The following is a 115,343-nucleotide window of genomic DNA, read 5'->3' as shown; positions in this document are numbered from 1 at the left end:
CCTCCGCCGAGCGACCGTGCCGCTTCGACCCTTCCTGGACATCGCCACGCTGCCGGTGCGGTACCGGGACGACGAATCGTGGATCGACACGGCCGTCAACGACCTGTTCGAGGGGTATGACGACCCCGCGATGGCCCAGGTGGTCGATCACATCCTCGGGCGGATCCGCCTCGCTCGCGCCGCACAGGACCGTGCAGCAGCCCAGCTGATCGCCGGCACCGCTGCCGACCCAGCCGTGGACGCCACCCAGAACCCGATGCTCGTCGAGCACGTGCTGGACCGCGTGGTCCTACCGTTGACCCGCCCTGCTGCGGACGACGCATCCTCGGTGCTCCTTGTCGTGGCGGACGGAATGAGCGCTGCGGCCCTGCATGACGTGATCGCCGACGCGTGCGGTTTCGGCGGCTGGCTGGAGGCAGAGATTGCCGGCGACCCCGGCAGCAGGGCCGCGCTGGCCGCACTTCCGACGCTCACTCGACTCTCACGCTGCTCGCTGCTGTCCGGACGGCTGGTCGCCGGTGAGGCAGCGGACGAGCGACGCAACTTCGATCGGTGGCTCCGGAGCAAGGCCCTAGGACGTCTGTCGGCCGGGCCGACGCTGTTCCACAAGGGAGATCTGGAAGCCCGATCCGCGGGATTCGCTTTGCCGGAACCGGTCCGGGCGGCCATCGACGACACTGCCTACCGCCCTGTCGTGGCCTGCGTGCTCAACACCATCGACGACGCGTTGGATCGATCGGATCCCATCGGCACGCATTGGACGACGTCGACCATCACCCATCTGGACAACCTGCTCACCGCAGCCGCGCGGGTCGGTCGGACCGTGGTGCTGACCAGTGACCACGGCCACGTGGTCGAGCGACGCGAACTCGGCATCGACCGCAGCGGCGAAAAGACCGCCCGCTGGCGATCCGCCGACGGTGACGGTCCGACCGACCGGGAGGTCCTGGTCCAGGGCGGCCGGGTACTGACCGAGGCCGGAACAGCGATCCTGGCCGTCGAGGAGCAGCTCCGCTACGGCACGAAGAAGGCCGGGTACCACGGTGGCGCCGCTCTCGCGGAGATCGTCGTGCCCGTTGCCATCCTGGCCGCAGGTTCCATCCCGCCGGGATTGCCGCTGGTGGAGAGCGCAGGAGGCACGCCGGAATGGTGGGCCGGACCGCTGGCGCCGGCGCAGCCCCTCCGCGAGTCGCAGGCCCCTTCCGTCCGTCCCGTGCGCAGTCGAGAACCTGCGCTGTTCGATACACCGGCGACCGTGGCGCCTGAACGGCCGGCCCGAGCTGCCCCAGCCGACGCGGTCACCGCACTGCTGCGCCATCGCCTCTTCGAAGCCAACCGGGCCAGGTTCGCCCCGACCGTGTCCCCGGAACGGATTGCGGCCCTGCTCCGCGGGCTGATCGCGGCCGGCGGGTCCCAGCCTCGCGCGCAGGCTGCCGTGGCTCTCGAGGTGCCCGAGCGGCGCCTGTCCGGGACGCTCGCCGTGCTCGGTCAGGTGCTCAACATCGACGGGGTGACCGTGCTGAGTCAGGACCCGACGCGGGTGCAGCTGTCCGTCCAACGGCTGTACGAACAGTTCGGACTGCGGTGACGGGACCGGCGGACATCTCTCCGGTCCGGCGCCGGGAGATCATCGACGCGCTGCGGCGAGGGACGGTGCCTGCCGGGGGCCTCGACGCGCTCGCCGTCGGTCTGGAGCGATTCGCACCGACCGTCGACGCGGAACTCGAGGCCGTCGCCGGTGGCGGAGCCGCGTTCAAGGCGGTCCGCGGCGAATACGGCTCAGGAAAGACCTTTTTCGCCCGGTGGCTCGAGCAGCGCGCGCTCAGCAGAGGTTTCGCCGTTGCCGAGGTTCAGATCTCTGAGCTCGAAACACCCTTGCACAAGCTCGAGACGGTCTACCGGCGCATCACCGAGTCGCTCCGGACCGCCGCCTTCCCGCCGTCCGGATTCCGGCCGGTGGTCGACGCGTGGCTCTTCACGGTCGAGGAAGAGGCTGCCGCGCTGGCCGGAATGCCGGAGGCGTCCACCGAGCAGATCGAAAGCCTGCTCACCGAGCGACTCGGCAAGGTTGCCCAGGCGACTCCCGTGTTCCCGTTGGCTCTGCGCGGCTACCTCAAGGGACTGGCCGACGGCGACCAGACGACGGCCGAGGCGGTGATCGCCTGGATGTCCGGTCAGCCGCACGTCGGCGCGGCGGCCAAGCGAGTCGCCGGGGTCCGCGGCGACATCGACCACTTCCTGGCCATGGGCTTCCTGCAGGGCCTGCTCGCCGTACTGCAGGGGTCCCGGCACGCCGGGCTCGTCGTCGTGCTGGACGAGGTCGAAACCCTGCAGCGCATGCGATCCGACGCGCGGGCGAAGGCACTCAACGCCCTGCGGCAGTGGATCGACGAGTTGGACGCCGGGCGCTACCCAGGCCTCTATCTCGTCATCACGGGCACCCCTACCTTCTTCGACGGCCGCCACGGCGCCGCGGGGCTGAGCCCGCTCGCCGCCCGCCTGGCCACCGACTTCGGTGACCCTCGCTTCGATAACCCCCGGGCTCCGCAGATCCGGTTGCCAGGCTTCGATCTGGACCGGCTGGTCGAGGTGGGGGTCCGCGTCCGTGACCTCGTCGCTGCAGGGGTGGCCGAGCCGAGCGCCTTCCATGACCGGGCGTCGGACGCGCTGGTCGCCCGGTTGGCCAAGTCGGTGGCCGGACAGCTCGGCGGTCAGATCGGGGTTGCCCCTCGCCTGTTCCTCCGCAAGCTGGTCGACCTTCTCGATCGGATCGAATTGATCCCCGGTTTCACACCTGACGATGCCGGGCTGCCGCAGGTCGACGACCGCGAGCTGACGGACACGGAGCGGCTGGCCGCGCGCGGCCTCACGGCCGACGACATCCCGCTGTGAACCCGTTCGCCGGTCTGCACCCGTCGCTGCAGCACCACATCGTCAACAGCCTGCGGTGGACCGGTCTCCGGCCGCTGCAGGCGGCCGCCGTCGAGCCGATCACTGCCGGGCGGGACGCGCTGTTGCTGGCCCCGACCGCCGCCGGAAAGACCGAGGCGGCCATTTTTCCGTTGCTGACACGGATGGCGGCCGAGCGGTGGACCGACGTCTCCCTGCTCTACCTGTGCCCGTTGAAAGCCCTGCTGAACAACCTCGAGGGGCGCCTGGCCGATTACGCCGAGTGGGTCGGCCGGTCAGCAGCGCTGTGGCACGGCGATGTTGATGCCGCACGCCGCCGGCAGATTCAGATCGGCCGCCCCGACGTCCTGCTCACCACGCCGGAGTCGCTGGAATCCATGCTGGTGTCCGAGCACGTCGATGCTGCGACATTCCTGTCCGGGGTCCGGGCCGTGGTGGTCGATGAGGTGCACGCCTTCGCGGGCGACGACCGCGGCTGGCATCTCCTGGCCGTTGTGGCACGGCTCGAACACCTGCTGGGCCGGCAGCTCCAGCGGGTCGGCATGTCGGCCACCATCGGCAACCCTCAGGAGCTCCTCGGTTGGCTGCAGGGCCGTCCCTTCGCCGGACCCGATCTAGAGCGAGGCACGGTGATCGCACCGGACGTCGGCGAGAAGACGGCCGTGCCATCGAGCGGCGCGCCACCGGTGGACGTCACGGTCGACCACGTCGGCAGCCTCGAGAATGCCGCGACCGTCATCGCTGCGCTGCACCGCGGCGAGAAGCGGCTGGTGTTCGTCGATTCCCGGCGCTATGCCGAAGAACTCGGTCAGGCGCTGCGCACCCGCGGCGTGACGACCTACCTGTCGCACTCATCCCTGTCGCTGTCGCAACGTCGTGAGTCGGAGCGAGCGTTCGCCGAAGCCCGCGACTGCGTCATCATCGCGACGTCCACGCTGGAACTGGGCGTGGACATCGGCGACCTGGACCGCGTGATCCAGATCGATGCTCCGCGGTCGGTGGCGTCCTTCCTGCAGCGACTCGGTCGAACCGGACGACGCGCCGGCACCTCGCGCAACTGCCTGTTCCTCTGCCTCTCCCCGGAATCGACACTGCTCACCACGTCCGTCGTGCTGCGCTGGAAGCAGGGCTGGGTGGAACCCGTCACGGCACCGCCCCATCCTCATCACATCGTCGCGCAACAGCTCCTCGCGGAGGCCCTCGCCGGGCACGGCTTCCCGCTCGCACGGTGGTCCGAGCCCTGGGGCGGACTCCCGTTAATGGACCGTGTCGGCGAGGACATCCTGGAGCACCTGCTCGATCAGGGATTCCTCGACCAGGACGGCGGTACGGCCTTTGTCGGTCCGAGCGCTGAGCGACGGTTCGGCCGGCGGCACTTCATGGGCCTGCTGTCGGTCTTCACATCGCCGCCCCAGTTCACCGTCGTCGCCGGTCGGTCGGAGATCGGTTCGGTCGGCATCGAGGTCCTCACCGAGGACCGGCCCGACGGCAGACGGCTGCTCCTGGGTGGCCGATCGTGGCAGGTGACCCACGTGGATTGGACCCGCCACCGGTGTTTCGTCGAACCGGCGGCCGGCGGCGGCCGGGCACGCTGGGCGTCGTTGTCGCCGAGCCTGTCCTTCACCCTTGCGACCGGGATGCGCGACGTCGTCCTGGGCGCCGACGTCCCCGGTGTCGTCTTCACCGAGCGCGCCACCACTGCGATTCGCTCCTTGCGAGCCGACCTCGCCGGGGTCGTGCACAGGGACGGACCCGTGTTGCAACGCACTACGAAGGGTGACTGGCGGTGGTGGACGTGGGCGGGCATGCGGACCAATCGGACCTTGCTCGCCTGGTTGCCCGACCTGGTGGACTCCAGCCAACGCTTGGGCGAGATATGGCTGCGGCTGCACCGGGACCTGACCCTCGACGGCATCCGGGAACGGTTGACGGCAGCGCGAGACCAGCAGCACTTCAGCGATCTGCCCGCCGTCGACGACCAGGCGATCCGCGGCCTCAAGTTCAGCGACGCGCTCCCTTACCACTTGGCAGTCCAGACCCTGGCACTTCGACTGGCTGACCCGCTGAGCGCCAGGCAGGTCCTCGACACTGGCCTGGCCGCGGTCGTGCAGAGCTGACCCACCGTACGTGAGCAGGACGGCGAGGGCGTGCTGCGTCGGACCTGACGCGGACGGCGTGGCCTTCGCCACGTGCGGATCCGGGACGATCGGGGTACCGCAGGTGTTGGGACAGGGAGAACCCAGGAGCCGCGCGCCGACAGGTGCGCCGGCCGGGACTCTTCCCGCACATCGACCATCAGGAGGACGCATGACGAGCCCGAACGCAGTTCCCGACATCCGGCTGAACAACGGGGTGACCATCCCGCAGCTCGGTTTCGGCGTGTTCCAGATCAAGCCCGAGGACACCGTCGAGGCCGTGACCAAGGCCCTGGAGATCGGCTACCGGCACATCGACACGGCGGAGATGTACGGCAACGAGAAGGAGGTCGGGCAGGCCGTCGCGCAGTCCGGCATCTCGCGGGACCAGATCTTCATCACCAGCAAGCTGAACAACGGCTTCCACGCCCCCGACGACGCCCGCCGCGCCTTCGACGGGACGCTCGAGGCGCTCGGCGTCGACCGCATCGACCTGTTCCTGATCCACTGGCCGCTGCCGGCGGTGCTGGACTACGTCGACACCTGGAAGACGATGGAGGAGTTCTACCAGGACGGCCGCGCCCGCAGCATCGGCGTCTCGAACTACCAGGTGCACCACCTGAATCGGCTCGCGGACGAGACCACGGTCACCCCGGCGATCAACCAGATCGAGGTGCACCCGTACCTGACGCAGGAGGAGTTGCGCGCGTACGACGCCGAGCACGGCATCGCGACCGAGGCCTGGTCGCCGATCGCGCAGGGCGGTGTGCTGGGCGACCCGGTGATCACCGGGATCGCGCAGGAGGTCGGCCGGACCGCGGCGCAGGTGGTGCTGCGCTGGCACATCCAGCACGGCAGCATCGTCTTCCCGAAGTCGGTGACGCCCAGCCGCATGCAGGAGAACTTCGAGCTGTTCGACTTCGAGCTGTCCGACGCGCAGATGGGCCAGATCTCGGCGCTGAACAAGGACGAGCGCACCGGCCCGAACCCGGACGAGTTCAACTACATCCCGAGCTGACCCGGGCGGCGCGGATCGCGCCGTGGCAGCACCGGTGGAAGACCCGCCGCGGACATCCGCGGCGGGTCTCGCCGTCTCCGGCACGGGGCCGGGGCGCCGGTGCGACGGCAGCTGTCACCCGCTCGGGACCGCCGCCGCGCGCCGCCGCGGCCGTACGATCCACCGGTGCCCGACGACGACGCGAGGGTCCGCATCCAGGAGGCCCTGCGCGGGCGGGAGCCGGTGCTGTGGGCGGGACAGCCGGATCCGGCCCTGCGGTGGCGCCGCGGTGACGCGGCGTGCACCGCGATGGGCGTGGTGTTCTGCGGGTTCATCAGCTTCTGGCTCACCACGGCGCTCCGGGCCGGCGCGCCGTGGTTCTTCGCCGTGTTCGGGTGCGTCTTCGCGGCCGTCGGCCTCTGGCTGCTGGTCGGGCGCTGGTTCCACCGGGCGGCGCGGGCCCGGCGGACGTACTACGGGCTGACCGCCGGCCGGGCGGTCGTGGTGGTCGGCCACTCCGTCACCGAGCACTCCTTCCCGGTCGCCTCCTCGACGGTGCGGCGGAGCCGGGACGGCCGGCACGTCGACATCCTGTTCGGACCGGAGTCCGTCGCCGGGCGGGGGCTGGTGATCGGCGGCAACACGGGCGCGGAGTGGCTGCTGCGCGCCACCTACACCAACGCGTTCTACGACGTCACCGACGTGGACGCCGTGCTGTCCGCCCTGGATCGCATCCGCCGGCCGGCCGGCACGGCCGGCTGATCCCGGACCCGCAGGTCGTCGGCACGTCCGGGGTGGCGGGCGACCCGCGCCGCCGCCGGGCAGGATGACCGCGTGGCGTCCAGGACCGAGGACCGGGTGGCGGCGGCCCGGGCCGAGCTCTACGCCGGCGACCCCGCCGGGTTCACCGGACGCCGCACCGAGCTCGCCCGCGAGGCCAGGGCGGACGGCGACCGGGCGGCGGCGACGGCGATCGGCGGGCTCCGCAAGCCGAGCGCGGCGGCGTCCCTGGTGAACCGCTGGGCTCGGGCGGAACCCGAAGCAGCGCAACAGCTGCGAGATCTCGGGCAGCAGTTCCGGCGGGCCGCCACCAGCCTGGACGCCGACACCCTGCGCGACCTGGCCACCCAGCGGCGGCAGCTGGTGGACGCGCTGGTCCGCCAGGTGGCGCAGGTGCACGGGTCGGCGCCGAGCGAGGCGGTGCGGCAGGAGGTGGTGGGCACCTTCAACGCCGCCATCGCCGACGACGCCGTCGCCGACCTGGTGGAGCAGGGCGTCCTCGAGCGCGCCGCCGAGTGGAGCGGCTCGTTCGCCGACGCCGCGCCCGGCCCGAACCTGACGCTCGTGCACTCCGTGTCCGCGCCGGCGGAGGACGCCCCACCCCGCCGGCCCGGCGGCGCCCGCACCACGATCGGCGGCCGGCGCGCACCGGGCCGGACCGCGGAGCCCGACGCGCCCGACGCCCTCCGCCGGGACGACGGCGCAGCCGCGGCCAGCGCGCGGGCCACCCTGGACGAGGAACGCCGCCGCCGCAAGGAGGAGGCCGCGCAGGCCCGCCGTCGGCGCGAGGAGCAGGCGGCGGCCCGCGTCGCCGTGGTCGAGGCGGACCGGGCCGTGCGCGCCGCGACGACGGCGCACCGGGACCGCAAGGCCGCCGTCACGATGGCCCGCAAACGGCTCGCCGAGGTGCAGCGCGACGTGGACGAGGCCGAGCGGGCGTTCGCGGCGGCCCAGGACGCGCTCGACCGGGCGCAGCGCGAGCTCCGCGAGGCCCGGGACCTGGCCGACCGGCTGCGCTGAGCCGTTCCGACACCTGGACCCTGTCATGATGCGTGGGCGGTCCGCCGGACGACCGGGCCGGGGTTCACACGCCCAGCACACCAGTCCCTTGGCACTGAACCGGGGCGTCAGATCCGTGAAGTCTGGAACTGAACGGTTCTCGTCTTCCGGCGTCCGAATTCAGCTGCCTCATTTGACGAGTCGGAGATGCCGCCGAGCCGCCGGGAGTCCCACCGGCCTCCACCGCCGATCAAGCGTCGGAGACGACGCAGGGCCGCCGGAATGTCTCCGGCGGCCCTGCGTGGTGCGGTGGTGCGGGTCTCAGGCGGCCTGGACCTGCTGACGGGACAGGATGTCGCGGACCTCGGCGGTCTTCTCGTCGGGGTACCGGGACAGGATCAGCTCCAGCTCGAGCCGCTCGGCCGGCGTGGCGAACGACGCCAGCTCCTGCTCGAGGCTCTGCCGGTGCTGCTGCTGCGCCCGTCGGGCGGCCATCCGGTCGCGGATGCTGCGGTGCTGCGTGGTGCTCATGGTGCGTGGTCCTCCACACGTGATGTGCTGATGGAGGCGTCGTTGCCTGACCTCTCGGTGATACCGGAACCGGCTGCGGCGATCCGCTGCTCGGCTCCACTGAGTACGACGCACCGCGGCGCCGAACGTTCCCCGAACCGGCGGATCGCCGGCATGACGTGCACCACAGGCGGCCGTCACCGGCGACGGGCGCGTGCGGATTCGAGCGGCTGCGGCACGAGACTGATTGTCAATGGCAATGTTTCGCGATTCAGGCGACGAGGCGTCAACCGGCCCCGGTCTCCTCGCCGGACAGGCCGCGGATCAGCCTGCGGCGCAGGCCGCTCGCCCGGGCGGCGGGGCGGCCGATCGCTGCGGCGAACCTCTCCTCGTCGCCGAGCAACCGGACCCGCTCCTGAGCCCGACTGACGGCGGTGTAGATCATCTCACGGGTGCTCAACGCCGAGTCCGCGGGCGGCAGCACGACCGACACCACGCGGAATTGGCTGCCCTGGCTCCGGTGCACGGTCATCGCGTGCACCGTCTGCACGTCCGAGAGCCGGCCCGGCGCAAAGGTCACCACGTCACCGGCTCGCGAGAACGCCGCACGCAGCGACCCGTCCGCCGCCGCGACGACGACACCCGTGTCGCCGTTGTACAGGCCGAGCGCGTAGTCGTTCGCCGTCACCAGCAGCGGACGCCCGACGTACCAGGTGCCGGCGTGCCGGACGCCGTGGGCCTCGGCGATCCACCGCTCCACCAGCCGTGACCAGGTGGCGACGCCGAACGGTCCGGAGCGGTGGGCGCAGAGCAGCCGGTGCTCGTCCAGCCGCCGCAGCGCCGCCGGCGCGTCACCCGCCCAGGCCGCCTCCCGGATGGCGGCGGCCGAGGTGACCACGTCCGCACGGAGGTCGGCGTCGTCGGTGGGGTCGACGAGCTCGACGACACCGGACCCGGATCGGAGGACCTCCAGCGCCGCGTCGGCGTCGCCGAGCCGGATGGCGCGCGCCACGTCGGCGATGTCGCCGCCGAAGCGCCAGGTGTGGTCCAGCAGCACGACACCGTGGGCCGCCGCGGACGACCGTGCGGCCGGCGGGGGCGGTGCCGCCGGGTGGGGCGGTCGCGCGCCGGGCAGGGGCAGGGGCAGGGGCAGGGGCACATCGGACAGCGGCGGGGCCGCATCGGACAGCGGCACGTCGGACAGCGGCACGTCGGACGGCGGCGCCGGAGCGGCGTCGTCGGACGCCTCCCCCGCCGGCGCGGACCCGGCGGTCAGGCCGGCGACCAGGTCGGCCAGCACCGCACCGGCCTCCACCGAGGCCAGCTGGTCGGGGTCGCCGACCAGCACCAGCCGGGCGTCCGGGCGCAGCGCCTCGAGCAACCGCGCCATCATGGTCAACGACAGCATCGAGGTCTCGTCGACCACCACGACGTCGTGCGGCAGCCGGTTGTCCCTGTCGTGCCGGAAGCGTGTCGAGGTCCCGGGCCGGAAGCCGAGCAGCCGGTGCAGGGTGGATGCGGTCAGCCCACCGAGCCGGGCCCGGTCCTCCGCCGGCATGGCCGCCGCGGCGTCCTGAACCGCCTCCTGCAGCCGGGCGGCAGCCTTGCCCGTGGGAGCGGCGAGCGCGATCCGCAGGGCCGGCCGACCGGCCGGCACCTGGTCCTGCAGCACGGCGAGCAGCCGCGCCACCGTGGTGGTCTTGCCGGTGCCCGGCCCGCCGCCGAGCACGGTGGTCCACCGGTGCGCGGCCACGGCCGCCGCCTCCCGCTGCCGGCCCGACCGGTCGTCGAACAGCCGGTCGAGGCTCCGCTGCAACCGGTCGCGGTCGAGCTCCGGAGGGTCGGCGTCCTCACGGGCCAGCAGGTCCGCGTGGACCTGCTCCTCCTGCCGCCAGTAGCGGTCGAGGTAGAGCAGCCCGAGGTCCCGGCGCAAGGGGCGACCGGGTCCGACGAGCGGGCTGGCGGTGACGGTCGCATCCCACTGCTCGGCCGGCGGCCACGGGAGGTCCGGCGCCGTCGCCGGCAGCCGGCTCAGGTCCACGCAGACCGAGCCCTCCCGGACACCGCGGACCGCGAGCGCCAGGGCCAACCGCACCGTGTCGTCCGGCTCGCCGGCGAGCTCGCCGAGCCGGGTCGCGACGTGCACGTCGGCGGCCTGCAGCACCCCCGCCGCGTTGAAGGTGCCGAGCAGGCCGGTGGCGTCGTGCGCCAGCCGGGCGTCGTGCTGGTCGTCGAAGACCGTCCGCTCGTCCGGCGGTGCGCCGGCACGGTCCGGGCCCGGCACCGGCGGCAGCGGTCCGCGCGGCTGGGCGGCGGTCACCGCGCGCCGTCCAGCACGTCCGACACCGCGAGCACCAGGGCGGGCGGCGGGCGCCAGCCGAACACTCCCGGGCCCTGCGATGCGCCGCCGCCTGCGACCGGGTCGTCGCCGGCGGCCGGATCGCCGCCGGCCAGCACGTCCGGCCCGGCCATGCCGCGGACGTAGAGGTAGAGCACCCCGCCGAGGTGGCGTTCCGGGTGGTAGCCCGGCTGCCGCCACCGCAGGAACCGGTGCAGCGCGACGCAGTAGAACAGGGCCTGCAGCGGGTAGTCCGAGTGCGTCATCGCCGACCGCAGGGCAACCGGCCGGTAGTGCCAGGCGGTCAACGGCTCGTCCGGCCCGGCGAGCCAGTTGGTCTTGTAGTCGGCCACCAGGTACCGCGGACCGGGCAGCCGCAGCACGGCGTCCAGGCTGCCGGTCAGGTAGCCGCGCAGGGACAGGCCGGCCATCTCGGGGGACGCCAGGCGCTCGGCGTAGCCGACCAGGGGGTCGCCGTCCGGCAGGTGGCGCGGCAGCAGCGGAGCGAGGTCGCCGAGCGCGACGTCCGCGGACGGCCGGTCGCCGCCGGCGAGGGGCAGCTCGAACTCCAGCTCGGCCAGCCGGTCGCGCACGGCGATGTCGGCCAGGGCCCGGCCGTCCGCGAGCGGCCCGAGCGGTGTCCGCAGCACCGGTTCGAGCGCGGCGGCCAGGTCGGTGGCCGAGACGGGGACGGCCCGGCGGGCCAGCTGTTCCCGGCAGCGGGCGAGCAGTTCGGCGGAGAGGTCGGCCGCCCGCGGGTCGACGTGCTCGAACACCGCGTGCACCAGGGTGCCGAAGGTGGCGCCCGTCGGCAGCTGCGCCATCGGCGACGGCACCGCCCGCAGCGCCTCGTCCGCACCGTCACCGGCCGGGCCACGCTCCCCGTCCGTGTCCAGCAGGTCGACGTCCAGGTCCTCGTCGTCGCGCTCGCCGGTCTCCGGCTCGGACGTGACGCCCGGATCCCTCGCGGCGACGACGCCGTCGGTGCGGTCGGCCGGTGCCGCCGGGCCGGTGGCAACGGGCCGTGCCACCACGGCCGCGTCGGCCTGCGCGGCGGCGGACAGGGCGCTGTAGGAGGACCGTCGCCAAGCGGTGTCCAGCGTGCGGGCCCAGCGCCCGACCGACAGGTCGGGGGCGTGCGCGAGGTGCAGCGTCACGGTGTCGGCCGGCTCGTCGGGCCGGTCGGCGACCCGCTCGACGACCGGGCCGCCGCGCGCGGCCAGGTCGCCGAGCACCCGGCCGACCTCGGTCTCGTTCGGGACGGCCAGGACGTCCGGGATCGGGTGCCCGGGCCGGCGGCCGAACAGGAGCCGGTGCAGCCCGGATCCCGGCGTGTTGTTCGACGGCGCCCACCAGGTGACGACCTGCGACTGCGCCCGGGTGAGCGCGACGTAGGTCAGCCGGAGCGCCTCCCCGGCGAGCTCGGACTGTGCGCGGGCCTGCCGTTCGGCCCGCCCGGCCGAGCCCGGGCCGCCGACGTCGAGCACCCGGTGCCCGTCGGCGTCGTGCAGCGTGAGCGGGTCCAGGTCGTCCTTGACGTGCCGGTCGAAGGCGAACGGCAGGTAGACGACCGGGAACTGCAGGCCCTTGCTGGTGTGCACGGTGAGCACCTGGACCGCCGCGGCCTCGCTCTCCAGCCGGCGCAACCGGTCGGCGGCCTGCTGCTCCCGCTGGGCGCGGTCGGTCTGCTCCCGCAACCACTCGACCAGCGCGGCCAGGCCGAGGCCCTCGCGCATGGCGGCGGCCTGCAGCTCCTGGCCGAGTTGCCGCAGGTCGGTGATCTGCCGCTCGCCACCGGCGTGGGCGAGCACCCGCGCCGGCATGCCCTCCTCGGCGTCGGCCAGCTCGAGCAGCGTGGCGACGCCGCGGGCGGTCACCAGGTCCGCCCACCGGCGGAACTTCTCGCCGAGCAGGTCGGTGAGCCGGTCGCCGCCGCGGTCCAGGTCCGCGGCGGTCAGCCCGAGGAACGGGGTGAGCGCGGCGGCGCGAGCCCGGCCCGAGCGGTGCGGCTGCTCGAGCGCCTCCAGCACGACCAGCCAGTCCTCGGCGGCCGGTGTCAGGTAGATGCTGCCGGCGGCCGCGATCACCGACGGGACGCCGGCCCGGTCGAGTGCCGTGCGGACGTGGTCGGCCTGCCCGTGCGTCCCCACCAGCACGGCGACGTCCCCCGCGGTGAGCGGTCGGCCGTCGAACGTCGCGCCGGAGGCGAGCAGGGCGGCGACGTCCTGGGCCAGGTCATCGGCGATGCGGCCGCGGACCTTGTCGATCGGGGTGAACCGCCCACCTCTGCCACCGGCCGGCCGGCCCAGGACGCGGAGCCGGAGCGGCGCGGGGCACGGTGCGCCGTCGAGCCGGGTGCCGCTGCGCCCCGGTACGACGGGGCGCACCACGATGTCGGGGTGACCGAGCGCCGCTCCGTCGAACAGCACCTGCAGCGCCTGCACCAGCGGCGGGTCGGCCCGCCAGTTCTCGCCCAGGGTGGCGCGGTGGTCGGCGACCCGGGCCGCGGCCAGGTAGGTGGTGACGTCACCGCCGCGGAAGGCGTAGATGGCCTGCTTGGGATCGCCGATCAGGACGATGGTCGCGTGGCCGTGGAAGGCCAGCCGCAGCACGTCCCACTGCACCGGGTCGGTGTCCTGGAACTCGTCGACCAGCACCACCCGCCAGCGGGACCGCATCCGGTCGCGGGCCGGCGCGCCGTCGTCCTGCAGGGCCACCGCGACCCGGGTCAGCAGGTCGTCGTAGCCCAGGACGCCCAGCCGCCGCTTGCGCTGCTCCAGCTCCAGCCGCACGGCGGAGGCGAACCGCTGCAGCGTCGCGGCCGGCGACTGCGGCGGCGCGTCGGCCGGCTCCAGGCGTGCCTGCGGATCGGCGACGGCGCACCGGGCGATCCACTGGGCCCGCTCCCGGTCGAACTCCGGGGCCTGCGCGGACGGCATCCCGAACTTGCGCAGGTAGAGGTCGTCCGCCACCTCCTGCACCAGGTCGTCGAGGTTCTCGACCAGGGTGGCCTCGGCCTCGCTGTCGCCCGCCACGCCCAGCCCGGTGAGCACCTGCTGGCAGAACTGGTGGGTGGTCGCGATGGTGGCGGCCTCGAAGTCGGCCAGCGCCCGCACCAGGCGGCGGTGCCGCTCGGCGACCTCGTCCGCGCCGGCCCCGTCGGCGCCGGCCAGCCGGCCCAGCACGTCCCGGTCGCCGCGGGCGCGGGTCCCCGCCGGGTCGGCGAGCGCCCGCTCCGCCGCGACCAGCTGCTCGCGGACCCGTTCCCGCAGCTCCATGCTGGCGTTCCGGCCGAAGGTGACCACCAGGAGCTCGTCCAGGGTGGCGACGCCCTCGGCCACGAACCGGGTGACCAGCGCCCCGACGGTGTGCGTCTTGCCGGTGCCGGCGCTGGCCTCCAGCACCGTGGTGCCGGTCGGCAGCGGTCCGCAGACGTCGAAGGAGGGCAGCGGCGCGGCCGCGTCCGGCCCGGGCGGCACCAGCGCCGGCGGGCCCGGTGGCGCGAGCGTCACAACGCCCCCCGCACCCGGTGCTCGAGCAGCGGCGTCCACAGCCGGCGGGCGAGCTCGCCGAACCGGGACTGCTCGCCGGTCCACCGCTCGTCGTCCGCCGGGCGGGCCGCCATCAGGTCGGTCAGCGTGCGCCGACCCCACACCCGGACGTGCGAGTGGTCGGCGTCCTCGCCGGGGAACTTGCGGGTCGTCCACTTGTCCTGGGCCGCGCGGACGGCGTCCTCGGCGTCGGGGTTCCACAGCCGCCCGTTGGCGTAGGCCTCGCCGGTCTTCAGCGGCAGCGGGAGCGGCGCGCACAGACCGCGGTCGTACAGGTCGACCAGCTCGGCCAGCGTCCGCAGGGCGGCAGGCTGCTCGAGCGGGCCGAACGTCGCCGTCTGCGGTGTGGTGGAGCTCCCCCGAGCGACCACCACGGCCGTCCAGTCGACGCCGGGGTGCGCGGCGGCCAGCGCCAGCAGCCCGATCCAGGCGGTGAGCTGCGGCCGGCTGCCGAGCTTGCTGTAGGTGACGGTGAGCAGCCGCGTGCCGTGCACGCCGCTGACCGTGCCGCGCAGCTGCCGCCCGTCCGGCAGCGGGACGGCCACGTCGACGGCGCGGGCCGGGTCGACGCGCAGCGGCGCCGTCCGCTCGACCAGCGGCTCGACGTTGCGCAGCAGGTCGCCGAGCGTGCGGTCGCCGAGCGGCCCGGGCGGCAGCGTGCCGCGGCGCCACTCGGCCTGCCGGCAGGCGTCGGCGTCCGCCCCGGCCAGCCGGTCCCGCAGCAGCCGGTCGCCGATCTGCCACTGCTCCAGGGAGTCCAGGGCGACGCTCATCCGGTCGTCGGGCTCGTCCTCGTCGTACCGGATGGCCAGGTCGAGCCGCTGCCGCAGGAAGCCCTTGACCGGGTGGGTGAGCAGCGCGACCAGGTCGGCCAGCTCGACGTCCGCGGCCGGACGCGGTGGCAGCTCCGCCGGCAGGAACACCGGCGGCGGGCGGCGCGGGCCGGCCGCCGCCCGGGCCCCGGCCAGGGCGGACGGGTCGTAGCTGAACGGGCCGTCGGTGCCCAGCACCCGGGGGTGCAGGTTGCGCGGGTCGAAGGGCTGCAGCGGATGCCGGACCAGCACCTGGTCGCGCACCCGGCGCGACGGGTCGACCGGGCGGGCGGTCCGGTCGAGCGCGTCCAGCAGCTCGCCGATCGGGACGGCCGGCGGCCGCTCGACCCCGGTCCGCTCGTCGGCCCCGGCATAGGTGACGACGAGGTGCTCGGTGGCGGCCAGCACCGCGTCCAGCAGGAGCTGGCGGTCCTCGCCGCGGGCGTCCCGCTCCCCCACCGCCGGCCGCCGGGCCAGCACGTCGTCGCCGTCGGTACGGACGTTGCGCGGGAAGACGCCGTCGTCCAGCCCGAGCAGGCACACCACCCGATGCGGCACCGACCGCATCGGCACCATGGTGCAGACGGTCAGTGTGCCGCTGCGGAAGTTGGCGCGGGTCGGCCGGCCGGCCAGCCTGCCCTGCAGCAGCGCCCGGACGTCGGGGAGGCCGAGCAGGGCGGTCGCCGCGCGGTCGCCCGCCTGATCCGCGACGTCGGCGAACTCGCGCCGGACCTCGGTGAGCTGCCAGCTGTCGGTACCGGTCACCCGGGTCAGCAGGCCCAGCGCCCGCTCCAGGGCGTCGAGCCACTGCTGCAGCGACCGGGGTCCGGTGAGGGTCTCGAGGGAGCTGCGCAGCCGGTCGAGCAGCTCGGCCAGCCGGCCGGCCAGGTCGACGTCCCCGGAGCCGACGTCGTCCAGCGGCAGCGCCACGCCCAGCGTGTTGTGGTCCTCGTCGGCCATGGCCACGCCCAGCAGGATGCGGTCCAGGCCCGCGCGCCAGGTGTTCTGGCCGAACGCGTCGAGCTTGAACCGGCGGCGGTGCGGGGCGTCCAGGCCCCACCGCACCCCGGCGTCCATCACCCAGCGGCCGAGCCGGTCGAGGTCGTCGTCGTCGAAGCGGAACCGCAGCCGCACCGGGCCCCAGGCGGCCAGGTCGAGCACCTGGGAGGCGGTGACCCGGCCGTCGGCCAGGGTGAGCAGCTTGTCGACGGTCGCCAGCAACGGGTTCGTCTGGTGCAGGGCACGGTCGGCGAGCCGGACGCGGAGCCGGTGCCCCGGGTGGCCCCGCCCGTCCGTCCCGTCGCCCACCACGTCGGCCAGCCCGAACGCGGCCGCCACCAGCGGCGCGTAGGCCTCGATGTCCGGGCACATGACCAGCACGTCCCGCGGTTCCAGCGACGGGTCCCGGTCGAGCATGCCGACCAGCGCGTCGCGCAGCACCTCGACCTGCCGGTGCGGGCCGTGGCAGGCGTGGACCTGCACCGACCGGTCGTCCGGGGCCACGGTGGTCAGGTCCGCCGGAACGTCGTCGTCCCGGAGGCGGGCCTGCAGGAGCTCGAGCAGCGTGCCGGCCGGTCGCCCGGCCTCGGCGTGGTGGTGGTCCTGCAGGCCGGCTCCGCCGGTGCCCTCCTGGGCGAGCACCACCTGCAGCTCCCGGGCGTCCCGGGCGAGCGAGGCCAGCAGCGGGTGGCGGGGCACCGTCACGGTCGGGTCGTCCCGGCGGGGCAGGGCCGCGCGGCCGGTGCCGACCGTTCCCGGTCCGCCGACCGGGAAGCCCGCCGCGGCCACCCGCTGCCACAGTGCCGGGGACGGGTGCGGCAGCCACAGGTGGACGTCGCGGTGCACGGCCAGCGCGTCCAGCAGCCGCAGGTGGGTCCTGGGCAGCCGGGTGGGGCCGAACACCGACAGCCGGGCCGGCAGGTCGGTCGCCGCGGGATCGGTCCGCAGGAGCGTGGCGGCCGCCACCACCCGCTGCACCGGATCGGGACCGGGGAGCACTCCGCGGACCCGGCGCCACAGCTCGGCCTCCCAGCGCAGGTCCGCCGGGAGCGGGTCGCCGAGGCCGTCGGTGTCCCGGCCGGCCAGCCACTCGGCGAGCATGCCGGGCCGGTCCTGCGCGTAGGTGTGGAACAGGCCGGCCAGCCGGCGGGCGACCGCGTAGCGCCGGCCGCGGCGGTGCGCGGCGAGCGGGGACTCGTCGAGGTACCCCAGATGCCGGCTGACCATGGCGCACCACGCCTCGCCCGCGGCCTCGTCCAGCACCTGCAGCACCGGCCAGGTCAGGCTGTCCGGGCTCCACGGGTCGTGGTCGGCGACGGACAGCACCTCCGACACCAGTTCGCGCGGTGACGGGAACCGCACCCCGGCGCACACGCCGTCGGCCCGACCGTCGGCCGCGCCGAGCCGGTGCGAGAGCTGCTGGGTCAGCCATCGCTCGACCCCGCGGGCCGGCACGGCCACCACCTCGGCGGCGAACGGGTCGGCCCCGGGCGCGGTCAAGAGGTCGGCCAGCCCGCCGACCAGCCGGTCGGCGCGTTCGGCGCGGTGCAGGTGCAGCGTCACCGCAGCCCCCCGCCGTCCGTCCCACCCCGTGCCTGCACGGGTCCGAGACTAGGTCGCCGGACCGACAGCGGGGTGCCGCCGTGCACATCGCCGCCGCCTGCCCGCGGCCGGTGGCGCATCCTGGGGCGAACACTTCCGGGAGGGAACGCGTCGGACGGATGCGGGGGCGCGATGGCGGCACGGGCGAGCCGGACGGCGGAGGGCGTGGCCGTGCTCCGCGCGGTGCACCAGCTGGTCGACCCACCGCCGCGGCTGGTCGACGACCCGGTGTCCGTCCGGTTGCTCACCAGCGACGAGCGACGGGTGGTCGACGAGCATCCGGAGCGGTTCGACTCGCCGCGGGCGCGGGCACTGCGGACCCACGTGCTGCTGCGCAGCCGGTGGGCCGAGGAGGAGCTGGAACGTGCGGTCCGCGCCGGCACGGACCAGTACGTCGTCCTCGGCGCCGGCCTGGACACCTTCGCCTACCGCCGGCCGGCCTGGGCCGGCGGGCTACGGGTGTTCGAGGTGGACCAGCCGGCCAGCCAGGCGGCGAAACGCGAGCGGCTGCGGGCCGCCGGCCTCCCGGAGCCCGCCGGCACCGTCTACGGCGCCGTGGACCTCGAGTCCGAACCGCTGTCGCAGGCGCTGGACAGGATCGGCGTCGACGGCGGGCGGCCGCTGTTCACCTCGTGGCTGGGCGTCGCCATGTACCTGTCGCCGGACGCCGTGCGCAGCGTGCTGGAGGTGCTGGCCCGCTACCCGGCGGGGAGCGGGCTGGTGCTGTCGTACGCCCGGCCGCTGCCGCCGGGCGCCGGTCCCGGGTGGATCGCGGACCGGGCGGCCGGGCTCGGCGAACCGTTCCGGAGCTTCCACGAGCCCGACGAGATGGTGGCCGAGCTACGCGCGGCGGGATTCCGGTCGGTGCACCTGTTGTCGCCGCAGGAGGCGGCGGACCGCTGGTTCGGTGACCGTCCGGGCGGGTTGACCGCGCCGTCGCGGATCTCGATGGCCGCCGCCTCCGTCTGACCCCGGAACCACCACCGGCGCCGGGACCGCCGGTTAGGGTGCGGTCGACCCGCGCGGTCGGAGGCGGACGGGCCGAGAAGGGGACGGGGATGCGAGCCGACCAGGTCGAGGTCCGCCGCCGCCACCTCGTCGTGCTGGCCACCGGGCAGTACGACCAGGACGACCTCTGGCCGCCGCTGGACGTGGCGTCGGAGATCGCCGTGTGGCGGCGGTGGCTGTGCGCGCCGGAGCTCGGCGAGCGGCGGTTCGTGCCCCTGGCCCCGCAGCTGGCCGAGGATCCGTCACCGGCCGACGTCTTCGCCGCGCTGTGCGGCACGACGGCCATCCGGCCCGCCGACGCGCTGGTGCTCGTCGTCACCGGACACGGCGAGATCATCGACGGCGCACACCGTCTCGTACTCCGGCAGAGCGACAGGTCGCGGCCGCACTCGACCATGCTGCGCACGGACCAGTTGCTCGGCTGGATCATGGACACCGGCGTGCAGCACGCGCTGGTGGTCGTCGACACCTGCCACGCCGGACAGATCGCCGAGTCGGTGCTGAAGCTGGACGACGAGCTGCCGTCCGGCTGGATCGGCGTCGCGACCGCCGCGCCGACCCGACAGGCCCGGCTGGGCGCGGTGTCCGGCGCCGTCGAGCGGTTCCTGGCGACCATGGCCACCGACGAGCGGCTGGGTTCGGCGCTGGAGCCGTACCTGCGGCCGATAGACGTGCTCAGCGCCGTCACCGACGCCGTCGGGTCACAGGATGTCGTGGTGTTCCCGAGGTTTCCGCGGGGCGGCGTCTCGCCGTGCCTGCCCAACCCCCTCCACCGGGCGGGCCCGGCGGCCGCGACCCGTCCGGTGCCGGGGGCCGCGGACGTGGCGGCCGTCCCGCCGGCCGGGACACCCGACGACGCCCGCGGTCCGCTCACCGGCGCCGGCCGGTTCGTCGGACGCCGGGCGCTGCTGGACGCGCTGACCGTCGCCACCCGCGGCGCCCCGGGCGCGACGGTGCTCGTCGGGACCGCCGGGTGCGGCAAGTCCGCGGCGCTGGCCCGGCTGGCCGAGCTGGCCGCCGCCGGCACAGGCACAGGTACCGGCACCGGCACCGGCACCGGCACCGGCACCGGCACCGGCACAGGGGACGGTCCCCGGGTCGACGCCGCGCTGTCGGTGACCGGGATGACGGCGGCGGACGTCGCAGCGGCGCTGGTGACCCGGCTCGGGATCGGGACGGCCGGTCCCGCCGCGGCGTCCGCGGCCGCCCAGGTCGACCGGGTCCGTTCGGCGCTGGCGACCGGAGAGGTCCGGACGCTCGTCGTCGACGGCCTCGACGAGGCGGCCGATCCGTTCGCGGTGCTGGCCGAGGTGCTGACCCCGCTCACCGCGGACTGGGACCGCGCCCGGCTCCGGCTGGTGGTGGGCGTGCGCTCGAGCGAGGGGGACGATCCGGGCGGCGGAGCGAGCGCCGGGACGCTGGCCGGCGCCACCGTGCGGCGGTTGCACGCGCGGGCGCTGCCCGCGGACGCCGCACCGTACTGGACCTCCGGCGACGTCCGCGATCTCGTCGTGGCGACCATCACCGGGGACGGCGGCGGCGCCGCTCCCGCCCGCTACCGTGCCGATCCCGAGCTGGCCCACCGGCTGTCGGCCGCCGTCGCCGAACTGGTCGGTACCTCGTACCTGCTCGCACGGTTGGCCGCGGAAGCCCTGGCCGCCCGCGACGACGTGCAGGATCCGCACGACACCCGCTGGCGCGGTTCGGTCGTCGCCGGTCTCGCCCAGGTGTTGCGGACGGAGCTGGAAGCCGAGTACGCCGATCCGGCGCAGCGGCGCCGGGCGGCGGCCGTGCTGCAGGCTGCCGCGCTGGCCCTCGGCCGTGGCATCCCGTGGCGCGGCGTGTGGCCGGCCGCGGCCGCGGCACTGGCGCACGAGCGGGACATGGACACCGCGATCGACGACGTGCTGCGACGCCGGACCGGTGCATACCTGGTCCGGGACCTGGACGGCGGGATGACGGTGTACCGGCCGTTCCACGACTCCGTCAGCGCGGTCCTGGCTCTCGATCCCGCCGACCCGACGGCGACACCGGACCGGTTCCTGGGTCTGGGATCCGGCGCGGAGCGGGATCCGGCCAGCCCGGCCGGGCGGTACCTGGCGGGGCGTCATGCGGCGATCGCCGGCGCCCTGCTGGCCCGGCCCGATCTGGCTGCCGACGCCTACCCGGCACGACACCTCGCCGCACACGCCGCGGCCGGTGGGCTCCTGGACGACGTCCTCGGCGCTGCACCGGCTCTGGTCCACGCTGAACCGGACGGGTTGCTGCCCGTGCTCGGCGCGGCTCGCCGCCCGGCGGCCAGGACGGTCGCAGCCGCCTACCGCCGGGTGGCGCACCGGCTGCGCGGGACGCCGTCGGTGGGGGCCAGGGCGGCGGTGCTGTCGGCGGCCCTGCTGCAGTCCGGCGAGCCGGACGTCGCGGGCGGTCTCCGCCCGTTCCTGTCCGGCGGCGGCACCCTGGTCCCGCTGTGGGCCACACCGCGACCGGCGGTGGATCGGTTGGAGCTGCCGGGCCACCGGGGACCGGTCGTCGGCTGCGGGCTGGTCGGTCTCCCGGACGGCACGGGCGGGGTCGCGACGGCGGGCGCCGACGGGACCGTCCGGCTCTGGGCGCTCCGGGACGGCGGTCGGGCCGGGGATCCGGTCGTCGTCACCGCACCGGCGACCGCGATGGCGACCGGACGGCTGCGCGACGGCCGGGCGGTGGGCGTCGTCGCGGACGCCGCCGGCGCGCTCCACGTGCTGGACCTCGCGGCGGGGCGCCTCCTCGGTCCGCCCTGGACACCAGCGGAAGGCGCTGCGGTGCGAGCGGTCTCGGTCGGCCGGCCGGTGCGTGGCGACCTCGCCGTCGCCGCCGGGACGGACGACGGCGGCGTGCACCTGCTGGAGCTGTCGGGCACCGGATTGCGCGCGGTCACCCGGGCCGCCGGCGGCGCACCGGTCACCGCGGTCGCGCTCGGCCGGGCCGCAGACGGGTCGACCGTCCTGGTGACCGGGGCGCGCGACGGCGCGCTGCAACGCTGGGACGCGGTCACCGGACGGCCGGTGGCAGTCCCCGCGGAGCTGGGCGCCGGGCCGGTCACGGCGATGGCCATCGCCCGGGCCGGCGGACGCCGCCTGGTGCTCGCCGCGGCCGGGACAGGCGTCCACGTCGCCGGTCTCGCGGACGCCGCGCCGGTCGCGGTGCTGCCGGCGGGCGAGGAGCTCGGGGCGGTCGGGGCCGCCAGCCTGCCGGACGGTCGCCGGGTGGCGGTGGCCGGGGACGTCACGGGCCGGGTCACGCTGTGGGACCTGGACACCGCCGCGCCGCTCGGGTCGCTGCCGGTGCACACCGGCCCGGTCACGGCGGTGCAGGTCGGCGGCGGAACGGACGGCGACGGCGTGGTCGTCACAGGCGGCGCCGACGGGTTGGCCTGCATCGTGCCGGTCCCGGCCTGGGCCGCGGCCGGGCAGGGGTCCGGCGGCCGGGCGGCGCTGTCCGCGGCGACGGCGGTGGTCACCGCGGACGGATCCGGCGTCGTCGCGGCGGCCGACCGGGACGGCGGCGTGCGGGCGTGGTCCGCGGCCACCGGCGACGCCCGTCCCGCCGCAGCCCTGCCGGGTGTCCCGGTGACGGCGGCGGTGTCCGGACGCTGGGCCACCGGCGCCGGCTTCACCGTGTGGGGACGGGCGGACGGTCGGCTGTCCGTCGTCGACCTGCTCGCCGGCCGGCCACTGGGTCCGGACCTCGCCGGCCACTCCGGGCCGGTGACCGCGCTCGCCGTGGCCGGCACCGCCTCGGGCCCGGCCGTGGTGTCCGGCGGCGCGGACGGCGCCCGGCGCTGGGACCTGTCCAGGACGGCCAGCCCGCAGCCGCTGCCGGGAGCCGCCGCCGTCGTCGCACTGGCCGCGACCGGCGGCCGGTTCCCGGTCGCGGCGGCGGCCACCGCGGACGGCGCGGTGCCGGTGTGGGATCTCGCGAACGGCCGGCTGGTCGCCCGGCACGGCACCCCCGACGGGGGTCCGGCCGCCGCGGTGGCGCTGGTCCCGCTCAGCGACGCCCGCACCGGTCTGGTGGTCGCCGACGTGGCCGGCCTGGCCGTCCTCGACCTGGACACGGGCGCACCGCTGCACCGCTGGCCACTGCCCGGCGCGGGCGTCCGGGCGCTGCTCCCGGCCGGCCCGGGTCCGGGGCGGGTGCTGGCCGGCGGCGCCGACGGCGCGGTGCGGCTGGTGGACCTGTTCGGTGGGACGAGCCGCGCGCTGCTGCAGCTCGACGGGCCGGTCGTGGCGCTCGCGCCGGCCGGAGCGGGACGGGTCGTCGCCGCCACCGCCGCCGGGGTGCTGGTGTTCGCGGTCGGCGCCGTCCCGCTGGACCCTCAGCCGGGCAGGTAACCCAGCGACTGGGCGACGGCGCGGCCGGTGGCGCGCTTGGCCAGGTACCGCTGGCTGGAGTGCGGGTCGTCGCCGTTGGACACCTCGAAGTCGTGCACGCCCGGCCACAGCCGGCCGAGCGCCCCGGCTCCGGCCACCGGGTCCGCCGGGTCGTAGACGTTGACCCAGCGACGCAGCTGGGGCGGCACCGTCCGCCGGGCGGCGGCCGGCAGCCGGCCGTTGAGCAGCCGCATGCTCAGCGGCGAGCCGACCGTGACCAGGGTGTCGACCCGCAGCTCCGGGTGCGTGGCGAGCACCTCGAGGGTGACCACCGAGCCGAGCGAGTGCGCCACCACGACGGTGCAGCCCTGCTGGAGCGTCGCCCGCACCTGGGCGCGGATGGACGCGGCCAGCGGAGCGTCCTGCGTGTAGACCTTGACCTGGTGCAGCGACCGGATGAACGTCAACGCCACGGTGATGTCGAACCGCTGCGTCAGTCTGCGCAGCACCGGCCGCAGGACCGGCGGCACCGGTGCGACACCCTTCCACTCCGGCGCGTCGGGCAGGGCCGGGCGGCCGTCCAGCACCTCGTCCGCGGCCGCGGCCAGGAACGCCACGTCGTCGTCCTCGGCGGGCCACACCTGGCCGTCCTCGGTGGCGCCCTTGGTGACGCCGAACTCGGCGTCCGCGAGGGTCTGCGCCTGGGCGAACAGGTCGCCGTAGTAGGCAAGGGCGAACGACGGTGCGGGCTCGGAGCCGGTCGCGATCTCGAGTCCGTCGCGCAGGGCGGGCTCCCAGAGGCCGCGCAGCCGGTCCGGCGCGAACCGGTCGTGGCGCACCCCCGGCACGCCGATCACGTCCACCACTGCCTGCACCCTTCCCCATCCGGACCGGCACGACCGCCGGCCGGCTGGTGGGACTCCGCGGCCGGGCCGCCGGTTCCGCCCTGGACGGCATGGCGGCCCGCGTCACCGGACCGGGTGTCCGACCGGCACGGCGCACCGCACCGCGCCGGCGCAGTGTAGGCGGCGCAGTGTAGGCGGCGCCGACCGTCCGGTGGCCGGTCAGCCGACCAGAGAGGACAGCCGTCGCTCGAGGTGGTCGCGTTCCGCGTCGCTGGTGGTCAGCTCGAGGGCGGTGCGGTACTCCGCCGCCGCGGCGGTCCGGTCGCCCGCGCGGCGCAGCAGCTCGGCCCTGGCCACGTGCAACGGCTGGTAGCCGGTGAGCCGGACGCCGTCCAACGCGGCCAGCCCGGCGTCGGGCCCGTCGCGTTCGGCCACGGCCACCGCCCGGTTGACGGCCACCACCGGCGTCGGCCGGACGAGGGACAGCTGGTCGTACAGGGCGACGATCTGCGCCCAGTCCGTGTCGGCCGCCCGCCGCGCGTCCGCGTGGACCGCGGCGATGGCCGCCTGGATCTGGTACGGACCCGGCCGGTTGCGACGCAGGCAGCGCCGCACCAGGTCCAGGCCCTCCGCGACGGCCGCGGCGTCCCAGCGGCTGCGGTCCTGGTCCGCCAGCAGCACCAGCGCCCCGCCGGCGTCGGTGCGGGCGGGGCGCCGGGCGTCGGTGAGCAGCAGCAGCGCCAGCAGCCCGGTCGCCTCGGGCTCGTCCGGCATCAACTCGGCAAGCAGCCTGGCCAGCCGGAGCCCCTCGGCGCACAGGTCGACACGGACCAGCGGCCCGCCGGGTGGGCTGTAGCCGGCGGTGAAGACGAGGTAGATCACGGCCAGCACGGCCGGCAGCCGGTCGGGCAGCTGGGCCTGGGTGGGGATGCGGTACGGGATGCCGGCGTCGCGGATCTTGCGCTTGGCCCGCACCAGCCGCTGCGCCATCGTCGGTTCGGGGACGACGAAGGCCTTGGCGATCTGGGCGGGCTCCAGCCCGGCCAGCAGCTTCAGCGACAGGGCGACCTGCGCGTCGACGGCCAGCGCGGGGTGGCAGCAGGTGAAGATCAACCGCAGCTGGTCGTCGGACACCGGGTACACCTCCGCCTCGTCCGGTGCGTGCAGCAGCGCGGCGGCCGCGTGCCGGGCGTCCCGGTCGCGGTCCCGCCGGAAACGGTCGATCGCGCGGCGGCGGGCGGTGGTGACGATCCAGCCGCCCGGGTTGGCCGGTGTCCCGTCCCGGGTCCACGCCGTCACGGCGACCTCGAAGGCGTCCTGCACCGCCTCCTCGGCGAGACCGATGTCACCGAGGAGACGGACCAGGGTGGCCACCGCGGCGCCGTACTCGCGGCGGAAGACGGCCGCGACGGCGCCGTCGAGCCCGGTGGCCAGGGCTCAGTCCTCCGCCTCGTCCTGGAACGGCCGCACCTCGACCGGGTTGCGGCACGCGACCGCGCCGCGCCGGGCCAGCTCCAGGGCCGCGTCCAGGTCGGCCGCCCTGACCACCCAGAACCCGCCGAGGTGCTTCCGGGTCTCGGCGAACGGGCCATCCGTGGTGACGGTCCTGCCGTCCTCGACGCGCACGACCGACGCCGTCTCGGCGGGGTGCAGCCCGCCGGCGAACACCCAGGCACCGGAGGTCTGCAGCTCCGTGTTGAACGCGTCGACGTCGGCGAACGCCTGCTGCATCTCCTCCTGCGACGGCACCGGCGCGCCGTCGACGCCCCACACGGACAGCATGTACTGCTTCATGACGGTCTCCCTGTCGGCAGAGGACCGGCCCGCTGCCGGTCCTGCACCCATCCCACGAACGGGACGGCCCGGAATCGACAGCCTGGCAGAGAGATCTCCGCCCGGCAGCCGGGGAGACGTGACAGGACGGCCCCGGGCGGCTGCCGGGCGGGTCCGCGCGCCGGACCGGCGAGGGGTCCGGGCCGGCGCGCGGGGTCTCAGGCGCTTTTCCAGACCTGCCCGAACCGCAGCTCCAGCGGCGGGTTGACGGTGGAACCGTTGACCTTGGTGCTCATCAGGTAGTTGATCGTCTCGTAGTGCAGGAAGACCAGCGGGGAGTCGTCCCAGACGATCTTGCGGATGTCCTGGTACATCGTCTTGCGCTGCGCCTCGTCACTGGTCGCCCGCGCCGTCGCGATCATCTTGTCCAGGGCCGGGTTCGAGTACTTGGTGTCGTTGTTCGGCGAGCCCGTGGTCAGCTGCGTGGAGTAGAAGTTGTCCGGGTCGATCGTCCCGGACCAGTACGCCGAGGTCATGTCGTAGTCGCCCTTGGCGTACCGGTCGAACCAGACCGTCACCTCGAGCTGCTCGATGTTGACCGTGATGCCGATCTTCGCCAGCTGCTCCTTGAGCACCACGCCGGTCTTCTGCAGTTCCGGGTACTGCGGGAGCGACAGGTAGGTGACGGTCAGGCCGTCCGGGTGGCCGGCCTCGGCCATCTTCTGCTTGGCCGTGGCCAGGTCCGGGCCGTTGGCATAGGGCGGGGTGCCGCCGAACCACGACGAGCCGCTGGGCACCTCCATGACGCCCTGCTCGCCGGCGCCGAAGTAGGCGATGTCCAGGATCTCCTTGCGGTCCACCGCGGCGGCGATGGCCTGGCGGAGCGCCTTGTTGTTGAACGGCGCCCGGCTGCAGTTCAGGGCCAGGAAGTCCGGGATGCCCGCCCTGGCGGAGGTGGCGTACCGGTACTGCGGGTTGCTCTTGAGCGCGTTCAGCTGGTCCAGCGGCACCGCGTCGATCCAGTCCAGCTGGCCGGACTGCAGCGACTCGATGCGGCTCTTGTCGACGGCCAGGAACCGGAAGACGACCTGGTCCAGGTACGGCTCGCCCTTCTTGAAGTACCCGTCGTACTTCTTGAGGGTGATGTGGTCGTTCTGCACCCACTCCACGAACTGGAACGGACCGGTGCCCACCGGCTTGCGCGTCGGGTCCGAGGACTCGATCGCCTTCTTGTTCACGATCTCGCCGTTCTGCGCCAGATTGGTCAGCAGCGGCGCGAACGGCGTGCTCAGGTGGAAGACCACCTTGGTCGGCGAGACCACCTCGATGGTCTTGATCGCCGTGTACGCCGACGCGTACGACGACGCCGTCTTGGGGTTGGCGATGCGCTCGAAGGTGTACTTGACGTCGTCCGCCGTGAACTTCTCACCGTTGTGGAAGGTCGCGTCGGCCACCAGGTTGAAGGTGTACGTCGTGTCGTTGTCCTGCGTCCACGAGGTGGCGAGCTCCGGGATGAACGTGCCGTTCTCGTCCATCGTGATCAGCTTGCTGAAGATGTTGTCGAGCACCTGCAGGGAGGTGTAGATCCCGGCCGCGGCCGGGTCCATGCTCGACGGGTTGCCGGTCAGCGCCGCGGTGAGGGTGCCGCCGGACACCGGGGTCCCGGCGCTGCCGCTGCCGCTGCCACCCGCGCTGGTGCTGGAACCGCCGGCCGCGGCGCCCGCCGTGGAACAGGCCGCCAGCAGCGGCCCCAGCGTCGTCGCGGCGACCGCCGCGCCGCCCAGGACGGCGGAGCGGCGGAAGAGGTCACGCCGGGAGATGTGCCCGGACAGGAAGGTTCGAGCCAGGGCCTGCGCCCGCTGCTCCTCGGTCATGGTCGGCTCCTAGGTCTGGAGGGGGTCAGCCCGCGGTGGTGGCGGCCTGCTGGCGCGCCCGGAAGTAGTCGGACACCTGGCCCATCTGGGCCCACCAGACGCCGTCGAAGCCCTGCATGTGCCGGATCAGCCGCTCCAGCAGCGCGATCCGGTGCGGGCGGCCGATGATCTGCGGGTGCATGGTCAGCACGTAGCAGGCGTCGCTGTCCTCCTCGTACAGGCCGTCGAAGTCGCCCTGCCACAGCTCCTGCGCGTGCGACGGCGCCGCCAGTCCACGCAGGTAGGAAGGGCTGAAGGCGAACATGAACAGCGACGAGTCGCACAGCTCCCAGGCACCGGGGATCTCGACGAGCGAGGTGCGCTCGCCCTTGTCCTCGACCCAGTACGGGCGATCGGCGCCGAGCTGGCTGGCGTCGTACTCGAAGCCGTACTCCTGCAGCAGCGAGAAGGTGTTGTGCGACAGCTCCCACGCCGGGGAGCGGTAGCCGCGCGGACGCACGCCGACCTGCCGGTCGAGCGCGTCGAGGCCGCGCTCGATCATGGTGCGCTCCTCCTCCAGGGTCAGCCCGGGCGGCGGCTCGTGGCAGTAGCCGTGGTGGCCGATCTCGTGCCCGGCCGCGGCGATCGCCTTGGTCTCCTGCGGGTGCCGGTCGGCGGAGTCGCCGGGGATGAAGAACGTGGCCGGGACGCTGTACTTGTCGAGCAGGGCCAGCACCCGGCGCACGCCCTCGTTGGCGCCGTACGCGCCGCGGGACAGCGCCGACGGCGTGTCCGTCTTGAAGGACCCGAGCCATGCCGACTCCGCGTCGAAGTCGAAGCTCAGGCACACGGTCAGGCGGTGGTTCTCGGGTCCGGCGGACGAGGAGTCCGGAGAGCTGGTCACAGCGTGCCTTTCTGGAGAGTGACGGACGTGCGGGGTGGGAAGGGGTGCTCGGCCGCCACGAAGCAGGCGGCCTCGTGGGTGGGGCCGAACGGTGTCTGCCCGGGACGCTCGACCGAGCAGCGGTCGACCGCCCACGGGCACCGGGTGTGGTAGTGGCAGCCCGAGGGAGGTGCGATGGGGCTGGGGATCTCGCCGGCCAACCGGGCCGTGGTCATGCGCCGCTGCGGGTCCGGGTGCGGGATGGCGTCGATGAGCGCCCGCGTGTACGGGTGCTGCGGCTGCTCGAAGATGTCGTCCACGGTGCCGGTCTCGACGACCCGACCCAGGTACATGACGGCCACCCGGTCCGACAGGTACTCGACGACGCCCAGGTCGTGCGCGATGAACAGCAGGGCCAGGCCGAGCCGCTCGCGCAGCTCGGCGAGCAGGTTCAGGATCTGCGCCTGCACCGAGACGTCCAGTGCGGACACCGGTTCGTCGGCGACGAGCAGTTCGGGTTCCAGGGCCAGCGCCGCGGCGATCGCCACCCGCTGCTGCTGACCGCCGGAGAGCTCACGCGGCCGGCGGTCGGCCAGGTGCCGGGGCAGGCCGACCAGGGACATCAGCTCGGCCACCCGGGCGTCCCGGGCGGCCGCGGCGCCCATGCCGTTGGCCACCAGGGGCTCGGCGATGGTCCGGGCGATCGGCCAGCGCGGGTCCAGCGAGGCCCGCGGGTCCTGGAAGACCGGCTGCACCCGGCGGCGGAACTCGACCCGGCCGGCCCGGTCCAGGGCGGCCACGTCCTGTCCGTCGAACAGGATGGACCCGGAGTCGGGTGCGCTCATCCCGGCGATGCAGCGTCCGAGAGTGCTCTTGCCGGAACCGCTCTCCCCGACCAGGGACAGCACCTCGCCGCGCCGGACGTGCAGGTCCACGCCGTCGACGGCGTGCACCACCCGGCGGTGCAGCAACCCGCCGGCGGGGAACGTCTTGACGACGCCGCGCACCTCCAGCAGCGGCGCCTCGGTGGCCGTCATGCCGCACCTCCGACCTGCTCGGCGAGCTCGACGTTGGTGGCCCGGTCCACGGTCTCCAGCCAGCAGGCCACCGACCCGGCGCCCGCGGGCGTGGCCGCCGGCGTCGTGTCGCACACCGGCATCCGGTGCGGGCAGCGCTCCTTGAACCGGCAGCCGCTGGGCGGCTCGGACAGGTCCGGCACCTGACCCTCGACGACCGCCAGCCGCCCCGACCGCTGCGCCCGGCTGGGCAGCGCCTGCAGCAGCGCCCGGGTGTACGGATGGCGAGGTGCGGCGAAGAGCTGGTCCACCGGGGCCACCTCGACCAGCTGGCCGGCGTACATGACGCCCACCCGGTCGCAGATCTGCGCCACCACACCCAGGTCGTGGGTGATGAGCAGCATGGTCATGCCGTGACGCTGCTTGAGCTGGGCCAGCAGGTCCAGGATCTGCGCCTGGATCGTGACGTCCAGCGCGGTGGTCGGCTCGTCGGCCAGCAGCAGGTCCGGGTCGTTGGCCAGGGCGGCGGCGATGACCACCCGCTGGCGCATGCCGCCGCTGAGCCGGTGCGGCGGATCGCTGTACCGGGCGGCCGGATCAGGGATGCCGACCTCCGCGAGCAGTTGCAGCGCCCGATCCCTCGCCTCGCGGCGGCTGACCGACCGGTGCGCCCGGATGGTCTCGGCCACCTGCTCGCCGATGGGGAACGTCGCGTCCAGCGACGTCGCCGGGTCCTGGAAGACCATGGACACGTCGTCGCCGCGCAGCCGCCGGCGGCGGCCGGCGGGCATGGTGACCAGGTCCTCGCCGCGGAACCGGATCTCGCCGGAGACCTGGGCACGGTCGGGCAGCAACCCCATGACCGCCATGGACAGCGTCGTCTTGCCGCACCCGGACTCGCCGACGAGACCGAACGTCTCGCCGGCCCGCAGCTCGAGCGAGACGCCGGCCACCGCCGACACCGTCGAGGACCGGCCCCGGTAGTCCACCCGCACGTCGTCGAACGCCAGGATCGGCGCGGCGGTCGCCGACGCGGTGGTCGAGGACGCGGTGGTCGAGGACGCGGTGGTCGGAGATGCGGTGACCGCTGCGCCCACCGTTCCGCCCTTCTGCCCGTCCTCTTGCCCGTCCTTCTCCAGCGGCGCGCTCATCGGGCCAGCTGCCCGGGATCGAAGCTGCGGCGCAGCCCGTCGCCGATGAGGTTGAACGCCAGCACGCTCAGCGCGATGGCCAGCCCCGGGAAGATCTCGACCCACGGCGCCTGCGTCAGGTAGTTGTTGCCCTCGGCCAGCATGAGGCCCAGCTCCGGCGTGGGGGGTTGGGCGCCCAGCCCCAGGAAGGACAGCGCGGCCTCGATGATGATCGCGAAGGCCATCAGCACGCTGGCCTGCACCAGCGCCGGGCCGATCGCGTTGGGCAGCACGTGGCCGCGGACGATGGCCCAGTGCGAGGCGCCCCGGGCGCGGGCCCCCAGGACGTACGGCTGGTTCCGGACCACCAGCACCGAACTGCGGACCACCCGGGCCATGATCGGCACGTAGATGATCGCGATGGCGAGCAGCGCGACCAGCCCGCCCGGTCCCAGGATGGCGATCAGCGAGATGGCCAGCAGCAGCGCCGGGAACGCCAGCAGGAGGTCCACCGCCCGCATCAGCACCAGGTCCGTCCAGCCGCCGGCGTACCCGGCGATCAGGCCGATCGGGATGCCGACGGCCATGGCCAGCAGCACCGATCCGATGGCGATCGACAGCGATGCCCGGTAGGCGTACAGCACCCGGCTGAAGACGTCGCGACCGAGATCGTCGGAGCCGAACGGGTGGGACCAGTCGGGGGCGCCGAAGATCCGGGAGCCGTCGATGGCCTCGGTGCTGTGCGGCGCGAGCACCGGCGCCAGCAGCGCGACCAGCACCAGCACGCCCAGGATGATCCAGCCGGCCATGCCCTCGCGGCCCCCCCACCGCGGCATCGGGATGCGCCGCCGCCGGGACGTCACCGTCACCGGTTCCAGGGCGATCACCGGGCCACCGCCTCTTCCACGCGCGGGTCCAGCAGCCCGTGGACGATGTCGGTCAGGAGGTTGACCAGGATGAACAGGGTCGCGATGACGAGCACGCCGCCCTGGACGACGACGTAGTTGCGGTTGCTGATGGCGCCGACCACCATCCGGCCGACTCCGGGCAGCGCGAACAGGTTCTCGACGACGATGGCACCGCCGAGCAGCACGCCGAACTGGATGCCGGCCACCGTGACGATCGGGCCGGAGGCGTTGCGCAGCATGTGCAGGTAGATGACGGTCCGCGTCCGCAGTCCCTTGGCGTGCAGGAACGCGACGTACGGCTCGCCGGCCGTGCCCAGCATCGCGGCCCGGGTGGTCCGCAGCAGGTAGGCGGTCTGGCCGAGGGCGAGCGCCAGCACCGGAAGGATCATGTACGTGATGTTGAGGCCGACGTCCTGGGTGATCGGCACCCACCCGTTGGGCGGCAGGAGGTGCAGCACCCCGGTGAACAGCAGCACGAGCATGATGCCGAGCCAGAACTCGGGGATGCTGATGGCGGCGACGACGAACCCGCCGCTGATCCGCCGCGTCCACCGGCCTTTGACGGCGGCCAGGACGCCCAGCGGCACCCCGACCAGCACGGCCAGCAGCATGGCCAGCACGGTGAGCTCGAGGGTGATGGGCAGCGAGACGCCGAGCAGGCTGGTGATCGGCTCGTGGCTGATGAAGTCCTGTCCCAGGTCGCCGTGCAGCACGCCGGTGATCCAGGTCCAGTACTGCTCGGGCAGCGGCTTGTCCAGCCCCAGCTGGGCCCGGACCGTCGCCACGTTGTCCGGGGTCGCGCGGATGCCGAGCATGGTCTGCACCGGGTCGCCGGGCACCAGCCGGATCAGCAGGAACACGAAGATGCTGGTGGCGATCAGGACCGGGATGGTCAGCAGGATCCGCCGGCCGACGTACGCCAGCCGCGCCGTCACCGGGACCCCACCCGGCGCTCAGACCATCGCTGATTCGTAGACAAACTGTCCTCCCCTGATCGTGGCCAGGACGGGGATCGATGCGATGTCATCGGGCTGCTCGGCCCGCGGATCCTTGCCCAGCACGGCGAAGTCGGCGTACTTGCCAGGGGTGATGGTGCCCTTGACGTTCTCGTCGAACGCGGCGTGGGCGGCGTTGCGCGTGTACAGGGCCAGCGCCTCGTCGACGGTCAGCGCCTCGGCCGGGGCGAAGTCGTTCCCGGAGAGTGTCTTCTCGGTGACCGCCGCCTGGATGCCGATCAGCGGTTGGTAGGAGGAGACCGGCGAGTCGGAGCTGCCGGCGACCGGGATACCGGCGTCGAGCAGGGACCGCAACGGGTAGGTGAGCCGGCACCGTTCGGGCCCGAGGTGCTGCAGGAACCCGTCGCCGAACTCGGCGATGAACGGCGGCTGCCCGACCGGGATGACGTGGGTCCGCGCCATCCGTTCGATCAGGTCCGGGCGCAGCACGCCGCAGTGCTCGATCCGGTGCCGGGCGTCGCGGCGCGGCAGCCGCGCCTGCGCGGCGTCGTAGGCGTCCAGGCACATGCCGATCGCGCGGTCGCCGATGGCGTGGATGGCCAGCTGCCAGCCGCGGCTGTGCGCCCGCCACACCAGGTCGTTCAGCTGGTCCGGGTCGAACATGGCCAGCCCGAGGTCGTCCTCGGCGGCGTGCTGGAACGGCTGGCACACCGCCGCGGTGCGACCGATCAGCGAGCCGTCCGAGATGATCTTGATCGATCCGACGCGCAGCATGTCGTCGCCAAAACCCGTGTGGAAGCCGACGCCCTCCAGCGCCTCGAGCATCGGCGTCCGGATCATCATGTACGTCCGCAGCGCCAGCGTGCCGTCGGCCCAGGCCTCCTGCAGCACGGTGAACTCGCCGGGCGCGAAGATGCCGGCCTCGTGCCCGCTGGTCACGCCGGCTGCCAGGTAGGCCTTGCCGGCGGTGTGCAGGTAGCGGCGCAGCTCGCCCTGGTCTGTGGGCAGGAACGGCACCCCCAGCAGCTCCTGCGCCGTCTCCTGCAGCAGCCCGGTGGGCTCGCCGTCGGCGTCGACGTCGATGTGACCGCCGACCGGGTCCGGGGTGTCGCGGGTGATGCCGGCCGCCTGCAGGGCGACCGAGTTCACCACGGACATGTGGCCGCTGGCGTTCCGGATCATCACCGGGTGGCCGTCGCTGACGGCGTCCAGGTCCCAGCGGGTGGGGTGGCGGCGCTCGGCCAGCTTGTTGTCGTCGTACCCGCGGCCGCGGATCCACTCGCCCGGCGCGGTGTCCGCGGCCCGGCGGTGGACCAGTTCCACGATCTCCGACACGGAGCCGACGGCCGGTGCGGCACAGTCGATCTGCGACATCCAGAAGCCCAGGGTCATCAGGTGGTGGTGCGCGTCGATGAAGCCCGGGACGACGGTCGCGCCCGCCAGGTCGACCTCGCGCACGGCGCCGTCGAGCGCGGCCCGTGCGGTGTCCCGGTCCCCCACCGCGACGATCCGGTCGCCGGAGACGGCGACCGCCGACGCCTCGGGCGCCGCGCCGTCCATGGTGAGCACGGTGGCGTTGGCCAGCAGCAGCTGCTCAGGCATGGGTGGGCCACCCGGCGGTGCGAGGGGCGCGGGACACGTGGTGCAGGGGCAAGACCGGTCCTCCCTTGGAACTCCGTCGATCAGGGGAGGACGCTAGGATTCGTTTGTTACAACGCCATGTCTGCGCACGGATCGTCCACCAAGGCACCGGATCGGTGGTGAATCGACCATGTTGACCCGTGACGAACTGCGGCTGGTCGACGCATTGCAACTCGCTCCCCGGGCGCCCTGGGCGGCGGTCGGCGGGGTGCTGGGCACGGCGCCGGTGACGGCGTCCCGCCGCTGGGCGGAGCTGGTCGAGGACGGCACGGCCTGGGTCACCGCCGCGCCGGGCATGGCCCGGCACAACGCCCAGTGCGTCGCCTACGTCGAGATCACCTGCCGGCCGGAGCACGTCCTCGGGGTGGCCACCGCCATCGCCACGCACCCGTTGGCGGTGACGGTCGAGCTGACGACCGGCAGCGCCGACATCCTGGTCACGGTCGCGGCCGTCGACCTGCGGACCATGTCGCACTACCTGTTGCAGCACCTGTCGTGCGTGGAGAACGTGCAGAGCTCGCGGGCCAGGATCGCCACCCGGATCTACTCCGAGGGCTCGGCGTGGCGGCTGCGGGTGCTCGAGGACCCGGCGGTGCGGCGGCTCGAGCAGATCCGCCGGCAGCAGATGTCCGAGGACGTGGCGATCCCGCCGGAGCAGCCGAGCGAGCAGGTCAAGTCCATGCTCACGCACCTGGCGCTGAACGGGCGGGCGTCGTTCGTCGAACTGGCCGAGCGGTCCGGGACGAGCGTCACCACCGCCCGCCGGCACATGTCCCGGCTGCTGCACGCCGGCGTGATCCTCCTGCGCACGGACGTCAACGCCTTCGCCGTCAACTGGCCGGTGCAGGTCTACCTGTGGGCGGACGCGCCCGTCGAGCGGCTGGACGAGACGGCGCGGATCATCAGCCGGTTCCCGCAGGCGCGGCTGACCGCGACGGTGGCGGCCCGGCCCAGCCTCGCGCTCTGCGCCTGGCTGCGCACCGTCGAGGAGGTCCACCGGCTCGAGATGGCCATCGCCGCCAAGGCCACGGACTTCGAGGTGATGGACCGGCTGATCGTGCTGCGCCAGGTCAAGCGGATGGGCCGGCTGCTGGACGAGCAGGGCCGGGCGGTCGGCGTCGTCCCGATCAACATCTGGGACGACCTGCTCCCGCACGCCGAGGCCGGCTGACCGGCCGGCCGACGGGACGAGCGCCGGCATTCGGGGTACCTGACCGGCATGACCTCTGTAGCGGTGCTGGGTACGGGTGTGATGGGCGTCGGGATGGCGCGGTCCCTGCTGCGGGACGGGTTCGACGTCACCGTGTGGAACCGGACGCGCGGCCGGGCGGAGCCCTTGGCCGACGACGGCGCGACGGTCGCCGATTCGGCCGGGGACGCGGTGGCCGCGGCGGACGCCGTGGTGCTGATGCTGTTCGACGCCCCTGCGGTGCTGGACGTCCTGGCGCAGGTCGCCGACCGGCTGCGGCCGGAGGCCGTGGTGCTGCAGGCGTCGACCATCGGGCCGGCCGGCATGGCGGCCGTGGGTCGCGCCGCCGCCGACGCCGGCGTCCGGCTGCTGGACGCGCCCGTGCTCGGCACCCGGAAACCCGCCGCGGACGGCAAGCTGGTGGTCCTGGCGTCCGGCGACCCCGAGCTGCGGGCGGCCGCGCAGCCGGTGTTCGACGCGATCGGGTCGCGGACCGTCTGGGTCGGCGACGAGCTCGGCCTGGCCAGCGCGCTCAAGCTGGCGTGCAACTCGTGGGTCGCCAGCATCAACGCGGCGGGCGCCCAGGCCCTGGCGTTGGCGCGGGCCGCGGGACTGGACCCGCAGCTGGTGCTGGACTCCCTCGGCGGCGGCCCGTCCGACTCGCCGTACCTGCAGCTCAAAGGCGGCCAGATGGTGGCGGGCTCGTTCGAGCCGCCGTCGTTCGCCCTGGACGGCGTACGCAAGGACCTCGAGCTCATGCAGTCCATGGCGACGTCGACCGGGGTGTCGGACGCACTGCTGGCAGCCGTGCGCGCCCGGTACGACGCCGCAGCGGAGGCCGGCCACGGCGGCCAGGACATGGCCGCCGTGATCTCCGGCTTCTGATCGGGCGGCCGGCTGGTCAGGCGGCCGCGGCGGCCGGCTCCCGGCCGGCCGCTGCGGTTGCACTGGCGCGCCGGTCCACGACCAGGTCCGCCACCGTGACCAGCAGGGCCAGCACCAGGAAGCCGATCGAGATCCACAGCGCGCCCTGCAGGGCCGACGGGTAGTCACCCCGGCTGTCGGCCAGCTGCCCGTAGAAGACCGACCCGACCGCCGCGATGCCGATCGCGGCGCCGATCCGCTGGCCGACCTGCAGCAGGCCGCCGGCGGTGCCACCCTGCTGCACCGGCACCTCCGAGAGGGTCACCGTCTGGTTGGGCGAGATGACCATGCCGGAGCCGAGGCCGCCGACCAGCAGCGGTGCGATGAGCGCCCAGCCGACGTGCCCGTTGGGGACCAGGTGCACGGCCAGCAGGACACCGCCGAAGCCGAGCACCACCAGCACCAGGCCGATCGCGATGAGCGGGCGACCGAACCGGTGGATGAAGTTGCCGGCGATCGGGGCGGCGATCCCGGAGCCGATCGCGAACGGCACCGAGGTGACGCCGGCCAGCAGCGCCGAGTAGCCCAGTCCCGCCTGCAGCAGCAGGGTCAGCACGAAGAACAGCGGCGTGAAGCCGGCGAAGTAGGACGAGATCATCGACGAGCCGAACGAGAAGGACCGCAGCCGGAACAGGTGCAGGTCCACCATCGGCTCGTGGCCGCGGCGGGCGTAGCGGCGCTCCCAGAGCACGAAGCCGACGAGCAGGGCGACAGCCAGCGGGACGAGCAGCCACTTGACGGCACCCTTCCACTGCTGTTCCTGCACGAACGGCAGCAGCAGCACGACGACGCCGAGCCCGAGGAGCACCACGCCGACGGGGTCGTAGTCGTGCCGCTTCTTGCTGTCGTCCGGTGCGCCGGGCAGCAGCTTCAAGGCGAAGGGCAGGGCGATGAGGCCGACCGGCACGTTGACGTAGAAGACGTACCGCCAGCCCTCGGCCTCACCGAACGCCTGGATCAGCAGGCCGCCGATGAGCGGGCCCAGCGCGGTGGAGATCCCGACGACGGCGCCGAGCATGCCGAAGGCCCGGCCGCGGTCACGGCCCTGGAAGAGCTGCTGGATCAGCCCGCTCACCTGCGGCGTCAGCAGGCCGCCGGCCAGGCCCTGCAGGAGCCGGGCCACCACCAGCCAGGTCTCGTTCTGCGCCGCGCCGCACAGCGCGCTGGTCGCGGTGAAGGCGATCAGGCCGCCGACGAACAGCGCGCGCCGGCCTCGCACGTCGCCGAGCCGGCCACCCGGGACGAGCAGCAGCCCGAACGTCAGCGCGTAGCCGGAGAGCACCCACTGGATGCCCTCGCCCGACGCGCCGAGCCCCTGCGAGATGGACCTGAGCGCGACGTTCACGATCGACACGTCGAGCAACACCATGAAGCTGCCGACCAGGCACACGGCGAGCGCTCGCCAGCGCCGGCGGTCGTCCGAGTCGTGGTCGGAGCCGTTCGTGCCGCGGTCGGCGGAGCCGTTCGTGCTGCGGTCGGCGGAGCCGTTGCTGCGGTCGGCCGGGCCGTTGCTGCGGTCGGCGGGGCCGCTTGCGGTGGCCGGGCCGCCGGAGTCGCGGTCGGCCCGGTCCAGGTCGCGGTCCGACGGCCCTCGGGCGACGTCCGCGGTGGCGTCTCCGCCGCCGGCGGAGACGCCCGGGTGAGCGTCCGGTGCCGGCGCCGTCACCGCGACCGTGGCCGTGCCGGTCCGGCCGGCCCCGGACGGACCGGTGCCGTCGGTGCCGTCGGTGCCGTCGGTGCCGTTGGTGCTGGGGGTGCCGTCCGGCTGTCCGGCCAGCGGGTGGGCGCCGGCGGGCGCAGACCCGCGGGCGTCGCCGTCGGCGGGAGCCGGATGCGCAGCATGCCTCGGGGCGTGACCGGCCACGGCCGGCGTTGGGCCGGAGGCCGGGCCCGCGTCGGCCGGGAGGGCTGCTGTCTCCGGACGGGCATGCCGACCGGTCACGTGCTCACCGGCTGCCCGGTGCCGCCCGTGGACCTGTCCGGCCGCGGCGTCGTCCGGCACCGGGGTCTGTTCGTTCGTGCGCATCACCAAATGAGGTTGCCACGGCCGCCGGTTCCACTCCCGTGACCTGCGGCGTCCTTGCTCTCACCGCCGCCCTCGCGCGCACCGCGTCGTCGTCCGGGGGCTGTCCCCGCGATCGGTCGTCGTTCTCCCTCGGCCCGCCACCGGGTCGGACGACCGCCAGCCACCCGATCGCCGCGCCCGGACGGCTCCTCGGGCACGGTTGCCGTCGTCCCGTGGGTTGTCCACAGCGCCCGAATTGACCCGCTCGGGACGGCCTCGTCCTGGGTACGGTCGACGTCTCTCGACGGGAAGGGACGATCCGGTGCCGCAACGTCTGTGCAGATCACCGGCCTTGGCCGTGGTGCTCGGCGCGGCCCTGATGCTGGCCGGCTGCACGAGCGGGTCGGCCGGCGGCGCCCCGTCGACCTCCGCGCTGACGCCGGCCGGCAGCGTCGAGACGCTGTCCGGTTCCGGGGGGCCGACGACCGCTGCCGGCACGGGCTCCGGCACGTCATCGGTGGTGTCCGGCGCGTCCGGGACCGGCGGGACGTTCGGCTCGGCGACGTCCGGCTCGGTGCCGTCCGGCTCGGCGACGTCCGGCTCGGTGACGCCGACGACGCGGTCCCTGCCCCCGTCCACCCAGCCGAGCCCGTCCGGGACGGCGACGTCGGGCGCCACCACCGCTTCGTCGTCGGGGTCCACCGCGTCGGGGTCCACCGCGTCGCCGTCGACACCGACCGCCACCGGCTCGGCCGGCTCCGGCGGAGGCACACCGACCGGGACCCGGACGTCCACGTCCTCCGGCGGCGGCCCGTCCATCACTGCGCGGGAGGCTGCGGACCGGGCGGCGGTGGAGAAGGCGTGGCTCAAGTTTTGGGATGTGTACAACAACTTATTGAAGCTTCCCAAGCAGGATTGGAAATCCGCACTCGACGGAGTAGCAACGGGCAGTTTAGTTTCGACACTACTTGCGCAGGCGGCCGCTGCGTCGAAAGACGGAGTAGATAATTACGGGCAGATGGGTCACCGACCTTATTGGGGACCGAAGATTGACGGTCGCGAAACAGCGTCAATTGGCGATTGCGTGGATGAGTCCGAGTTTGGTACCTATCGTGTGGCAACGAAGCAGAAGCTGACTGTCGGTCGGCCTCGAGTGAACTTCCGGGGCATCTTGAACCAGTCCCGAGACGGCTCATGGCGAGTGGTACAGGTTCAATTTCTTAAGGGCACTCAGTGCTGAGGATGTTGTTTACGACTGCACTGGTGGGAGCAATGGTGCTGAGTGCCCTCAGGATCGAACTCGACCGAATGGCCGACCCACCGCCGCCGGTTAGCGTAGACGGATACTCCGGGTTCGGTGGCTCCAAAGCCACCATTGAGCTCGACCTTGGAAGCTCCGGCGTTACGGCGAAGCCACCGCAGGACGTAGGCCGCGGTCAATCCAGTTCCTCGCCCACCCCCGACCCGTGTTGGTACGAGCCCGTCGCGTACTCGGCGCTCACCGCGTCCTACTTCGCCGGGCACGACCAGAGCAAGGGCACGTTGTACCGCGTGTCGTGCCCCGACGATCTCGACCGGGACACCGGGCAGGGCGTCTTCTCCGTCGCGGGATACACCTGGGCGGACGCCGGCGCTGCGCCGGTCGCGCCGCCGCCGGATCCGGAGGAACTGGCCCGCCAGGCCTACGGCGAGCTGCCCATCCCCAACCCGACGATCCACCTCGGCCCCGATCCCGACCGGCTGGCCGTCCAGCTGTGGACCTGGCTGTGGGTGGACGACCCGGGTCAGCTGTCCAAGACCGTCACCGCGCGGGGCCTGTCGGTCACCGCCACGGCGACGTTGGCCTCGACGACGTGGTCGCTGGGCGAGCCCGTCGGGGACCCGGACGGCGGTGGCTCCGGTGCCGCGACCGTCACCTGCGCCGGCCCGGGTACGGCACCGGCGTCCGGTGCGGCCGGATCGGCTCCGCCCGCGTGCGGGTACCGCTTCCACTGGCGTTCCACCCCGGATCGCACCGGTGGCAGCGGTCGCTGGCCGATCACCGCGACGGCCCGGTGGGAGGTGCGCTGGACGGCCACCAACGGAGCGGGAGGCACGCTGGACCCACCGCTGGAGACCACCACGACGACCGCCGCCACCGTCGGCGAGTACCGCACCGTCCTGGTGGACGGCGACCACTGACGTCGGCGACCGACCGCAGCGACACCCAGCCCGAGGCAAGGACGGGGCGATGGACCACCGCGAGCTGCGGGCCCTGTCCAAGCGGCTGTCGTACGTCCTCCGGCACGACCCGGCTTCCGTCGGCATCGACCTGGACCCACACGGCTGGGCGGACACCGAGTCGCTGCTCGCCGGTCTGCGGGCCCACGGCGTGCCGATCGACCGGGCGCTGCTGGACGAGGTCGTCGCACGCAACGACAAGCAGCGCCTGGCCTTCGACGACGACGACGACGGCGACGACGGCGATGACAACGCCGACGACGGGCACCGGCGGATCCGGGCCCGGCAGGGTCACACGGTGCCGGTCGACCTGGGCCTCGACGCCCGTCCGCCACCTGCCGCGCTGTTCCACGGCACCGTGCCCCGCGCCCTGGCGGCCATCCGGCGGGACGGACTGCTGCCGCGCGGACGGCACCACGTCCACCTCAGCGCCGACGTCGCCACCGCCCTGGCCGTCGGTGGCCGGCGCGGCCGGCCGGTGGTGCTGCGAGTGGACAGCGCCGCAATGGCCGCGGCCGGGCACGCGTTCTTCCTGACCGGCAACGGGGTCTGGCTGACGGACGCGGTCTCGCCCGACTTCCTGTCGCTCCTGTCCGACCCGCCGGCCGGGCACGACGGGCGCGGCTGGGCGGACCGGATTGACTGAATCGACCGGATTGACCACCCCTGATCCCGGCGGCCGGCCGGATCACGGGCGCCGCGCCGCCCCGCCGTCCGGGTCACGGGCGTCGCGCCGTCCCGCCCGGCGGCGGGCGCCGATCGAACGCCGTCAGGGCCGGCCGGCGGCGACCCGGCTGCTGCGCTGGCGCGGCACGTCGTCGCCCGTCATGGCTGAACCTTCGCGGAACAGGTCGACCAGGTGGCCGGTGCCGTCCGGCCGCACCGGCACGAGACGGGTCATCAACAGGTGCACGGCCGCAGCGACCGCATCCCGGTCGTGGGTGATCGCATAGTCGAACAGGCGCGCAGCGCCGGCGTCGTTCCCGCCCTGCTCCCCCGCGTGGTCGCGACCCAGCAGCGCCGCGGCGAAATGCGGCGACAGCACGGCGACGGCCCACTCCCGCCGCAACCGGCCGTCGGGACGGGGTTCGTGCACCGCGGCCACGTACGGGCCCGCGGCGGCCAGATCCCGGTACCGGTCGGCGGTGTCGCTGTCGAAGTGGACGCGCTCCTGGAACGTCGACACCAGGATGCCGGCCGCGCCCAATCCCGCCGCCTGCTCCTCGAGGTACCGGCTGATCTCGACCAGCAGCCGCTTGTCCGCGGTGCGCAGCGGCGTGCCCTCCGGGAGGCAGTCGAACGGCGACCCTGTCAGCGGCAGCGGAGAGGCCGCCGCCGGGAGCGCCAGCACCCCGGGGACCAGTCCGCGGATCGCGGTGTCCGCCGGCTGGCCGAACAGCCAGCCCTGGCCGAGGGTGGCCCCCAGCGACCGGGCCATCGACAGGTGCTCCTCGGTCTCGATGCCCTCGGCGAGGACGACCGCTCCGTGCCGTTCGGCGTAGGCCTGGACGGCCGAGTGCACCGCCGCGGTCCGCGCCCCCGGCCGCCGGTGCACCAGCCCGAGGTCCAGCTTCACGATGTCGGGCCGGAGCACCGACATGAACCCGACGGTGCTGTCGTCCACGCCCACGTCGTCGAGCGCCACCCGCCACCCGGCGTGCCGCAGTCGGGCCAGCGTGGCGAGCAGCTGCGCCGGGTTCGCGGCCAGCGACCGCTCGGTCACCTCGAGGACGAGCGGCAACCCGGCATCCGCGGACCGGACGAGCAGATCGTCCAGCGCCGCAGGTCGGATGCCCTCGGGTTCGACGTTCACGAACAGGGTCTGCGGCCCGGTGATGCCTGCCCGGGCCGCACCCCGCAGGGCGGCACGGCGGCACAGATCGTCCAGCTCGGCCAGCAGGCCCTCCGCGCGGGCTGCGGCCAGCAACGCCGCAGGGTTCCGCAGCGGGCCGACCGGCCCGCGGGCCAGCGCCTCGTAGCCCACCACCGCCGCCGACTCCAGGTCGACGATCGGCTGGTAGACACTGCGCACGAGCTCGCCGGCCAGCACTCCACCGAGCTCGGCGGCACCCCGACCGGGTGCGGATGCCAGGCCGGGGACCGGGTCGACGGCCGAACCGACACGCTCCACAGTGCCTCCACGGCTTTGCGGCACCGTCGGCCGGACCGCCGCGTCGCCGCGTCGGTGCGGCCGCCAGCCGACGGGGCAGGCTGTTCTACCCCGGCGACACAGGCCGACAACACCGGCACGCAGCCCACCCCTGCTTGCGCGACCCTCGGGTCGGTGTCCCGGCCATCGTAGGTCGTGCGCACCGTTCGTGCGGCGCTCCGTGACCATTCGGCTGCCGACCGCACCGGTGAGGACGGTACCGGACGGAGCGCCGCCCGTCAGTCCGCGACGTCGATGAGCACCTTGCCGACGACCGAGTCCTGCACGGCCTGGTGGGCGGCGCCGGCCTGGTCGAGGGGGAAGTGGTGCTGCGGCAGCACGGGACGGATGGCCCCGGCCGCCAGGGCCGCGGACACCGCGCGAACGGCGCGCTCCTTGGCCTCGCGCGGGGCGGTGTAGACGAGGACGAACTGCCACCGGATGTTCGGTGCCATCGAGTCCCGCACCGGCAACGTCAGCTCGGAGCCGCCGTCATTGGCATAGATGGCGATGGAGCCGTTCGGGGCGAGGATCGCGGTGTCGATCGACGCGTTGCGGGCCGGCGACACCTCGACGACGGTGTTGACGCCTGCCGGCACGATCTTGCGCACCTCGGCGGCCACGTCCTGCTCGCGGTAGTTGATGACGTGGTCGGCGCCGGCCGCGGCGGCCAGCTGCGCCTTGTCGGGGCTGCTCACCGACGTCAGCACCGTGGCATCGGCCCACCGCGCCAGCTGGATGGCCGCGTTCCCGACGGCGCCCGCGCCGCCGGCGACGAACACGGTGCGGCCGGTCAGCGCGCCGGGTCCCAGGTGCGTGGGGCCGTCCTCGGTGACGGTCAGGCAGCGGTGCGCCGTCAGGAACGGGATGCCCAGCCCGGCGCCCAGGTCGAACGACGCCGAATCCGGCAGCGGCACCGCCTGCTGCGCCGGCACCACGGCGAAGTCCTGGGTGGTTCCCTCGGGCCGCTGCCAGGCAGCCTCCCACAGCCACACCCGCTGGCCGACGCGCTCGACGTCCACGCCGGCGCCGATGTCGTCGATGATGCCGGCGCCGTCCTGGCCCGGCACCTGCGGCGGGTCCACCGGAGCCGGCGTCCCGCTGCCGGCCCGGGACTTCCAGTCGGTCGGGTTGACGCCCGACCGCACGATGCGGACCCGGACGTGCCCGGGCGGCGGTGCCTGCAGCGGCTTGTCGACGAGGCGGAGCACCTCCGGCCCACCGGTCCCGCTGTAGACGATCGCCCGTGCGGTTGCGCTCGAGGTCACCGGTCCTCCTGCTGCTCGTCGTGTGCTCGGTGCCGGCCCGCGGGGCGCGCCCAGGGGCGGCCCGCGCCGCTCCTCGCTGTCCCCGTCCGGTACCGGCCGCAAACGCGGCCCGGTTGCCGCCGATTCCCGCCGGCCCCAGGCTGACCCGGTGACCTCGCGGATCCTCAACATCAGCGTCGACTGCGCCCGGCCCTACGAGCTGGCCCTCTTCTGGAGCTGGCTGCTCGGGGTGCCGGTGGACCCGGACGCCGATCCCGGTGACGTCGAGGTGGGACTCCCCCTGGGCAACGGCGGCCATCTGATCTTCCAGGTGGTGCCCGAGCACAAGGTCGTCAAGAACCGGCTGCACCTGTGCCTGGAGCCGGACGGGCCGCGCGAGGACGAGGTGGCCAGGGTGCTGGAGCTCGGCGCCATGCTGGTCGACGATCTGCGGCGGCCGGACGGCCGCGGCTGGGCCGTGCTCGCCGACCCAGAGGGCAACGAGTTCTGCGTCCTGCGCAGCGCCGCGGAACGGGCGTCGATCGATGGGTCGACCGACGCCGACGCCCCGGCGGCGGACCCGGCAGCCGGGACGGGCCCGGCGCCGAACTGACCGGTCACCGGCACCTCAGGTACGGCGCCGGACTGACCCGACACCGACACCGACACAGACGGGCCACGGACGGCGCCGCCACTGGACGGAACCATCACGCACGGCACCGGACCGGCGGCCCCAGGAGGAGCGGACCGGTCCGGCTCAGCCGGCCGGGGCGGGGCGGCGGCGCGGCAGCAGGTCGACCTCCGCCAGCACCTGCGCGGGCGTGAGCCAGTGGGCGCACCGGAAGTCGATCGGGCAGCGCTGCAGACCACAGGGGTTGCAGCCGACGTCGACCATCGCCGCCCGGTGCCCGTCGGCCTCCGCGCCACGCCACCGCGCCGCGTCACCGGCGAGATACACCGTGACGGAAGGGGTTCCAAGCGCGACGGCGAGTTGCACCACTCCGGTGTCGTTGCTGACCAGCACGTCCGCGGCGGCCAGCACGGCACCGGCACCGCCGAGGTCGGTGCAGCCGCACAGGTCGACGGGCGCCGACCGGGCTGCCGCCCGCACCGCGTCCACCAGCGGGCGTTCCGACGGCACGCCGGTGATCGCCACGCGGAAACCGCGCTCCGCCAAGCCGTCGGCCACCGCGGCGAAGTACCCGGTCGGCCAGAGCCGGCTCTGCGCCGTGGCTCCCGGGTGCACGACGGCGAGTGGCCCACCGGTCAGACCGGTCTCGGTCAGGACGGTCCGCGCGGCCGCCACTTCGCCCGCCGTCAAGGGGAACTCGAGGTGCCGCCCCGCCGGTGGGACACCGAGGAACTCCAGCAGCCGCAGGTGCCGGTCGACCTCGTGGGCGCGGAACGGGTACGGCAGGTGGGTGGTCAGGTCGCCGGCCGCCGCACCCGGGGTCAGGAAGCCGGCGGTGATCCGCGCGCCCAGCGCCGCCGTCACCTCGTTCGCCGCCGGCAGCGCGCCGTACATCTGCACGGCCACGTCGAACCGCCGGGCCCGCACCTGGTCGAACCAGCGGTCCACCTCCGCGGCGGCGGGAGCCGGCCGTTCCGGGATGTCCGGATGCCCGGGGAAGGCGAGCAACTCGTCGACGTACGCCGCGGACCGCGCCACCACGGGGGCCATCTCGCCGTAGGTGACCAGCGTGACCGCGAGGTCCGGGCGCGCGGTCCGCAGCGCCCGCAACGCCGGCACCGACGCCAGCAGGTCGCCCAGCCCGGTGCGCAGCCGGACCAGGGCGACGGTGCGCACGGCGGGATCCGCGAGCGGCCGCCGGCCGGGCGGCAGCGGCGCCGCCGGATCCACCGCCGACCGCGCGCCGGCCGGCCGGACGCCGGGCACCGGCAGGTCGGCCGTCACAGCTCCCGCCGCACGCTGGGGCAGGATGACCGGTGATGCGCATCCTGGTGCTGACCGACACGTACCCGCCGGCCGCCACCGGGGGGTACGAGCGCTCCTGCGCCGACGTCGTCCGGGTCTGGCGGGCCGCCGGCCACCGGGTCCTGGTGCTGACCACCGGGGCCGACGTCCCCGCCGAGCCCGAGGTCCGGCGCGAGCTGCGCCGGCCGGACGCGGACGCCGGCGCGCACTGCCGGGCCGTCGTGCAGCAGGCGCTGGCCGATCTCCGGCCGGAGGTGGTGAGCGCCTGGAACCTGGCCCGGGTGCCCGTCGCGGCCGTGCTCGACCCCGTCGCCGAGGCCGGCGTCCCGGTCGTGCTGGCCGTCTGCGACGGGTGGCTGCACGACGCCCCGGCCGACGTGCGGCCGTGCGCCCCGGGCTCGGCCCTGGCCTACGTCAGCGAGCACCTGCGCCGCGCCACCCACCCGCCGGCCTGGGCTCCGCAGCGGTCGGCCGTCGTGCACAGCGGCATCGACGTCGACGTGTTCGGGCCCGACCGGCTCCCCGCGCCGGAGCCGGACCGGCCGTGGGGCGGCCGGCTGCTCTACGTCGGCCGGCTGGCCGCGGCCAAGGGCGTCGAGGACGCGGTGTCCGCGCTCGCCCTGCTGCCGCCGTCGGACCGGCTCACGGTCGTCGGACCGCCCCACCCCACGCAGAGCGCGGTGCTGGACGAGCTGATCGGCCGGTCCGGCGTCCGGGACCGCGTCGACGTCGCCGGCCCGGTGGACCGCCCCGACCTGCCCCGGTACTACCGCGCTGCGGACGCCGTGCTCTTCCCCTCGCGGTGGCAGGAGCCGTTCGGCCTGGTCCCGCTCGAGGCCATGGCGTGCGGCACCCCCGTCGTCGCCACCGGCACCGGCGGCTCCGCCGAGTACCTGCGGGACGGCGGGAACGCGCTGCTGGTCCCGGCCGGTGACCCGGCTGCCCTGGCCGCCGCGGTCGGCCGGCTGGCCCGGGATCCCGCGCTCCGCCGGGCGCTGGCCGACGCCGGCCGGCACACGAGCACCCACTACACGGTCCCGGGGCTGGCGGCGCGGTTGTCGGACCTGCTGCGGCGCGCGGTGAGCGCGGCGTCGTAGACCTCGGCGACCCGCTCGGCGAGCGAGTGCCAGTCGTAGCCGGCGGCTCTGGCCAGCGACGCCGCGCGCATGGCGGCGCGCTCGTCCGGGTCGGCCAGCAGCCGGTCGAGCGCGGCGGCCAGCGCGGCCGGATCGCTGGGCGGGACGAGCAGGCCGGTGACGCCGTCGTCCACCACGGCCGGGACGCCGCCGACCCGGCTGGCGACCACCGGCACCCCTGCCTGCAGGGCCTCGACCAGCACCGATCCCATCTCCTCGTACACCGACGGGAGCACCAGCACGTCGGCCGCCGCGAGCAGCGCCGGCACCTCGTCGTGCGGCCGGAACCCGGACCGGTGCACCCGGACTCGGGCGTCGGACGGCAGCCGGTGGACCGCCTCGTCGACGGCGTGCGCGTCCGGCCCGTCCCCGATGACCGCCAGCGACGCCGGCTGCCGCAGCAGCCCGAACGCCTCGACCAGCGTCGGCACCGACTTCTGCCGGGCCAGCCGCCCCAGGTACAGCACGACAGGGTGCGGCACGTCGGCCAGCAGCGGGCTGGGCAGCGCCGGGTAGTGCTCGGACTCGACCCCCGACGGGATGACCGAGGTCCTGGCCTGCAGGCCGCCCTGCGCCCGGGCGGACGCCGGGGTCAGCGCGATGACGGCGTCGGCGGCCCGCAGGCAGGCGGTCTCCAGCGGCCCGCCGAGCCAGCGCAGCAGGGACAGCTTGAGCCCGGCGGTCGGCACGGTGCGGTGCACACTGCAGTGCAGGGTGACCACCAGGGGGCAGCGGTGCCGGCGGGCGGCGAACACCGCCAGCGGCAGGGTCGCCAGGTCCTCCCCCTGGTGCGCGTGGACCAGGTCGACGGCCGGTGCCCGCAGCGCGGTCGCCGCCGCGGCCAGCGCCCACAGCTGCCGGAAGCGGCGGATCGGCAGGCCGACCCGGCGGATGCGTGCGCGGTGGCCGAGCACGGTGTCGGTGACCGGGCCGCCCAACCGCGAGGTCAGCACGGTCTGCCGGACGCCGCGGGCGTCCATGGCCCTGGTCAGGTTGGCCGTGTGGTTCTGGGTCCCGCCGATGGGGTCGAACCGGGCCTGCGCCTCGACCTCGTCGGCGTCCTTGGTGTCCGGCTCGAACACGGACGTCAGGCGGAGTACGTGCAGGTCGGTCATCGTCGTCCCTGTCTGTCGGCGGTGGCCAGCAAGATGCGGTGCAGGTCGTCGACCGCCGACTCGAAGGCCCAGGCGGACCGGCCGGCGTCCATCGCGGCGCGGGTGGCCGCCAGGGCGTCGAGGTCCCGCAGCCGCTCGGCGGCGTCCCCGGGCGACGAGAATCGCACGGCGACGCCCGCCTCGCCGGTGGTCCGGGCCACGGCGTTCACCGACGCACCCGGGTCCGGCACGAGGACCGGTAGCCCCGCGGCGGCCAGCGTGGGCAGCCGTGCGGGCAGGTTGAGATCGTCCCAGGTCGCGCGTCGCAGGTCGCCACCGTTGACCGCCGGCACGACGTGCAGCCAGCCGGCGTCGTACCTCGACAGCTCGCGCCGCCAGCAGGGCGGCGCGACGGCGGGGTGCAGGTGCAGGTGCCGCGGAGCGGCCGCCCGCGCCGCCACCAGCCAGGGATCCGCGGGCCCGGCGTCGCGGACGCCGTGCAGGTGCACGTGCACGTCCGCGGCGGCCAGCTCGGCCAGGACGGCCGGGGTCAGGCCCACCGGGCGCCCGACGCAGACGGTGTGCACGCCGTCGCGGTCGGTCCGGTCGGCCACCGGGCCGGTGAACCAGCGGCCGCGGGGCAGGTCGCCGTCCATCACCCCGGTCGCCGCCGGATCGCGCTGCCCGGGCAGCGCCAGCTCCAGCCAGTCGCGCTCCTCGCGGCTGGCGAGCAGGACGTGGTCCGCCCGCCGCCACAGCCGCGCCAGCAGCGGCCAGTCGCCGCGGTCCAGGCTGCGCTGCGGCGCCTCCTTGAAGTGCCACACCAGCGGCAGCGACGGCAGCGCTTCGGCCAGCGCCAGAGCGAGCGGGATGGTCCGCCAGTTGAGCAGGCAGTACGCCACGTCCGGCGGGTCCCGGCGGAGCGCGTCCAGCCACCCCGTCCGCGGCAGCTCGGCGACCCGACCGAACGGCAGCGGGCCGACCGACATGAAGCCGAGCGGGTCGTCGATCCACAGCCCGGTCATCCGCACGTTCCGCTCGGCGAGCAGCAGCAGCCGGTCCGGGTTGTAAGCCAGCTCGCCGACCAGCAGGACGTGCGGCGCGTCCGGTGCCGGAGCGGGCGGCAAGGGATCGGGGTACAGCAGCTGCTCGTCGACCGCGGCGCCGTGCCGCGGCGCGAACCGCAGCGGCCCGGCGGCCCGGTAGCGGCGGCGGAACACGTTGAGCCCGCCCTCGGCCGGGTCGAACGTGCGGCTGCGCTGCCCGGGGTGGCGGACCCACCGGCAGCTCACCCGACCGGTCGGGGCGACCGGCCCGGCGGCCCGCAGGTCGTCGAGGAACAGCAGGCCGAGATCGTCCGACTCGACGTCCGCGCGGGTCCGCCACCGCAGCTCCGTCCGCCGGTGCGCGAGTTGCACCAGCTGCTGCGCGTCGACCGTCGGGTCGTCGAGCTCGCCGTGCGCGAGGATCGCGCCCGGCTGCCGGTCCAGCGCGTCCACCAGCGCGGCCAGGTGCCCGTCGAACCAGACGTCGTCGGCGGGCAAGTAAGCGATGACGTCGGCCTGCGCCGCGTCCAGCCCGGTGTTGCACGCGGCCCCGAGCCCGCGGTTCTCCGGATGCCGGAGCACCCGCACCGGGACCTCGGCGGGCAGCGTCCGCAGGGCGGCGGCCAGGTCGTCGGTCGACCCGTCGTCCACGACGACGAGCTCCCAGGACGGGCCGCGCTGGGCCAGCAGGCCGCCCAATGCCTGCGGCAGGAATTCGGCCTGGTCGAACACGGGGACCAGCACCGTCACCCTGGGCGCTGCCGCGGCCGTGCCGGCCTCCGACGGGCGTGCCGGGGCCCCGTCCGGGCACCTCCGCGCCGGCGTGCCCGGCGCCGCGGGGGGCGCCGCGCGGTCTCTCCCGTCCCTCGGCCGCATCTCCCGGCCACACTACCCAGTTCGACGTCGAAGCAAACCGGGCCGCGAGCCGGCGCCCGCTGCGGGCGGTGCGGCTCCGGGTGCGGGCGGTGCGGCGCTCAGTGCGGCGCTCGGTGCCGGCGGTGCGGCGCTCAGTGCGGTACGGAACCGTCGATCCAGGCGTGGGTGCCGCGGAAGTGGTCCCGCATGGCCGCCGCCGCACCCGCCGCATCCCGGTCGCGCAGGCGCTGGACGATCCGCCGGTGCAGCTCGGCGTCGCCCGGCAGGTCGGCGGGCTGGCTGGGCAGCAACGGGCCGACGGCGTCCAGCACGTCCCAGAACGCGGCCAGCAGCTGCAGCACCAGGTCGTTGCGCAGCGGCGCGTACAGCCGCTGGTGGAAGGTGCGGTCGTCGTCCTCGAAACGCCGACCGGCCGCCGCCGCGTCGGCCATCCGCTCGACGATTGCGGACAGGTCCGCGAGCAGGGCGTCGTCGGCAGTCCTGGCCACCCGCTGCACCAGCTCGGTCTCCAGGATCTCGCGGACGTCGACCAGGTCGGCGGCGGTGGCCAGGCCGTCCTGACGGCTCGCCATGTGCCGGTGGAAGACCAGGGTGTCGACGAACGAGTCGAGCGACGGCTGCCCGACGAAGGTGCCGCGGCCGTGCTCGATCGAGACGATGCTACGGGCCTGCAGGCTTTTCAACGCCTCGCGGACGGAGCTCCGGCTGACGCCCCAGCGGGCCATGAGATCGGTCTCGGTCGGCAGCAGCGACCCGGGTTGCAACCCCTCCTCGAGGATCAGCTGCTTGATCTCCTGCTGCAGGTCGAACTGCGGCCGCCGGGCTCCGGGCCCGGCCACGGGTGCGGTCACCGACACCTCCTCCCCCGATTGCCCGGTCGGTCTTGACCGCCGGAAGAGGTCACTCTAGCGTCTCCTCCGACGTCAGACGTCTGATGTCTCACAGGGACGTGAGGAGAACGGTGCAGGACATCTTCATCCCGGTCACCGGGATGGCTCCGGACGACGTGACGCTGGTCAGCTGGCAGAAGGAACCGGGCGACTCCGTCCGCGCCGGCGAGGTCGTCGCCGTGGTCGAGACCTCCAAGGCCGAACTCGAGGTGGAGTCCGTCGCGGACGGCGTCCTCGGCCCGCACCTGGTGCAGGTGCTCGAGGCCGTGGCGCCGGGCACCACCATCGCGCAGGTCCTGGAGGACGGGGAGTCCCCGACCGCAGCGCCGCCCGCGCAGCAGGCGACCCCGCCGGCGGCGTCCTCCACCGCGTCCTCCGTGACCCCGTCGTCGGCCTCGGCGGACGGCGTGAGCGCCGCGGCCGGCACCGCCGACCCGACGGCCGCCCGCAGCGCCGCCGTCGTGGACGGTGCCGTGGGTCCCGGTGCCACCGAGCCGACGCCCGCCGCCTCCGGTCCGGCCGCCGCCCAGGACCATCCGCCCGCCGGTCCGGCTCCGGCCCGCCCGCCCGGGCCGGGCCTCGATCCGGCGGCGTGCGGCGCCGCCGTGGTGGACGGCGCGGTGGGCGCCGGCACCGCCGACCCGACGCCGGGTGCCGGCCAGGACGCCGGTGTCCGGCCCGACCCGACCGGCTCGCCCGCCGATGCCGTGCACGGTGCCGCCCAGAGTGCCGCCCAGAGTGCCGCCCAGAGTGCCGTGCAGGGTGCCGACGACGGGCGGCCGCACCGCACCAGCCCACGCGCCCGACGGGAAGCCGCCGAGCGCGCCGCCGCCGGCCCGGCGCCCACTGCCGCGCCGGCGCCCACTGCCCCGCCGGCACCCACTGCCCCGCCGGCCCCGCCGGCTCGCCCCCGACCGGAGCCTGCTGCCGCCCCTGCGGCGGCACCCACGGCGGCGACCACGGCGCCGCCCGCGGCGCCCGGTACCGGTGCTCCCGCGCCCGATCCCTACCGTGCCGCGGTGGCCGCCGCGGTGAGCCGGTCCTGGAGCGAGATCCCGCACTTCTCGGTCACCCGCGAGCTGGTGCTCGACCGGTTCGACATCGCACTGCGCCAGGTGCGGGTGGTGCTGCCGCAGGTCACCGTCACCGACCTGCTGCTGCGCGCGCTCGCGCTGGCGTTCGTGGCGCGCGAGCAGCGGACGGACCTGGACGTGGGCCTGGCGGTCGCCACCGACCGCGGCGTCGCCATCCCGGTGCTCCGGGACGTGCCCCGCCTGGACCTGCTGGAGCTGGCGGCCGCACGGCGGGCCGCCGTGGGGCGGGCCCGCTCCGGCCGCGCCTCCACCGACGACCGCCGGACCCCGGCGACGACGCTGTCCAACCTGGGGGCGCTCGGCGTGGACCAGTTCACCGGCATCGTCCCGGTCGGCCAGACCAGCCTGCTCACCGTCGGTCGGATGGCGCAGCGACCGGTCGTGCGGGACGGCGCCCTGGCCGTGGCAGTGACGATGCACGCGACCCTGAACGTCGACCACCGCAGCTGGGACGGCCAGCACGCCGGCGAGCTGCTGGCGCGGCTGGCCGCCGTCACCGCGGCACCCGAGCTGCTCGTCGGGTTCGGGCCGCTGCCCACCGCGGCCGGGCCGCCCGGCAGCGCACCCGCACCGTCCCCCTCGACCACCCCGATCGCGAGAGAGCAGGCATGAGCACCGACGACGACCAGGCCGGGGTCCTCACCGCCCCGGCACCGAGCGCGGCGGGTCCCGCGGACCTGCCCGCCGACGGTCCCGCGCTGCGGGACTGGCTCGGTGACATGTTGCTGATCCGGACCTTCGAGGAGACGGCCGACGGGCTCGCGCTCCGCGGCAAGGTGCCGGGCGGCATGCACCCGGCCATCGGCCAGGAGGCGGTCGCCGTCGGCATCGCCCGCGGCCTGCGGGACGGCGACGTCGTCGCGGGCACCCACCGGTCCCACCACCACGCGCTGGCCAAGCACCTGCCCCCGGACGCGGTGATGGCCGAGCTGTACGGCAAGCGCGACGGCGCCAACGGCGGCCGCGGCGGTTCCATGCACCTGGCGGACTTCGACCGGGGCCTGTGGGGCACGAACGGCATCGTCGGTGCCGGGCTCGGCATCGCACTGGGCGGCGCCCTGGGCTCGTCGATCCTGCGCAACGGTTCGGTGGCCGTCGGGCTCTTCGGCGACGGCGGCGCGAACACCGGCCGCACCTGGGAGTTCGTCAACCTCGCGGCGGTCTGGAACCTGCCGCTGGTGGTGGTGTGCGAGAACAACCTGTACGCCGTCGAGACCGCGTCCAAGTCGGTGACCGGTGGCACCTCGGTGGCCGAGCGCGCCGCCGGCTTCGGGCTGCCCTCCCACCAGGTCGACGGGCAGGACGTGCTGGCCGTGCAGGTCGCCGTGCGGGCCGCGGCCGACCGGGCCCGCAGCGGCGCCGGCCCGACCTTCCTGGAGATGCTGACCTACCGCTACAAGGGCCACAACAGCGGCGAGGTGGTGCGCTACCGCACCGAGGACGAGGTGCTGCAGTGGCGCAGCTCGCGCGACCCCGTCGAGCGGTTCAGCGCCCGGCTCACCGACGCCGGGCTGCTGACACCCGAGCAGCTCACCGACCTGGCCGACCGGGCCAGGCGGACCATCGACCACGCCGTCACCGTCGCCGAGGAATCGCCATGGCCGGACCCCTCCACCGCCGCCGGGAACGTGAGCGCCTGGAGCGACTCGCAGGGGTACACCCGGTGAGCGCCCCCGAGCAGGGCACCTACTCGACCGCCTACCAGGCCGGCATGCGGGAGGAGATGGAGCGCGACGCGACGGTCTTCGTCCTCGGCACCGACCTCTACGACCGCGGCGGCCACTTCTCCCAGGTCAACGGCCTGGGCGAGCGGTTCGGCCACGACCGGATCCGCGACACCCCGATCTCCGAGGCCGCCATGGTGGCCTCCGGGGTCGGCGCGGCGCTGGCCGGCGCCCGGCCGGTGGTGGACCTGAACTTCATGGACTTCGCCTACGGCGCCATGGACGAGCTGATCAACCAGGCCGCCAAGATCCGCTACATGTGGGGACGCCCGGTGCCGCTGGTGGTCCGGGCGTCGACGGGCGTGGCGCAGGGCGGCGCACAGCACAACAACAGCCTGCAGACGGCGCTGATGAACGTCCCCGGGCTCGCGGTCGTCTACCCGTACCGGCCGTGGGACGTGAAGGGACTCCTCAAGTCCGCACTGCGCGGCGAGGACCCGGTGGTGTTCATGATGCACAAGATGCTCACCGGCGCCCGCGGGCCGGTCGGCGGTCCGGACGAGCTGGTCCCGATCGGCCGGGCCCGGATCGCCCGACCCGGCACCGACGTCACCGTCGTGACCTACGGCTACGGCGTCGGTCTCGCCGAGAAGGCCGCGGAGACCCTGTCCGGGCAGGGCGTAGACGTGGAGGTCGTCGACCTGCGCACGCTGGCGCCGCTGGACGTCGACACCGTGGTCGGGTCCGTGCGCCGGACCGGGCGGGCCGTGGTGGTCGACGAGGCACCGCACCTGGCGGGGCCGGCCGCCGAGATCATCGCGACGATCAGCGACCGGGCGTTCTGGTACCTGGACCAGCCGGTCGCCCGGGTCACCGGCGCGCACAGCCCGATCCCGCACAGCCCGGTGCTGGTCGACGCCCTGCTGCCCGACCTGGACGTCATCGTCCGGACCGTGCGGGACGTCGCGACCGCGCAGGGGCCGGTCCTCGACCCGGCCGTGGGAGCGGGAGCGGCACGGTGACCGACCCCGGGAGTCCCACCGCGGCCGCCACGGTCGCCGACCCGACCGGCGACCTGTCGCTCGCCGGCCGGATCGCCGTGGTGACCGGCTCCGGGCAGGGCATCGGCAGCGCGGTGGCCCGCCGGCTGGCGGCCGCCGGCGCGCACGTCGTGGGGCTGGACCGCGCGGAGCCGGCCGCGACCACCGAGGCGATCACCGCGGCCGGTGGCACGGCACACCACCGGGTGTGCGACATGGCCGACCCCGCTGCGGTCCGGCAGGCGTTCCGCTGGGTCGACGACACGGTCGGTCCGGTCGACGTCCTGGTCAACAACGCCGCGCGGGGCAGCCACACGCTGCCGGCGCAGCTGACCGTCGAGGAGCTGACCGGGGTGCTGGCGGTCAACGTCGTCGGCTACTTCCTGGCGGCCCAGCAGGCCCACCGCGCCATGGCGCGCTCAGGAGGCGGTGCCGTCGTGAACATCTCGTCCATCGCCGGGTCCACGGCGCTGGGCCGGGGGAATTTCGCGTACAGCGTGAGCAAGGGCGCGGTCGAGCAGCTGACCCGGGAGCTGGCCGTCGAATGGGCGGCCGACGGGGTCAGGGTCAACGCGGTCGCGCCCAGCCAGGTGCGGACGGAGGGTTTCGCCCCGCTGCTGACGGACCCCGCGCTGGACGGCGGGTCGGTCGGCGACCGGATGCTGCGCGGGGTGCCCCTGCACCGGTTGGCCGAGCCCGGCGAGATCGCCGCCGTGGTGCACTTCCTGGCCTCCGACGCGGCGCGCTTCGTCACCGGGGCGGTGGTTCCGGTGGACGGTGGGAACCTGGCGCTGAACGCCGGCGGCACCGTCGGCACCAGGACGGAGGTGGCGAGGTGAGCGGGGTCCGGACGCTGCGACCGGAGGTGGCCCACCGGGTCGGCGCGGAACTCGGCGAGGGCCCGGTGTGGGACGCCCGGCGCGGCGAGCTGCTCTTCGTCGACATCCTGGCCGGCCGCCTGCACCGGGCCGGTGCGGAGGGCGTCGCGACCCTGCTGGAGCTCGACCAGAACCTGGGCGCCGCCCTGCCCGCCGCGGACGGTTCGGTGTTGCTGGTGACCCGCAGCGGGTTCCGGGTGCTGGACCGCGACAGCGGCACCACCGGCACGCTGCTCGACGTGCTGGGCGACCGCCGCGACCTGCGCTTCAACGACGCCAAGGTGGACCCGGCCGGCCGCTGCCTGGCGGGCACCCTGTCGCTGGTGGACGCCGAGCGGGACTGCGCCCTGCTCGTGCTGTCCGACGGGCCGCGGGTCGACACCGTGGTCCCGGACGTCGGCCTGTCCAACGGGCTCGGCTGGTCGCCGGACGGGCGCCGCCTGTACTACGCGGACACCAAGTCCGGCGCCGTGGCCGCGTACCTCTACGACCCGGACACCGGTCGGGTCGGCGACGCCGCGCCGTTCGCACCGGATCTCGGGTCGCCGGACGGACTGTGCGTCGACGGGACCGGCGCCGTCTGGGTGGCGCTGTGGGACGGCTCGCAGGTCCGCCGGTTCACGCCGGACGGCCGGCTGGACACCGTCCTGGAGCTGCCGGTCCCGCACGTGACCAGCTGCGCCTTCGGTGACGACGACGGCCAGACGCTGTACATCACGACCGCCCGGTCCGGGCTGTCCGCGGCGGACCTGGCACGCACCCCGCAGGCCGGCGACGTGTTCGCCGTCCGGCCGGGTGTCGGCGCGCCACCGGCCGTCCCGTGGAGGCCGGTCGCCGTCGGGGTCGACGGGACGGAGGGACGATGACCGATCGGATGCTCACCGCCGCGCAGGGCGAGGAGATCGGCACCCGGCTGCTGGAGGGCATGGGCACGCCCCGCGCGTCCGCCGAGGTCGTGGCCAGGTCCCTGGTCTCGGCCAACCTGTGCGGTCACGACTCGCACGGGCTGCTCCGGCTGCCCTGGTACGCCGAGTTCCTCACCGACGGCCGTGCCGATGCGGCCGCGGAACCGGTGGTCGAGCGCACCTCGGGTGCGTCGGCGGTCGTCGACGGGCGGCACGGCTGGGGTCAGCTGGCCGGCCGGCTCGCCGTCCGGACCGCGGCGGAACTGGCCAGGCAGCACGGCGTCTCGGTGGTCACCGCGCACTCCTGCAACCACATCGGCCGGCTCGGCGAGTACGCGGAGGACCTCGCCGCGCAGGGCCTGGTGAGCATCCTGTGGTGCAACGCCGACCCGTCGGTCGCGCCGTTCGGCGGCCGGCAGCGGCTGCTCGGCACGGATCCCTTCGCCGCCGGCATCCCGTCCGGCGAGCGGCCGCCGCTGATCGTCGACTTCGCCACGGCCGCGGTCGCGGAGGGCAAGCTCCGGATCGAACGGGCCGCCGGCCGGCAGGTCGCGCCGGGGCTGATCCAGGACGCCGACGGCCGCCCGAGCACCGACCCCGAGGACTTCTACTCCGGCGGATCCCTGCTGCCGTTCGGCGGCCACAAGGGTTTCGGTCTGGCCGTGCTGGTGGAGCTGCTGGGCGGCGCGCTGTCGGGCAACCACGTCGGCTTCCTGCCGCAGTACCGGTGGGGCAACGGCCTGGTGCTGCTCGCGCTGGCGCCCGGCCGGCTCATCGACCCGGACTCCTTCGCCGCGGAGATCACCGAGGCCTCCGACGTGCTGCGCGGCTCGCCGCCCGCCGAGGGCGTCGAGCGGGTGCTGCTGCCCGGGGACGTCGAGCGCGCCACCCGGGAACGGCGGCTGCGGGACGGTTTCCCGATGCTGGACACGCTGTGGGACCGGCTCGTCGAGCTCGGCGACCGGCTCGGGGTGCGGTTGCCGGCGTGAGCGTGGCGACACCGGTCCGGGTGCAGCGGGTCTCGGACCGGTGTCAGGCCGCCGGTTCGACCAGCAGCACCTCCGAGGTCAGCGCCGTGGCGAGCCGGACGGTGACGCCGTCCCGCAGCAGCTCCGCCCCGGCCACCTCCCAGGTCTCGTCACGGTTGTCGGCGGTGACCCGGTAGCGCGGCGCCGGGGACAGGCCCCGCGGGTGGACGACCCACCGGTCCGGTCCGGCCGCGTCGAGTCGGAAGAGGCCGATCACCGCCCTGGTCCGGTCGCGGCTGCTGCGCTCCAGCACGCCCCACCCGGCGTCCTGGTCGAGCAGCGGGGTGTGGTGGTGCAGGACCGCGTCGTCCTGCCACGGCCGCACCCGCTCCTTGTACAGCCGCACCGCGTGGCGCACACGCTCCCGCTGGACCGCCGACGGCGGGGCGCCGACCTCGTGCAGCCAGCCGACCGTGGGGCGCCCGAACAGGGCGAGCCGGCCGCCCCAGTCGACGTCGCCGCGCAGGTGGTCGTTCATCCCCGCGCCCACGTGCCGGTCGACGAGTTCCGGCGGCAGCGCCAGGGTCATGCCGTTGGTGATGTGGAACGACCGCGGGGCCAGCTGCCAGTCGGTGACCCAGGTGTGGTCGAAGGCCTCCAGCATGCCGAGGTCGGACCGGGCGCCGCCGCTGGCACAGGTCTCGAGGACGACGTCGGGAAACCGGCGGCGCAGCCGGCCGAACAGCGCGTACAGGTTGTCGTAGTAGCGCCACCAATGGCTCTCGGGCAGCCCACCGGAGCGGTGCACGTACCCCGCGCCGAGCGCGCCGACGTTGTGGTCCAGCCGGAAGAAGTCCAGGCCGTGGCGCTGCACCAGGTCGGCGATCGAGGACTCCACGGCCGCAGCCACCTCGTCGTCCGACAGGTCGAGAAGCCCGCGCAGCGGCCGGCCGTCGGGCCGCCGCGCCAGGCGCTCCGGGTGCTCGGCGGCGCTGCGGCTGTCCGGGCCGACCCGCTCCGGCTCCATCCACAGCCCGAACCGCAGACCCAGCCGGTGGCACCGCTCGCGGAACGGTGCCAGCCCTCCGGGATACCGGGCCGCCACCTGCCAGTCCCCGGCGGTGCGGTGCCAGTCCGCGCTGCGACCGGTGTACCAGCCGGCGTCCAGGAAGAAGACCTCGGCGCCCAGGTCGGCGGCAGCGTCGATCTCGTGCAGCACCGCCCGCGCCGTCATCTCCTGCTCGGGACCGATCCCCGACTCGACCAGCCCGGTCCGGCCGGCCGGCCGGGCGCCGCGGACACGCCGGACGTGCCGGTGCATCTCGTCGACCGCACGGTCCAGGTCGGCCAGCACCATGCCCAGGTGGACCTTCGGGGTGTCCACGGCCTCGCCCGGGGACAGCACCCGCTGCGGCGCCGGAGCGTCCGGCCCGACCCGGAACCGGATCCGGCGGGCGCCCGCGCCGGCCCGCGCGGATTCCGTGCGGGGGCCGGCCGTCTCGAACGCCCACCGGTAGCCGCCCGACCAGCCCAGCTGGCCGATGAACAGCTCGCCGGTCGACACCGCGGCGAGGGTGACGAGGGGATGCCGGTGCGGACCGCCCCGGTAGCGCCCGGCGACCACGGCACCGGTGTCCGGCAGGGCCTCCTCGGTCCACGCGCCCTCGTGCCCCCACCGGTCGTCGGCGAAGCGGCCGACCCGGAAGGCCGGCGCGCCGACCGCGTCGCCCGCGCGCTCGTACGCCGAGCGCCGCCACAGCACGCCGCTCCACGGATCGATCCGGGACAGGGCCATCGGCCGATCCCCCCGGTTGGTCACCGTCAACCAGCGGGCCAGCACCGCGGTGCCGTCCACCTCGGTGTGCACCACCACCCCGACCGGCCGGACCCGGTGGCGCAGCGCCAGGTGCAGGGTGACCGCGCCAGCCCGGTCGTCGCGCTCCACACCGAGGCAGTCCCAGCCGTCGGAGAGCTCGAAGCCGTCGCACTCCAGGCCGAACGCCTCGGTGCCGACCTGCGCGTCGGCGTCGTCGGCGTCGGGCCACGGGTCGGCCGCCATCGGGGTGAAGCCGGCCCCGTTCCAGCCCAGCCCCACCAGCCGGCCGCCGCGCAGCCCCTCGGAGTAGACGGTGGTGCCGCTGCGGAAGTGCATCGTCGGCTGCGCCGCAGCGCCGGCCGCCTCCGTCCGGTCGCTGCCCTCGCTGCCGTCCCCGACGGCGTTGCTGCCGCGGTCGTCCGCGCCGGCTGGCGTGCCGCCGGTCCCGCCGTCGTGGTCGTCGACCACGACGTCGCACCATGCGTACCGGGCGTCCTCGGTCACGCCGCGCCCCCGGCATCCGCGAGCACCGCGGCCGCCGCGGCCCGGTACCGCTCGAAGCGCCGGTCCGCCGCAGCCACGGCGGCCGGGGCGGGCTCGACGGTGCGGGTCGGGCCGGCCATCGCGGCGGCGACGGACCCCAGCTCGGCGCCCGTCGCCGCCGCAGCGGCCAGCACGGCGGCACCGGCGGCGGCGACGTCGACGCCCGGGTGCAGCACCAAGGGCCGCCCCAGGGCGTCGAGCCGGGCCCGCACCCACGCCGGGTCGAGCGCGGACACCCCGCCGACGTGCACCGGGCCGCGGCCGGCGCCGGCCGTCTCGAGCACGTGCCGGTCGGCGAGCGCCACACCGTCGAGCACCGCCCTGGCGAGCTCGGCCGGCCCGGTGGCCAGCGACACGTCGAGGAACCGGCCGCGCACCGCGGGCTGCCACAGCGGCGCCCGCTCGCCGTCCAGGTAGGGCAGGAAGAGCGGTACGGCCTCGGGGGCGGCGGTGCCGGCCGACGCCAGGACGTCCGGCACGTCCCGGCCGAGCAGCGCGGCCACCCACAGCAGCGCGGCGCCCGAGGTCTGCGTCGGCCCGTAGGTCACCGGCAGCGGGGCGTAGCTCGCCGGGATGTGCAGGACGGCGCCGGCCGGGTGCGGCGCGGCACCGGACACCCCGACGATGTCCGAGGTCCCGGTGTGCACGAAGGCGGTGGGGCCGCCGAACGCGCCCAGCGCCACCATCCCGGAGAGCGCATCGGTCCAGCCCACGGCCACCGGCACACCGGCGGGCAGCCCGGTGCGCCCCGCCCCCCGGCCGTCGACGGTGCCGAGCGCGCGCCACGGGTCCAGCCGCGGCGGCAGCAGCCGGACACCGCCGGCGCCGGCAGCCAGCACGGCGTCCACCGGCGCGCCGGTGTCGATGCGGCACAACCCCTTCGAGCTCCAGACGTCGGTCGCCGCCACCCCGGTCAGCGCGTAGCCGACGAAGTCCTTGGGCTGCAGCAGCCACCGGGCCCGGGCCAGCGCGTCCGGGTCGTGCCGGGCGACCCACCACAGCTTGGCCGGGAGGTAGGCCGGAGACCACGGCAGCGTCCCGCCCACCACCGGCTCCGGGACGCCGAGACTCTGCTCCAGCTCGGCGGCCTCGTCCACCGCACGCGAGTCCTGCCAGGTGAGCGCGCTGCGGGTGGGCCGCCGGTCGCCGTCGGCCAGCACCAGGGTCGGCGTGTGCCCGGCGACGCCGATGCCGGCGACGTCGTCGGCGCCGGTACCGGACCGCAGCGGCCCGAGATCCGCGACGGCCCGGGCCAGCGCATCCAGCCACTGCTCCGGGTCCTGCTCGGCCAGCCGGGGGCCGGGCGCGAGGGTCGGGTACTCCGCGCGGCCCGCGGAGACCGTGGTGCCCCGGGCATCGACCAGGACCGCCTTGACGCTCGAGGTGCCGACGTCGATCCCGACGTACCGGCTCACCGCGCCGGCGACCCGCCGGCGCGCAGGGCGTCACGGACGCCGCCCAGGCCGACCGCCCGCCGGGTGACCTCGGCGGTCCCGACGGTGCCGGCCGTGCCGAGCTCGCGGCCGACCGCGACCAGCGCCGCGCCGGCGTGGAACCACGGCCGCAGCGCGGCCTCGTCCGTGGAGATGCCGCCCGAGGCGACGAACTGCAGCCCGGGCAGCACGGGCACCAGGTCACGGATGTACTCGGGGCCGCCGATGCGGGCGGAGAAGATCTTGACGTAACGGGCGCCGCCGCTCTGCGCCGCGAAGCACTCGCTCGGCGTCAGCGCGCCGGGGACGGCGAGCAGACCGGTGTCCATCGCTGCGCGCAGGAATCCCGGGGGGTTGCAGAACGACACGGCGAAGGATGCGCCGACCTCGGCGGCGCGGTGCACCGACGCCGGGTCGGTGATCGTCCCGATCCCCACGGTCACGCCCTGCTCGACCAGTGCCCTGGCCACCTCGAAGACGCCCTCGGTCGACATGGTGATCTCGACCAGGTGCAGCCCCCCGGCGTGCAACGCGACCGCGGTCTCGTACACCTCCTGCGCCTGGTACCGCAGCACCGGGACCACCCACTGGTCCGCCAAGGCGTCGCGTAACGACTGGGTACCGACGGCGGCGTCGCCGTTTGACAAGGCTTGCATATTGTCGACAATAAACGAGCACTCGGCCGCCGGCCAAGCGCCACGCAGCGGCCGCGGCCAGTACCGACCGTCTCTCTCCCCCCGAAGGCCCGCATCGTCGGGCGAACCAGCCTGCAGGAGGCAACATGCGCAACACCGGCGTTGGGCAGGGCAACCCCACCGAGCCGTCCGGCGTCGGCCGGCGGACGTTCCTCCGCGGGGTCGCCGGCCTGGGTGCCGCCGGCCTGGCCGGCGGGTTGCTCAGCGCCTGTGGTTCCGACAGCGGCGGCGGGTCCTCGTCGTCGGCGTCCTCGTCTTCGGGCTCGTCGTCCTCGTCGGCGGCAGCCGGGGGCAGCACCGGCTCGGCCTCGTCGAGCTCGTCGTCCACCGGGGGCGGCGGTGGCGGCGGCGGCACGCTGACCGTCATGCTGGCGTCCTGGGTCGACCCCGGGTTCCTCAACGACGTGTTCCAGAACTCGGCGGCCAAGAAGATCGGCGCCAAGCTCAAGGTCGTCACCGTCGACGACGGCACCTACCCGGCCCAGGCCGCGGCCGCGCAGAAGTCCGGGAACCCGCCGGACGTGATCTTCTGGACGGCGCAGGGCATCACCGGCCTGCAGGGCGCCGGCGTGAAGCTGCTGGCGCTGGACGACTACATCAAGACCGAGGACAAGTCCGCCTTCTACGAGCAGGACTACGCGGCGAACACCATCGACGGCAAGGTCTACGGGCTCGGCTTCCGCTGCAACTGCCGCGGCATCGTCTACCACGCCGACTACGCCAAGGCCGCCGGGCTGACCACCCCGGCCACCTGGACCTTCGACGAGTTCGGCCAGTGGGCCGCCAAGCTCAACACCGACGGGCACGTCGGTTTCGGCTTCGAAGCCAAGTCCGGCGACGGCCGGTCGTCGTCCAACTTCCTGCCGCTGATCTGGTCGACCGGCGCACCGATGGTCACCGGCGGCCCCGGCACGTGGAAGATCGGCCCGTCGCAGGAGCAGTTCCAGCAGGTCATGCAGTTCTACTACGACACCGTCAACACCTGGCACTGCTCGCCCAAGGCCGTCGGGACGTGGGGCTACCCGGAGACGGACGGCAACTTCTCCAAGGGCAGCCTGGCGTCGTACTCCGCCGGGCCGTTCGTGGTGCCGAACTCGCAGAAGTACCCGAACACCCTGAAGAACCTGGCGGTGGCGCCGGTTCCGCACGCCACCAAGCAGACCACCTTCTGGGAGGAGCACGCCCTCTTCATCCACGCCGACTCCAAGCAGCAGGACCTGGCCTGGCAGTTCATCGAGGCCATGCGCAGCGAGGAGACGCAGAAGCTCATCGTCGGCCGGACCGGTGACGCGCAGCTGGCCGTCCGCAAGTCGGCGAACGCGGCGATCACCGATCCGTTCCTGAAGTCGTTCGGCACGCTGCTCGACGACGCCCAGGTGCCGGAGCCGGTGGCCATCGCCCCGATCATGAACAACGCCGTGCTGCCCGCCATCCAGCAGGTGACGCTGAACGGAACGTCCGCGGCGGATGCGGCGAAGTCGCTGATCACCAACATGCAGGCCCAGCTGGACCTGATCAACAAGAACGGCTGATGCCCGTGGTGGCAACGACGTCCACCGATGCCGGCCGGGTCCGGGACGTGCGCGTCGACGCACGCCCGGTCCCGCGCCGGGGCGGCTCGACGCGGCGGACCGGTGTCTACCTGCTGCTGATCGTCCCGGCGGTGGTGCTGATCGGCGCGCTGGTGGTCTACCCGATCGTCCGCAGCATCCTGACCAGCTTCCAGGCCGCGGACACCGGCCGGTACGTGGGCCTGGAGAACTACCGCCGGTTCTTCACCGATCCCAACTCGGCCTCGATCGTGGCGCACACCTTCGTGCGCGGCATCGGCGGCGTCGTGCCCAGCTACCTGCTCGGCATGTTCGCGGCACTGTCCCTGCACCAACGGATCCGGGGCCGCACCGCGCTGCGGGTGCTGGCCCTGGTGCCGTTCGTGATCTCGGCGCCGGTCGGTCTGAACATGTGGCGGCTGCTGCTCGACCCGGCCACCGGCGTCCCGGCCGCGCTGGGCTGGAACCTCGGTGACCCGCTCGCCGACCCGAAGACCGTGTGGGTCGTCCTGCTGCTGATCAACACCTGGGCGTCGTTCCAGTTCTACACCATCGTGCTGCTGGCGGGTCTTGCCCGGATTCCCGACGAGCTGTACGAGGTGGCCGCCACGGACGGCGCCACCCGCTGGCAGCGGTTCCGGTTCGTCACCCTGCCCGGCCTGGGCGCGGTCAGCGTGCTGGCCTGCACCGTGCACTTCATGGGCAGCTTCCAGGAGTTCAACCTGATCTACATCCTGACCGGCGGCGGCCCGGCGGGAGTGACCAGGACGCTGGCGACGTACTCCTACGAGCAGGCGTTCTCGAACTACGACACCGGTTACGCCACCGCGCTGACCACCATCAGCATGCTGATCATGCTGCTGTTCCTGGCGGTGGCGTACGTGGTGGGCAGGGTGCTGCTGGCGGCCGCCCGGGCGGCGAGGCCGGCGGACCGGATGACGCTGCTGGCGCGGACGACCTACCAGCGCCGGCAGCGCCGGGACGCCGCGGACCGCGCCGCCGGGCGGATGCCGCGCCGCTCGCACCTGCGGGACAGCCTGGTGCTGCCGTACATCGGCGCGGTGGTCGTCGTGCTGATCGCGCTGGCGCCGATCCTGTTCATGGTCTCCCGGTCCCTCGACGGGACACCGGGTGGTCTGGAGACGGTCTCGATCATCCCGCGGCAGTGGACCCTGTCCAACTACGGCACCGTGCTCTCCAGCCCGGACCTGTGGAGCAAGGACAACCTGCTCACCCCGCCGCTGGCGTTCAACTTCCTGAACAGCATCCTGGTCACCGCGGCGACCACCCTGCTGGTGCTGCTGGTCAGCATGGTCGCCGGCTACGCGCTCTCCCGCTGGCAGTCCGCGTGGACGCGGCTGCTGCTGGTGGTGCTGCTGGTGGTGCAGCTGGTGCCGGCGATCGTGCTGGTCTTCCCGCTGTACGACTTCTTCGCCCAGATCGGCCTGCTCGGGACGCTGACCGGTCTGGTGCTGGCCCTGTCGGCGACCTTCCTGCCGCTGTCCACCCTGCTGTTCAAGGTGTTCTTCGACGGGATCCCGAGGGAGATCGAGGAGTCGGCCGCCATCGACGGCGCCGGCACGCTGCGGATCCTGTTCCAGATCGTCCGCCCGCTGGCCGGTCCGGTGATCGGGTCGGTGGCGGCGTTCACGTTGATCAACTGCTGGAACGAGTACCTGTTCGGCGCCACGTTGATCAGCGACGGCGCCAAGCGGACCTTTCCACCCGCGCTGCAGCAGTACATGTCCTCGTACGCGTTCTCGTCGTATGCGTCGCCGGGCATGCAAGCCGTGTTCCTGCTCATCCCGATCTTCGCGGCCATCGTGCTGCTGTCCCTCACCCAGCGGCACCTGGCCGCTGCCTACCAGGGCGGGGCGGTCAAGGGATGACCGCCACCGCGCCCACGGAACCGGAGACCTCCATGACACTGCCCAGGATCGCGGTCGCCGAGGGCGCGCTCGCGGGCCTCGACGACCTGATCGACGGACTGCGCGGCACGGCGGAGGTGCGCACCGGCCCGGTCGGCACACCGGACGAGGTCGCCGCACTGACCGACGGCGCGGACGGGCTGGTGGTGAGCCTGCAGCGACTGACCGACGCGCACATCGCCGCTCTGGGCCGCTCCGTACGGGTCATCGGCCGGGCCGGCGTCGGGCTGGACACCATCGACCTGGACGCGGCGCGCGCCCGGTCGGTCGCCGTCGTCTACCAGCCGGACTACGCCACCAACGAGGTGGCCGACCAGGCCATGGCGTTGCTGCTCGGCGCCCACCGCCGGGTGGTGCAGGCCGATCGTGCGGTCCGCGAGCAGGGCTGGTGCGGCGGAACGGATCTCGGACCGATCCCGGCACTGCAGGAGTGCACCGCCGGGGTCGTCGGGACCGGCCGGATCGGCCGGGCGGTGATCGCGCGGATCCGGCCCTTCGTCCGGGACGTCCTGGCCTACGACGTCGTGGACAGCTCGCCCGGCGAGGACTTCGAGCGCGTCTCCGACCTGGGCGAGCTGCTGCGGCGGGCCCACGTCGTGTCGCTGCACGTCCCGCTGACCCCGGACACCCACCACCTGATCGATGCCGGCCGGCTGCGCCGGATGCCGCCGGGCGCCGTCCTGGTCAACGTCTCCCGCGGCGGTCTGGTCGACGAGGCCGCGCTCGCCGCCGCCCTGCACGCCGGCATCATCGGCGCCGCGGGTCTCGACGTCTTCGAGCAGGAGCCGCTGCCCGCGGACTCCCCGCTGCGGGACGCACCGAACCTCGTGCTGTCGCCGCACATCGCGTGGTACTCGTCGGAGTCCGCGCCGCGGCTGGCGTCCCGCACCATGACGGACGTCCTCGCCGTGACCCTCGGGAACCGGCCGGAGCACGGCAGTTTCGCCGTGGACCCGCAGCGACCGGCGGTCGCGGCCAGCTGACCGGCGGGTGGCCGGGCCGGATGGAGCCGGCCCGGCCACCCCGGCTCACATCAGCCGCACGGTGAGGCCGCCGTCCACCACCATCGCCGACCCGGTGACGAACGAGGCGGCCGGCGACACCAGAAACGCCACCGCACCGGCGATCTCGACGGGCTGCGCCATCCTGCCCAGCGCTCCGGACGGCGGGTGCACCTCGACGTGGTCCCGGGCGATGGCAGCACCGTGCCGGGCGGACATCGCGGTGTCCACGCTGCCGACCACGACGGCGTTGACCCGCACCCCGTCGTCGGCGTAGTCGACCGCCATCTGCCGGGTCAGCGCCAGCAGGGCGCCCTTGGTGGCGGCGTAGGCGGCGGTGCGCGGCACGGACGCCACCGCGTGTACCGAGGACATCGTGACGATGCTGGAGCCGGGCCGGCTGCGCAGCGCGGGCAGGCAGGCCCGGGACAGCAGGAACGGCCCGGTCAGGTTGACGGCCAGCATCCGGTGCCAGACGTCGTCCGGGGTGTCGTGCACCGCGAAACACTCGAGCAGGCCGGCATTGTTGACCAGCACGTCGATCCCGCCGAACCGCTGCACGACGCCGTCGACGCAGCGCTGCACCGCCGCCCCGTCGGTGATGTCGACGTCCAGGCACTCCGCCGCACCGGCCACGGGTTCGGGGTGCCGCAGGTCCAGCGAGACCACCTGGTGGCCGTCCGCGGCCAGCCGCTCGACCACCGCTCGGCCGATCCCGCCGGCACCGCCGGTGACCACGGCCACCCTGGGTCCGGCGTCCGAGGACCGGCGGGCGGGGGCCGGCGGTGTCGACCCGCCGGACGGATCGGCCGCCGTCACGTCAGCAGGAAGGACTTGGCCACCTGGACGATCTCGGCCGCGTCCGGACCTGCGGGATCCTCCGCGGTCAGCTGGTTGATGATGCGCGTGTAGGCGCTGGTGATGTGGAACCGGATGGCGGCCGTCGCCGGCCGTTCCTTGCCGCCCCGGATGAGATCGAGGATCTCCTGGTGGCCGCCCACGGTCGCGACCCGCCAGTCGGCGTTCGCGATGTTGCGGCTGCACAGGAACCAGTAGACCTGCATGCGGATCGCCCGCCAGCTGGCGTACAGCCGCTCGTGGTGCGCCGCCCGGAAGATGGCGTCGTGGAACTCGACGTCGAGCCGGGCCGCCTCCTGCTCGGTCAGCCGCCGCCGCAGGCCGGACCGCAGGTCCGACAGCGACGCGTCCACCGCGTCCAGGTCGGCCGCGTCCCCCCGCCGGATGGCCAGCCGGACGGCCAGCTCCTCGATGGACAGCCGCAGGCTGTACACCTCACCGAGATCGTCCAGGGACAGCTCGACCACCTTGGCCCCGCGGTGACTCTCCCTGCTGACCAGGCCTTCTCGCTCCAGGATGATGAACGCGTCACGCACCGGACCGCGGCTCACCCGCAGCCGCTCGGAGATGTCCTCCTCGCGCAGCGGCTGGCCGGGCTTCAACTCGTCCGACAGGATCGCCTCGCGCAGTCGCTCCGCCACGACGTCACCCAGCGAGACCCGGGGCGCGGCTGCATCGAGCAGTCGCCCCGGGGCGGACCTGGACCGGTCGGCGACCGCCGGGGCGGCGCGGTGAGCGGGCATCGCGGCTCCATCACGGACGATTGCGAACAAGCCGACACGGGTGCGACGAGTGTAGGGCGCCGGTCCCCGCGGGAGCGAGGACGTGGACGACCGATACCCGTTCGCCGGTGGCCCGACACCCCGACCGGGCCCGGACCACCGCTCCTCGCGCACTGTGCCGCGTCGTACCGTAAACTGTCAACAATGAGGCCGGTGTCGCCGCGGTGAGGTCCACCCGTCCTCCGCACCCCCCGCCGGAGCCGGGATCCGGCCGTGCCGGGCACCTCCCCGCGCGGCACCGGGCCGTCTGCGGCGCCACCGCGCTCGCCGCGCCCCGGCCGGACCGCGACGGCTGCCGCCGGGTCCCGGTCCGGTCCCCGGCGGCCGCCGGCAGACCCACCGACCACCGCACCTCACGAGGAGAGCCATGAGCCCGCTGCCCGTCGACCGGCCCGGAAAGATCATCGCGGTCGGCCTGAACTACCGCGACCACGCCGCGGAGTCCGAGGCCTCGCTGCCCGCCTCGCCGATCATGTTCGCCAAGTGGACGACCTGCCTGATCGCCTCCGGCGACCCGATCCTCATCCCGGCCGGCATCGACGAGGTCGACTGGGAGGCAGAACTCGCGGTGGTGATCGGCCGCACCGCCAAGGACGTCGCGGTCGAGGACGCGCTCAGCTACGTCTCCGGGTACACGTGCATGAACGACGTGAGCGCGCGCCGCCGGCAGCGCGACGACCAGCAGTGGACGCCGTCCAAGTCCTTCGACACCTTCGGGCCCATCGGGCCGGTGGTGGTCCCCGCGGACCGGATCCCGGATCCGCAGGACCTGCAGGTGATCTCCAGGGTCAACGGCACCGTCATGCAGTCGTCGTCCACCCGCGACATGATCTTCACGGTGGCGCAGCTCATCGCGCACGCCTCGATCGGCACCACCCTCGAACCGGGCGACATCCTCTCGACCGGCACGCCGTCGGGCGTGGGCGCGTTCCGGCCCGACCCGATCTTCCTCAAGGACGGCGACGTCGTGGAGATCGAGGTGGAGGGCATCGGCGTGCTCACGAACCCGGTGGTGCAGCTGTGACCGGTCCCGCCCGGCCGGCCGCCGCGCTCACCGTGGTGACCGGCGCCGCCTCCGGCATCGGCCGGGCGACGGCGTCCGCGCTGGCCGAGGCGGGACATCGACTGCTGCTGCTGGACCGGGACGCCACACCGCTCGCCGCGGTGGCCGGCGGGACCGGTGGCACCGCGCTCGCCGTGGACCTGGCCGACGGTCCGGCCACCGACGCACTGGTCCGCGAGGCGCTGGCCGGCACCCCGGTGGACGTCCTGGTGAACTGCGCGGGCGTGGGCTGGCCCGCGGACACGGCCGAGACGACGGACGAGCTGTGGGAGACCACGCTGGCGGTCAACCTCTCCGGCACCTTCCGGATGTGCCGGCTGGTGCTGCCCGGCATGGTCGAGCGCGGCCGCGGGGTGATCGCCAACGTCGCGTCGGCCGGCGCCCTCGTCGGCCTGCGCCGGCGGGTCGCCTACTGCGCGTCCAAGGCCGGCGTCCTCGGCCTGACCCGGGCCCTGGCCGCCGACCACGCCGGCCAGGGCGTCCGGGTGTTCGCCGTCTGCCCCGGCACCGTCGACACGCCGTGGGTGGACCGGATGGTGCACGACGAGCCCGACCCGGAGGCGGTCCGCCGGCGCATGCGCGAGCGGCAGCTCGACGGCCGGCTCGGGTCGCCGGAGGAGGTCGCCGGCTGGATCGCCTTCGCCGTGTCCGACCAGGGCCGCTTCCTCAACGGCGCACCGCTGGTCATCGACGGCGGGCTCACCGCGGTCTGACCCGGCGCGGGCTCACCCGACCGCGGCGGCCACCCCGGGGACGTCCTCGAGCCGCTCCCACACCGGGATCCCGCGCCGGCGGGCGATCGCCACGTCCTGGTCCGCGCCGGTCGACTCGCCGGGCAACCGCAACACGCCGTCGCAGTGCTCGAGCAGCCGTTGCGCCGTCGGGTAGAGCACGTCGGCGGCACGCGGGTCCAGCACGCTGGTCGCGCCCGTGCCCCGGAGCACGGGCAGCGCCACCCACTCGCCGATCATCGGGACGTGGCCGGCCGCGAAGAGCGGCCAGGCCGCCTCCTCGAGCGTCGCCAGGTTCCGCGCCATGAGCTCGGGGTCGTCGCCGGTGCCGGACCGGTAGGGACCGGCGATCAGGATCATCATCGGTGTCGTCATGCGGCCGACGCTATCGCATCATCGGGTAGCTTCGTGCACAATCGTGCAACAACTGGAGGACATCGTGCTGACCGCGGAGCGCAAGGAACTCCTGCTGGGCCGGCTGCGCACCGACGGCAAGATCGTCGCCAAGGACCTGGCAGGCGAGCTGGGCCTGTCCGAGGACACCCTGCGCCGCGACCTGCGCGAACTCGCCGCGGCCGGGCTGTGCGAGCGGGTCTACGGCGGCGCCCTACCGGTGTCGCCCGCGCTCGCGGACCTCTCGACGCGAGCCGGCGTCGCCGTGGAGAGCAAGCGCCGCGTCGCCGGGCACGCCGTGCAGCTGGTGGAGCCGGGCTGCACGGTCCTGCTGGACGGGGGCACCACCTCGCTGGCGGTCGCGCGGGCCCTGCCCAGGGACCTGTCCTGCACGGTCGTCACCCACAGCCCGACGATCGCCGCTGCGCTGCTCGAGCACCCGTCCGTCGAGATCCACCTGCTCGGCGGGCGGATCTTCAAGCACTCGGCGGTGGCCTGCGGAGCGGCGGCGGCCGAGGCGGCCGCCGCCGTCTCCGCCGACGTGTTCCTGCTCGGGGTGACCGGCGTGCACGCCCGGGCCGGCTTGACCACCGGCGACGCCGAGGAGGCGGCGATGAAGCGCACGCTGGCCGGGCGGGCCGCCGAGACCTGGGTGCTGGCCAGTGCCGAGAAGATCGGCACGGCCTCCCGCTACCGGGTGCTGCCGCTGTCCGGGGTGACCGGGATCCTGGCCGACCCGGACGCCGGCGCCGGCGCCCTGGGCGAGCTGTCGGGGGCCGGTGCCCGCGTCGTCACCGTGCGGTGACCGGACCACCGGCCGCCGCCGGGTCCGTGGCACGGGCCGCCGCGGCCTCCGCCCGCAGGTCGTCCCAACGCACCAGCGCCACCCCGGCGACGATGAGTCCGCCGCCGACCAGCTGGACCGGCGCGGGCAGCTGACCCAGGAACAGCCACGCGAACAGCACCGCGAAGAGCAGCTCGCTGAGCCCGAGGAAGGACGCCACCGTGGCGCCGAGCCGGCGGGCGGCGGCAATCCCCGCCGCGTACGCGACGACCGCGGCGACCATCGACAGCCCCAGGATCGGCACCACGACGTGGACCTCGGCGTGCAGCAGCTGTACCCGACCCGCTCCCACGTGGAAGGGCAGCGCACCGACCAGGGCCAGCAGGCCCAGGGTCAGCGCACCGACGGCCATCCCGGCCCAGGCGAGCACCATCGGCGGCAGCGGATCCTCGTCGCTCGCCGACAGCAGGAAGTAGGTGGCCAGGCCGACCGCCGCGAGCAGCCCCCACACCACGCCGACGGGATCGACCCGGGTGTCGCCGAGCACGTCGAGCACCAGCACCAGCCCCACCAGGGCGACCAGCGAGCCGGCCGTGGTGAGCCGCCGCGGTCGCCGCCCGTGCCGCAGCCAGAGCCAGCCGACGATCAGCACGATCCCCAGGTACTCCAGCAGCAGCGCGATGCCGACCGAGACGTGCTCGATGGCGTTGAAGTAGGCGAGCTGGCACCCGGCGACGGCGACCAGGCCGAAGGCCACCACCGGACCGGCGGCCGCGCGCAGCCGGTGCCACTGTCCCCGCAGCTGCAGCACGGCCGGCACGGTCAGCAGCAGCGCCGCCACCGCGATCCGCACCGTCACCGCAGCCGCGGGGCTCCAGCCGGCCGAGATCAGCGACGCGGCGAAGGTGCCGGAGGTGGCGAAGGTGGCGCCCGACAACAGCGCCAGCCCCAGGCCCGCTCCGCCTCTACCGTGAGCCATGACACCCCTCTCGCCGGGACCGCCCGCACGGTCCGCACGGGAATGCACGACACCCTGTAAGGAGCTAAGAAGGGTGACGGCCGTGACAGTATCGGCTCCTCCTGAAAGGGGTCAAGATGCTTTTCGCCCATGACACGGAGGTCGCACTCGGGGCGGCGTGCGGCCTGGTGAACACCGGCCGGCAGCCGACGGACGAGCTGGCGGACCCGGCGGACCTGGACCGGTTCGTCGAGCGCTGGCGGTTCACCGGGTCCAGGACGCACGACGCCGCGGAACTCGACGCCGTGCGGGCGCTCCGCCCGCGACTGGAGCGGCTGTGGTCGGTCGGCGAGGACGAGGCCGTGGACATCGTCAACGGCCTGCTGCGTGAGGGCGGTGCGTTGCCCCAGCTGGTCCGGCACGACGGCTGGGACTACCACCTGCACGCCACCCCGCCGGACGCGCCGCTGGCCGACCGGATGGCCGTGGAGGCCGCCATGGCGTTCGTCGACGTCCTCCGGATGGGCGAGCTCGGCCGGCTCGGCATCTGCGACGCGGCCTCCTGCCAGGACGTCCTCGTCGACCTGTCGAAGAACCGCTCCCGCCGGTTCTGCAGCACCAGCTGCGCCAACCGCACCAACGTCACCGCCTACCGGGCCCGGCGGGCGGGGTCGCCGCGCCCGCAGTGACCCCTGATCCCGGACCGGCGCGGCCCGGTCCGGTCCGCCCGGCGCGCGGCGGACCGCCACCCCCGGCCGTCGCGACCGTGAGCCCCGCCACCGGTGAGCCGACCCGTCCCGACGAGCGGTTTCGGTAGGCTGGTGCGTTGGGTCGTGGGGTTCCGAGCCGGGGAGCCACCACTCGTCGCGGCCCGTCCCGCCGGTCGCCGGGCCTGCGGGGGGACCGCCCACCGACTGTCGGAGGTACGTCGCACATGAAGCTCCTCGTCCAGATCCCCTGCCTCAACGAGGAGCAGACGCTGCCGGCGGTCATCACCTCCATCCCGAAGCAGATCCCCGGGATCGACGTCATCGAGATCCTGGTGATCGACGACGGTTCCACGGACCGCACCGTCGAGGTGGCGCAGCAGCTCGGCGTCAAGCACATCGTCCGGCACACCCGGAACATGGGCCTGGCGCGCTCGTTCCGCGACGGCATCGACTACGCGATGGCGCAGGGCGCGGACATCGTCGTCAACACCGACGGCGACAACCAGTACCCGCAGGAGCGCATCGCCGACCTGGTGCAGCCGATCATCCACGGCACCGCGGACATCGTCATCGGCGACCGGCAGACCGCCACCATCGCCCACTTCTCGCCGTTCAAGAAGCGCATGCAGGCCTTCGGCAGCGGCGTGGTGAACCGGGCGGCGGGCACCAAGCTGCCCGACGCGGCCAGCGGCTTCCGGGCCTACTCGCGGGCGTCGCTGTTCCGGCTCAACATCATCACGCAGTTCAGCTACTGCATGGAGACGATCATCCAGGCGGGCAACCGCCGGCTGCGGATCGCCAGCGTGCCGATCGAGACGAACGCCAAGACCCGCGAGTCCCGGCTGTTCAAGAACATCTGGCACCACATGTTCAAGTCGGCCGCCGCGATCGTCCGCAGCACCCTGATGTTCCGGCCGTACACGATCCTGACCACGCTGGGCTTCGTCTGCCTCATCGCCGGCCTGGTGCCGTTCGTGCGCTTCGCGTTCTTCGCGTTCACCGGCCGCAGCGACGGGCACATCCAGTCGCTGATCCTGGGCAGCTCGATCCTGATCGCGTCGCTGTTCTGCTTCGCCCTGCTGGTGATCGTCGACCTGTTGCGCACCAACCGGATCCTCGTCGAGGAGACGCTGGAGCGGATCAAGCACATGCAGTACCCGACGCCCGCCTCCGAGCACGGGTTCGACCCCATGGAGCTGCACGCCGAGCAGTACCAGGTGGTCTCGCCGGTGGTCCGCCCGCGGTCGGTGACCGCCGCCCTGAGCGAGGCCAACGGCATGCCGGCGCAGCACCTCACCGGTCGCGAGGCCCGCTGACCGTCCCGCCGCGCACCACTCGCTGACAGCCGCCCCGCACCCCGCCGGGCGGCTGTCGCGTTTCCCGGGTGTGCCGGTCGGTCCGTCAGGCGCGGGCAGGCCGGGGGCCGGGCCGGTCGTCCGGCGAGAGCGGCACCCGCCGGTCCGCATGGGCCGGCCGGCGCGGGGGAACCGTCCACCGGTCCCGACACAGGAGGTGCCGCCCATGAAGGCGATGGTCTACCGCGGGCCCTACAAGATCCGGGTCGAGGAGAAGCCCGAGCCGATCATCGAGCACCCGAACGACGCGATCGTCAAGGTCACGCTCGCCGCCATCTGCGGCTCGGACCTGCACCTGTACCACGGGATGATGCCGGACACCCGGGTCGGCATGACGTTCGGGCACGAGTTCATCGGCGTCGTCGAGCGGGTCGGCCCGTCGGTGCAGAACCTGCAGCCCGGCGACCGGGTCATGGTGCCGTTCAACGTCTACTGCGGGTCCTGCTACTTCTGCGCGCGCGGCCTGTACGCCAACTGCCACAACGTGAACCCGAACGCGACCGCGGTCGGCGGGATCTACGGCTACTCCTACACCTGCGGCGGGTACGACGGCGGCCAGGCCGAGTACGTCCGGGTGCCGTTCGCCGACGTGGGTCCCGCCCGCATCCCGGACTGGATGTCCGACGAGGACGCGGTGCTGCTCACCGACGCCATGTCCACCGGCTACTTCGGCGCGCAGCTCGGGGACATCGTCGAGGGCGACACCGTCGTCGTCTTCGGAGCCGGCCCGGTCGGCCTGTACGCGGCCCGGTCGGCCTGGCTGATGGGCGCGGGCCGGGTCATCGTCGTCGACCACCTCGAGTACCGGCTGGAGAAGGCGCGCACCTGGGCCTTCGCCGAGACCCGCAACTTCGCCGAGTACGACGACATCGTCGTCGAGCTCAAGCGCAGCACCGGCCATCTCGGCGCGGACGTGGCCATCGACGCGGTCGGCGCGGAGGCGGACGGCAACTTCCTGCAGCACGTCACGGCCGCCAAGCTCAAGCTGCAGGGCGGCTCCCCGATCGCCTTGAACTGGGCGATCGACGGTGTCCGCAAGGGCGGGACGATCTCGGTGATGGGCGCCTACGGGCCCATCTTCAGCGCGGTGAAGTTCGGCGACGCGATGAACAAGGGCCTGACGCTGCGGATGAACCAGTGCCCGGTCAAGCGCCAATGGCCCCGGCTCTTCGAGCACATCCGCAACGGATACCTCTCGCCCAGCGAGATCGTCACGCACCGCTTCCCGCTGGAGCACATCGCCGAGGGCTACCACACGTTCTCGGCCAAGCTGGACGGCTGCATCAAGACCCTGATCGTGCCCTGACGGCCCGAGCGGAAGGACTGCGATGACCTACACCGCCGACAAGCCGGCGCTGGCACCGTCCAGCGACGAGTTGCGTGCCCGGATCCCCGGCTGGGGAGCCGATCTCGATCCGAAGGACCGCCCGGCCGTGCCGCGCGAGCGGTTCGACCGCGCGGCGAGCGGCGCGCACTGGGACTTCCCCGACCGGCAGCCCGAGAAGGAGCCCCGGGAACGGTCGATCGAGCACGGCATGCTGCCCCCGGTGTTCGGGACGTCGGTCCCGTTGCGCGGGGCGTCCGGTGCCCTCCGCCGGTACGCGTACGCCCGGTACAGCGAGGGCAGGGCCGCGCACTGGCTGCTGCTGGTGCTGGCCGACCGGGTCGACGCCTGGGAGAGTCACCTGGCCTCGCTCGCCACGCTGCGGCCGGACAACCCCATCACCCAGACCGGGGTGCTCAGCGAGGTGCGCCACCACCCGCTGGCCTCCCGGCGCGGCACCCGCGTCGACCGGTCGCACACCTGGATGGACCCGGTCCTGGTCGCCGGCCCGTGGGCGCTGGTCGGCGGGACGGCCGTGCTCGCGGTCCGCCGGGTGCTCGGCCGGGGCTCCCGCCGCCGCCGCTGACCCGGCCGGTCAGTCCGGGCGCCGGGCGAACACCCGGGCCTGCGGCACGTCCGCGGCGTGGTCGCGCAGCGCCTGCAGGTCGACGGTCAGCCCGGCACCGGTCAGCCACTCGGCCAGCTGCTCGGGGGTGCGGCGGTGCACCCAGAGGTCCATGGGGTGGCCGCCGTAGCCCTCGAGCTTGTGCGACGAGCGGACGCCGACGTGGAAACCCAGCAGCACCACCCCGCCCGGGCGGAGCATCCGCGCCCAGCGCCGGAGCACCCGCACCGCGTCGTCGTCCGGGACGTGGATGAGCGAGTACCACGACACGATGCCGCCCAGCGAGGCGTCGGGGAACTCGACCTCGGTCATCGAGCCGACCTCGAACGGCACGCCCGGGTGGTCGCGCCGGGCCAGGGCGATCATCGCCGGCGAGAGGTCCAGCCCGCGGGCGTCGACGCCGAGGTCGCGCAGGGTGCCGGTCAGCTCGCCCGGTCCGCACCCCATGTCGAGCACCGGCCCGCCGCCGCCGGCCTGTACCAGCGCCACGAAGAGCTCGAGCAGTGCCCGGTCGTAGGAGTCGGCCGCCGTCCGGCCGCGGACGAAGTCGGCGTAGGCGGCGGCCACCGTGTCGTAGGAGGTGCGGGTCCGCGCCAGCCAGTCCTGCGGTCCCATCCGGCCACCGTACGGGCGGCGACGGGCGGCGACGGCCGTGGTCCCGGCGGCACGCGCCGGTTCGCCGTCCGGCGGCCGGCGTCAGCCGGCGAGCTGCCGCACCGCCATGCCGAACAGCCAGGGCACCCGCCGGGCGGCCGGCACGATGGTGCGTCGCAGCGCCGGCCGGGACGACGACCAGAGCAAGGTCTCGGTCAGCCAGCGGTAGCGCCGGGTGGCCGCCCGCCAGCGGTCCTCGTAGTCCTCGGGGCGGCCGGTCGCCAGGCACCCGGCCGCCGCGGACGCGCTCGCCACCGCGACCGCGATGCCCTCACCGGTCAGCGCGTCGACGTACCCGGCGGCGTCGCCGACCAGCAGCACCCGCCCGGCGACGCGGCGGGCCGACCGCTGCCGCAGCCGGCCGGCACCGCGCACCCGGCCCACGGACGGGGCGCCGGCGAGGCGTCCGACCAGCTGCGGGAACCGCGCCAGGTGGTCCTCGAACGAGCCGCGGTCGGTGCTGAGCACCGCCACCCCGACCAGATCCGGGCCGACCGGCGTCACGTAGGCCTCGGCTCCGGCCGCCCAGTGCACCTCGACCAGGTCCGTCCACGGCCGGACGGCGAAGTGCCGGCGCTGCCCCCACCGGCCCGGTCCGCCGCCCGGGACGTCCAGGCCCAGGCTGCGCCGCACCGGCGAGTGCAGGCCGTCGGCGGCCACCAGGTACCGGGCGGTCGACCCGCCGGCCCGCACCGTGTCGCCGTCCTGCTCGACGGCGCCCACCGCGGCCTGCCGGACGTCGATGCCGCGCCCGGCGACCGCGGCCATCAGGGCGTCGTGCAGCTCCGTCCGCCGGACCCCGGCGCCGGGCGCGCCGGCGAACCGGGCCTCGGCCAGGTTCCGGCCGTCCAGGTACCGGATGCCGGCGAACGGCCGGCCGGCGACCTGCACGCCCAGCTCGCGCAGCGCCCGGACGGCGCCGGGCATCAGGCCCTCGCCGCAGGCCTTGTCGATCGGCGCCGGGCGGGACTCGAGCACCGACACCGACAGGCCCAGCCGTTCCGCGGCCAGCGCGGTGGCCAGTCCCGCCGGCCCGGCCCCGACCACCAGGACGTCGATCACGCCGGAACGCCGGGCACGGCCGACGCTCCTGCCAGTGCCCGGTCCTCGGTGCGGATCCGGACGCGCAGCAGCGCCAGGTTCGCCACCGTGAAGACGGCCGCCGTCAGCCACGCCGTGTGCACCAGCGACAGCGCGACCCCCTCCACCGCCACGGCCAGGTAGTTGGGGTGCCGCAGCCACCGGTAGGGGCCGGTCGCGACCAGCGGCGCGCCGGGCAGCACGATCACCCGGGTCGTCCAGCGCTCGCCGAGGGAGCGGATGCACCACACCCGCACCGCCTGCGCCCCGGCCAGCAGCACCAGCATCGGCCAGCCCAGCCACGGCACGAACGGCCGGTGCGCGACCAGCACCTCGACGATGCAGCCCAGCAGCAGGGCCGTGTGCAACGCCACCATCACCGGGTAGTGACCCCGGCCCACCTCGTAGCCGCCACGGGCGCGGGCCGCCCGCTCGTGCCGCCGGGACAGCGACAGCTCCGCCAGGCGCTGCGCCGCCACGGCCAGCACCAGCACCAGGTACGCGACGACGGAACCGGTCACGGCGGTCAGCAGCGCAGCAGCACGAGCTCGGAGCAGAACCCCGGGCCCATGGCCATCATCAGGCCGGGCGTGCCCGGCGCCGGGGACCGCTTGACCAGGGTGTCCCGCAGCACGTGCAGCACGGAGACCGACGACATGTTGCCGGCCTCGGCCAGCGACCGCCAGGTCATCTCGAGGGCGTCGGAGGGCAGGTCGAGCTCGTCCTGGATGGCCTCGATCACCTTGGGGCCGCCGGGGTGCGACACCCACGCCCCGACGTCCGCCGGGCGCAGCCCGTGGTCGCCGAGGAATCCGCGCACGTCGGCGCCGAGGTACCGGCGGACCAGCACGGGCACCTGCGCGTCCAGCACGATGGTCAGGCCGTGCGCCCCGATGTCCCAGCCCATCGTCCGCCCGGTGTCCGGGTAGAGGTGGCTGCGGCTGTCCACCACCTGCGGCCCGGCCAGGCCGCGGCGGGCGGCGGCCTCCGCGCCGACCGCGACCACCGCGGCGGCGCCGTCCCCGAACAGGCCGCTGGCGACCAGGTTCGCCACGGACCGGTCGCCGCGCTGGACCGTCAGCGAGCACAGCTCCACGGCCACCAGCACCGCGACCTGGTCCGGGTGCCCGACGAGGTAGTCGTGCAGCCGCGCCACACCGGCCGCGCCGGCCACGCAGCCCAACCCGAACAGCGGCACCCGCTTGACGTCGGGCCGCAGACCCACCCGGGCCGCCACCCTGGCCTCGAGCGACGGCACCGCCAGCCCGGTCACCGTGGTCGACACCACCAGGTCCACCTCGCCCGGCGCGATCCCGGCGGCGTCCAGCGCGCCCAGCAGGGCCAGCGCGGCGAGGTCCTCGGCGACGGCCAGGAACTCGTCGTTGGCCTCGGTGAAGTCCCGCAGCGCCGCGTAGCGCTCGAGCGGCAGCGCCAGGTTCCGGGCCTCGACCCGGGCGTTCCGGTGCAGCCGGCGGACCACCGCGGCGTCCCCTCCCGGGCCCAGGCAGAACTCGGCGAACGCCGCGGTGATCTCCGCCTGCTCGTACCGGTGCGGGGGCACGACACCGTGGACCGCCGCGAGGGTCGTCATGGCAGCACTGTACGGAAGGCCGGCACGCGCCGGCCGGGCGTGCCGGCGGCGGCCCGGGGCACGGCACCCACCGCGGTCCCTACCATCGGGACGCATGAGCCAGAGCCGGACGCCGGCGGTCGCGGCCCGGCGGTCCCCGGTCCGGGCCCTGCTGTCCTCGTGCCACCCCGTGCCGACCGCCGCGGTGACCCTGATCGCGACGGGCCTGGCCGTGCTGGCCGGCAACCCGGCCGGCCGGGTGGTGCTCGTCGCCCTCGCGGTGCTGGCCGGCCACCTGTCCATCGGCTGGTGCAACGACGCGGTCGACGCCGCCCGGGACCGGGCCGTCGGACGGACCGACAAGCCGGTGGCGGTCGGTGCGGTCCCGGAGCGGCTGGTCCGGTCCGCCGCGGTGGCCGGCGCCCTGGTGTGCGTGCCGCTGTCGCTCGCCCTCGGGTGGCCTGCCGGGGTGGCCTCGCTGCTGGTGGTGGCCTGCGGCTGGGCCTACAACCTGGGGGTCAAGTCGACGGTGTGGTCGGCCGTGCCGTTCGCCGTCGCGTTCGGCGCCCTGCCCGCGGTCGCCACGCTCGCCCTGCCCGGGCACCCGTGGCCGGCGGCGTGGGCGGTCGTCGCCGGCGCGCTGTTCGGCGTCTCGGCGCACCTGGCCAACGTGCTGCCGGACCTGGCCGCCGACGCGGCCACCGGTGTCCGAGGGCTGCCGCACCGGCTCGGCGCCCGGGCCACCGCGGTCGCGGCACCGTCGCTGCTGTTCGTCTCGTCGCTGGTGATCCTCTTCGGCTCCGGGGGGCGGTCCGGGCCGGTGGCGTGGACGGCCGCCGCGGTGCTCGCCGTCGTCGCGGTCACCGGGGCGGCGCACGGCTGGCGCCGGCCGGCGGGCCGGTGGATGTTCACCGCGACGGTGGTCGTGGTGCTCGCCGACGTCGCACTGTTCGCCACGTCCGGGGCCCGGCTCGTCTGACCGGCCACGGGGGCCCCGCCGCCGCGGCGCCGGCGGTGGGTAGCGTCCACCCCCGTGACCTCCGCCCTGGTGACCGGATCGAGTCGTGGCATCGGCAGGCAGATCGCGCTGGCCCTGGCCGCCGCCGGTGTGCGGGTGGCCGTGCACGCCGGGCGGGACGTCGCCGCGGCCGAGCGCGTCCGGGACGGCCTGCCGGGCGAGGGGCACGTGGCGGTGTCGGGCGACGTGGCGTCCCCGGACCGCTGCGCCGACGTCCTCGCCGCCGCGGTGGACGGCCTCGACGGTCTTGACGTGCTGGTCAACAACGCGGGGGTCTTCCGCGCCCACCCGGTGGACGCCACCGACTACCCGGGGTGGCAGCAGGCCTGGCGGAGCACCGTCGAGGTGAACCTCTTCGGTCCGGCCAACCTGACGTGGCTGTTCGTCGACCACCGGCGGCACCGGCCCGGCGGGCCGGCCGGGGGCCGGGTGGTCAACGTCGGGTCCCGGGGCGCCTACCGTGGCGAGCCGGTCACCCCCGCCTACGGCGCCAGCAAGGCGGCGTTGCACGCCATGACGCAGTCTCTGGCGGTCGCGCTGGCCCCGCTCGGGATCGTCACGGCGGCGGTCGCGCCCGGGTTCGTGCAGACCGAGATGGCCCGGGACGTCCTCGACGGGCCGTCCGGCGACGCGGTCCGGGCGCAGAGCCCGTTCGGCCGGGTGGCCAGGGCGGACGAGGTGGCCGACGTCGTGACCTGGCTGGCCACCGCGGCGCCGGAGTGGGTCAGCGGCACCGTCGTCGACGTGAACGGAGCGTCCTACCTGCGCTGAAGGCCTCCGCGGCCCGCCCCACGCCGACCGCTCCCGGTCACCGCGTCCCCCGACCGTGCCGCCGTCGCGGGTGCCCGGCCACCGTCGGTGGCGCCGTCCCCTGCACGCTCCGTGGCGGCCCGGACCCCGTGGAGTGGACCGGGCCGGAAGGCGTTCCGGCCCGCCCGGAACGCTCCTAGTCTCGGTTGCACCGGTTGCCGAGAAGGGCACCGGGGTCGCCGGGAGAAGGGGCAGGACACTGTTCACCGTGGTCATGTGGGTCGTCGGGGTCTGGGCCGGATGCGGTCTGCTGGTGGCCCTCGGCCTGCTGGTCGGTGCGCTGACCGAGCGGCTGGGTCGTGGCCGCCGGATGCAGGCGATGATCGACTGGACCGCGGCGGCGTCCCGCCCGGAGGCCGCCGACTACACCGCCCGCGCCGCCTGACCGGGACCACCCGCGTCCCGGCGGGCATGCTGGGACGGTGACCGACGCCGTTCCCGACGGGTTCTTCGACCGCCACGACGAGACGCCCGACGGGCTGTTCTACGCGGCTCCCCGACTGGTCACCCACATCGACGACGCGGCCGTCGCCGCCGTCGGCGCCCTGTACGCAGAACTCGGGGTGGACGGCTCGACACCCGGGCGTCGGGTACTGGACCTGATGTCCTCGTGGGTCAGCCACCTGCGCGTGGCGCCGGCCGAGCTGGTCGTGCTCGGTCTCAACGCGGTCGAGCTCGCCGCCAACCCGATGGCCACCGGCACGGTGGTGCAGGACCTCAACCTCGACCCGGTGCTGCCGTTCCCCGACGCCGACTTCGACGCCGTCCTCTGCTGCGTCTCGATCGACTACCTGGTCCGGCCGGTCGAGGTGCTCGCCGAGGTCGCGCGGGTGCTGCGTCCCGGCTGCCCCGTCGTCCTCACCTTCTCGAACCGGTGCTTCCCCACCAAGGCCGTCCAGGGCTGGCTCGCGACGGACGACGACGGTCGCTGCGCCGTGGTCGCGGACTACCTGCGCCGCGCCGGCGGCTTTACCGAGCCGGAGGTGTCGCTGCGGACGCCGCCGGGCCGGGACCGCGGTGGCCGCTACCGCGGGGACCCGCTGTACGCGGTGGTGGCCCGCCGGCGCTGACCGCCCAGGACGCCGTCACGCGGCGGCGCCGAGGTAGCGGGTGAGCACGACCGCGGCGGCTCCGAGCAGCACCGAGTCCTGGTCCAACCGGGAGTACACGAGCTCGACACCGGTCGCCAGCTCCGGCATCACCCGGGCCAGGACCTTGGCCCGCAGCGCCGCCAGGAAGTCCGGTCCCGCGCCGACGACGGCCCCGTGCAGCACGAACAGGTCCAGCGACAGCAGCTGCACCAGGTTGCCGATGCCGATCGCCAGCTGGTCGCCGTAGCGGTCCAGCACCGCGGCGGCCGCGGCGTCCCCGGCGGCGGCGCGGCGGTGCAGGCGCGCCGGCGAGGTGGTCCGCCCTCCCGGGATCCCGGCGACCGCCGCCGCCCGCCGCAACCAGCGCAGGCTCGCCACCGTCTCCCAGCACCCGGTGAGCCCGCACTTGCACCGGTCGCCGTCCACGTCGACGCAGGTGTGCCCCAGCTGCATGGTGTACCGGGCGTGCGCGCCCCACAGGTGGCCGTCCAGCATGATGCCGCCGCCGACGCCGACGTCGAACTGCAGTGCCGCAAAGTCGCGGCGGCCCCGGCCCAGCCCGAACCACTTCTCCCCCAGCGCGATGGCCCGGACGTCCTGCTCCAGCAGCGTCGGGACGCCGAACAGCTGCTCGAGCAGCTCCGGCAGCCGGGTCCCCACGAGCCCGGGCGCCGGCAGGCAGGCCACCACCTCCCGCTCGGTCGGGCTGCACAGGGCCGGCGCGGACAGGCCGATGCCGCACAGCCGGTCCCGGAACGGGCCCAGCACGTCCGCGGCCGCGCGCAGCACCTCCTGGTCCAGGCGGTCCGGTCCCCGGTCGGTGTCCACGGCGACCGCGCGCCGGGCCAGCACGTCGCCGCCGGCGGCCACGACGGCGATCTCGACGCAGCAGCGGGAGACGGCGACGGCACCGGAGAGCAACGCGGTGCGGGTGAACCACAGCGGCCGCGCCGGCTTCCCGATGCCGTCCGCCGGCGGGACCGGCTCGTCCTCCTGCAGGATGCCGTCGGCCAGCAGCCCGGAGACGATGACGCCGATGCTGGCCCGCGGCACGTTCACCCGCCGCCCGAGCTCCGCGCGGGAGGCCGGCCCGTCGTCGATCAGCGACTGCAGCAGCCGGCCGCGGTTGACCGCGCCGACGTCGGCGGTGGACAGCAGACCGCGCAGGTTCCGCCGTGCCGCCACCGGCGGAGTATGTCACCGGGCCCACCGAACCGGAACCGGTCGGACGCAACTCGCAGGATCACGTTGCGCGGCAAACGCTGTCGCGGTGACCGGCTCCGGCGGACTTTGTCATCGACGCATGCTTTGCTCCGGACCGGCTCTTGACGGCGACCGCCGGCGCTGCTTTCCTCAGCGGATACGTGGCGCCGGAGCGACGTCCGGGCACCCTCTCGACGCACGGAGGCAGCAATGGGCAGGATGCAGCGGCCGGCTCGGGTCGTGGCGATGGCGGCGCTGGCCGCACTCGTGGCGGCCTGCGGCGGCCTGACACCGGGGTCCGGGGGCAGCTCGTCGTCCGCGACGACGGCGTCCAGCACGAGCAGCGCCGGATCGTCCTCGGCCACGGGATCGGCATCCGGATCGGATTCGGCGTCCGGATCGGGCTCAGCCTCCAGCGGCTCCGCCGGCTCGTCCGGGTCGGGATCCGCCTCGTCCGGAGCCCCGGCCGTCCCCACGGCGGTCCCGACGGACACCATCGAGCTGAAGATGGCGTTCACCGACAGCCCCGACATGACCAAGGCGCTGGCGGACGCGTTCCACGCCAAGTACCCGAACATCACCATCACGACCCAGTACACCCAGTTCAACGACTACGTGAAGTCGCTGAAGCTGACGATGAGCTCGGCCACCCCGCCGGACATCGTGCAGTACAACGCGGCCCTCAAGGACCTGTCGGCGGCCGGCCTGATCAAGGACCTGACGCCCTACGAGCAGGCCTACGGCTGGGACACCAGCTTCCCCAAGTCGGCGCTCGACATGCTCCGGGTCGACAGCACCGGCAAGATCCTGGGCACCGGCAAGCTGATCGCGGTGCCGGCCGGCCTGTCCCTGGTCGGGCTCTACTACAACAAGACCCTGATGAAGAAGGCCGGGATCACCGCGCCGCCGGCCACGCTGGCCGACTTCGAGGCCGACCTGGAGAAGGCCAAGGCCGCCGGTCTCACCGGGCTGTCGGTCGGGTCGCTCGACACCGGCGGGCTGCACCTGTGGGGCTCGCTGCTCAACGTGCTGTGGGACCCGCAGGCGCAGCGCGACTGGGTCAACGGCAAGGCCGGCAGCACCATCTCCACGCCGCAGGCGCTGCAGGCCACGCAGAAGGTGGGCGAGTACGCCAGCAAGGGCTACTTCCCGTCGTCGGCCAACGGCACCAGCGAGAACGACTCGGCCACGGCGTTCGCCCAGGGCAAGAGCGTGTTCCACATCAACGGCAACTGGGCCGCCGCCCAGCTGGCCAAGGCACTCGGGGACCAGGTCGGCTTCAGCGTCATGCCGCCGGCCACCGCGGGCGGCAAGGCCGTGGGCAACGGGTTCAGCGTCTCCTACGCGGTGTCCGCCAAGACCCAGCACCCCGAGGCCGTCGCGGCGTTCCTGAACTTCCTGCAGAGCCCGGAGGCCACCAAGATCGAGGCCGAGGGCGGCTTCCTGCCGCCGAACGCCAAGGCCGCCCCGGCCGCCACCGGCGTGCTCGGCGACCTGGTGACCGCGAACCAGAAGGTCGTCGGCGACGACGGTCTCATCCCCTTCCAGGACTTCGCCGCTCCCGCCATGCTCGACGCGCTGGAGTCCGGCCTGCAGTCGGTGATCGGCGGCAAGGAACAGCCGCAGGCGTTCCTGGACTCGCTGCAGTCCGTGTGGTCCGAGTACCACAGCTGAGCCGCCCGGTGACCACGGGCAACGCCGGAGCCGCGCAGGCCGCCGTCCTCGACGAGGGCGTCGCGTCGGTGGCGGCTCCGGCGGCCCGCCGCCGGACGGGCCTGCACCGGCGGCAGTGGTCGGCCCTGCTGTACCTGGCCCCGGCGGTGCTGCTGTACGGGCTGTTCGTCCTGCTGCCGGCGCTGCACACGTTCTGGATCTCGCTGTTCTCCTGGGACGGCGTCACGCTGGCCAGCTGGGTCGGCTTCGACAACTACCGGCGGGTGTTCACCGAACCGCTGCTGCGGTCGTCCGTGCTGCACGCCCTGGTGCTCATCCTGTTCTTCGCCGTGCTGCCGATCCTGCTCGGCCTGGTGCTGACCGCGATCCTGTCCCGGCACCGGCGGCGCGGCATGTCCGCGTTCCGGGTGATCTTCTTCCTGCCGCAGATCGTGCCGCTGGTCGCGGTCGGCATCACCTGGCGCTGGATGTACGCCGACGACGGCGCGGTGAACCAGCTGCTGCGTGCCGTCGGTCTCGGGTCGCTGACGCAGGCCTGGCTCGGCGACTTCGATCTCGCGCTGGTCGCCGTGGGCCTGGTCGGCACCTGGACGCTGACCGGGCTCACCACCATGCTGTTCCTGGCCGGTGCGGCCAAGATCGACACCGCGCTGTTCGAGTCCGCCCGGATCGACGGTGCCGGCGCGGTGCGGGAGTTCTTCTCGGTGACCCTGCCGGCGCTGCGCGGCGAGATCGGCGTGGCGTTGACCGTCACCACCATCGCCGCGCTGGCCAGTTTCGACGTCGTCTACGTGACCACCAACGGCGCCCCCGGCAACACCACCACGGTGCCGGGCCTGCTGGTGTACCGGCTGGCGTTCACCGACGGCAAGGTCGGTCTGGCGTCCGCCCTGGCCATCTGCTTGACCGTGCTGATCCTGCTGGTGGTGCTGGTGATCAACACCCTGGTCGGCGGGCAGGACCGGCGATGAGGGCGACGCGCGGCGAGAACGTCGTCGGGTACCTGCTCCTCGCACTGATGACGGTGGTCACCCTGGTGCCGTTCGCCAGCATCCTGCTGGCGTCGCTGCACGCGCCGGGCACCCTGATCGCGGGCCTGTCGATCCCGACGTCGCCGAGCCTGGACAGCTTCCGGCGCGCGTGGACCGCGGCGTCGTTCGGCCGGCTGCTGATCAACAGCGCGATCATCGGCATCTGCGTGGTGCCGCTGGCGGTGGTGCTGGCGACGCTGGCCGGGTACGCCCTGGCCGTGCTGCGGGTGCCGGCCGGCGGATTCTTCTTCCGGCTCTTCCTGCTCGGCCTCACGCTGCCGGTCGAGCTCATCGTGGTGCCGCTCTACTTCGACCTGCGCAGCATCGGGCTCACCGACACGTACCTGGGCGTCGTCCTCGCCGAGTCGGCGCTGTTCCTGCCGTTCGGGGTCTTCTGGATGCGCACGCACTTCCGCACCAGCCCGCGGGAACTGGTCGAGGCGGCGCAGCTGGACGGCGCCGGGTCGTTCACGGTGCTGACCCGGGTGCTGCTGCCGCTGGCCGGCCCGGCCGTCTCGACGATGGCCGTGCTGTTCTTCATGTGGTCGTGGAACCAGTTCCTCCTGGTGCTGATCCTGCTGCAGGACCCGACGACCCGGACGGCGCCGGCCGGTCTCGGGTTCTTCGTCGGCCAGTACACCAGCGACATCCCGGTGCTGTGCGCCGGCACGTTGATCGTGATCCTGCCGATCTTCGTTGTCTACCTGCTGTTCCAGCGCAAGTTCATCAGCGGCATGCTGCAAGGTGCGGTGAAGGGATGACCGTGGCGCCATCGGGTCCGGAGGTCACCGCCGTGGGAGTGGTGGGTGCCGGCGGCATCTCCCGGGTGCACGTCGACGCCTGGCACCGGTTGGGTCTGGACGTCGTGGTGTTCTCGATCGACGGGCGGGCCGGCGAGGTCGCCGCGTCGGTGGGCGGCCGGGCCGTCGACTCGCTGGACGACCTGCTGGCCGCGGTGCAGGTGGTCGACGTCTGCGTCCCGACCTACGAGCACCCGGCGGTGGTCGCGGCCGCGGCGGCCGCCGGCCGGCACGTGGTGTGCGAGAAACCGCTGGCCGTCACCCACGACGCGGCCGCCGACATGATCTCGCGCTGCGCCGCGGCGGGCGTCCAGCTCTACCCCGGGCAGGTGGTGCGGTACTTCCCGCAGAACGCGGTGGCCAAGGCCGCGGTCGACGCGGGTCGGATCGGGAGCCCCGCGGTGCTCCGGCTGACCCGGCGCGGGGCGGCGCCGGCCGCCCCGTGGTTCGCCGACCCGGCCCTGTCCGGCGGCGTCATCGTGGACCAGATGATCCACGACATCGACTACGCGCGCTGGATCGCCGGCGAGGTGGAGACGGTGTGGGCCTCGGTGGCCGGCGGCGACTTCAGCAGCCAGCAGGTCGCCTCCGTCGTGCTCGGCCACGAGAACGGGACGCTGTCCCAGCTCACCGGCGGGTGGGGCGGACCGGACCAGGTGTTCACCACGTCGCTGTCGCTGGCCGGCTCGGCCGGGTTGATCGAGCACACCACCCGCGGCCGGGATCCGGTGCAGTGGGAGACGGTCCAGGTGGACGACCACCGCGGCGCGCTGCTGCCCGACGCCGACCCGGCGTTCTCGCCGTACCTGTTCGAGCTGGCCGAGTTCCTCGCCGCCTTCCGCGGCGGTCCGACCCCGCGGGTGACGGCGGCGGACAGCCTCGCGGCGCTGGACGTGGCCCTGGCCGCGACGGCGTCGGCGGCGCGCGGCGAGGCCGTGGACGTGAAGAGGTTCCTGGGATGACGCTGCGGGTCGGTCTGGTCTCGTTCGCGCACGTGCACGCCGCGGGGTACGCCGCGCTGCTGCGGGAGTGGCCCGGGGTGTCGCTGCTCGCCCTCGACCCGGACGCCGACACCGCACCGGCCGGCGAGCTGCGCGGCGCCGCCATGGCCGAGTCGCTGGGTGTCGAGCTCGCCGGGTCCGCCGAGGAGTTCTGGGCGCGGCGCCCGGACGCCGTCGTGGTCTGCACCGAGAACGCCCGGCACCGGCCGTGGGTCGAGGCCGCGGCCCACGCCGGAGCCGCCGTGCTCTGCGAGAAGCCTTTGGCCACCACGCTCGCCGACGCCGAGGCGCTCGTCGCGGCCTGCGACGCGGCGGGGGTGCTGCTGATGACGGCGTACCCGGTCGGCTTCCACCCGGCCTTCGCGTCGCTGACGCGGTCGGTACGGGCCGGCGCGATCGGCACGGTGATCGCCGCGACCGGCACCAACAACGGCGGAGCGCCGATCGACCACCGCAGCTGGTTCGGCGACGCGGCACTCGCCGGCGGCGGCGCGCTGATGGACCACGTCGTCCACCTGGCCGACCTCCTGGACGTGGTGGTGCCGGCACCGGCCGTGCAGGTGTACGCGCGGACCAACCGGGTCGTGCACGCCGACCGGGTCGACGTCGAGACGGGCGGGCTGGTCGCCATCACCTACGGCGACGGCACGCACGCCGTGCTGGACTGCAGCTGGAGCGTGCCGCCGGGCTACCCGGCGTGGGGCGGCCTGACGCTGCGGGTCGAGGGCTCGCGGGGGGCCGTGGAGTTCGACCCGTTCGGCGAGCGGCTCGCCGTCTACTCCGGCGACGAGCGCTGGCAGGACTACGGTCCCGACCTGGATCGGCTGATGCTGGCCGAGTTCCTCGACTGCGTCCGCACCGGCCGCCGACCGCGGTCCGACGGCGCCGCGGGGCTTCGCACGCTGCGCATCGTGCTCGCCGCCCAGCGCTCGGCGGAGCTCGGGACGACGGTGCCGGTCGGCGGGTCCTGACCCGGCTCCTCCCGGGTCAGGCCGGCGGCAGGACCAGCGTCCGCCTGTCCACGACGACGGTGAGCCGGCCCCGCAGGTCGACCTGATCGGGGAGGTCGACGCGGGAGGTGGTGGCTGCGTCGTCGGCGCTGCAACTGACCGGGGCACGCGTCGCAGCGGGGTCCACTCCATCGCGGTAGGCCGTGCTGAGCACCACGGTGTGCGAGTCGGTGGCGACGAGGGTCACCGGCACCTGCGGACAGCTGCTGCTTCCGTTGATCGTGACGTACAGCGCCCGGCCGGCCCTGGCCCGCACGACCGCCACGCGGGGGTACAAGTCCTGCGCAGGAAGCTCGGTGGCTCCCGGGCGTCCGGTGCCGATCACCACGGGTGAGCCGCGGAGCTCGGAGCCCGACGGCTCGGAATGGGGCACGAAGCTCGGCCGGATGGCGAAGCCGACCGTGGAGCCGACCGTGAACGGCGTGAGCGCTGCGGCCGACGTCGACGCGCTCGCCATCGCGCCGGGTCGAGCCGTCGTAGGCGCCGCTGTGGGGCGCGACGAGGTCGTTCCGGAGAGCGACTGCCAGGACGTGGTTTGCTGCCGCGCGTCCGGCTCGGCGGCCGGTGGTGTGCATCCTGCGACGATCAGCAGGACGTTCAGGAGAGCCGCTGCGCCGGCAACCCCGGCGCGAGGGGACAACGTCATGTCGGGTGGACGGACGGTGCGAGGTCGTTCGTTGCAGGTTCCCCGGCGTCTCCGGTTGAGGACCGGCGCTCCGGGAACCACGCTGGTGCCAGGAGGTGGGACATGCCCAAGACGACGAAGAGCGGCAAGCCCAAGCAGGACGAGCTGCCCAGCACGCTGCAGCGATCGGACCCCAAGGCGCAGGCAACGTTCACCAAGACCTACGACTCGGCGATCGAGACCTACGACGGCGACGAGCAGGCCGCGCACCGGGTCGCCTTCGCGGCCGTCAAGCACACCCACGAGAAGGTCGGCGACCACTGGGAGCCCAAGGAGGAGTACGGCCCGTCCGACGATCGCGCCGAGGGCGGCCTCGGCACCGACGCCCCGACGGCGGGCGGCGTGGACGCGCACGCGTCGAAGAAGCACCTGTACGAGCTGGCCACCCGGCTGGGGGTGAGCGGCCGGTCCCGGATGAGCAAGGACGAGCTGGTCGAGGCGCTGCAGCGGGCGAACAACCGCGAGTCGGCACGGGCCCGGAAGAAGTAGCCGCCATCCCCGGTCCGGCGGCGCGCCGGCGGGCGGCACCGCCTATCGTCGGCACCCGAGGGCCGGCCGGCGTCCGGGCGGGCCGTGGCGCGCGGGAGGGCCTGTGAACCTGGAGAAGGTGATCTTCGGCTTCTTCGTGCTGCTGGCCGCCACGCTCAACTTCGGGTTCTTCATCGGCGACATCTCGAACTCCGCGCTGCACAACGTGTACGAGCTGCTGGCCGCCGTGGTCGTCAGCCTGATCACCACCGTGCTCAAGTTCGGCGACCGGACGCAGATCGGCGCGGTGCACCTGGCCACCAGCCTGGTGGCGGACCTGCAGCTGGTGTGCGCCGCGGTGGTCTGGGCGTGGGCCACCAAGATCTCGGCCACCGGCCTGACGGAAGGCGCGACGGCCAGTGTCGTCTCGCTCTCCGGCGGCGCGCTGCTGGCCAACCTGGTCTCGGTGGTGCTGCTGGTCGTCGAGACCGCGTCCTTCCGCCGCAGCTGACCCGGGGACCGCAACATGCGCCACGTGCTGCGGGTCTTCTGGCAGCAGCTGTTCGGCCGCGACGAGCGCGCCCGCGGGCTGCGCAACTGGCACACCTCGATCGCCCCGGACTCGGCGACGTCCACGACGTTCTTCCTGCTCATGCGGCGCATGCGGGTCCCGCTGATCACCCTGATCACGATCTTCACGGTGAGCGTCGTGGGGCTCACCCTGGTGCCGGGCCAGGACGCCGCCGGCCGGCCCGCACCGATGGACGTCTTCGACGCGTTCTACTTCATGAGCTACACCGCCACCACGATCGGCTTCGGGGAGCTGCCCGCGGCGTTCACCGCGGCGCAGCGGCTCTGGGTGATCGTGACGATCTACCTCACCGTGGTCGGCTGGGCCTACGCCATCGGTGCGCTGCTGACCCTGCTGCAGGACCGCGCCTTCCGGCAGGCGCTGGCGTGGCGGCGGTTCAGCCGGCAGGTCGCCCGGCTGCGCGAACCGTTCCTGCTGCTGGCCGGCTACGGCCGGACCGGTGAGCTGCTCGGCCGGTCCTTCGACGCGCTCGGCCAGCAGCTCGTCGTGGTGGACAAGGCCCAGGACCGCATCGACGCGCTGGACCTGGCCGCCTACCGGGTCGGCGTCCCGGGCCTGGCGGCCGACGCGCGGAACCCGCACCACCTCGGGCTGGCCGGCCTGGACCATCCCTACTGCACCGGCGTGCTGGCCCTCACCGACGACGACGAGGCCAACCTGGCCATCGCGATGACGGCCGCGCTGTTGCGGCCGGAGCTGGCCGTGATCACCCGCACGCTGTCGCGCACCACCGCCGCCCGCATGCGGGACTTCGGCAGCCCGACCGTCGTGAACCCGTTCGACCGGTTCGGCGACCACCTGCGGTTGGCCTTGCGCGCCCCGGCCTCCTACCAGCTGCTGTCCTGGCTGGAGGCCGGACCGGGCGCCGAGCTGCCGCCGCGCGCCGATCCGCCGCAGCAGGGCCGGTGGGTGATGTGCGGCTACGGCCGGTTCGGTCGCGAGCTGACCGCGGACCTGGAGGCGGAGGGACTCGAGGTCACCGTGGTGGAGACCACCGGGAACCCGGACCGGTCGGGCGGTCTCCCGGCCGGCGTCCAGGACGGGACGGCGGGCGCCGAGGAGTCGGTGCTGGCCGCCGCGGACCTGGGCACCGCGGTCGGTCTGGTGGCGGGGACGAGCAACGACGTCACCAACCTGTCGCTGCTGTCGGCGGCCCGGCGCCGCAACCCGGACCTGTTCCTGGCCGCCCGGCAGAACCGGCCGGAGAGCGCGCCGCTGTTCGCGGCCCTCGGCGTCGACTCGTTGCTGGTCCCGACCGAGGTCATCGCGCACGAGGTGTACGCGCAGCTGTCCACCCCGCTGCTGTGGCGGTTCCTGCAGGAGATGCCGGCGCAGGGGGACGACTGGGCGCGGCGGTTGATCGAGCGACTGTCCCGCGACTGCGGCACGGCGCTGCCGCCGCTGTGGCGCACGGACCTCAGCCCGGCGGCCGCGCCGGCACTGCACCGGTGGCTGCAGGACGGCGACGCCCGGCTCGGCGAGCTGCTGCGCAGTCCGGAGGACCGCGACCGGCCGCTGCGGGTGGTCGCGCTGCTGGTGCGGCGAGGTGACGAGGTGACCGTCACCCCGGACCCCGACCTCCGGCTGCGCCCCGGGGACCAGCTCCTGATGGCCGGACGCCCCGCCGACCGGCGAGCCTTCGAGGCCCTGCTGTCCGACGACTCGCTGGTCGAGTACGTCGTACACGGCCGGCACGTGCCGTCGGGATGGATCGGCCGGCGGCTGGCGGGACAGCCCGCCGGCCGCCGGTGACGCCGGTGACGCGGTGACGCCGGCCGCGGTCCACCTGGCGGCGGCCGCGGCCTACGCCGGCTTCCAGTGGACGGTGCACCTGGTGCTCTACCCGCAGTTCGCGCTGGTGGGTCCGGACGTGGCGGCCCGGTACGCCGCCGCCCACCAGCGCCGGATCACCCCGCTGGTCGCCGTGCTGTTCGCCGCGTGGGGCGGCACCGCGCTCTGGTGGCTCCTGGCGCCCGACGGGCGGGGGCGCTGGCCCGGCGTGGTCGCCGGCCTGCTGCTCGTCGCGGTGCTCGCGGTCACCGCCTTCGCGGCGGTGCCGGAGCACCGCCGGCTGGCCCGCGGCTGGGACCCGCAAGCCCACCGCCGGCTGCTCCGGGCGGACGCCGTACGGGTCCTGCTGGCCAGCGTCGACCTGGCCTGGGCGCTCTGGCTCGTCGCCGGCTGACCCCGGCGGGCCCGGGAACGAAAGAACCGGCCGGCCCGGAGGGCCGGCCGGTTCCGCTGGTCCGTTCCCGGTGCGGCGCGGCTCCCGACACCGCCGCCGCCCGGCACCGCCCGGGTCAGACGCGCGAGCGCGACCCGAACCGGATCCAGAGCAGCAGGACGATGACCGCCCCGATCACCGAGCCGATGATGCCCGAGGGCTGGAAGAAGCCGTCGTTGGCATCCTTGTGGAAGATCAGGTAGCCGAGGAAGCCACCGACGAACGATCCGATGACCCCGATCACGATCGTCGCGGTGATCGAGAGGTTCTGCTTGCCCGGCACGAGCAGCCGGGCGATCGCACCGGCGATGAGGCCGATGATCAGCAGGCTGATGATGAGTCCGAGGATGTGCATGGTGTCCGCTCCTTGGTGAGGCTGACCAGCCACGTCGCGGGCGTTGCGGCGGGCCCACGGGTGACTGGTGTGGTCGGGGCCGGCGGGATGCCGACCTCTCGCTCCATTCTGTACCCCTAGGGCTGGTGCACCACACCCCTACGGGGGTTACTGTCGGGCCATGGCTACTCGTAGTCCCGCGCCGATCACCGTGGCGCTCGTCGACGACTACGACGTGGTCCTCACCGGCGTCGCCCACCTGTTCGACCAGTACCGGGACCGCATCGTCGTCGCCGAGATCGACGCCAACACCGAGCTGCACGACGCGGTCGACATCGTCCTGTACGACTCCTTCGCGCAGGCCGAGGCCGACGGTGACGAGATCGCCGTGCTGGTGCGACACCCTGCCGCGCGCCGTGTGGTCGTCTACACGTGGAACTTCCACCCGGACCTGATCGAGTCGGCGCGACGCCAGGGTGCTTCGGGATACCTGTCCAAGACCCTGCCGGCGCGCGACCTGGTCGCGGCGCTGGAGCAGGTGCACGCCGGTCAGGAGGTCATCAGCGAACCGCCCAAGCAGAACCGGGTGGCCAGCGGGCTGAACTGGCCCGGTCGGGGCGAGGGGCTGACGGACCGCGAGTCGGAGATCCTGGCCCTGATCACCCAGGGCCGCAGCAACGCGGACGTGGCGGCGCTGACCTTCCTCAGCCCGAACACCGTCAAGTCCTACATCCGCTCGATCTACCGCAAGATCGGCGTCACCAGCCGCACCCAGGCGGTGCTGTGGGGCGTCGGCAACGGGTTCACCCCGGACCACCGGCGCATCGACCACTGGCGCGGCGGTCCCTGATCGGACCGCCCCGGCGGCGCGGTCAGCCGTCCCCGAGCGGCGCGAGCTCGGGGCGGTCGGCCAGCGGCAGGTCGGTGTCGAGCGGACCGGCCGCCGGGTCCTGGCCGCACCGGTACCGGTAGACGGTGGTGTCGTCGATCAACAGGTAGGTGTGCACCCCGCTGCGGCTCCAGTGCAGCACCATCAGGCCGTACCGCTGCGCCAGTGCGGCGATCGTCGGGAACTCCGTCACGTCGACGGTGTGCCGGTCGGCCGGGGCCGCCATCGGCGACACCTCCGCCAGCAGGCGGGACCAGCGGCGGCGGATCACCTGGGCCGGGTCCGCGGCGGTCACCCGGCCGGCGAGCGCGGCGCAGCCCGCGGCGGCGACCGCGCCGGCCACCACGACCAGCACGGCGATCAGCCTGGCCTGGTCGACGGTGGGACGCAGCACGGCCAGGTCGACGGTGCGCGGCACGGTGGTCACCGCGCCGGGCTGCACGTCGGTGGCGGTGGACGCGGCCTCCCCGGCCGGCGCGAACTGCAGCGCGGTCAGCCGGAACGGCATCGAGGGGGCGAAGGCGGCGGCGCCGGGTACCTCGACGCGCGGGGACAGCGTGACGTCCACCGTCCCCGCCGGGATGCCGATCGCGGCGGCGGCCGCCTGGGCGCGGTCCTGCCACCCGGCGAGGTCGACCGGGATCTCCACGGTGTCGCCGGTGCCGGCGGTCCGCGCGGGACCGGCCAGCCGCAGCGTGGTGTGCCAGCCGTTGTCGGTGGCCAGGCCGACGTCGACCCGCAGCGTGCCGGCCGGCCCGGTGTAGGCCAGCTGCAGCGTCACGTCGTCGGTGATCCTGCGGAACACCGGCTCCGGCGCGGTCACCGTGGTGCCGTCGTAGGCGGCGGTGCGCGGCACCGTGGCGCTGTAGCCCACCGTCAGCGAGCGGTGCGTCGAGGGGTCCGCGGCCGGAGCGGTGGCGGGGACGAAAAAGGCGTAGCCGCCCAGCGCCAGTCCGGCGGCGACGACGACCCCGACGGCCGCCAGCACGGCCTGCAGCGGTCGGGGCAGCGCCGTGAGCGCGACCGGCCGGCGGCGCGGCGCGCCCTGGTCGAGGTGGTGGCTCATCGCCGATCTCCTCCTGCGTCGGGCCGACCGGCGGCCGCGGCGGATGCCCGCGCCGCCGAGCAGCGGCACCAGCACGGCCGCGAAGGCCAGCACGAAGGGGTTGGTCAGGGTGCGCAGCCAGCGGCCGACGCCGGGCAGGTGCAGCACCGCCCGGCCGGCCACGTCGGCCGTGCCGGGGTGGAAGGGGTCCACCGACTGGTTGTTGTCGCCCTTCATCGTCCAGCCGGCGACCGGGTCGCCACCGATGATGCGGTGCAGCACCAGGGCTCGGGCGCCGGACGCCCGGTAGGCGACGATGTCACCGGGCCGGTAACCGCTCTGGTGCTGGACGAGCACCAGATCGCCCTGGTGGTACAGCGGTTCCATGCTCACGCCGGAGGTGACCACGGCGGTCCACCGGCCGGAGACGAGCAGCACGGCGACCACCACGGCCGCGGCGGCCAGCAGTGCCACGAGGGCTCGTCCCGCCCTGCGCATCGGCATCTCCCCCGGCTACGACGTTCTCCAGCCCGACGCGGTGACGGTCCCTGCAGTGCAGGACGTCCGGCCGGGCGGGTGCGGTGCCGGCGTCCCGCGCCGGCACCACACCCCTGTCAGGTCCGCGCCCGTCAGCTGACGGTGATGCTGGCGCCGGTGACACCGGTCGCCGGGTCAGAGGTGGCGTCGCAGACCGAGGTGTTGGTCCCTGCGTCGATCGGCGCGCAGGTGAACGCGGTGGCACCGCTACCCGCGAAGACGATCGCCACGGCCTTGCCGCCCGCCCCCGGGGCGAAGGTGAGGGTGGCCTGGTCGATGGCGGTGTTGCTGGTGTCGGTGAACTGGTAGGCGACACTGGTCAGCGTCGCGCCGGTCACGGTCTGCGACACGGTGCCGCCGATGAACTGGCTGGCGGGGGCGGTGCTGGACAGGCCGGCGCCGGTGAAGGCGGCGCCGCCGGCGACGGCCAGACCCACGAAGGCGGCGGCGACGGCGATCTTGCTGGAGGTGCGCATGGAGGCGTTCGCTCTCTGTTCGGTAGCCCGGCCGACCGCGAGGGTCCCGTGACTTTGCGTCCCCGGCTCGCGCCGGGTTTGCCTTTGACGAATGTCGGACCGGTGCGACGCGGACGCCGTCACCGGGACTGCCAACCGGTTGTGGGTACGACCGTAGGCACCACCGTCACCCGTGCGGCGCAGTCGGCGTCGGGATCACCGTTCCGGACGCCGGATCACCGGCCCGGGGTCTGGTCCTTGCACAGGGTCACGAGCGCGCGACGCCGCCGCCCCGCCCCGGTGCTCGTCCGGGGCGGGGCGGTGGGCGCGTTCGGTCAGCCCAGCCGGCCCAGCAGCCGCTCGAAGTCGACCGGCGCGTCGAACGGGTCGTCGGGCACGGTGCGGGAGCCGGCCGAGACCAACTCGGCCAGTTGGCGTGCCGCCCGCTCGATCCGGCTACCCAGGGCGACATCGGCGTCGTCGGCGCCGAAGTCGTCCGTGGCGGCGAAGACCGCGGTCGGGACCACCACGGCCTTGAGGTAGGTCAGCAGCGGCCGGAGGGCGTGCTCGGTGACCAGCGAGTGCCGCGCCGAACCTCCGGTGGCCGCCACCAGCGTGGGCAGGTCGGTGAGGGCGTCCCGGTCCAGGACGTCGAAGAACGTCTTGAACAATCCGCTGTAGGAGGCGCTGAAGACCGGCGACACCGCGATGAGCCCGTCCGCGTCGGCCACCGTGCGCAGCGCCGCGGCGAGCGCGGGCGACGGGAAGCCCGTCACCAGGTGATCGGCGAGGTCACGGGCGAGCTCGCGCAGCTCGACGACGTCGACCGCCGCGTCGACGCCGCGCTCCAGTAGGTGGTCGCGGGTGGCGCCGGCCAGCCGGTCGGCCAGCAACCGGCTGCCCGACGGCTGCCCGAGGCCGCCGGAGACCACGGCGATGCGGCGGGCGGTCATCGGGCCACCACCGCGTCCGGCTCCGCAACGGGAACCTCGATGGCGGCACGGGCCTCGCCGGCGGCACGGGCCGCGGCCACCAGGCTCCGATGCGTCGGCGCCTCCGGCACGTGCGCCGGGCGCAGCGCGTCGAACTCCTTGCGCAGGGTCGGCACGACCTCCTCGCCGAGCAGGTCCAGCTGCTCCAGCACCGTCTTCAGCGGCAGGCCGGCGTGGTCGACGAGGAACAGCTGGCGCTGGTAGTCACCGAAGTACTCGCGGAACCCCATCGTCTTGTCGATCGCCTCGGCCGGGCTGCCGACCGTCAGCGGCGTCATCTCGGTGAAGTCCTCGAGCGACGGTCCGTGGCCGTACACCGGGGCGTTGTCGAAGTAGGGGCGGAACCGGCGCACCGCCTCCTGCGAGTTGCGGTGCAGGAATACCTGACCGCCCAGCCCGACGACGGCCTGGTCGGCGCTGCCGTGCCCGTAGTGCTCGAACCGGGTCCGGTACAGCTCGATCAGCCGCCGGAAGTGCTCGCGCGGCCAGAAGATGTGGTTGGCGAAGAAGCCGTCGCCGTAGTAGGCGGCCTGCTCGGCGATCTCGGGACTGCGGATGGATCCGTGCCACACGAACGGCGGGACCCCGTCCAGCGGCCGCGGGGTCGAGGTGAAGCCGCGCAACGGGGTACGGAAGCGGCCCTTCCAGTCCACCACGTCCTCGCGCCACAGCCGGCGCAGCAGGTCGTAGTTCTCGACAGCCAGCTCGATGCCCTTGGTGATGTCCTTGCCGAACCACGGGTAGACCGGCCCGGTGTTGCCCCGGCCCATCATCAGGTCGACCCGACCGTCCGCCAGGTGCTGCAGCATCGCGAAGTCCTCGGCGATCTTCACCGGGTCGTTCGTGGTGATCAGCGTGGTGGACGTGGACAGGATGAGGCGCTCGGTCCTGGCCGCGACGTAGCCGAGCATGGTGGTCGGCGAGGACGGCACGAACGGCGGGTTGTGGTGCTCGCCGGTCGCGAAGACGTCCAGCCCCACCTCCTCGGCCTTCTGCGCGATGGTGACCATCGCCTTGATCCGCTCGGCCTCGGTCGGCGTCCGGCCGGTGGTCGGGTCGGTCGTCACGTCGCCGACGGTGAAGACCCCGAACTGCATGGCTCGCTCCTCTGCCTCGCCCGGCCCGGCGGGCCGGTGGTTGATCTGTCAACCACTGCCCTGAACCACGGCGGCCGCGGATCCATTCCCCCGCATGAAAACCGTCCCGCCGTGCGGAACGACCGGCAGCCGACCCTTCCGCAGCGGCCCGGTGCTGCTGTAACTTTTGTGTCGTTGTCGCCGTCACGGTGTGAACCTGTAACAAGGACGTCATGGTGGCGGGTCACCATGACCCCGGCAGAACGCTTGTCCCGGCCGCCAGGAGCTTGCATGAGCAGCACAGACGACGTCGCCCTCGTCGACCACCACTGCCACGGTCTGTTGCGGACGGATCCGTCCCCCGACGAGTTCCGCGTGCTCGCCACGGAGTCGGACCGGCTCACGCCGGACGGCACGGAGACCCTGGACTCCCCGTTCGGGCTCGGCATCCAGAGGTTCTGCGCGCCGCTGCTGGACCTGCCCCGGCACGCCGGCGTGGAGTCCTACCTGGACCGGCGGGCCGAGCTGGGCCGGGAGACGGTCGATCGGCGGCTGATGGCCGCGACCGGTACCGGGCGACTGCTCATCGACAGCGGCTCGCTGATGTCCCCGCTGCTGTCCCCGCGCGAGATGGAGGACGGCCTCGGCATACCGGCCGACGAGATCGTCCGGCTCGAGCACGTCGCCGAGACCGTCGCCCGGACGGCCACGGCCGCGTCCTTCGCCGACGACGTGCGGGCCGCGCTGCAGGAGGCGGACGCGGCCGGCGCCGTCGGCTGGAAGTCGATCATCGCCTACCGCTACGGCCTGGACATCCGGCCGGACCCGCCGACCGCCACGCAGGTCACCGAAGCGGCCGGGCGCTGGCTCGCCGGCTGCGAGGCCTCCGGCCGGTACCGCCTCGAGGACCCGGTGCTGCTGCACTTCCTGATCTGGGCCGCCATCCCGTTCGGCAAGCCGATCCAGTTCCACGCCGGGTACGGCGACAGCGACATCGAGCTGTTCCGGGCGGATCCGTCCCGCGCCACCCGGTTCTTCGCCGCCACCGTCGACTCGGGCGCGAGCTTCACGCTGCTGCACTGCTACCCGTTCGTCCGCGAGGCCGCGGTGCTGTCCCAGGTGTTCCCGCACGTCTACTGCGACGTCGGTTCGGTGACGCACTTCCTCGGTCCCAGCGCCGGCACCGTCGTCCGGCAGGTGATGGAGATCGCGCCGTTCAGCAAGGTCCTCTACTCCTCCGACGCGCACGCGATCTCCGAGGAGTACCTGGTCAGCGCGCTGGCCTGGCGGCGGGAGACCGGGCGGCTGCTGGACGAGTGGATCGCCGACGACTGGCTGACCGCGGACCACGCGGAGCGGATCGCCGCGGACATCGGCGCCGGCAACGCCGTCCGGCTGTACCGGCTCCAGGCCGCGTCGACTGGCTCTCGGTGAGGACCGCGGACCTGGTCCTGCTCCGTGACGAGGCGCTGGCCCGGCTGTCCCGCGAGCTGCCGGCGGCGGTGGAGCTGCGGCACCGGATCCACCACGACCCGCGGGTCGGCGGCGACGAGGCGGCCACCGCGGCCGCGGTCGCCGAGGCGCTCGGCGGTGGACGGGACCTGGCCGGCGGGTTGTGGTTGCGGGTGGGACCCGGGACCGGCCGCGCGGTCGGCCTGCGTGCCGAGCTGGACGCGCTGCCGATCACCGAGGACACCGGGCTGCCGTGGAGTTCCGGCCGACCGGGCGTCGCCCACCTGTGCGGCCACGACGTGCACACCGCCGCGCTGGTGGCCGTCACCCGCGCCTTCAACGGGCTCGAGCTGCCGATCGCCGCGGTGGCCGCGTTCCAGCCGCGCGAGGAGACCATCCCCTCCGGCGCCCTGGACTTCGTGCAGGACCCGGACTTCCTGTCCAACGACATCCGGGCGATGGTCGCGGTGCACCTGCAGCCCTTGCTCGCCCAGGGGTCGGTGTCGGCCGCCGGCGGCGCCATCAACGCGGCGGCCGACAACTTCCGGATCGTCGTCGAGGGCGAGCCCGCCCACGGCGCCTACCCGCACCTGTCCCGGGACCCGGTGGTCGCGGTGGCCGGGGTCATCCAGGCGATCCAGCACCTCGTCGCCCGGCGCATCGACCCCATGCACCCCTCCGTGGTGACCATCGGGAAGATCGCCGGTGGCGACTCGGACAACCAGATACCGGCATCGGTTTCGCTGTACGGGACGATCCGCACGTTCACCCAGGACGACCGTGTCGCGCTGCACCGGATGCTCCAGGAGGTCGCGACCGGTGTCGCGCTGGCCCACGGCTGCGTCGCGTCGACCGTGGTGGACCGCGGCGAACCCGTGTTGCACAACGACGAGGTGCTGGCGGCTGCGGTCGAACACGCCTTGACGTCCGACGGTTTCGCGGCGGCGCGGCCGGTGCGGTCGTGCGGCGCAGACGATTTCAGCCACTACGCGTCCGCCTTCCCGTCGCTGATGGTCTTCGCCGGCACCGGCGACGGCCATCCCGGGTCCCCCGGCCTGCACCACCCCCGCTTCGCCCCGCCGGACGGCGACGTGGAGCAGGTCGCCCGCATGCTGTTGGCGGCGTACTTCGGCATCGTCGGCACCGTCCTCACGACCTAGGAGTGTCCGTGGCAGCGTTCCGACCACCGCTCGTCGACAGCTCCCGCATCCGGGCGCTGGCCGTCGCGCACCTGGACAACGCGGGGATCAGCCGGCTGAAGCTCCTGCCGCAGCACAAGGTCTCGTCCGCCGGCAGCAAGGGCGCCACCATGTCGCTGTCGGTCGGCATGCTGTTCTCGGTCGACGACCACGTGAACTCGGTGCCCGAACTGGACGCCACGGTGGGCGACCTGCGGGCGGTCCCGGACATGTCGGCGGTGGCGCTGCTGGACGAGCAGCGCGGCCTGGCCTGGGCGCCCGCCGACATCCGGTCCCTCGACGGCTCGCCGCACTCCACCTGCCAGCGTTCGCTGCTCGCCGCGGTGGACGCCCGGGCCCGGCAGGCCGGCCTGGACTTCCTGGTCGGCTTCGAGATCGAGTTCACCCTGTTCACCGGGACCAAGGCGGCCCCGGTGCTGGCGCACACCGGGCCGGGGTACGGCATGCTGCCGTTCCTGGAGCTGGAGAGCTGGCACCTGGACCTGCTGGACGCGCTCGCCATCGCCGGCGTGCCGGCGGAGCAGCTGCACCCGGAGTACGGCCCCGGGCAGCTGGAGCTGTCCCTGGCCCCGCGGCCGGCGGTGCGGGCGGTGGACGACTACGTGCTGGCGCGACAGGTGATCACCCGGGTGTCCCAGGCGCACGGCCTGCTCGTGTCGTTCGCCCCCGTCCCCGTCGTCGGGGCCATCGCCAACGGCTGCCACGTGCACCTGTCCGCCACCCGCGACGGCCGGCCCGTCTTCCACGATCCCGGCCAGCCGACCGGTTTCTCGCCCGAGGCCGGCCACCTGGTGGCCGGCGTGCTCGAGCACCTGGACGAGGGTGTGGCGCTGCTCGGCGGCAGCACGTTGAGCTTCGAGCGACTGCGCCCGCACAACTGGGCCGGCGCCTACGTCTGCTGGGGCACCGGCAACCGTGAGGCCGCGGTCCGGTACATGCCCGGTGCGGCCGGGTTCGGCGGCGAGCAGTCGAACATCGAGATCAAGTGCGTGGATCCGGCCGCGAACCAGTACCTGGCGGTCGCCGCCCTGATGGGTTCCGCGCTGGACGGCCTCGACCGCCGGCTGCCGCTGCCCGCCGAGGTGCAGGTCGAGCCGGGCACGCTCGGCGAGGCCGAGCGCGCCGCCGGCCGGGTCCGTCCGTTCCCGCCGGACCTGGGCGCAGCGCTGCAGCTGCTGGCCGGCAGCCCGTTCTTCGCCGAACTGCTCGGACCCGTCCTGCACAGCTCGTACTGTGCGGTGCGACAGCACGACTGGGAGACGTTCGGCACCCGGCCGCCGGCCGACGTCGCCGCTGCGGTGCGGTGGCGCTTCTAGGATCGGCGCAGCTCACGCCGCCGCCACCGGACGGTGGCCGGTGCGCGGGCCGTCGGGGGTAGGGGGATCACCATGAGCGGGTCTCGCGCGGACGCCGACGAGCCCGACGTCTCCGTGGCCGCGCTGGTCCGGGAGCGGCTCGCGACGTTCAGCCCCAGCGAGCGCAAGGTCGCCAGGGTGCTGCTGGCCGGGTATCCCATCGCCGGTCTGGAGACGGTCGCCGAGCTCGCCGGTCGGGCCAACGTCAGCCCGCCGACCGTGGTGCGCTTCGTGTCCCGGCTCGGTTTCTCCGGCCACCCGGCGTTCCAGCGGGCGCTGCGCCACGAGCTGCACACCAACCTCGGGTCGCCACTGGCGCAGTACGCCAAGAACCTGCACCCCGGCGGCCCGGAGGCGTTGCTGCCGCACGCCTCCGACGTCTTCACCACCAACCTGGCCGAGTCGTTCCACGAGTTGCCGCGGACCGAGTTCGACGCCGCCGTGCGGTTGCTGTGCGACCCGCGCAAGCGGGTGCACCTGGCCGGCGGCCGGTTCAGCCGGCTGCTCGCCGAGTACCTCACGCTGCACCTGCAGATGCTGCGCAGCGACGCCGCGATGGCACCCGAGGAGGAGACGGCCCGGCTCGGCCTGGTGGCCGACAGCTCGAAGTCGGACGTCCTGGTGATCTTCGACTACCGCCGGTACGACACCGAGTCGGTGCTCTTCGCCCGGCGCATGGCGGACCGCGGGTGCGCCGTCGTGCTGCTGACCGACAGCGGCCTGTCCCCCGCGGCCGACGTGGCCTCGGTGGTCCTGCCGGCCCGGGTCGAGTCGCCGTCACCGTTCGACTCGCTGGTGCCGGCGATGGCCATGGTCGAGGCGCTGATCGCCTCGATCGGCGAGCGGCTGGGCGAGCAGGGCCGCCGACGGCTGGAGCTGATCGAGCGCATGCGCTCCGGTGCGGGCGCGGAGTCCGCCGCACCGTCGTCCTGACCCGGCGCCCGGCGCCCGGCCGGGCCTCAGTCCTGCGCGACCCCGCAGTACTCGATGGCCGTCAGCGCGTACGTCTTCGCCGCGGTGACCAGCTGGTCGATGGCCACGTACTCGTCCTCGGCGTGCGCGGTGAGGGCGTTGCCCGGGCCGTAGACCACGCCCGGGATCTGCTGCGCCTCCATCCAGGTGATGTCGCACAGACCGAAGAAGCCCTCGAGCCCCGGGCCGGTGGCGCCGCTCGGGTCGCCGACCGCACGGCTGTGCGCGGCGGCCAGGGCCGGCAACAGGTCCAGGTCGCCCGGGGTGGTGTACGGCGGCCACAGCAGCTTCCACTCGAACACCGGCTCGTGCTCGCGCAGCCACGAGTCGTTGGCGCAGGCGTCGCGGACCACGCCCTCGATCTCCGCGATGACCTCCTCGTTGCTGCGGGCCGGGTTGTGCGTCACGCAGTACTCGACCGTCAGCTCGTCGGGGACGCCGAACGGCACGCGGAAGCCGTGCGGGTGGGCCTCGAGCACGCCGGGCAGGATCGAGAAGTGGCCGTCCCGGTACAGCGGGTGCCGGTCGTCCCGCGCCCAGCGCTGCTGGAGGTCCTGCAGGGCCCGGTAGATCACCCAGTACCGGTCGATCACGTTGACGCCCAGGGACGTTCCCTGCAGTGCCGGCTGCGCGACGTACCCGTACAGGCTCGAGTGCGCGATCTTCCCGGTCAGCGTCAGCGAGAACCACAGCCCGCCGCTGCTCACGGTCGCCAGCCTCGGCGCGGCGTCGTCGTAGTTGGTGGGCTCGACGATCAGCGCGGCGTCCGCCCCGTACCCGGCCTGCACGGCGGCGGTGGTGCCGATCGTGTGGTCGCCCACCTCCTCGCCGACGACCGCCTGCAGCACCAGGTCGCCCCGCAGCCGCACCCCTGCCTCGGCCAGCGCCAGCGCGGCGAAGCCGGCCGCCACCACGCCGCCCTTGTCGTCGCTGGCACCGCGGCCGTGCACCGCCGTATCGGTGATCAGCCCGGAGAACGGGTCCCGGCTCCAGCGCGAGGGATTCGTCGGGACGACGTCGACATGTCCGTTGAACACCAGCGACCGGCCACCGCCGGTGCCCCGGATCCGGCCGCAGGCGTTGTCCCGCCCGGCCTCCACGACGACCATCTCGACGTCCGCGCCCGCCGACCGGTACACGTCCGCCATCAGGCGGCTGACCTCGGCCTCGCGGCCGACCAGGCTGTCGTAGTCCTGGCCCGGGTACCGCGGGTCCACGCTCGCGATCCGGACGGCGGCGGAGGTGGTCTCCACCAGCCTGGGGGCCAGCCGGTCGACGGCGTCCAGGACGGCGGCGCGCGGGTCGGTGGGGGCGTCGTCGGGCATGGGTTCGCCTCTCGGTCACCGCGACGGCGGCAGCGGACGCCGGTGCCACGGATCGTCGGGTCGCAGGGTTGTGTCGCGCCCGGCGTGCGGCCGTGGGACGACGGTGGACCGCTTCACCGTAGGTCGTAACAGATGTTAGAGGCAATGGGTCTTGTCGCCAGAACTGAAATCGGCATAACCTGCGGCGGTGGATGAGGCGACGCCGACGGGCGGCCGCCGGGTGACGTCCCGGTCCGTGCCGCAGTGGCCCGACGCCGCACCCGCACCGCCGCCGGCCGGCCGGTGCTGGACGGTGTTCGACCTGGCCGCCCGGGGCACCACCGCCCGGGACTGGCACCGCCGGCTTACCGTGGCCGGGCTGGACGCCGAGCTGGTCACCGTGCCCGAGCCGCAGCTCACCGGTTGGATCGAGGCGCTGCCGCCGGCCTTCGGCGAGCTGGCTTCCCGCCGCCACGTCGGGTGGCGGGTCGCCGCCGTCGGCCCCGAGCACGCGGTGCTCGCGCTGCGGGCCTGCGCCGTCGAGGCGGGCCTGATGGACGCCGAGCTGCACCTGCACGCCGACCGCCGGACCCACCGCCGGGTCTACTGCCCGCACTGCGGCGCCACGACCCTCGCCGCCGGCGACCGGTTCCGGTGCGCGGGCTGCGCGCGGACACTGCTGGTGCACGACCACGTGTCGCTGTCCAGCGGCCGGTACCTGGGTTCCGTCGACACCCCGGACGCCGCACCGGGAGCCGCACGGTGACCGGCGACGACCGGCTCACCGTCGCCGCTGTCGAGCAGACCACTGTCGACGTGCGGTCGTACGTGCTGACCAGCCACCGGCCGCTGCGCCCGTACGAGCCCGGCTCGCACCTGGTCGTGGGGCTGGACGGCGTGCGCACCTGCTACTCGTTGACCGACGACGGCACCGCACCCGACGCCTACCGCATCAGCGTCCGGCGCACCGGACGGGGCGGCCTGTCGGACGCGCTGCACGACACCGTCCGGGTCGGCGGCCAGCTGTCCGTGTCGGGCCCGCGGTCGGCGTTCCCGCCCGTGCCGCACGCCCGCCACCACCTCTTCGTCGCGGCCGGCATCGGGATCACCCCGATCCTGTCCCACCTCGGGGCGGCGCGTCGCTGGGGACGCAGCTGCAGCGTGGTCTACGGGTACCGGAGCGGCGCCGCGGCGCACCTGGAGCTGGTCCGCCGGCTGGCCGGCGCCGACCTGGTCGAGGCCCCCGGCCGCACCGCGCTGGCGTCGGCCGTCGCGGAGGCCGTCGAGCGGCAACCGGTCGGCACCCACCTCTACGCCTGCGGACCGCGCGCCGTCCTGGACCTGGTCACCGACCGCTGCGCGGCGGCGGGCTGGCCGCCGGAGCGGGTACACGTCGAGCACTTCACCGCACCGGACCTCGATGCCGGGGCGCCGTTCGAGGTCCTGGTCCGGTCGTCGGGCCGGCGGCTGCCGGTGCCCGCGGGGGTCAGCCTGCTGGAGGTCCTCGAGCGGGACGGCGTCGCCGTCGACCACCTGTGCCGGACCGGAGTCTGCGGGCGGTGCCGCATCGGGGTGCTGGCCGGGACCCCCGAGCACCGCGACCTGGTGCTGCCCGCGGCGCTGCGCGACGCCGCCGACCGCATGTACCCCTGCGTCTCCCGAGCCGGCACCGCAGAGCTGGAGCTGGACCTGTGACCACCGCACCGCGCACACCCGACACCGCGCCGTCGTACGCCACCCCGCTGGCCGAGCTGGCCTGGCCGTTCGAGCCGGGCGCCGACACGTACCGGTACTGGATCAACGTCGAGCGCGGGCGCCGACCGGTCGCGACGGCCGCCGGGTCCTGGGGACGGCACGTCCTCGAGGTGGACGGCGGATACCCCGCGGTGATGGCAGAGCGCACCGCCATCCTCGACCGCGAGCCGCGCCGCTGCTCGGCCCTGCCGCACGCCCTGCCGGCGGCCTGGGAGGCGCTGGAGTTCGGGCTGGCCGAGATCGCGCCGCAGCGTCCCGACCTCTTCCGGCTGCAGCGGGGGGATGACGGCGTCCTGCGGTGGCGCAACGACCTGCTGGGCACGCGGTGGTCCGCCCGGACCGGCGACCCGCTGGTGGACGGCGCGCACCCGCTGGCCGCGCTCGCCGGGCAGGTGCAGGAGGACCTGTTCCTGCTCGGCCCGCGGGAGGACCGGCTGTACGTCGACGCGGTGGCCGCGACCTTCACCGGCTCCTGGTCCAGCAGCTTCTCGCTGGGTATGTCGTTCGCCGACCTGCACTCCCCCGTGCCGCGGATCCGGGACAGCGGCATGGTCGACCGCACCGAGCGGTTCCTGCTGTCCCTGGACCCCGGCGACGTCTACCGCCGGACCAACTGGAGCATCTACGACAGCGGCCGGCTCGACGCCAGCCTGGAGGCGAGCCACCGGCGCGACCCGGGGCACGCGGTTCGCAGCGCCACCGAGCACCGCTACGGGTCGCTGCGGCTGCGGGTCGAGCTGCAGCACCTGGTCCGGCTGCCCGCGACGGGCGCCCTGCTCTTCCTGATCAAGACGCAGCTGGCCGCCTTCGCCGACATCGTCACGGTGCCGCAGTGGGCCGGCCAGTTGCGGTCCGTGCTGGCGGAGCTACCGGAGGACATGGCCGCCTACAAGGGATTCGCCCGGTACCGACCCGGGTTGCTCGACTGGTTCGACCTGTAACAACCATTTCACGTACGGGCCTTGACGCGTCGTTCGTTCCAATGAGTTCATTACAGGTGCCCCCGGGTCACGCCCCCAGGCCCACCGCCCCAGGGCTCGGCTCCGGGTGCGCCGGGCCCGCCGTACCGCCCTGATCCGGTCACACGCGAATGAGGACCTCCATGACGACCTTGCGTACCCGACGCGGACTGCTGGCGACCTCCGTCGCCGCGGCCGTGGTCCTGCTCGCCGGCGCCTGCGGCGCCAACGCCGGCAGTTCCGACTCCAGCAGCTCGAGCTCGTCGGCCAGTTCGGCCGGCTCGGCCGCCGGCTCGAGCAGCGCCGGCGGCGACACCAGCGGCTCCGGTGGCTCGAGCGGCTCCAACGCCCCGGCCGCCCGCGGCGAGATCACCATCGGCCTGCTCGCCACGCTGACCGGGACGACGGCCAGCGACGGGCAGGGTGCGCAGCGCGGCGCCGAGCTCGCCATCAAGGAGCTCAACGCCGCCGGGGGCGTCGCCGGCTACACCTTCAAGCTCCGCGCCGAGGACACCAAGAACGAGTCGAACGACGTCGTCACGGCCGGCGTGCAGAACCTGCTCAGCGACGACTCGGTCAAGGCCGTGGTGACCGGCTACGCCTCGACGACGAACTTCGAGATCAACAACTTCGCCCGGGCCGGCATGGTCTACATCCTCGGCGGCGGCACGGCGCAGACCGCCGAGATCGTCGGCAAGGACCCGGCCAAGTACCCGACCATCTGGTCGGTGACCCCGAGCTACGCGCAGTACGGGACCGGCCCGGTCGACCTGGCCGACCAGTGGGCCGCGGCGGGCACGTGGAAGCCGCGCAACAAGTCGGCGTACATCGTCACGTCCGACAACGCCTACAGCAAGGGCATCTCGACCGACCTCAAGGCCTACTTCGGCAAGAAGGGCTGGTCCGTCGTCGGCGAGCAGACCGTGCCGTTCGGTGCGGTGAGCGATTGGGGCACCGTCCTGGCGGACATCCGGTCCAAGAACCCGGACTACGTCGTCAACACCGACTACCAGGTGTCGAACGAGATCACCTTCCTGCAGCAGTTCCTGCAGAACCCGACCAAGTCGCTGATGTTCCTGCAGTACGGACCCAACCAGCCGGCGTGGCTGGACGAGGCCAAGGCGAGCGGGAACGGCGTGCTCTACAACAACCTCGCCGGTGTGATCGCGTCGGACAAGAACCCCGAGACGGTCACGCTGCAGAAGGCCTACCAGGCGGCGTACGGCACCTCCGCCGTGGACCCGCAGGCGGTCATCACCTACCAGGCGGTCAAGATCTACGCCGACGCCCTGAAGAAGGTCGGCGACGCGGACAAGAAGACCGAGATCGGCCAGGCGATCGGCGCCAGCACCACCAAGGCCGCCGGCGGCACGATCGTGTTCGACCAGCAGACCCACCTGGCCAAGGCCGGCGACGACTTCGTGCCGCTGCAGTCCTTCCAGATCCAGGACGCCAAGCCGGTCCTCATCGCCCCGGAGAAGTACGCCGGCGGCTCGTTCGTCCTGCCGCCCTGGTTCCAGTGATGGGCGGCGTCGCGGCCCCGCCGGCCGACCGGGACACGGAGGCGCCCCTGCTGAGCGTGCGGGGGGTGTCGAAGACGTTCGGCAAGCTCGCGGCCGTCCGCGACGTCAGTTTCGACGTCCGGTCCGGCGAGGTCTTCGGCCTCGCCGGGCCGAACGGCGCCGGCAAGTCGACGCTGTTCAACGTGCTGACCGGGGTGCCGTTCGGGCCGGACCCGGGCGGCCACGTGCTGCTGCGGGGGCAGGACGTGGTCGGTCGCCCCGGGTGGTCGATCACCCGCGCCGGGCTGGTGCGGACGTTCCAGACGGAAGCCGTCTTCGACGACCTGTCCGTGCTGCAGAACGTCCGGGTGTGCGCCTCGCCGAGCGCGCTCGGGCGGCGCGGCCGGGTGGCGGAGGACCGGGTCCGGGAGGCGCTGGAGACGGTCGGGTTGACCGACGGCGACGCGCCGGCCAAACAGCTCTCGCTCGTCGACCGCAAGCGGTTGATGATCGCGACGGCGATCGTCTCGCGTCCCTCCGTGCTACTGCTTGACGAGCCCGCGGCCGGTCTGGAGCCGCAGGACCAGGACCAGCTGATCGACCTGCTCCGGACGATCAACGCGGCAGGGGTGACCATCATCCTGGTCGAGCACGTGCTGCGGGTGCTGCGGACCCTGTGCGGGCGCATGATCGTGCTGGACGCCGGCGCGGTGATCGCCGGCGGCGCCCCCGAGCAGGTGCTGGCCGACCCCGCCGTCGTGCAGGCGTACCTCGGGCCGGGAGGGGCCGCATGACCGCCATGCTCAGCGTCGAGGGACTGCACGCCGGGTACGGCCGCAGTTCCGTGCTCCGCGGCATCGACCTCCACCTCGACGAGGGCGAGGCCATCGGACTGCTCGGTCCCAACGGGCACGGCAAGACCACGCTGCTGCGCTGCGTCTCCGGGCTGCACCGGCCCACCGCGGGCGACATCCGTTTCCAGGGCGCGTCGCTGCTGCCGCTGTCGCCGCGGGCCGTGCTGCGGCGCGGCGTCGTCCAGGTGCCCCAGGGCTCCCGGTTGTTCCCGCGGATGACCGTCGCGGACTGCCTGCGGCTCGGTGGTGCCGCGAACCCCGACCGGTCGGCCCGGCGCCCCCTGCTGGACGAGGTCTTCGGCCTGTTCCCCAAGCTGCAGCAGCGCAGCGCCCAGCTCGCCGGAACGCTCAGCGGCGGCGAGCGGCAGATGCTCAGCATCGGCATCGGCCTGATGGCCGGGCCGCGGGTGCTGATCCTGGACGAACCCACCCTCGGCCTGGCACCGAAGGTGAAACACGAGCTGGCGGACGCGATCCGGCAGCTGCGCGGCAGGTTGGAGGCGCTGGTGCTGGTGGACGGGGACATGGACCTGGTGCTGCGGGCGACGGACCGGTTCTACGTCGTCGAGTCCGGACAGGTGGTGCAGACGGGCGACTCGGTCGCCGGTGCCGACTCCGCGCGGATGATGTCGCTGTTCCTCGGGGACGTCTGATGGACGCGTTCGCGGCGATCCTGCTCAGCGGGCTGGTCCTGGGCTCGCTGTACGGGCTGATGGCCTCCGGCCTGAGCCTGATGTGGTCGACCCTCGGTGTCTTCAACTTCGGCCACGGTGTGCTGCTGGCCCTGGGCGCCTACTTCGCGTGGACGTTCACCGAGCAGCTCGACCTGCCGGTCGCGCTCGCCGCGGTGCTGGCGGTGGTGGTGCTCGCGGTCGTCGGCGTGGTCTACGAGATCGCCCTGGTGCGGCCGTTCATCCGCCGCGAGAACGGCGCAATGCTGGTCATGGTCGCCACTCTCGCGGTCACGGCACTGGTGCAGAGCGTCATCCAGCTGCTCTGGGGCCCGCAGCTGCGGCGGGTGCCGCAATTCACCTCCGCCTCGGTGAGCCTGTCCGGGGCGACGGTGAGCGGCAACCAGCTGGTGGCGCTCGTCGCCGCGCCGGTGCTCGTCGGTGCGCTGTTCCTGGTGCTCAAGCGCAGCCCGATCGGCATCGCCGTCCGGGCCCTGGAGCAGAACCGGGACCACGCCAGGCTCGTCGGCATCCGGCCGGCCGCGGTGTACGTCTTCGTCGTCGTCATCGCCTGCGTCCTGGCCGCCTTCGCCGGCGTGCTGCTGGCCGGCATCCAGTTCATGACGCCGACCATGGGCGACGACCCGTTGCTGCGGGCGTTCGTCGTGCTCGCCTTCGGCGGCACCGCCTCGCTCGGCGGCACCCTCGCCGGCGCGTACCTCATCGGGTTGCTGGAGGCGGCGACCACGTACTTCTTCGGCCTGAGCTGGAGTCCGGTGCTGCTGTTCCTGGCGATGATCGTCGTGCTGCTGCTGCGGCCCGAGGGCCTGATCCGGCAGAGGACGGCCTGACATGGCGATCCGGGTGCTGCGGCTGTTACTGCCGTGGGTGGTGTTCGCCGTCGTGCTGGCCGTGCTGCCCGGGATGTTCACCAGCGCGCACTCCCGGCTGGTGCTCATCCAGGCGCTGCTGTACGGCGTGCTGGCGGTCAGCTGGAACCTGACCCTGGGCCTGGCCGGGATCTTCAACTTCGCGCAGATCGCGTTCTTCGGGGTCGGCGCCTACTCGTCGGCGATCCTGGTGGACCGCACCGGCATGTCGCCGTGGCTGGCCATGGCGCTGGCCGCCGTGTCCGCGGCGCTGTCGGCCTGCGTCGCGTTCCTGCCGGTGCTGCGGCTGCGAGGCATCTACGTCGGCCTTGCCACCTACGTCTTCTCGCAGCTGTGCATCTACCTGGTGCTGGGTCAGAGCGACCTGACCGGCGGCTCCAACGGCATCGTCGGTCTGCCGGACATGACGCTCGGTCCGGTCAACTTCTACGACCACAACCGCTACGGCTACTACTGCCTCGGCGCTGTCCTGCTGTTCGCCGTCTGCGCCGTCTTCCTGGCGATCAGCCGGTCCCGCTTCGGTCTGTCCCTGGTGGCGCTGCGCAACAACGAGCAGCTCGCCGCCAGCCGCGGCATCCGGCGCACCCGGCAGCAGTTCCTGGCGTTCGTCATCGGTGCGGCCGCCGCCGGGGTGGCCGGCAGCTACAACGCCTTCCTGAACAGCGTCGTCAGCACCGACGTGTTCGGCTTCGGGTACCTGACCATCCTGCTGAGCATGATCTTCCTCGGCGGCCGCAGCAGCATCCCCGGCACCGTGGTGGGCGCGGTGGTGATCACGGTCCTCAACGACCGGCTGTCGGGCACCGGGGCCTGGCAGCAGGTGGTCACCAGCGCCATCATCCTGGTCGTGCTGTGGGTGTTCCCCGAAGGTCTGGCCGGAGCGGGCCGACTGCTCTGGCGTCGCGTCGCTGCGATGCGCGGGCGGGACGGCACCGGCGGGTCCCCCACCGACACCACCGCCGCGGCGGTCCCGCTGGAGCCCGCCGCCGCGCACCGCCCGGCCGACCACGCCTGACCCGCCTCGCCCGAAGGGAACCCGCCGTCATGCCCCTGCAGCTGCCGACCGGCAAGACCATGGCCGTCGCCCTGACGTTCGACTTCGACGCCCACTCGCCGTGGATGGGATCGGTCGGCCGGCCGTCGCTGTCGTACCTGTCCCGCGGCGACTTCGGCGCCCAGGAGGGCGTGCCGCGGATCCTGCGGACGCTGGCCGACCGCGGGCTCCCCGCGACCTGGGCGGTGCCGGGGCACGACCTGGTCACCTTCCCCGACAAGATCGCCGACATCCTGTCCGCCGGTCACGAGATCTGCGCGCACGGGTGCTACCACGAGAACATCAGCCTGCTGCCGGCCGACGAGGAGCGCCGGCTGCTGGAGATCTCGCTGCGCCAGCACGAACAGGTCGTCGGGCACCGGCCGCGCGGCTACCGCTCGCCGGCCTGGGATTTCTCCGAGGTCACCATGGACCTGCTCGAGGAGTTCGGGTTCGACTGGGACAGCAGCCTGATGGGGCGGGAGTTCGAGCTCTACCGGCCGCAGCGGGTCGAGGTCCACTACGAGTCCGCCAGCGTGTTCGGGGCTCCCGCCCGGTTCGTGGAGATCCCGGTGTCCTGGTACCTGGACGACTTCCCGGCCGTCGAGTACATCGCCGGGGTGTCCCCGCTGGGCACCCACCGGGACATGATCGACCGCTGGAAGACCATCTTCGACTTCGCGCACGACCGGGTCGACGACGCCGTGTACGTCCTGACGATGCACCCGCAGACCATCGGGCGCTCGCACCACCTCCTCGGTCTCGAGGAGCTGCTGGACCGGATGGCCGGTCACGACGACATCTGGTACGCGACCTTGAGCGAGATCGCCGACGCCTGGTCCGACTGACCCGGAGCCGGCGCCGGGCGTGCCGACCCGGCGGTGACGAGGGACGCGAAGAGAGGTGCACCGTGACGGAGCTCGGATCGGCCGGCGGCCTGGTGGTCGCCAACGACCAGCGGGCCGCCGACGCCGGCGCCGCGATGCTGCGGGCCGGCGGCAGCGCCGTGGACGCCGCCGTGGCCGCAGCCTTCGCGCTGGCGGTCACCGAGCAGCACCTGAGCGGGCTCGGCGGCGGTGCCTGGCTGGTGGGCGTGGACGGCGGGACGGGCCAGGCGTTCGAGGTCACCGGCCCGATCACCGCGCCGCGCGCCGCCACCCCGGACTTGTTCCGGCCGCTGGGGACCGATGCCCCCACCGGCTTCTACGGCTGGCCGCCGATGCAGGACGACGAGAACATCCAGGGCCCGCGCTCGATCGGCGTGCCGGGCGCGGTGGCCGCGCTGTGCCTGGCGCACGAGCGGCGCGGCCGGCTGCCGCTGCCCACCGTGCTGGAGCCGGCCATCGCCCTGGCGGCCGACGGGCACGAGGTCGACTGGCTGGCGTCGGCCCTGACGACGGCGGCCGCGCCGGAACTGGCCCGGTTCCCCGCGACGGCGCGGCGGTTCCTGCCGGGCGGCCTGCCGCTGCGCGGGCCGGCCACCGGTCCCGGCCAGTGGCTGCGGCAACCGGAGCTGGCCGCGACGCTGGAGGCGGTCGCCGCCGGCGGCGCCGACGCCTTCTACCGAGGGGCGCCGGGGCGGGCGATCGGTGACGCCGTCGCCGCGGCCGGCGGTGTGCTGGATGCCGCCGACCTGGCCGGCTACCACGCCCGGTGGGCGGAGCCGACGCAGGTGCGGCTCGGCGACGTCGAGCTCGCCGGGCCGCTGTACACCGGGTTCCCGTCGACCGTGCAGATGTTGCGGTCGGCCCGGCAGGCGTCGCCGTCGGCGTCCTGGGCGCAGCGCTGGGCCGGACCGATGAGCCGGGCCTTCGCCGACCGGTTCTCGTCGATGAGCACGGATCCGGACGCCGGCACCCCGTGGCAGCGACTGCTCGCCGGCGGGTCCGCCGGCGGCCAGGACACCGGGGACAGCGCGGACACCGCGGCCCGCAGCGGTTGCACCTCGCACCTGACCGCCGTCGACCGGGACGGCACGGTGGTCGCGCTGACCCAGACGGTGCTCGACCTGTTCGGTTCGCGGTGGCTGGAACCCGCCACGGGCGTGCTGCTCAACGACGGGATGCTCTACTTCGACCCGCGGCCGGAGCGGGTGAACAGCGTCCGCGCCGGACTCGCCGGGCTGGCGGCGGTCGCGCCGACCGTGGTCCGCCGCAGCGGCCGGCCGGTCGCCGCCGTCGGAGCGTCCGGTGGCCGCCGGATCATCACCGCCGTCGCGCAGGTCCTCGACCGGCTGCTGGACGGCGCCGACCTGGCCTCCGCCGTCGCCGCGCCCCGGCTGCACGTGGAGAGCGGCCAGGCCTGGCTCGACCCGCGTCTGGGGCCGGGCGCCGCGGAAGAGCTGCAGGCGCTCGGTGTCTCACCCACGGTCGTCGCGGAACTGCCGACCACCTTCACCTATGCCCGGGTCAACGGTGTCGCCGCCACGGCGTCCGGGTGGACCGCTTCGGGCGACGACGGCAAGCCGCTGGGACTGTCGGCCGGCTGACCACGCGGGCCCGCAACTCCGACCAGTGACGACGAAAGGATGCTCATGACCGAGCGCAGGGCGGTGGTGACCGGTGGCTGCAAGGGCATCGGCGCGGCGATCGCGACCCGCCTGGAGGCCGACGGCCTGTCCGTCGTCCGCGCCGACCTCCCGGCCGCCGCCGGGGCCTGGCGGGCCGGCGGCGGCACGGCCGTCGACGTCGACGTCTCCGACACCCGGTCGGTCGACGCCATGATCGCGGCCGCCGTCGGGCTGCTCGGCGGGCTGGACGTCATGGTGAACAACGCCGGCGTCGCCGAGCAGCGCGCCCGCGTCGACGCCATGCCGGACAGCGACTGGGACCGGGTGATCTCGGTGAACCTCGGCGGTGCCTTCCGCTGCACCCGTGCCGCGTTCGACCACCTGCGGGCGTCCGGGCACGGCGCGGTGGTCAGCCTGTCCTCCACCTGGGGGCTCGGTGGCGTCCCGGGCTACGCCGCGTACTGCGCGTCCAAGGCCGGCATCATCGGCCTGACCCGGGCCATGGCCGCCGACGGGGGACCGTTCAACATCCGGGTCAACGCGGTGAGCCCGGGTTACGTCGCCAACGACATGGGCGGGTCGCTGGACGGTCTCGACGCGGAGGCGGCAGCCCGGGCCTGGGCCGGGCGCGACCTGCAGGCCTCGTTCCAGCCGCTCGGCCGGCAGTGCGACGTCGCCGAGATCGCAGCCGCGGTCTCGTTCCTGGTCTCCGACCAGGCGTCGTTCGTCACCGGCACGGTGCTCCCGGTCGACGGCGGCCAGTCGAACCGGCTCAACACCGGTGAGCAGCAGTGGCCGGCCCCGTGACTGCGTCCGGGGCCGCCGCGACCGGCGGGCCGGG

General features: G+C 74.1%; 99 protein-coding genes, 1 pseudogene and 1 riboswitch (1 of these 101 running past the window's edge). Of the genes and pseudogenes, 59 read left to right on the top strand and 41 right to left on the bottom strand.

What is annotated here, in order from left to right:
* The 6 genes from pglZ to IEY37_RS09730 all read left to right on the top strand — a co-directional run.
* Positions 1 to 1,588 carry the 3' portion of a BREX-2 system phosphatase PglZ gene (gene pglZ, locus IEY37_RS09755; RefSeq protein WP_188941324.1) on the top strand. 1,199 nt of this gene lie to the left of the window's left edge, so only the last 1,588 of its 2,787 coding nucleotides appear in the window; its start codon lies off the left edge, out of view; it ends in the stop codon at positions 1,586 to 1,588.
* On the top strand, positions 1,585 to 2,892 hold the full coding sequence (gene brxD / locus IEY37_RS09750) for a BREX system ATP-binding protein BrxD (RefSeq protein WP_229674235.1): 1,308 nt from the start codon (positions 1,585 to 1,587) through the stop codon (positions 2,890 to 2,892). The genes pglZ and brxD overlap by 4 nt, the downstream gene beginning before the upstream one ends.
* Entirely contained in the window at positions 2,889 to 5,027 is a 2,139-nt protein-coding gene (locus IEY37_RS09745) for a DEAD/DEAH box helicase (RefSeq protein WP_188941323.1), read from the top strand. The genes brxD and IEY37_RS09745 overlap by 4 nt, the downstream gene beginning before the upstream one ends.
* 190 nt (positions 5,028 to 5,217) lie before the next feature.
* A complete protein-coding gene (locus tag IEY37_RS09740) occupies positions 5,218 to 6,063 on the top strand; it encodes an aldo/keto reductase (RefSeq protein ID WP_188941322.1) in 846 nt (281 codons plus the stop codon).
* Positions 6,064 to 6,228: 165 nt separating this feature from the next.
* Positions 6,229 to 6,804, top strand: a complete 576-nt coding sequence (locus tag IEY37_RS09735) for a hypothetical protein (protein WP_188941321.1) — start codon at positions 6,229 to 6,231, stop codon at positions 6,802 to 6,804.
* Positions 6,805 to 6,876: 72 nt separating this feature from the next.
* Positions 6,877 to 7,842 carry a hypothetical protein gene (locus IEY37_RS09730; protein WP_188941320.1) on the top strand — a complete coding sequence of 322 codons (966 nt, stop codon included), beginning with the start codon at positions 6,877 to 6,879 and terminating at the stop codon, positions 7,840 to 7,842.
* Positions 7,843 to 8,142: 300 nt separating this feature from the next.
* Here the strand turns inward: IEY37_RS09730 and IEY37_RS09725 are convergent, their stop codons facing one another.
* The 4 genes from IEY37_RS09725 to recC all read right to left on the bottom strand — a co-directional run bounded on the left by IEY37_RS09725 (position 8,143) and on the right by recC (position 17,594).
* Positions 8,143 to 8,352: a hypothetical protein gene (locus IEY37_RS09725; RefSeq protein WP_188941319.1), complete on the bottom strand. Its 210-nt coding sequence runs from the start codon at positions 8,350 to 8,352 to the stop codon at positions 8,143 to 8,145.
* 265 nt (positions 8,353 to 8,617) lie between these two features.
* Entirely contained in the window at positions 8,618 to 10,543 is a 1,926-nt protein-coding gene (locus IEY37_RS09720; protein WP_188941526.1) for an AAA family ATPase, read from the bottom strand.
* Between the two features lie 104 nt (positions 10,544 to 10,647).
* Entirely contained in the window at positions 10,648 to 14,181 is a 3,534-nt protein-coding gene (locus IEY37_RS09715; protein WP_229674233.1) for a UvrD-helicase domain-containing protein, read from the bottom strand.
* Positions 14,178 to 17,594, bottom strand: coding sequence for an exodeoxyribonuclease V subunit gamma (gene recC / locus IEY37_RS09710; protein WP_188941318.1), 3,417 nt, complete (start codon positions 17,592 to 17,594; stop codon positions 14,178 to 14,180). Before recC ends, IEY37_RS09715 begins: the two co-directional genes overlap by 4 nt.
* Before the next feature lie 171 nt (positions 17,595 to 17,765).
* On the opposite strand from recC, the gene IEY37_RS09705 reads away from it, so the two are divergent.
* Together IEY37_RS09705 and IEY37_RS09700 are read left to right on the top strand one after the other, a co-directional pair.
* Entirely contained in the window at positions 17,766 to 18,602 is an 837-nt protein-coding gene (locus tag IEY37_RS09705) for a class I SAM-dependent methyltransferase (protein ID WP_188941317.1), read from the top strand.
* Between the two features lie 89 nt (positions 18,603 to 18,691).
* The gene (locus IEY37_RS09700; protein ID WP_188941316.1) at positions 18,692 to 23,014 is read left to right on the top strand and encodes a WD40 repeat domain-containing protein; all 4,323 of its coding nucleotides are present in this window, start codon (positions 18,692 to 18,694) and stop codon (positions 23,012 to 23,014) included.
* On the opposite strand, the gene IEY37_RS09695 is transcribed toward IEY37_RS09700, so the two are convergent.
* From IEY37_RS09695 to IEY37_RS09650, 10 genes are all read right to left on the bottom strand, one after another.
* Positions 22,999 to 23,859, bottom strand: coding sequence for an alpha/beta fold hydrolase (locus IEY37_RS09695; RefSeq protein ID WP_188941315.1), 861 nt, complete (start codon positions 23,857 to 23,859; stop codon positions 22,999 to 23,001). The genes IEY37_RS09700 and IEY37_RS09695 overlap by 16 nt on opposite strands.
* A gap of 198 nt (positions 23,860 to 24,057) precedes the next feature.
* Positions 24,058 to 25,272 (bottom strand): RNA polymerase sigma factor, encoded by a 1,215-nt coding sequence (locus IEY37_RS09690; RefSeq protein WP_188941524.1) that lies wholly within the window; start codon positions 25,270 to 25,272, stop codon positions 24,058 to 24,060.
* A 3-nt stretch (positions 25,273 to 25,275) separates the two neighbouring features.
* The gene (locus IEY37_RS22530; RefSeq protein ID WP_188941314.1) at positions 25,276 to 25,632 is read right to left on the bottom strand and encodes a YciI family protein; all 357 of its coding nucleotides are present in this window, start codon (positions 25,630 to 25,632) and stop codon (positions 25,276 to 25,278) included.
* Positions 25,633 to 25,829: 197 nt separating this feature from the next.
* Positions 25,830 to 27,485, bottom strand: a complete 1,656-nt coding sequence (locus tag IEY37_RS09680; protein ID WP_188941313.1) for an ABC transporter substrate-binding protein — start codon at positions 27,483 to 27,485, stop codon at positions 25,830 to 25,832.
* 25 nt (positions 27,486 to 27,510) lie between these two features.
* Positions 27,511 to 28,368: a polysaccharide deacetylase family protein gene (locus tag IEY37_RS09675; protein ID WP_188941312.1), complete on the bottom strand. Its 858-nt coding sequence runs from the start codon at positions 28,366 to 28,368 to the stop codon at positions 27,511 to 27,513.
* The gene (locus IEY37_RS09670) at positions 28,365 to 29,384 is read right to left on the bottom strand and encodes an ABC transporter ATP-binding protein (RefSeq protein ID WP_188941311.1); all 1,020 of its coding nucleotides are present in this window, start codon (positions 29,382 to 29,384) and stop codon (positions 28,365 to 28,367) included. The genes IEY37_RS09675 and IEY37_RS09670 overlap by 4 nt, the downstream gene beginning before the upstream one ends.
* Positions 29,381 to 30,514: an ABC transporter ATP-binding protein gene (locus IEY37_RS09665; RefSeq protein WP_188941310.1), complete on the bottom strand. Its 1,134-nt coding sequence runs from the start codon at positions 30,512 to 30,514 to the stop codon at positions 29,381 to 29,383. Before IEY37_RS09665 ends, IEY37_RS09670 begins: the two co-directional genes overlap by 4 nt.
* A complete protein-coding gene (locus tag IEY37_RS09660) occupies positions 30,511 to 31,380 on the bottom strand; it encodes an ABC transporter permease (RefSeq protein WP_229674231.1) in 870 nt (289 codons plus the stop codon). Before IEY37_RS09660 ends, IEY37_RS09665 begins: the two co-directional genes overlap by 4 nt.
* Complete coding sequence (locus IEY37_RS09655; RefSeq protein ID WP_188941309.1) at positions 31,377 to 32,336, bottom strand: ABC transporter permease; 960 nt, start codon at positions 32,334 to 32,336, stop codon at positions 31,377 to 31,379. Before IEY37_RS09655 ends, IEY37_RS09660 begins: the two co-directional genes overlap by 4 nt.
* An 18-nt stretch (positions 32,337 to 32,354) precedes the next feature.
* Positions 32,355 to 33,959 (bottom strand): amidohydrolase, encoded by a 1,605-nt coding sequence (locus IEY37_RS09650; RefSeq protein ID WP_188941308.1) that lies wholly within the window; start codon positions 33,957 to 33,959, stop codon positions 32,355 to 32,357.
* Between the two features lie 169 nt (positions 33,960 to 34,128).
* On the opposite strand from IEY37_RS09650, the gene IEY37_RS09645 reads away from it, so the two are divergent.
* Positions 34,129 to 35,169, top strand: a complete 1,041-nt coding sequence (locus IEY37_RS09645) for an Lrp/AsnC family transcriptional regulator (protein WP_188941307.1) — start codon at positions 34,129 to 34,131, stop codon at positions 35,167 to 35,169.
* Between the two features lie 48 nt (positions 35,170 to 35,217).
* The gene (locus IEY37_RS09640; RefSeq protein WP_188941306.1) at positions 35,218 to 36,072 is read left to right on the top strand and encodes an NAD(P)-dependent oxidoreductase; all 855 of its coding nucleotides are present in this window, start codon (positions 35,218 to 35,220) and stop codon (positions 36,070 to 36,072) included.
* Positions 36,073 to 36,088: 16 nt separating this feature from the next.
* Here IEY37_RS09640 and IEY37_RS09635 read toward each other — a convergent pair whose 3' ends face one another.
* Complete coding sequence (locus IEY37_RS09635) at positions 36,089 to 37,501, bottom strand: MFS transporter (protein ID WP_373298304.1); 1,413 nt, start codon at positions 37,499 to 37,501, stop codon at positions 36,089 to 36,091.
* 696 nt (positions 37,502 to 38,197) lie between these two features.
* Entirely contained in the window at positions 38,198 to 39,004 is an 807-nt protein-coding gene (locus tag IEY37_RS09630; RefSeq protein WP_188941305.1) for a hypothetical protein, read from the bottom strand.
* A 663-nt stretch (positions 39,005 to 39,667) separates the two neighbouring features.
* On the opposite strand from IEY37_RS09630, the gene IEY37_RS09625 reads away from it, so the two are divergent.
* On the top strand, positions 39,668 to 40,297 hold the full coding sequence (locus IEY37_RS09625) for a hypothetical protein (protein WP_188941304.1): 630 nt from the start codon (positions 39,668 to 39,670) through the stop codon (positions 40,295 to 40,297).
* 49 nt (positions 40,298 to 40,346) lie between these two features.
* On the top strand, positions 40,347 to 40,982 hold the full coding sequence (locus tag IEY37_RS09620) for an RNA 2'-phosphotransferase (RefSeq protein WP_188941303.1): 636 nt from the start codon (positions 40,347 to 40,349) through the stop codon (positions 40,980 to 40,982).
* A 123-nt stretch (positions 40,983 to 41,105) separates the two neighbouring features.
* On the opposite strand, the gene IEY37_RS09615 is transcribed toward IEY37_RS09620, so the two are convergent.
* Together IEY37_RS09615 and IEY37_RS09610 are read right to left on the bottom strand one after the other, a co-directional pair.
* Positions 41,106 to 42,467, bottom strand: coding sequence for a sensor domain-containing phosphodiesterase (locus IEY37_RS09615; protein WP_188941302.1), 1,362 nt, complete (start codon positions 42,465 to 42,467; stop codon positions 41,106 to 41,108).
* A gap of 257 nt (positions 42,468 to 42,724) precedes the next feature.
* Complete coding sequence (locus IEY37_RS09610; protein ID WP_229674229.1) at positions 42,725 to 43,753, bottom strand: NADPH:quinone reductase; 1,029 nt, start codon at positions 43,751 to 43,753, stop codon at positions 42,725 to 42,727.
* 148 nt (positions 43,754 to 43,901) lie between these two features.
* Between IEY37_RS09610 and IEY37_RS09605 the strand changes: the two are divergent.
* Positions 43,902 to 44,273, top strand: a pseudogene (locus tag IEY37_RS09605) (VOC family protein); the annotation flags it as partial.
* A gap of 216 nt (positions 44,274 to 44,489) precedes the next feature.
* Here IEY37_RS09605 and IEY37_RS09600 read toward each other — a convergent pair.
* Entirely contained in the window at positions 44,490 to 45,647 is a 1,158-nt protein-coding gene (locus tag IEY37_RS09600; RefSeq protein ID WP_229674228.1) for a glycosyltransferase family 9 protein, read from the bottom strand.
* Positions 45,648 to 45,682: 35 nt separating this feature from the next.
* On the opposite strand from IEY37_RS09600, the gene IEY37_RS09595 reads away from it, so the two are divergent.
* Entirely contained in the window at positions 45,683 to 46,765 is a 1,083-nt protein-coding gene (locus IEY37_RS09595; RefSeq protein WP_229674272.1) for a glycosyltransferase family 4 protein, read from the top strand.
* On the opposite strand, the gene IEY37_RS09590 is transcribed toward IEY37_RS09595, so the two are convergent.
* The 3 genes from IEY37_RS09590 to IEY37_RS09580 all read right to left on the bottom strand — a co-directional run bounded on the left by IEY37_RS09590 (position 46,696) and on the right by IEY37_RS09580 (position 50,671).
* Positions 46,696 to 47,919 carry a glycosyltransferase family 4 protein gene (locus IEY37_RS09590; protein WP_188941298.1) on the bottom strand — a complete coding sequence of 408 codons (1,224 nt, stop codon included), beginning with the start codon at positions 47,917 to 47,919 and terminating at the stop codon, positions 46,696 to 46,698. The two genes, IEY37_RS09595 and IEY37_RS09590, sit on opposite strands and share 70 nt — an antisense overlap.
* Positions 47,916 to 49,688: a glycosyltransferase family A protein gene (locus IEY37_RS09585; protein ID WP_188941297.1), complete on the bottom strand. Its 1,773-nt coding sequence runs from the start codon at positions 49,686 to 49,688 to the stop codon at positions 47,916 to 47,918. The genes IEY37_RS09590 and IEY37_RS09585 overlap by 4 nt, the downstream gene beginning before the upstream one ends.
* Before the next feature lie 263 nt (positions 49,689 to 49,951).
* A complete protein-coding gene (locus IEY37_RS09580; RefSeq protein ID WP_229674227.1) occupies positions 49,952 to 50,671 on the bottom strand; it encodes a FadR/GntR family transcriptional regulator in 720 nt (239 codons plus the stop codon).
* Between the two features lie 110 nt (positions 50,672 to 50,781).
* On the opposite strand from IEY37_RS09580, the gene IEY37_RS09575 reads away from it, so the two are divergent.
* Genes IEY37_RS09575 through IEY37_RS09550 form a run of 6 tightly spaced genes read left to right on the top strand, consistent with a single transcriptional unit; the run spans position 50,782 to position 57,280 of the window.
* The gene (locus IEY37_RS09575) at positions 50,782 to 52,416 is read left to right on the top strand and encodes a 2-oxo acid dehydrogenase subunit E2 (RefSeq protein ID WP_188941296.1); all 1,635 of its coding nucleotides are present in this window, start codon (positions 50,782 to 50,784) and stop codon (positions 52,414 to 52,416) included.
* Positions 52,413 to 53,471, top strand: a complete 1,059-nt coding sequence (locus IEY37_RS09570) for a thiamine pyrophosphate-dependent dehydrogenase E1 component subunit alpha (protein WP_188941295.1) — start codon at positions 52,413 to 52,415, stop codon at positions 53,469 to 53,471. Before IEY37_RS09575 ends, IEY37_RS09570 begins: the two co-directional genes overlap by 4 nt.
* The gene (locus IEY37_RS09565; protein ID WP_188941294.1) at positions 53,468 to 54,490 is read left to right on the top strand and encodes an alpha-ketoacid dehydrogenase subunit beta; all 1,023 of its coding nucleotides are present in this window, start codon (positions 53,468 to 53,470) and stop codon (positions 54,488 to 54,490) included. The genes IEY37_RS09570 and IEY37_RS09565 overlap by 4 nt, the downstream gene beginning before the upstream one ends.
* Positions 54,487 to 55,347, top strand: coding sequence for an SDR family NAD(P)-dependent oxidoreductase (locus IEY37_RS09560; protein ID WP_188941293.1), 861 nt, complete (start codon positions 54,487 to 54,489; stop codon positions 55,345 to 55,347). Before IEY37_RS09565 ends, IEY37_RS09560 begins: the two co-directional genes overlap by 4 nt.
* Positions 55,344 to 56,252 carry an SMP-30/gluconolactonase/LRE family protein gene (locus IEY37_RS09555; protein ID WP_188941292.1) on the top strand — a complete coding sequence of 303 codons (909 nt, stop codon included), beginning with the start codon at positions 55,344 to 55,346 and terminating at the stop codon, positions 56,250 to 56,252. The genes IEY37_RS09560 and IEY37_RS09555 overlap by 4 nt, the downstream gene beginning before the upstream one ends.
* Entirely contained in the window at positions 56,249 to 57,280 is a 1,032-nt protein-coding gene (locus IEY37_RS09550) for an Ldh family oxidoreductase (protein WP_188941291.1), read from the top strand. Before IEY37_RS09555 ends, IEY37_RS09550 begins: the two co-directional genes overlap by 4 nt.
* 43 nt (positions 57,281 to 57,323) lie before the next feature.
* Here the strand turns inward: IEY37_RS09550 and IEY37_RS09545 are convergent, their stop codons facing one another.
* The 3 genes from IEY37_RS09545 to IEY37_RS09535 are packed head-to-tail and all read right to left on the bottom strand — an operon-like array spanning position 57,324 to position 61,707.
* Positions 57,324 to 59,579 (bottom strand): alpha-galactosidase, encoded by a 2,256-nt coding sequence (locus tag IEY37_RS09545; protein ID WP_188941290.1) that lies wholly within the window; start codon positions 59,577 to 59,579, stop codon positions 57,324 to 57,326.
* The gene (locus tag IEY37_RS09540) at positions 59,576 to 61,033 is read right to left on the bottom strand and encodes a xylulokinase (protein WP_188941289.1); all 1,458 of its coding nucleotides are present in this window, start codon (positions 61,031 to 61,033) and stop codon (positions 59,576 to 59,578) included. The genes IEY37_RS09545 and IEY37_RS09540 overlap by 4 nt, the downstream gene beginning before the upstream one ends.
* Positions 61,030 to 61,707 (bottom strand): bifunctional 4-hydroxy-2-oxoglutarate aldolase/2-dehydro-3-deoxy-phosphogluconate aldolase, encoded by a 678-nt coding sequence (locus tag IEY37_RS09535; RefSeq protein ID WP_188941288.1) that lies wholly within the window; start codon positions 61,705 to 61,707, stop codon positions 61,030 to 61,032. The genes IEY37_RS09540 and IEY37_RS09535 overlap by 4 nt, the downstream gene beginning before the upstream one ends.
* 125 nt (positions 61,708 to 61,832) lie before the next feature.
* Between IEY37_RS09535 and IEY37_RS09530 the strand changes: the two genes are divergently transcribed.
* The 3 genes from IEY37_RS09530 to IEY37_RS09520 are packed head-to-tail and all read left to right on the top strand — an operon-like array spanning position 61,833 to position 66,207.
* Entirely contained in the window at positions 61,833 to 63,278 is a 1,446-nt protein-coding gene (locus IEY37_RS09530) for an extracellular solute-binding protein (RefSeq protein ID WP_188941287.1), read from the top strand.
* Positions 63,278 to 65,185 (top strand): ABC transporter permease, encoded by a 1,908-nt coding sequence (locus tag IEY37_RS09525; RefSeq protein WP_188941286.1) that lies wholly within the window; start codon positions 63,278 to 63,280, stop codon positions 65,183 to 65,185. The genes IEY37_RS09530 and IEY37_RS09525 overlap by 1 nt, the downstream gene beginning before the upstream one ends.
* Positions 65,186 to 65,217: 32 nt before the next feature.
* The gene (locus tag IEY37_RS09520) at positions 65,218 to 66,207 is read left to right on the top strand and encodes a C-terminal binding protein (RefSeq protein ID WP_188941285.1); all 990 of its coding nucleotides are present in this window, start codon (positions 65,218 to 65,220) and stop codon (positions 66,205 to 66,207) included.
* A 45-nt stretch (positions 66,208 to 66,252) separates the two neighbouring features.
* On the opposite strand, the gene IEY37_RS09515 is transcribed toward IEY37_RS09520, so the two are convergent.
* Positions 66,253 to 66,969, bottom strand: coding sequence for an SDR family NAD(P)-dependent oxidoreductase (locus IEY37_RS09515; protein WP_188941284.1), 717 nt, complete (start codon positions 66,967 to 66,969; stop codon positions 66,253 to 66,255).
* Between the two features lie 71 nt (positions 66,970 to 67,040).
* Positions 67,041 to 67,826, bottom strand: a complete 786-nt coding sequence (locus IEY37_RS09510) for a GntR family transcriptional regulator (protein WP_188941283.1) — start codon at positions 67,824 to 67,826, stop codon at positions 67,041 to 67,043.
* A 406-nt stretch (positions 67,827 to 68,232) separates the two neighbouring features.
* Here IEY37_RS09510 and IEY37_RS09505 point away from each other — a divergent pair, with 406 nt between their 5' ends.
* Positions 68,233 to 68,889, top strand: coding sequence for a fumarylacetoacetate hydrolase family protein (locus IEY37_RS09505; RefSeq protein WP_188941282.1), 657 nt, complete (start codon positions 68,233 to 68,235; stop codon positions 68,887 to 68,889).
* Complete coding sequence (locus IEY37_RS09500; protein WP_188941281.1) at positions 68,886 to 69,641, top strand: SDR family NAD(P)-dependent oxidoreductase; 756 nt, start codon at positions 68,886 to 68,888, stop codon at positions 69,639 to 69,641. The genes IEY37_RS09505 and IEY37_RS09500 overlap by 4 nt, the downstream gene beginning before the upstream one ends.
* 12 nt (positions 69,642 to 69,653) lie before the next feature.
* On the opposite strand, the gene IEY37_RS09495 is transcribed toward IEY37_RS09500, so the two are convergent.
* Positions 69,654 to 70,019 carry a DUF4406 domain-containing protein gene (locus IEY37_RS09495; RefSeq protein ID WP_188941520.1) on the bottom strand — a complete coding sequence of 122 codons (366 nt, stop codon included), beginning with the start codon at positions 70,017 to 70,019 and terminating at the stop codon, positions 69,654 to 69,656.
* Between the two features lie 79 nt (positions 70,020 to 70,098).
* Here IEY37_RS09495 and IEY37_RS09490 point away from each other — a divergent pair, with 79 nt between their 5' ends.
* Positions 70,099 to 70,857 carry a DeoR/GlpR family DNA-binding transcription regulator gene (locus tag IEY37_RS09490; protein WP_188941519.1) on the top strand — a complete coding sequence of 253 codons (759 nt, stop codon included), beginning with the start codon at positions 70,099 to 70,101 and terminating at the stop codon, positions 70,855 to 70,857.
* Here the strand turns inward: IEY37_RS09490 and IEY37_RS09485 are convergent.
* Positions 70,844 to 71,815 (bottom strand): EamA family transporter, encoded by a 972-nt coding sequence (locus IEY37_RS09485; RefSeq protein WP_188941280.1) that lies wholly within the window; start codon positions 71,813 to 71,815, stop codon positions 70,844 to 70,846. The genes IEY37_RS09490 and IEY37_RS09485 overlap by 14 nt on opposite strands.
* Before the next feature lie 116 nt (positions 71,816 to 71,931).
* Here IEY37_RS09485 and IEY37_RS09480 point away from each other — a divergent pair, with 116 nt between their 5' ends.
* From IEY37_RS09480 to IEY37_RS09465, 4 genes are all read left to right on the top strand, one after another.
* Positions 71,932 to 72,483, top strand: coding sequence for a CGNR zinc finger domain-containing protein (locus tag IEY37_RS09480; RefSeq protein WP_188941279.1), 552 nt, complete (start codon positions 71,932 to 71,934; stop codon positions 72,481 to 72,483).
* 245 nt (positions 72,484 to 72,728) lie between these two features.
* Entirely contained in the window at positions 72,729 to 73,820 is a 1,092-nt protein-coding gene (locus IEY37_RS09475) for a glycosyltransferase family 2 protein (RefSeq protein ID WP_188941278.1), read from the top strand.
* A 205-nt stretch (positions 73,821 to 74,025) separates the two neighbouring features.
* Positions 74,026 to 75,165, top strand: a complete 1,140-nt coding sequence (locus tag IEY37_RS09470) for a zinc-dependent alcohol dehydrogenase (protein ID WP_188941277.1) — start codon at positions 74,026 to 74,028, stop codon at positions 75,163 to 75,165.
* Positions 75,166 to 75,187: 22 nt separating this feature from the next.
* Positions 75,188 to 75,769, top strand: a complete 582-nt coding sequence (locus tag IEY37_RS09465; protein WP_188941276.1) for a hypothetical protein — start codon at positions 75,188 to 75,190, stop codon at positions 75,767 to 75,769.
* A 9-nt stretch (positions 75,770 to 75,778) separates the two neighbouring features.
* Here the strand turns inward: IEY37_RS09465 and IEY37_RS09460 are convergent, their stop codons facing one another.
* The 4 genes from IEY37_RS09460 to IEY37_RS09445 all read right to left on the bottom strand — a co-directional run bounded on the left by IEY37_RS09460 (position 75,779) and on the right by IEY37_RS09445 (position 79,133).
* Positions 75,779 to 76,423 carry a class I SAM-dependent methyltransferase gene (locus IEY37_RS09460; RefSeq protein ID WP_188941275.1) on the bottom strand — a complete coding sequence of 215 codons (645 nt, stop codon included), beginning with the start codon at positions 76,421 to 76,423 and terminating at the stop codon, positions 75,779 to 75,781.
* Positions 76,424 to 76,504: 81 nt separating this feature from the next.
* Positions 76,505 to 77,524: an NAD(P)/FAD-dependent oxidoreductase gene (locus IEY37_RS09455; RefSeq protein ID WP_188941274.1), complete on the bottom strand. Its 1,020-nt coding sequence runs from the start codon at positions 77,522 to 77,524 to the stop codon at positions 76,505 to 76,507.
* Positions 77,521 to 78,063: an isoprenylcysteine carboxyl methyltransferase family protein gene (locus tag IEY37_RS09450; RefSeq protein ID WP_229674224.1), complete on the bottom strand. Its 543-nt coding sequence runs from the start codon at positions 78,061 to 78,063 to the stop codon at positions 77,521 to 77,523. The genes IEY37_RS09455 and IEY37_RS09450 overlap by 4 nt, the downstream gene beginning before the upstream one ends.
* Before the next feature lie 5 nt (positions 78,064 to 78,068).
* Positions 78,069 to 79,133: a type III polyketide synthase gene (locus IEY37_RS09445; protein WP_188941273.1), complete on the bottom strand. Its 1,065-nt coding sequence runs from the start codon at positions 79,131 to 79,133 to the stop codon at positions 78,069 to 78,071.
* 94 nt (positions 79,134 to 79,227) lie between these two features.
* Between IEY37_RS09445 and IEY37_RS09440 the strand changes: the two genes are divergently transcribed.
* The 4 genes from IEY37_RS09440 to IEY37_RS09425 all read left to right on the top strand — a co-directional run bounded on the left by IEY37_RS09440 (position 79,228) and on the right by IEY37_RS09425 (position 82,010).
* Positions 79,228 to 80,091: a UbiA family prenyltransferase gene (locus IEY37_RS09440; protein WP_188941272.1), complete on the top strand. Its 864-nt coding sequence runs from the start codon at positions 79,228 to 79,230 to the stop codon at positions 80,089 to 80,091.
* A 54-nt stretch (positions 80,092 to 80,145) separates the two neighbouring features.
* Positions 80,146 to 80,901 (top strand): SDR family NAD(P)-dependent oxidoreductase, encoded by a 756-nt coding sequence (locus tag IEY37_RS09435; protein ID WP_188941271.1) that lies wholly within the window; start codon positions 80,146 to 80,148, stop codon positions 80,899 to 80,901.
* Between the two features lie 247 nt (positions 80,902 to 81,148).
* Positions 81,149 to 81,325 (top strand): hypothetical protein, encoded by a 177-nt coding sequence (locus IEY37_RS09430; protein ID WP_188941270.1) that lies wholly within the window; start codon positions 81,149 to 81,151, stop codon positions 81,323 to 81,325.
* Between the two features lie 37 nt (positions 81,326 to 81,362).
* Complete coding sequence (locus IEY37_RS09425; protein WP_188941269.1) at positions 81,363 to 82,010, top strand: class I SAM-dependent methyltransferase; 648 nt, start codon at positions 81,363 to 81,365, stop codon at positions 82,008 to 82,010.
* A 15-nt stretch (positions 82,011 to 82,025) separates the two neighbouring features.
* Here the strand turns inward: IEY37_RS09425 and IEY37_RS09420 are convergent, their stop codons facing one another.
* A complete protein-coding gene (locus IEY37_RS09420) occupies positions 82,026 to 83,216 on the bottom strand; it encodes an ROK family protein (protein ID WP_188941268.1) in 1,191 nt (396 codons plus the stop codon).
* Between the two features lie 228 nt (positions 83,217 to 83,444).
* Here IEY37_RS09420 and IEY37_RS09415 point away from each other — a divergent pair, with 228 nt between their 5' ends.
* The 5 genes from IEY37_RS09415 to IEY37_RS09395 are packed head-to-tail and all read left to right on the top strand — an operon-like array spanning position 83,445 to position 88,711.
* Positions 83,445 to 84,908, top strand: a complete 1,464-nt coding sequence (locus tag IEY37_RS09415) for an ABC transporter substrate-binding protein (protein WP_188941267.1) — start codon at positions 83,445 to 83,447, stop codon at positions 84,906 to 84,908.
* Positions 84,909 to 84,916: 8 nt separating this feature from the next.
* Positions 84,917 to 85,879, top strand: a complete 963-nt coding sequence (locus IEY37_RS09410; protein WP_229674223.1) for a carbohydrate ABC transporter permease — start codon at positions 84,917 to 84,919, stop codon at positions 85,877 to 85,879.
* On the top strand, positions 85,876 to 86,700 hold the full coding sequence (locus IEY37_RS09405) for a carbohydrate ABC transporter permease (protein ID WP_188941266.1): 825 nt from the start codon (positions 85,876 to 85,878) through the stop codon (positions 86,698 to 86,700). Before IEY37_RS09410 ends, IEY37_RS09405 begins: the two co-directional genes overlap by 4 nt.
* The gene (locus IEY37_RS09400) at positions 86,697 to 87,701 is read left to right on the top strand and encodes a Gfo/Idh/MocA family protein (protein ID WP_188941265.1); all 1,005 of its coding nucleotides are present in this window, start codon (positions 86,697 to 86,699) and stop codon (positions 87,699 to 87,701) included. The genes IEY37_RS09405 and IEY37_RS09400 overlap by 4 nt, the downstream gene beginning before the upstream one ends.
* Entirely contained in the window at positions 87,698 to 88,711 is a 1,014-nt protein-coding gene (locus tag IEY37_RS09395; protein WP_188941264.1) for a Gfo/Idh/MocA family protein, read from the top strand. Before IEY37_RS09400 ends, IEY37_RS09395 begins: the two co-directional genes overlap by 4 nt.
* A gap of 16 nt (positions 88,712 to 88,727) precedes the next feature.
* On the opposite strand, the gene IEY37_RS09390 is transcribed toward IEY37_RS09395, so the two are convergent.
* Entirely contained in the window at positions 88,728 to 89,207 is a 480-nt protein-coding gene (locus IEY37_RS09390) for a hypothetical protein (protein ID WP_188941263.1), read from the bottom strand.
* A 291-nt stretch (positions 89,208 to 89,498) separates the two neighbouring features.
* Between IEY37_RS09390 and IEY37_RS09385 the strand changes: the two genes are divergently transcribed.
* The 4 genes from IEY37_RS09385 (at position 89,499) to IEY37_RS09370 (ending at position 92,680) form a co-directional block, all read left to right on the top strand.
* The gene (locus IEY37_RS09385) at positions 89,499 to 89,924 is read left to right on the top strand and encodes a ChaB family protein (RefSeq protein WP_188941262.1); all 426 of its coding nucleotides are present in this window, start codon (positions 89,499 to 89,501) and stop codon (positions 89,922 to 89,924) included.
* A gap of 103 nt (positions 89,925 to 90,027) precedes the next feature.
* Entirely contained in the window at positions 90,028 to 90,414 is a 387-nt protein-coding gene (locus IEY37_RS09380; RefSeq protein WP_188941261.1) for a DUF6394 family protein, read from the top strand.
* Between the two features lie 15 nt (positions 90,415 to 90,429).
* Entirely contained in the window at positions 90,430 to 92,247 is a 1,818-nt protein-coding gene (locus IEY37_RS09375) for a potassium channel family protein (RefSeq protein ID WP_188941260.1), read from the top strand.
* 13 nt (positions 92,248 to 92,260) lie between these two features.
* Entirely contained in the window at positions 92,261 to 92,680 is a 420-nt protein-coding gene (locus tag IEY37_RS09370; RefSeq protein WP_188941259.1) for a DUF1772 domain-containing protein, read from the top strand.
* A 115-nt stretch (positions 92,681 to 92,795) separates the two neighbouring features.
* On the opposite strand, the gene IEY37_RS09365 is transcribed toward IEY37_RS09370, so the two are convergent.
* On the bottom strand, positions 92,796 to 93,068 hold the full coding sequence (locus IEY37_RS09365; protein WP_188941516.1) for a GlsB/YeaQ/YmgE family stress response membrane protein: 273 nt from the start codon (positions 93,066 to 93,068) through the stop codon (positions 92,796 to 92,798).
* A 166-nt stretch (positions 93,069 to 93,234) separates the two neighbouring features.
* Here IEY37_RS09365 and IEY37_RS09360 point away from each other — a divergent pair, with 166 nt between their 5' ends.
* Positions 93,235 to 93,903 carry a response regulator transcription factor gene (locus IEY37_RS09360; protein WP_188941258.1) on the top strand — a complete coding sequence of 223 codons (669 nt, stop codon included), beginning with the start codon at positions 93,235 to 93,237 and terminating at the stop codon, positions 93,901 to 93,903.
* Positions 93,904 to 93,925: 22 nt separating this feature from the next.
* Here the strand turns inward: IEY37_RS09360 and IEY37_RS09355 are convergent, their stop codons facing one another.
* From IEY37_RS09355 to IEY37_RS09340, 4 genes are all read right to left on the bottom strand, one after another.
* Positions 93,926 to 95,461, bottom strand: a complete 1,536-nt coding sequence (locus IEY37_RS09355) for a signal peptidase I (RefSeq protein ID WP_188941257.1) — start codon at positions 95,459 to 95,461, stop codon at positions 93,926 to 93,928.
* A 155-nt stretch (positions 95,462 to 95,616) separates the two neighbouring features.
* Positions 95,617 to 96,000, bottom strand: coding sequence for a hypothetical protein (locus IEY37_RS09350; RefSeq protein ID WP_188941256.1), 384 nt, complete (start codon positions 95,998 to 96,000; stop codon positions 95,617 to 95,619).
* 18 nt (positions 96,001 to 96,018) lie between these two features.
* Positions 96,019 to 96,093, bottom strand: a riboswitch (cyclic di-GMP riboswitch).
* A 221-nt stretch (positions 96,094 to 96,314) separates the two neighbouring features.
* Complete coding sequence (locus IEY37_RS09345) at positions 96,315 to 96,932, bottom strand: FMN reductase (protein ID WP_188941255.1); 618 nt, start codon at positions 96,930 to 96,932, stop codon at positions 96,315 to 96,317.
* Complete coding sequence (locus tag IEY37_RS09340; RefSeq protein ID WP_188941254.1) at positions 96,929 to 98,068, bottom strand: LLM class flavin-dependent oxidoreductase; 1,140 nt, start codon at positions 98,066 to 98,068, stop codon at positions 96,929 to 96,931. Before IEY37_RS09340 ends, IEY37_RS09345 begins: the two co-directional genes overlap by 4 nt.
* A 270-nt stretch (positions 98,069 to 98,338) precedes the next feature.
* On the opposite strand from IEY37_RS09340, the gene IEY37_RS09335 reads away from it, so the two are divergent.
* From IEY37_RS09335 to IEY37_RS09320, 4 genes are all read left to right on the top strand, one after another.
* Positions 98,339 to 99,481 (top strand): amidohydrolase family protein, encoded by a 1,143-nt coding sequence (locus tag IEY37_RS09335; RefSeq protein ID WP_188941253.1) that lies wholly within the window; start codon positions 98,339 to 98,341, stop codon positions 99,479 to 99,481.
* Positions 99,478 to 100,659 (top strand): M20 metallopeptidase family protein, encoded by a 1,182-nt coding sequence (locus IEY37_RS09330; protein WP_188941252.1) that lies wholly within the window; start codon positions 99,478 to 99,480, stop codon positions 100,657 to 100,659. Before IEY37_RS09335 ends, IEY37_RS09330 begins: the two co-directional genes overlap by 4 nt.
* 8 nt (positions 100,660 to 100,667) lie before the next feature.
* Positions 100,668 to 102,014, top strand: coding sequence for a type I glutamate--ammonia ligase (locus IEY37_RS09325; RefSeq protein WP_188941251.1), 1,347 nt, complete (start codon positions 100,668 to 100,670; stop codon positions 102,012 to 102,014).
* A gap of 72 nt (positions 102,015 to 102,086) precedes the next feature.
* Positions 102,087 to 102,986, top strand: a complete 900-nt coding sequence (locus IEY37_RS09320; protein ID WP_188941250.1) for a MurR/RpiR family transcriptional regulator — start codon at positions 102,087 to 102,089, stop codon at positions 102,984 to 102,986.
* Positions 102,987 to 103,012: 26 nt separating this feature from the next.
* Here IEY37_RS09320 and IEY37_RS09315 read toward each other — a convergent pair whose 3' ends face one another.
* Positions 103,013 to 104,350 carry a M20/M25/M40 family metallo-hydrolase gene (locus tag IEY37_RS09315; protein WP_188941249.1) on the bottom strand — a complete coding sequence of 446 codons (1,338 nt, stop codon included), beginning with the start codon at positions 104,348 to 104,350 and terminating at the stop codon, positions 103,013 to 103,015.
* A 187-nt stretch (positions 104,351 to 104,537) separates the two neighbouring features.
* Between IEY37_RS09315 and IEY37_RS09310 the strand changes: the two genes are divergently transcribed.
* The 11 genes from IEY37_RS09310 (at position 104,538) to IEY37_RS09260 (ending at position 115,309) form a co-directional block, all read left to right on the top strand.
* Positions 104,538 to 105,095, top strand: coding sequence for a dimethylamine monooxygenase subunit DmmA family protein (locus IEY37_RS09310; RefSeq protein ID WP_188941248.1), 558 nt, complete (start codon positions 104,538 to 104,540; stop codon positions 105,093 to 105,095).
* On the top strand, positions 105,092 to 106,024 hold the full coding sequence (locus tag IEY37_RS09305) for a PDR/VanB family oxidoreductase (RefSeq protein WP_188941247.1): 933 nt from the start codon (positions 105,092 to 105,094) through the stop codon (positions 106,022 to 106,024). The genes IEY37_RS09310 and IEY37_RS09305 overlap by 4 nt, the downstream gene beginning before the upstream one ends.
* Positions 106,021 to 107,025, top strand: a complete 1,005-nt coding sequence (locus tag IEY37_RS09300) for a heme-dependent oxidative N-demethylase family protein (protein ID WP_188941246.1) — start codon at positions 106,021 to 106,023, stop codon at positions 107,023 to 107,025. The genes IEY37_RS09305 and IEY37_RS09300 overlap by 4 nt, the downstream gene beginning before the upstream one ends.
* Before the next feature lie 161 nt (positions 107,026 to 107,186).
* Positions 107,187 to 108,566: an ABC transporter substrate-binding protein gene (locus IEY37_RS09295; RefSeq protein ID WP_188941245.1), complete on the top strand. Its 1,380-nt coding sequence runs from the start codon at positions 107,187 to 107,189 to the stop codon at positions 108,564 to 108,566.
* 65 nt (positions 108,567 to 108,631) lie between these two features.
* Positions 108,632 to 109,339, top strand: a complete 708-nt coding sequence (locus IEY37_RS09290) for an ABC transporter ATP-binding protein (protein WP_229674221.1) — start codon at positions 108,632 to 108,634, stop codon at positions 109,337 to 109,339.
* A complete protein-coding gene (locus tag IEY37_RS09285) occupies positions 109,336 to 110,052 on the top strand; it encodes an ABC transporter ATP-binding protein (RefSeq protein WP_188941243.1) in 717 nt (238 codons plus the stop codon). The genes IEY37_RS09290 and IEY37_RS09285 overlap by 4 nt, the downstream gene beginning before the upstream one ends.
* A complete protein-coding gene (locus tag IEY37_RS09280) occupies positions 110,052 to 110,921 on the top strand; it encodes a branched-chain amino acid ABC transporter permease (RefSeq protein WP_188941242.1) in 870 nt (289 codons plus the stop codon). The genes IEY37_RS09285 and IEY37_RS09280 overlap by 1 nt, the downstream gene beginning before the upstream one ends.
* A gap of 1 nt (position 110,922) precedes the next feature.
* Positions 110,923 to 111,975, top strand: a complete 1,053-nt coding sequence (locus IEY37_RS09275) for a branched-chain amino acid ABC transporter permease (RefSeq protein ID WP_188941241.1) — start codon at positions 110,923 to 110,925, stop codon at positions 111,973 to 111,975.
* Positions 111,976 to 112,004: 29 nt separating this feature from the next.
* Positions 112,005 to 112,841 carry a polysaccharide deacetylase family protein gene (locus IEY37_RS09270; RefSeq protein ID WP_188941240.1) on the top strand — a complete coding sequence of 279 codons (837 nt, stop codon included), beginning with the start codon at positions 112,005 to 112,007 and terminating at the stop codon, positions 112,839 to 112,841.
* A gap of 62 nt (positions 112,842 to 112,903) precedes the next feature.
* Positions 112,904 to 114,481: a gamma-glutamyltransferase gene (locus tag IEY37_RS09265; RefSeq protein WP_188941239.1), complete on the top strand. Its 1,578-nt coding sequence runs from the start codon at positions 112,904 to 112,906 to the stop codon at positions 114,479 to 114,481.
* 45 nt (positions 114,482 to 114,526) lie between these two features.
* On the top strand, positions 114,527 to 115,309 hold the full coding sequence (locus IEY37_RS09260; RefSeq protein ID WP_188941238.1) for an SDR family NAD(P)-dependent oxidoreductase: 783 nt from the start codon (positions 114,527 to 114,529) through the stop codon (positions 115,307 to 115,309).
* Positions 115,310 to 115,343: the final 34 nt, after the last annotated feature.

It is taken from the genome of Nakamurella endophytica (genome assembly GCF_014646215.1).
Lineage (GTDB): Bacteria > Actinomycetota > Actinomycetes > Mycobacteriales > Nakamurellaceae > Nakamurella > Nakamurella endophytica.
Note: the sequence above shows the minus strand (reverse complement) of the source record. Positions and strands in the feature narration are given on the sequence as shown.

Coding starts and splice junctions, on each gene's coding strand:
- IEY37_RS09740 (WP_188941322.1), top strand. CDS start 5,218: ATGACGAGCCCGAACGCAGTTCCCGACATCCGGCTGAACAACGGGGTG.
- IEY37_RS09725 (WP_188941319.1), bottom strand. CDS start 8,352: ATGAGCACCACGCAGCACCGCAGCATCCGCGACCGGATGGCCGCCCGA.
- IEY37_RS09705 (WP_188941317.1), top strand. CDS start 17,766: ATGGCGGCACGGGCGAGCCGGACGGCGGAGGGCGTGGCCGTGCTCCGC.
- IEY37_RS09700 (WP_188941316.1), top strand. CDS start 18,692: ATGCGAGCCGACCAGGTCGAGGTCCGCCGCCGCCACCTCGTCGTGCTG.
- IEY37_RS22530 (WP_188941314.1), bottom strand. CDS start 25,632: ATGAAGCAGTACATGCTGTCCGTGTGGGGCGTCGACGGCGCGCCGGTG.
- IEY37_RS09680 (WP_188941313.1), bottom strand. CDS start 27,485: ATGACCGAGGAGCAGCGGGCGCAGGCCCTGGCTCGAACCTTCCTGTCC.
- IEY37_RS09670 (WP_188941311.1), bottom strand. CDS start 29,384: ATGACGGCCACCGAGGCGCCGCTGCTGGAGGTGCGCGGCGTCGTCAAG.
- IEY37_RS09665 (WP_188941310.1), bottom strand. CDS start 30,514: ATGAGCGCGCCGCTGGAGAAGGACGGGCAAGAGGACGGGCAGAAGGGC.
- IEY37_RS09650 (WP_188941308.1), bottom strand. CDS start 33,959: ATGCCTGAGCAGCTGCTGCTGGCCAACGCCACCGTGCTCACCATGGAC.
- IEY37_RS09645 (WP_188941307.1), top strand. CDS start 34,129: ATGTTGACCCGTGACGAACTGCGGCTGGTCGACGCATTGCAACTCGCT.
- IEY37_RS09640 (WP_188941306.1), top strand. CDS start 35,218: ATGACCTCTGTAGCGGTGCTGGGTACGGGTGTGATGGGCGTCGGGATG.
- IEY37_RS09620 (WP_188941303.1), top strand. CDS start 40,347: ATGGACCACCGCGAGCTGCGGGCCCTGTCCAAGCGGCTGTCGTACGTC.
- IEY37_RS09595 (WP_229674272.1), top strand. CDS start 45,683: ATGCGCATCCTGGTGCTGACCGACACGTACCCGCCGGCCGCCACCGGG.
- IEY37_RS09590 (WP_188941298.1), bottom strand. CDS start 47,919: ATGACCGACCTGCACGTACTCCGCCTGACGTCCGTGTTCGAGCCGGAC.
- IEY37_RS09570 (WP_188941295.1), top strand. CDS start 52,413: ATGAGCACCGACGACGACCAGGCCGGGGTCCTCACCGCCCCGGCACCG.
- IEY37_RS09550 (WP_188941291.1), top strand. CDS start 56,249: ATGACCGATCGGATGCTCACCGCCGCGCAGGGCGAGGAGATCGGCACC.
- IEY37_RS09535 (WP_188941288.1), bottom strand. CDS start 61,707: ATGCAAGCCTTGTCAAACGGCGACGCCGCCGTCGGTACCCAGTCGTTA.
- IEY37_RS09530 (WP_188941287.1), top strand. CDS start 61,833: ATGCGCAACACCGGCGTTGGGCAGGGCAACCCCACCGAGCCGTCCGGC.
- IEY37_RS09525 (WP_188941286.1), top strand. CDS start 63,278: ATGCCCGTGGTGGCAACGACGTCCACCGATGCCGGCCGGGTCCGGGAC.
- IEY37_RS09520 (WP_188941285.1), top strand. CDS start 65,218: ATGACACTGCCCAGGATCGCGGTCGCCGAGGGCGCGCTCGCGGGCCTC.
- IEY37_RS09510 (WP_188941283.1), bottom strand. CDS start 67,826: ATGCCCGCTCACCGCGCCGCCCCGGCGGTCGCCGACCGGTCCAGGTCC.
- IEY37_RS09505 (WP_188941282.1), top strand. CDS start 68,233: ATGAGCCCGCTGCCCGTCGACCGGCCCGGAAAGATCATCGCGGTCGGC.
- IEY37_RS09495 (WP_188941520.1), bottom strand. CDS start 70,019: ATGATCCTGATCGCCGGTCCCTACCGGTCCGGCACCGGCGACGACCCC.
- IEY37_RS09485 (WP_188941280.1), bottom strand. CDS start 71,815: ATGGCTCACGGTAGAGGCGGAGCGGGCCTGGGGCTGGCGCTGTTGTCG.
- IEY37_RS09480 (WP_188941279.1), top strand. CDS start 71,932: ATGCTTTTCGCCCATGACACGGAGGTCGCACTCGGGGCGGCGTGCGGC.
- IEY37_RS09475 (WP_188941278.1), top strand. CDS start 72,729: ATGAAGCTCCTCGTCCAGATCCCCTGCCTCAACGAGGAGCAGACGCTG.
- IEY37_RS09470 (WP_188941277.1), top strand. CDS start 74,026: ATGAAGGCGATGGTCTACCGCGGGCCCTACAAGATCCGGGTCGAGGAG.
- IEY37_RS09465 (WP_188941276.1), top strand. CDS start 75,188: ATGACCTACACCGCCGACAAGCCGGCGCTGGCACCGTCCAGCGACGAG.
- IEY37_RS09460 (WP_188941275.1), bottom strand. CDS start 76,423: ATGGGACCGCAGGACTGGCTGGCGCGGACCCGCACCTCCTACGACACG.
- IEY37_RS09445 (WP_188941273.1), bottom strand. CDS start 79,133: ATGACGACCCTCGCGGCGGTCCACGGTGTCGTGCCCCCGCACCGGTAC.
- IEY37_RS09440 (WP_188941272.1), top strand. CDS start 79,228: ATGAGCCAGAGCCGGACGCCGGCGGTCGCGGCCCGGCGGTCCCCGGTC.
- IEY37_RS09415 (WP_188941267.1), top strand. CDS start 83,445: ATGGGCAGGATGCAGCGGCCGGCTCGGGTCGTGGCGATGGCGGCGCTG.
- IEY37_RS09405 (WP_188941266.1), top strand. CDS start 85,876: ATGAGGGCGACGCGCGGCGAGAACGTCGTCGGGTACCTGCTCCTCGCA.
- IEY37_RS09400 (WP_188941265.1), top strand. CDS start 86,697: ATGACCGTGGCGCCATCGGGTCCGGAGGTCACCGCCGTGGGAGTGGTG.
- IEY37_RS09395 (WP_188941264.1), top strand. CDS start 87,698: ATGACGCTGCGGGTCGGTCTGGTCTCGTTCGCGCACGTGCACGCCGCG.
- IEY37_RS09390 (WP_188941263.1), bottom strand. CDS start 89,207: ATGGCGAGCGCGTCGACGTCGGCCGCAGCGCTCACGCCGTTCACGGTC.
- IEY37_RS09385 (WP_188941262.1), top strand. CDS start 89,499: ATGCCCAAGACGACGAAGAGCGGCAAGCCCAAGCAGGACGAGCTGCCC.
- IEY37_RS09375 (WP_188941260.1), top strand. CDS start 90,430: ATGCGCCACGTGCTGCGGGTCTTCTGGCAGCAGCTGTTCGGCCGCGAC.
- IEY37_RS09360 (WP_188941258.1), top strand. CDS start 93,235: ATGGCTACTCGTAGTCCCGCGCCGATCACCGTGGCGCTCGTCGACGAC.
- IEY37_RS09350 (WP_188941256.1), bottom strand. CDS start 96,000: ATGCGCACCTCCAGCAAGATCGCCGTCGCCGCCGCCTTCGTGGGTCTG.
- IEY37_RS09345 (WP_188941255.1), bottom strand. CDS start 96,932: ATGACCGCCCGCCGCATCGCCGTGGTCTCCGGCGGCCTCGGGCAGCCG.
- IEY37_RS09340 (WP_188941254.1), bottom strand. CDS start 98,068: ATGCAGTTCGGGGTCTTCACCGTCGGCGACGTGACGACCGACCCGACC.
- IEY37_RS09335 (WP_188941253.1), top strand. CDS start 98,339: ATGAGCAGCACAGACGACGTCGCCCTCGTCGACCACCACTGCCACGGT.
- IEY37_RS09320 (WP_188941250.1), top strand. CDS start 102,087: ATGAGCGGGTCTCGCGCGGACGCCGACGAGCCCGACGTCTCCGTGGCC.
- IEY37_RS09315 (WP_188941249.1), bottom strand. CDS start 104,350: ATGCCCGACGACGCCCCCACCGACCCGCGCGCCGCCGTCCTGGACGCC.
- IEY37_RS09295 (WP_188941245.1), top strand. CDS start 107,187: ATGACGACCTTGCGTACCCGACGCGGACTGCTGGCGACCTCCGTCGCC.
- IEY37_RS09285 (WP_188941243.1), top strand. CDS start 109,336: ATGACCGCCATGCTCAGCGTCGAGGGACTGCACGCCGGGTACGGCCGC.
- IEY37_RS09280 (WP_188941242.1), top strand. CDS start 110,052: ATGGACGCGTTCGCGGCGATCCTGCTCAGCGGGCTGGTCCTGGGCTCG.
- IEY37_RS09275 (WP_188941241.1), top strand. CDS start 110,923: ATGGCGATCCGGGTGCTGCGGCTGTTACTGCCGTGGGTGGTGTTCGCC.
- IEY37_RS09270 (WP_188941240.1), top strand. CDS start 112,005: ATGCCCCTGCAGCTGCCGACCGGCAAGACCATGGCCGTCGCCCTGACG.
- IEY37_RS09260 (WP_188941238.1), top strand. CDS start 114,527: ATGACCGAGCGCAGGGCGGTGGTGACCGGTGGCTGCAAGGGCATCGGC.